The 115,343-nt window shown below is 37.8% G+C and carries 101 protein-coding genes, 17 tRNA genes, 3 rRNA genes, 1 pseudogene, 3 riboswitches and 1 other annotated feature (2 of these 126 running past the window's edge); of the genes and pseudogenes, 85 read left to right on the forward strand and 37 right to left on the reverse strand.

Annotation, left to right across the window (positions count from 1 at the left end; all coding sequences use genetic code 11):
- Nucleotides 1-965 carry the 3' portion of a phosphomethylpyrimidine synthase ThiC gene (thiC, locus tag QUF91_RS01430; RefSeq protein ID WP_285396612.1) on the forward strand. It extends 814 nt beyond the left edge of the window, so only the last 965 of its 1,779 coding nucleotides appear in the window; its start codon lies off the left edge, out of view; the stop codon is at nucleotides 963-965.
- A 193-nt stretch (nucleotides 966-1,158) separates the two neighbouring features.
- On the opposite strand, the gene QUF91_RS01435 is transcribed toward thiC, so the two are convergent.
- Entirely contained in the window at nucleotides 1,159-2,664 is a 1,506-nt protein-coding gene (locus tag QUF91_RS01435) for a catalase (protein ID WP_289416608.1), read from the reverse strand.
- An 834-nt stretch (nucleotides 2,665-3,498) separates the two neighbouring features.
- The gene (locus QUF91_RS01440; RefSeq protein ID WP_289416609.1) at nucleotides 3,499-4,953 is read right to left on the reverse strand and encodes a helix-turn-helix domain-containing protein; all 1,455 of its coding nucleotides are present in this window, start codon (nucleotides 4,951-4,953) and stop codon (nucleotides 3,499-3,501) included.
- Nucleotides 4,954-5,102: 149 nt separating this feature from the next.
- Between QUF91_RS01440 and QUF91_RS01445 the strand changes: the two genes are divergently transcribed.
- The 30 genes from QUF91_RS01445 (at nucleotide 5,103) to QUF91_RS01590 (ending at nucleotide 24,535) form a co-directional block, all read left to right on the forward strand.
- A complete protein-coding gene (locus QUF91_RS01445) occupies nucleotides 5,103-5,258 on the forward strand; it encodes a hypothetical protein (protein ID WP_289416610.1) in 156 nt (51 codons plus the stop codon).
- A gap of 39 nt (nucleotides 5,259-5,297) precedes the next feature.
- The gene (gene hutH / locus QUF91_RS01450) at nucleotides 5,298-6,812 is read left to right on the forward strand and encodes a histidine ammonia-lyase (RefSeq protein ID WP_285396620.1); all 1,515 of its coding nucleotides are present in this window, start codon (nucleotides 5,298-5,300) and stop codon (nucleotides 6,810-6,812) included.
- A 112-nt stretch (nucleotides 6,813-6,924) separates the two neighbouring features.
- Complete coding sequence (locus QUF91_RS01455; protein WP_289416611.1) at nucleotides 6,925-8,253, forward strand: YjiH family protein; 1,329 nt, start codon at nucleotides 6,925-6,927, stop codon at nucleotides 8,251-8,253.
- A 15-nt stretch (nucleotides 8,254-8,268) separates the two neighbouring features.
- On the forward strand, nucleotides 8,269-9,939 hold the full coding sequence (gene hutU, locus QUF91_RS01460; RefSeq protein WP_289416612.1) for a urocanate hydratase: 1,671 nt from the start codon (nucleotides 8,269-8,271) through the stop codon (nucleotides 9,937-9,939).
- Nucleotides 9,936-11,222 carry an imidazolonepropionase gene (gene hutI, locus QUF91_RS01465; RefSeq protein WP_289416613.1) on the forward strand — a complete coding sequence of 429 codons (1,287 nt, stop codon included), beginning with the start codon at nucleotides 9,936-9,938 and terminating at the stop codon, nucleotides 11,220-11,222. Before hutU ends, hutI begins: the two co-directional genes overlap by 4 nt.
- A gap of 385 nt (nucleotides 11,223-11,607) precedes the next feature.
- The gene (locus QUF91_RS01470; RefSeq protein WP_285396628.1) at nucleotides 11,608-12,408 is read left to right on the forward strand and encodes an NUDIX domain-containing protein; all 801 of its coding nucleotides are present in this window, start codon (nucleotides 11,608-11,610) and stop codon (nucleotides 12,406-12,408) included.
- Nucleotides 12,409-12,549: 141 nt separating this feature from the next.
- On the forward strand, nucleotides 12,550-13,101 hold the full coding sequence (locus QUF91_RS01475) for a cysteine hydrolase family protein (protein WP_285396629.1): 552 nt from the start codon (nucleotides 12,550-12,552) through the stop codon (nucleotides 13,099-13,101).
- Nucleotides 13,102-13,125: 24 nt separating this feature from the next.
- On the forward strand, nucleotides 13,126-14,595 hold the full coding sequence (locus QUF91_RS01480; RefSeq protein WP_285396630.1) for a nicotinate phosphoribosyltransferase: 1,470 nt from the start codon (nucleotides 13,126-13,128) through the stop codon (nucleotides 14,593-14,595).
- Between the two features lie 28 nt (nucleotides 14,596-14,623).
- The gene (gene nadD, locus QUF91_RS01485; RefSeq protein WP_289416614.1) at nucleotides 14,624-15,238 is read left to right on the forward strand and encodes a nicotinate-nucleotide adenylyltransferase; all 615 of its coding nucleotides are present in this window, start codon (nucleotides 14,624-14,626) and stop codon (nucleotides 15,236-15,238) included.
- 358 nt (nucleotides 15,239-15,596) lie between these two features.
- Nucleotides 15,597-17,450, forward strand: coding sequence for an SLC13 family permease (locus tag QUF91_RS01490; protein WP_289416615.1), 1,854 nt, complete (start codon nucleotides 15,597-15,599; stop codon nucleotides 17,448-17,450).
- 742 nt (nucleotides 17,451-18,192) lie between these two features.
- Nucleotides 18,193-19,744 (forward strand): 16S ribosomal RNA (locus QUF91_RS01495).
- Between the two features lie 181 nt (nucleotides 19,745-19,925).
- A 23S ribosomal RNA gene (locus QUF91_RS01500) occupies nucleotides 19,926-22,853 on the forward strand.
- A 60-nt stretch (nucleotides 22,854-22,913) separates the two neighbouring features.
- Nucleotides 22,914-23,029 (forward strand): 5S ribosomal RNA (rrf, locus tag QUF91_RS01505).
- The 16S, 23S and 5S rRNA genes sit together here with 17 tRNA genes alongside, the layout of an rRNA operon.
- Nucleotides 23,030-23,039: 10 nt before the next feature.
- A tRNA-Val gene (locus QUF91_RS01510) sits at nucleotides 23,040-23,115 on the forward strand.
- A gap of 4 nt (nucleotides 23,116-23,119) precedes the next feature.
- Nucleotides 23,120-23,195 (forward strand) — tRNA-Asp (locus QUF91_RS01515).
- A gap of 13 nt (nucleotides 23,196-23,208) precedes the next feature.
- Nucleotides 23,209-23,284: transfer RNA gene (locus QUF91_RS01520), tRNA-Thr, on the forward strand.
- Between the two features lie 6 nt (nucleotides 23,285-23,290).
- Nucleotides 23,291-23,374, forward strand: a tRNA-Tyr gene (locus tag QUF91_RS01525).
- A 5-nt stretch (nucleotides 23,375-23,379) separates the two neighbouring features.
- Nucleotides 23,380-23,453, forward strand: a tRNA-Trp gene (locus QUF91_RS01530).
- 47 nt (nucleotides 23,454-23,500) lie between these two features.
- Nucleotides 23,501-23,576, forward strand: a tRNA-His gene (locus QUF91_RS01535).
- 10 nt (nucleotides 23,577-23,586) lie between these two features.
- Nucleotides 23,587-23,661: transfer RNA gene (locus QUF91_RS01540), tRNA-Gln, on the forward strand.
- Between the two features lie 15 nt (nucleotides 23,662-23,676).
- Nucleotides 23,677-23,749 (forward strand) — tRNA-Lys (locus tag QUF91_RS01545).
- A gap of 21 nt (nucleotides 23,750-23,770) precedes the next feature.
- Nucleotides 23,771-23,847, forward strand: a tRNA-Arg gene (locus QUF91_RS01550).
- A 15-nt stretch (nucleotides 23,848-23,862) separates the two neighbouring features.
- Nucleotides 23,863-23,939 (forward strand) — tRNA-Pro (locus QUF91_RS01555).
- Between the two features lie 16 nt (nucleotides 23,940-23,955).
- A tRNA-Ala gene (locus QUF91_RS01560) sits at nucleotides 23,956-24,031 on the forward strand.
- Between the two features lie 14 nt (nucleotides 24,032-24,045).
- Nucleotides 24,046-24,138, forward strand: a tRNA-Ser gene (locus tag QUF91_RS01565).
- A gap of 5 nt (nucleotides 24,139-24,143) precedes the next feature.
- Nucleotides 24,144-24,219: transfer RNA gene (locus QUF91_RS01570), tRNA-Phe, on the forward strand.
- Between the two features lie 3 nt (nucleotides 24,220-24,222).
- Nucleotides 24,223-24,296 (forward strand) — tRNA-Gly (locus QUF91_RS01575).
- Between the two features lie 8 nt (nucleotides 24,297-24,304).
- Nucleotides 24,305-24,381 (forward strand) — tRNA-Ile (locus QUF91_RS01580).
- A 4-nt stretch (nucleotides 24,382-24,385) separates the two neighbouring features.
- Nucleotides 24,386-24,462, forward strand: a tRNA-Asn gene (locus QUF91_RS01585).
- A gap of 1 nt (nucleotide 24,463) precedes the next feature.
- Nucleotides 24,464-24,535, forward strand: a tRNA-Glu gene (locus tag QUF91_RS01590).
- A 209-nt stretch (nucleotides 24,536-24,744) separates the two neighbouring features.
- Here QUF91_RS01590 and QUF91_RS01595 read toward each other — a convergent pair.
- From QUF91_RS01595 to QUF91_RS01615, 5 genes are all read right to left on the reverse strand, one after another.
- Entirely contained in the window at nucleotides 24,745-25,878 is a 1,134-nt protein-coding gene (locus QUF91_RS01595; protein WP_289416616.1) for a GerAB/ArcD/ProY family transporter, read from the reverse strand.
- Nucleotides 25,879-25,902: 24 nt separating this feature from the next.
- Nucleotides 25,903-26,139, reverse strand: coding sequence for a hypothetical protein (locus QUF91_RS01600; RefSeq protein ID WP_285395643.1), 237 nt, complete (start codon nucleotides 26,137-26,139; stop codon nucleotides 25,903-25,905).
- Between the two features lie 157 nt (nucleotides 26,140-26,296).
- Nucleotides 26,297-27,853 (reverse strand): spore germination protein, encoded by a 1,557-nt coding sequence (locus QUF91_RS01605; protein WP_285395644.1) that lies wholly within the window; start codon nucleotides 27,851-27,853, stop codon nucleotides 26,297-26,299.
- A gap of 538 nt (nucleotides 27,854-28,391) precedes the next feature.
- Nucleotides 28,392-28,505, reverse strand: coding sequence for a YjcZ family sporulation protein (locus QUF91_RS01610; RefSeq protein WP_285395645.1), 114 nt, complete (start codon nucleotides 28,503-28,505; stop codon nucleotides 28,392-28,394).
- 161 nt (nucleotides 28,506-28,666) lie between these two features.
- Nucleotides 28,667-28,864 carry a hypothetical protein gene (locus QUF91_RS01615; protein ID WP_289416617.1) on the reverse strand — a complete coding sequence of 66 codons (198 nt, stop codon included), beginning with the start codon at nucleotides 28,862-28,864 and terminating at the stop codon, nucleotides 28,667-28,669.
- A gap of 305 nt (nucleotides 28,865-29,169) precedes the next feature.
- On the opposite strand from QUF91_RS01615, the gene QUF91_RS01620 reads away from it, so the two are divergent.
- The 3 genes from QUF91_RS01620 (at nucleotide 29,170) to QUF91_RS01630 (ending at nucleotide 32,157) form a co-directional block, all read left to right on the forward strand.
- Complete coding sequence (locus QUF91_RS01620; protein ID WP_285395647.1) at nucleotides 29,170-30,216, forward strand: nitric oxide synthase oxygenase; 1,047 nt, start codon at nucleotides 29,170-29,172, stop codon at nucleotides 30,214-30,216.
- A gap of 212 nt (nucleotides 30,217-30,428) precedes the next feature.
- The gene (locus tag QUF91_RS01625) at nucleotides 30,429-30,860 is read left to right on the forward strand and encodes an RNA polymerase sigma factor (protein WP_483308070.1); all 432 of its coding nucleotides are present in this window, start codon (nucleotides 30,429-30,431) and stop codon (nucleotides 30,858-30,860) included.
- Complete coding sequence (locus QUF91_RS01630) at nucleotides 30,853-32,157, forward strand: hypothetical protein (protein WP_289416618.1); 1,305 nt, start codon at nucleotides 30,853-30,855, stop codon at nucleotides 32,155-32,157. The genes QUF91_RS01625 and QUF91_RS01630 overlap by 8 nt, the downstream gene beginning before the upstream one ends.
- Nucleotides 32,158-32,227: 70 nt before the next feature.
- Here QUF91_RS01630 and QUF91_RS01635 read toward each other — a convergent pair whose 3' ends face one another.
- Entirely contained in the window at nucleotides 32,228-33,460 is a 1,233-nt protein-coding gene (locus QUF91_RS01635) for a CynX/NimT family MFS transporter (protein WP_483308102.1), read from the reverse strand.
- Between the two features lie 151 nt (nucleotides 33,461-33,611).
- Nucleotides 33,612-33,789: riboswitch (Lysine riboswitch) on the forward strand.
- 85 nt (nucleotides 33,790-33,874) lie between these two features.
- Here QUF91_RS01635 and QUF91_RS01640 point away from each other — a divergent pair.
- Nucleotides 33,875-35,338 carry an amino acid permease gene (locus tag QUF91_RS01640; protein WP_285395649.1) on the forward strand — a complete coding sequence of 488 codons (1,464 nt, stop codon included), beginning with the start codon at nucleotides 33,875-33,877 and terminating at the stop codon, nucleotides 35,336-35,338.
- A gap of 101 nt (nucleotides 35,339-35,439) precedes the next feature.
- Here the strand turns inward: QUF91_RS01640 and QUF91_RS01645 are convergent, their stop codons facing one another.
- Nucleotides 35,440-35,562, reverse strand: a complete 123-nt coding sequence (locus QUF91_RS01645; protein WP_289416620.1) for a hypothetical protein — start codon at nucleotides 35,560-35,562, stop codon at nucleotides 35,440-35,442.
- A 316-nt stretch (nucleotides 35,563-35,878) separates the two neighbouring features.
- Here QUF91_RS01645 and QUF91_RS01650 point away from each other — a divergent pair, with 316 nt between their 5' ends.
- From QUF91_RS01650 to QUF91_RS01670, 5 genes are all read left to right on the forward strand, one after another.
- Nucleotides 35,879-36,805, forward strand: a complete 927-nt coding sequence (locus QUF91_RS01650) for a serine hydrolase domain-containing protein (RefSeq protein ID WP_285395651.1) — start codon at nucleotides 35,879-35,881, stop codon at nucleotides 36,803-36,805.
- Nucleotides 36,806-37,038: 233 nt separating this feature from the next.
- Nucleotides 37,039-37,731 (forward strand): response regulator transcription factor, encoded by a 693-nt coding sequence (locus tag QUF91_RS01655; protein WP_285395652.1) that lies wholly within the window; start codon nucleotides 37,039-37,041, stop codon nucleotides 37,729-37,731.
- A 4-nt stretch (nucleotides 37,732-37,735) separates the two neighbouring features.
- Nucleotides 37,736-38,671 (forward strand): sensor histidine kinase, encoded by a 936-nt coding sequence (locus QUF91_RS01660; RefSeq protein ID WP_289416621.1) that lies wholly within the window; start codon nucleotides 37,736-37,738, stop codon nucleotides 38,669-38,671.
- Between the two features lie 137 nt (nucleotides 38,672-38,808).
- A complete protein-coding gene (locus tag QUF91_RS01665) occupies nucleotides 38,809-39,732 on the forward strand; it encodes an ABC transporter ATP-binding protein (protein WP_285395654.1) in 924 nt (307 codons plus the stop codon).
- A complete protein-coding gene (locus QUF91_RS01670) occupies nucleotides 39,725-40,414 on the forward strand; it encodes an ABC transporter permease (RefSeq protein WP_289416622.1) in 690 nt (229 codons plus the stop codon). Before QUF91_RS01665 ends, QUF91_RS01670 begins: the two co-directional genes overlap by 8 nt.
- A 92-nt stretch (nucleotides 40,415-40,506) precedes the next feature.
- Here QUF91_RS01670 and QUF91_RS01675 read toward each other — a convergent pair whose 3' ends face one another.
- Nucleotides 40,507-41,772, reverse strand: a complete 1,266-nt coding sequence (locus tag QUF91_RS01675) for an Nramp family divalent metal transporter (RefSeq protein ID WP_289416623.1) — start codon at nucleotides 41,770-41,772, stop codon at nucleotides 40,507-40,509.
- A 429-nt stretch (nucleotides 41,773-42,201) separates the two neighbouring features.
- Between QUF91_RS01675 and QUF91_RS01680 the strand changes: the two genes are divergently transcribed.
- The 8 genes from QUF91_RS01680 to QUF91_RS01715 all read left to right on the forward strand — a co-directional run bounded on the left by QUF91_RS01680 (nucleotide 42,202) and on the right by QUF91_RS01715 (nucleotide 51,200).
- Nucleotides 42,202-42,897 (forward strand): response regulator transcription factor, encoded by a 696-nt coding sequence (locus tag QUF91_RS01680; protein ID WP_289416624.1) that lies wholly within the window; start codon nucleotides 42,202-42,204, stop codon nucleotides 42,895-42,897.
- On the forward strand, nucleotides 42,887-44,182 hold the full coding sequence (locus QUF91_RS01685; protein WP_289416625.1) for a sensor histidine kinase: 1,296 nt from the start codon (nucleotides 42,887-42,889) through the stop codon (nucleotides 44,180-44,182). The genes QUF91_RS01680 and QUF91_RS01685 overlap by 11 nt, the downstream gene beginning before the upstream one ends.
- Nucleotides 44,179-44,850, forward strand: a complete 672-nt coding sequence (locus QUF91_RS01690; RefSeq protein ID WP_289416626.1) for a PepSY domain-containing protein — start codon at nucleotides 44,179-44,181, stop codon at nucleotides 44,848-44,850. Before QUF91_RS01685 ends, QUF91_RS01690 begins: the two co-directional genes overlap by 4 nt.
- Nucleotides 44,851-44,939: 89 nt before the next feature.
- On the forward strand, nucleotides 44,940-45,461 hold the full coding sequence (locus QUF91_RS01695; RefSeq protein ID WP_289416627.1) for a PepSY domain-containing protein: 522 nt from the start codon (nucleotides 44,940-44,942) through the stop codon (nucleotides 45,459-45,461).
- Nucleotides 45,462-45,637: 176 nt separating this feature from the next.
- Nucleotides 45,638-45,791: riboswitch (cyclic di-AMP (ydaO/yuaA leader) on the forward strand.
- A 183-nt stretch (nucleotides 45,792-45,974) separates the two neighbouring features.
- A complete protein-coding gene (locus QUF91_RS01700) occupies nucleotides 45,975-47,798 on the forward strand; it encodes an APC family permease (protein ID WP_285395657.1) in 1,824 nt (607 codons plus the stop codon).
- A gap of 174 nt (nucleotides 47,799-47,972) precedes the next feature.
- A riboswitch (purine riboswitch) is annotated at nucleotides 47,973-48,074 on the forward strand.
- A gap of 248 nt (nucleotides 48,075-48,322) precedes the next feature.
- On the forward strand, nucleotides 48,323-48,907 hold the full coding sequence (locus QUF91_RS01705; RefSeq protein WP_289416628.1) for a xanthine phosphoribosyltransferase: 585 nt from the start codon (nucleotides 48,323-48,325) through the stop codon (nucleotides 48,905-48,907).
- A gap of 135 nt (nucleotides 48,908-49,042) precedes the next feature.
- Entirely contained in the window at nucleotides 49,043-50,341 is a 1,299-nt protein-coding gene (locus QUF91_RS01710; RefSeq protein ID WP_289420014.1) for a nucleobase:cation symporter-2 family protein, read from the forward strand.
- A gap of 472 nt (nucleotides 50,342-50,813) precedes the next feature.
- A complete protein-coding gene (locus QUF91_RS01715) occupies nucleotides 50,814-51,200 on the forward strand; it encodes a DUF5071 domain-containing protein (protein ID WP_289416629.1) in 387 nt (128 codons plus the stop codon).
- 474 nt (nucleotides 51,201-51,674) lie between these two features.
- Here the strand turns inward: QUF91_RS01715 and QUF91_RS01720 are convergent, their stop codons facing one another.
- Nucleotides 51,675-52,427, reverse strand: coding sequence for a DUF695 domain-containing protein (locus QUF91_RS01720; RefSeq protein ID WP_289416630.1), 753 nt, complete (start codon nucleotides 52,425-52,427; stop codon nucleotides 51,675-51,677).
- Between the two features lie 345 nt (nucleotides 52,428-52,772).
- Here QUF91_RS01720 and QUF91_RS01725 point away from each other — a divergent pair, with 345 nt between their 5' ends.
- Complete coding sequence (locus QUF91_RS01725) at nucleotides 52,773-53,294, forward strand: DUF2179 domain-containing protein (protein ID WP_289416631.1); 522 nt, start codon at nucleotides 52,773-52,775, stop codon at nucleotides 53,292-53,294.
- Between the two features lie 46 nt (nucleotides 53,295-53,340).
- Here QUF91_RS01725 and QUF91_RS01730 read toward each other — a convergent pair whose 3' ends face one another.
- Entirely contained in the window at nucleotides 53,341-54,630 is a 1,290-nt protein-coding gene (locus tag QUF91_RS01730) for a DUF2252 domain-containing protein (RefSeq protein WP_289416632.1), read from the reverse strand.
- A 217-nt stretch (nucleotides 54,631-54,847) separates the two neighbouring features.
- Between QUF91_RS01730 and QUF91_RS01735 the strand changes: the two genes are divergently transcribed.
- Nucleotides 54,848-55,417: a YitT family protein gene (locus QUF91_RS01735; RefSeq protein ID WP_285395667.1), complete on the forward strand. Its 570-nt coding sequence runs from the start codon at nucleotides 54,848-54,850 to the stop codon at nucleotides 55,415-55,417.
- Nucleotides 55,418-55,456: 39 nt separating this feature from the next.
- Here the strand turns inward: QUF91_RS01735 and QUF91_RS01740 are convergent, their stop codons facing one another.
- From QUF91_RS01740 to QUF91_RS01750, 3 genes are all read right to left on the reverse strand, one after another.
- Complete coding sequence (locus QUF91_RS01740) at nucleotides 55,457-56,338, reverse strand: DMT family transporter (protein ID WP_285395668.1); 882 nt, start codon at nucleotides 56,336-56,338, stop codon at nucleotides 55,457-55,459.
- A 102-nt stretch (nucleotides 56,339-56,440) separates the two neighbouring features.
- A complete protein-coding gene (locus QUF91_RS01745) occupies nucleotides 56,441-57,601 on the reverse strand; it encodes a PucR family transcriptional regulator (RefSeq protein ID WP_289416633.1) in 1,161 nt (386 codons plus the stop codon).
- Between the two features lie 363 nt (nucleotides 57,602-57,964).
- The gene (locus QUF91_RS01750; RefSeq protein WP_289416634.1) at nucleotides 57,965-58,219 is read right to left on the reverse strand and encodes a hypothetical protein; all 255 of its coding nucleotides are present in this window, start codon (nucleotides 58,217-58,219) and stop codon (nucleotides 57,965-57,967) included.
- A 200-nt stretch (nucleotides 58,220-58,419) separates the two neighbouring features.
- Here QUF91_RS01750 and QUF91_RS01755 point away from each other — a divergent pair, with 200 nt between their 5' ends.
- The 4 genes from QUF91_RS01755 (at nucleotide 58,420) to QUF91_RS01770 (ending at nucleotide 62,331) form a co-directional block, all read left to right on the forward strand.
- Nucleotides 58,420-59,319, forward strand: a complete 900-nt coding sequence (locus QUF91_RS01755; RefSeq protein WP_285395671.1) for an EAL domain-containing protein — start codon at nucleotides 58,420-58,422, stop codon at nucleotides 59,317-59,319.
- Complete coding sequence (locus tag QUF91_RS01760) at nucleotides 59,279-60,235, forward strand: GGDEF domain-containing protein (RefSeq protein ID WP_289416635.1); 957 nt, start codon at nucleotides 59,279-59,281, stop codon at nucleotides 60,233-60,235. The genes QUF91_RS01755 and QUF91_RS01760 overlap by 41 nt, the downstream gene beginning before the upstream one ends.
- Nucleotides 60,236-60,592: 357 nt before the next feature.
- Nucleotides 60,593-60,757 carry a hypothetical protein gene (locus tag QUF91_RS01765; RefSeq protein ID WP_289416636.1) on the forward strand — a complete coding sequence of 55 codons (165 nt, stop codon included), beginning with the start codon at nucleotides 60,593-60,595 and terminating at the stop codon, nucleotides 60,755-60,757.
- A 179-nt stretch (nucleotides 60,758-60,936) separates the two neighbouring features.
- Nucleotides 60,937-62,331: an L-cystine transporter gene (locus QUF91_RS01770; protein WP_285395674.1), complete on the forward strand. Its 1,395-nt coding sequence runs from the start codon at nucleotides 60,937-60,939 to the stop codon at nucleotides 62,329-62,331.
- 407 nt (nucleotides 62,332-62,738) lie between these two features.
- On the opposite strand, the gene QUF91_RS01775 is transcribed toward QUF91_RS01770, so the two are convergent.
- The 3 genes from QUF91_RS01775 to QUF91_RS01785 all read right to left on the reverse strand — a co-directional run bounded on the left by QUF91_RS01775 (nucleotide 62,739) and on the right by QUF91_RS01785 (nucleotide 65,113).
- Nucleotides 62,739-63,053 (reverse strand): hypothetical protein, encoded by a 315-nt coding sequence (locus tag QUF91_RS01775; RefSeq protein ID WP_289416637.1) that lies wholly within the window; start codon nucleotides 63,051-63,053, stop codon nucleotides 62,739-62,741.
- 136 nt (nucleotides 63,054-63,189) lie between these two features.
- Complete coding sequence (locus QUF91_RS01780; protein WP_289416638.1) at nucleotides 63,190-63,744, reverse strand: SLOG family protein; 555 nt, start codon at nucleotides 63,742-63,744, stop codon at nucleotides 63,190-63,192.
- 202 nt (nucleotides 63,745-63,946) lie between these two features.
- Nucleotides 63,947-65,113 (reverse strand): DUF418 domain-containing protein, encoded by a 1,167-nt coding sequence (locus QUF91_RS01785; RefSeq protein WP_285395677.1) that lies wholly within the window; start codon nucleotides 65,111-65,113, stop codon nucleotides 63,947-63,949.
- Between the two features lie 103 nt (nucleotides 65,114-65,216).
- Here QUF91_RS01785 and QUF91_RS01790 point away from each other — a divergent pair, with 103 nt between their 5' ends.
- The 7 genes from QUF91_RS01790 to cydS all read left to right on the forward strand — a co-directional run bounded on the left by QUF91_RS01790 (nucleotide 65,217) and on the right by cydS (nucleotide 72,758).
- Nucleotides 65,217-65,918, forward strand: coding sequence for a response regulator transcription factor (locus QUF91_RS01790; RefSeq protein ID WP_285395678.1), 702 nt, complete (start codon nucleotides 65,217-65,219; stop codon nucleotides 65,916-65,918).
- Entirely contained in the window at nucleotides 65,915-67,558 is a 1,644-nt protein-coding gene (locus QUF91_RS01795; protein ID WP_285395679.1) for a sensor histidine kinase, read from the forward strand. The genes QUF91_RS01790 and QUF91_RS01795 overlap by 4 nt, the downstream gene beginning before the upstream one ends.
- Before the next feature lie 338 nt (nucleotides 67,559-67,896).
- Entirely contained in the window at nucleotides 67,897-68,934 is a 1,038-nt protein-coding gene (locus QUF91_RS01800; RefSeq protein WP_289416639.1) for a PAS domain-containing sensor histidine kinase, read from the forward strand.
- Complete coding sequence (locus tag QUF91_RS01805; RefSeq protein WP_285395681.1) at nucleotides 68,931-69,563, forward strand: response regulator; 633 nt, start codon at nucleotides 68,931-68,933, stop codon at nucleotides 69,561-69,563. The genes QUF91_RS01800 and QUF91_RS01805 overlap by 4 nt, the downstream gene beginning before the upstream one ends.
- Nucleotides 69,564-70,272: 709 nt before the next feature.
- Nucleotides 70,273-71,616 (forward strand): cytochrome ubiquinol oxidase subunit I, encoded by a 1,344-nt coding sequence (locus QUF91_RS01815; protein ID WP_289416640.1) that lies wholly within the window; start codon nucleotides 70,273-70,275, stop codon nucleotides 71,614-71,616.
- Nucleotides 71,613-72,641, forward strand: a complete 1,029-nt coding sequence (locus tag QUF91_RS01820) for a cytochrome d ubiquinol oxidase subunit II (protein WP_289416641.1) — start codon at nucleotides 71,613-71,615, stop codon at nucleotides 72,639-72,641. The genes QUF91_RS01815 and QUF91_RS01820 overlap by 4 nt, the downstream gene beginning before the upstream one ends.
- A 12-nt stretch (nucleotides 72,642-72,653) precedes the next feature.
- Nucleotides 72,654-72,758: a cytochrome bd oxidase small subunit CydS family protein gene (gene cydS / locus QUF91_RS28245; protein WP_481817430.1), complete on the forward strand. Its 105-nt coding sequence runs from the start codon at nucleotides 72,654-72,656 to the stop codon at nucleotides 72,756-72,758.
- A 220-nt stretch (nucleotides 72,759-72,978) separates the two neighbouring features.
- Here the strand turns inward: cydS and QUF91_RS01825 are convergent, their stop codons facing one another.
- Nucleotides 72,979-73,881, reverse strand: a complete 903-nt coding sequence (locus tag QUF91_RS01825; protein WP_285395684.1) for a TetR/AcrR family transcriptional regulator — start codon at nucleotides 73,879-73,881, stop codon at nucleotides 72,979-72,981.
- A gap of 156 nt (nucleotides 73,882-74,037) precedes the next feature.
- Here QUF91_RS01825 and QUF91_RS01830 point away from each other — a divergent pair, with 156 nt between their 5' ends.
- From QUF91_RS01830 to QUF91_RS01840, 3 genes are all read left to right on the forward strand, one after another.
- Nucleotides 74,038-75,555: an MDR family MFS transporter gene (locus QUF91_RS01830; protein WP_285395685.1), complete on the forward strand. Its 1,518-nt coding sequence runs from the start codon at nucleotides 74,038-74,040 to the stop codon at nucleotides 75,553-75,555.
- A 445-nt stretch (nucleotides 75,556-76,000) separates the two neighbouring features.
- The gene (locus QUF91_RS01835; RefSeq protein WP_289416642.1) at nucleotides 76,001-76,156 is read left to right on the forward strand and encodes a hypothetical protein; all 156 of its coding nucleotides are present in this window, start codon (nucleotides 76,001-76,003) and stop codon (nucleotides 76,154-76,156) included.
- Nucleotides 76,157-76,583: 427 nt separating this feature from the next.
- Nucleotides 76,584-77,042: a hypothetical protein gene (locus QUF91_RS01840; protein ID WP_289416643.1), complete on the forward strand. Its 459-nt coding sequence runs from the start codon at nucleotides 76,584-76,586 to the stop codon at nucleotides 77,040-77,042.
- A 31-nt stretch (nucleotides 77,043-77,073) separates the two neighbouring features.
- On the opposite strand, the gene QUF91_RS01845 is transcribed toward QUF91_RS01840, so the two are convergent.
- Nucleotides 77,074-77,523 carry a hypothetical protein gene (locus QUF91_RS01845; protein WP_289416644.1) on the reverse strand — a complete coding sequence of 150 codons (450 nt, stop codon included), beginning with the start codon at nucleotides 77,521-77,523 and terminating at the stop codon, nucleotides 77,074-77,076.
- A 196-nt stretch (nucleotides 77,524-77,719) separates the two neighbouring features.
- Between QUF91_RS01845 and QUF91_RS01850 the strand changes: the two genes are divergently transcribed.
- On the forward strand, nucleotides 77,720-78,133 hold the full coding sequence (locus QUF91_RS01850) for a hypothetical protein (RefSeq protein WP_289416645.1): 414 nt from the start codon (nucleotides 77,720-77,722) through the stop codon (nucleotides 78,131-78,133).
- Nucleotides 78,134-78,175: 42 nt separating this feature from the next.
- Nucleotides 78,176-78,541 carry a hypothetical protein gene (locus QUF91_RS01855; protein ID WP_289416646.1) on the forward strand — a complete coding sequence of 122 codons (366 nt, stop codon included), beginning with the start codon at nucleotides 78,176-78,178 and terminating at the stop codon, nucleotides 78,539-78,541.
- Between the two features lie 103 nt (nucleotides 78,542-78,644).
- Here QUF91_RS01855 and QUF91_RS01860 read toward each other — a convergent pair whose 3' ends face one another.
- The gene (locus QUF91_RS01860) at nucleotides 78,645-78,974 is read right to left on the reverse strand and encodes a hypothetical protein (RefSeq protein ID WP_289416647.1); all 330 of its coding nucleotides are present in this window, start codon (nucleotides 78,972-78,974) and stop codon (nucleotides 78,645-78,647) included.
- Nucleotides 78,974-79,357 (reverse strand): hypothetical protein, encoded by a 384-nt coding sequence (locus QUF91_RS01865; RefSeq protein WP_289416648.1) that lies wholly within the window; start codon nucleotides 79,355-79,357, stop codon nucleotides 78,974-78,976. The genes QUF91_RS01860 and QUF91_RS01865 overlap by 1 nt, the downstream gene beginning before the upstream one ends.
- Before the next feature lie 265 nt (nucleotides 79,358-79,622).
- On the opposite strand from QUF91_RS01865, the gene QUF91_RS01870 reads away from it, so the two are divergent.
- From QUF91_RS01870 to QUF91_RS01900, 7 genes are all read left to right on the forward strand, one after another.
- A complete protein-coding gene (locus QUF91_RS01870; protein WP_285395687.1) occupies nucleotides 79,623-80,642 on the forward strand; it encodes a serine hydrolase domain-containing protein in 1,020 nt (339 codons plus the stop codon).
- A complete protein-coding gene (locus QUF91_RS01875) occupies nucleotides 80,639-81,952 on the forward strand; it encodes an ABC transporter substrate-binding protein (protein ID WP_483308071.1) in 1,314 nt (437 codons plus the stop codon). Before QUF91_RS01870 ends, QUF91_RS01875 begins: the two co-directional genes overlap by 4 nt.
- Nucleotides 81,953-82,078: 126 nt before the next feature.
- The gene (locus tag QUF91_RS01880; protein WP_285395689.1) at nucleotides 82,079-83,023 is read left to right on the forward strand and encodes a carbohydrate ABC transporter permease; all 945 of its coding nucleotides are present in this window, start codon (nucleotides 82,079-82,081) and stop codon (nucleotides 83,021-83,023) included.
- An 11-nt stretch (nucleotides 83,024-83,034) separates the two neighbouring features.
- On the forward strand, nucleotides 83,035-83,862 hold the full coding sequence (locus QUF91_RS01885) for a carbohydrate ABC transporter permease (protein WP_285395690.1): 828 nt from the start codon (nucleotides 83,035-83,037) through the stop codon (nucleotides 83,860-83,862).
- The gene (locus tag QUF91_RS01890) at nucleotides 83,849-84,847 is read left to right on the forward strand and encodes an N-acetylglucosamine kinase (protein WP_289416650.1); all 999 of its coding nucleotides are present in this window, start codon (nucleotides 83,849-83,851) and stop codon (nucleotides 84,845-84,847) included. Before QUF91_RS01885 ends, QUF91_RS01890 begins: the two co-directional genes overlap by 14 nt.
- 21 nt (nucleotides 84,848-84,868) lie before the next feature.
- Nucleotides 84,869-85,774, forward strand: coding sequence for an N-acetylmuramic acid 6-phosphate etherase (murQ, locus tag QUF91_RS01895; RefSeq protein ID WP_289416651.1), 906 nt, complete (start codon nucleotides 84,869-84,871; stop codon nucleotides 85,772-85,774).
- A gap of 210 nt (nucleotides 85,775-85,984) precedes the next feature.
- Nucleotides 85,985-86,857, forward strand: a complete 873-nt coding sequence (locus QUF91_RS01900; RefSeq protein WP_289416652.1) for a MurR/RpiR family transcriptional regulator — start codon at nucleotides 85,985-85,987, stop codon at nucleotides 86,855-86,857.
- A 42-nt stretch (nucleotides 86,858-86,899) separates the two neighbouring features.
- On the opposite strand, the gene QUF91_RS01905 is transcribed toward QUF91_RS01900, so the two are convergent.
- The 3 genes from QUF91_RS01905 to QUF91_RS01915 all read right to left on the reverse strand — a co-directional run bounded on the left by QUF91_RS01905 (nucleotide 86,900) and on the right by QUF91_RS01915 (nucleotide 89,568).
- The gene (locus QUF91_RS01905; protein ID WP_289416653.1) at nucleotides 86,900-87,985 is read right to left on the reverse strand and encodes an ABC transporter ATP-binding protein; all 1,086 of its coding nucleotides are present in this window, start codon (nucleotides 87,983-87,985) and stop codon (nucleotides 86,900-86,902) included.
- Nucleotides 87,986-88,366: 381 nt separating this feature from the next.
- Nucleotides 88,367-88,630 (reverse strand): hypothetical protein, encoded by a 264-nt coding sequence (locus QUF91_RS01910; RefSeq protein ID WP_289416654.1) that lies wholly within the window; start codon nucleotides 88,628-88,630, stop codon nucleotides 88,367-88,369.
- A 77-nt stretch (nucleotides 88,631-88,707) separates the two neighbouring features.
- The gene (locus QUF91_RS01915; protein WP_289416655.1) at nucleotides 88,708-89,568 is read right to left on the reverse strand and encodes a PucR family transcriptional regulator; all 861 of its coding nucleotides are present in this window, start codon (nucleotides 89,566-89,568) and stop codon (nucleotides 88,708-88,710) included.
- A 319-nt stretch (nucleotides 89,569-89,887) separates the two neighbouring features.
- Here QUF91_RS01915 and QUF91_RS01920 point away from each other — a divergent pair, with 319 nt between their 5' ends.
- The 3 genes from QUF91_RS01920 (at nucleotide 89,888) to QUF91_RS01930 (ending at nucleotide 92,967) form a co-directional block, all read left to right on the forward strand.
- On the forward strand, nucleotides 89,888-90,706 hold the full coding sequence (locus QUF91_RS01920) for a TetR/AcrR family transcriptional regulator (RefSeq protein WP_289416656.1): 819 nt from the start codon (nucleotides 89,888-89,890) through the stop codon (nucleotides 90,704-90,706).
- Nucleotides 90,707-91,303: 597 nt separating this feature from the next.
- Nucleotides 91,304-91,732 carry a helical membrane plugin domain-containing protein gene (locus QUF91_RS01925; RefSeq protein WP_289416657.1) on the forward strand — a complete coding sequence of 143 codons (429 nt, stop codon included), beginning with the start codon at nucleotides 91,304-91,306 and terminating at the stop codon, nucleotides 91,730-91,732.
- A 50-nt stretch (nucleotides 91,733-91,782) separates the two neighbouring features.
- Complete coding sequence (locus QUF91_RS01930) at nucleotides 91,783-92,967, forward strand: NAD(P)/FAD-dependent oxidoreductase (protein WP_285395699.1); 1,185 nt, start codon at nucleotides 91,783-91,785, stop codon at nucleotides 92,965-92,967.
- On the opposite strand, the gene QUF91_RS01935 is transcribed toward QUF91_RS01930, so the two are convergent.
- From QUF91_RS01935 to QUF91_RS01945, 3 genes are all read right to left on the reverse strand, one after another.
- The gene (locus QUF91_RS01935; protein ID WP_289416658.1) at nucleotides 92,956-93,450 is read right to left on the reverse strand and encodes a hypothetical protein; all 495 of its coding nucleotides are present in this window, start codon (nucleotides 93,448-93,450) and stop codon (nucleotides 92,956-92,958) included. The genes QUF91_RS01930 and QUF91_RS01935 overlap by 12 nt on opposite strands.
- Before the next feature lie 148 nt (nucleotides 93,451-93,598).
- Nucleotides 93,599-94,846 carry an MFS transporter gene (locus tag QUF91_RS01940; RefSeq protein WP_289416659.1) on the reverse strand — a complete coding sequence of 416 codons (1,248 nt, stop codon included), beginning with the start codon at nucleotides 94,844-94,846 and terminating at the stop codon, nucleotides 93,599-93,601.
- Nucleotides 94,847-94,912: 66 nt separating this feature from the next.
- Nucleotides 94,913-95,177, reverse strand: a binding site (T-box leader).
- Nucleotides 95,178-95,646: 469 nt separating this feature from the next.
- Nucleotides 95,647-96,195, reverse strand: a complete 549-nt coding sequence (locus QUF91_RS01945; RefSeq protein WP_285395702.1) for a helix-turn-helix domain-containing protein — start codon at nucleotides 96,193-96,195, stop codon at nucleotides 95,647-95,649.
- A gap of 616 nt (nucleotides 96,196-96,811) precedes the next feature.
- Between QUF91_RS01945 and QUF91_RS01950 the strand changes: the two genes are divergently transcribed.
- Both QUF91_RS01950 and QUF91_RS01955 read left to right on the forward strand, forming a co-directional pair.
- The gene (locus tag QUF91_RS01950) at nucleotides 96,812-97,813 is read left to right on the forward strand and encodes a proline racemase family protein (protein WP_289416660.1); all 1,002 of its coding nucleotides are present in this window, start codon (nucleotides 96,812-96,814) and stop codon (nucleotides 97,811-97,813) included.
- 69 nt (nucleotides 97,814-97,882) lie between these two features.
- Nucleotides 97,883-98,860 carry an ornithine cyclodeaminase family protein gene (locus QUF91_RS01955; RefSeq protein WP_289416661.1) on the forward strand — a complete coding sequence of 326 codons (978 nt, stop codon included), beginning with the start codon at nucleotides 97,883-97,885 and terminating at the stop codon, nucleotides 98,858-98,860.
- A gap of 7 nt (nucleotides 98,861-98,867) precedes the next feature.
- Here QUF91_RS01955 and QUF91_RS01960 read toward each other — a convergent pair whose 3' ends face one another.
- A complete protein-coding gene (locus QUF91_RS01960) occupies nucleotides 98,868-99,038 on the reverse strand; it encodes a hypothetical protein (protein WP_289416662.1) in 171 nt (56 codons plus the stop codon).
- Nucleotides 99,039-99,256: 218 nt separating this feature from the next.
- Between QUF91_RS01960 and QUF91_RS01965 the strand changes: the two genes are divergently transcribed.
- Complete coding sequence (locus QUF91_RS01965) at nucleotides 99,257-100,468, forward strand: dicarboxylate/amino acid:cation symporter (RefSeq protein WP_285395705.1); 1,212 nt, start codon at nucleotides 99,257-99,259, stop codon at nucleotides 100,466-100,468.
- 159 nt (nucleotides 100,469-100,627) lie between these two features.
- Here the strand turns inward: QUF91_RS01965 and QUF91_RS01970 are convergent, their stop codons facing one another.
- Both QUF91_RS01970 and QUF91_RS01975 read right to left on the reverse strand, forming a co-directional pair.
- The gene (locus QUF91_RS01970) at nucleotides 100,628-101,251 is read right to left on the reverse strand and encodes a hypothetical protein (protein ID WP_289416663.1); all 624 of its coding nucleotides are present in this window, start codon (nucleotides 101,249-101,251) and stop codon (nucleotides 100,628-100,630) included.
- Entirely contained in the window at nucleotides 101,251-102,885 is a 1,635-nt protein-coding gene (locus QUF91_RS01975) for an ABC transporter substrate-binding protein (RefSeq protein WP_285395707.1), read from the reverse strand. Before QUF91_RS01975 ends, QUF91_RS01970 begins: the two co-directional genes overlap by 1 nt.
- A gap of 76 nt (nucleotides 102,886-102,961) precedes the next feature.
- Between QUF91_RS01975 and QUF91_RS01980 the strand changes: the two genes are divergently transcribed.
- Nucleotides 102,962-103,930 carry a quinone oxidoreductase family protein gene (locus QUF91_RS01980; RefSeq protein WP_289416664.1) on the forward strand — a complete coding sequence of 323 codons (969 nt, stop codon included), beginning with the start codon at nucleotides 102,962-102,964 and terminating at the stop codon, nucleotides 103,928-103,930.
- Between the two features lie 328 nt (nucleotides 103,931-104,258).
- Here QUF91_RS01980 and QUF91_RS01985 read toward each other — a convergent pair whose 3' ends face one another.
- Both QUF91_RS01985 and QUF91_RS01990 read right to left on the reverse strand, forming a co-directional pair.
- Nucleotides 104,259-104,783: a hypothetical protein gene (locus tag QUF91_RS01985; RefSeq protein WP_289416665.1), complete on the reverse strand. Its 525-nt coding sequence runs from the start codon at nucleotides 104,781-104,783 to the stop codon at nucleotides 104,259-104,261.
- Between the two features lie 51 nt (nucleotides 104,784-104,834).
- A complete protein-coding gene (locus QUF91_RS01990) occupies nucleotides 104,835-105,458 on the reverse strand; it encodes an SH3 domain-containing protein (protein ID WP_289416666.1) in 624 nt (207 codons plus the stop codon).
- Nucleotides 105,459-106,088: 630 nt separating this feature from the next.
- Here QUF91_RS01990 and QUF91_RS01995 point away from each other — a divergent pair.
- From QUF91_RS01995 to QUF91_RS02005, 3 genes are all read left to right on the forward strand, one after another.
- The gene (locus QUF91_RS01995; protein ID WP_289416667.1) at nucleotides 106,089-106,277 is read left to right on the forward strand and encodes a hypothetical protein; all 189 of its coding nucleotides are present in this window, start codon (nucleotides 106,089-106,091) and stop codon (nucleotides 106,275-106,277) included.
- A gap of 204 nt (nucleotides 106,278-106,481) precedes the next feature.
- Nucleotides 106,482-107,939 (forward strand): MBOAT family O-acyltransferase, encoded by a 1,458-nt coding sequence (locus QUF91_RS02000; protein WP_289416668.1) that lies wholly within the window; start codon nucleotides 106,482-106,484, stop codon nucleotides 107,937-107,939.
- Nucleotides 107,940-107,957: 18 nt separating this feature from the next.
- Nucleotides 107,958-109,001: a hypothetical protein gene (locus QUF91_RS02005; RefSeq protein WP_285395713.1), complete on the forward strand. Its 1,044-nt coding sequence runs from the start codon at nucleotides 107,958-107,960 to the stop codon at nucleotides 108,999-109,001.
- Nucleotides 109,002-109,050: 49 nt separating this feature from the next.
- Here QUF91_RS02005 and QUF91_RS02010 read toward each other — a convergent pair.
- A pseudogene (locus tag QUF91_RS02010) lies at nucleotides 109,051-109,524 on the reverse strand (EcsC family protein); the annotation flags it as partial.
- 122 nt (nucleotides 109,525-109,646) lie between these two features.
- Between QUF91_RS02010 and QUF91_RS02015 the strand changes: the two are divergent.
- Nucleotides 109,647-111,152 (forward strand): hypothetical protein, encoded by a 1,506-nt coding sequence (locus tag QUF91_RS02015; RefSeq protein ID WP_289416669.1) that lies wholly within the window; start codon nucleotides 109,647-109,649, stop codon nucleotides 111,150-111,152.
- 188 nt (nucleotides 111,153-111,340) lie between these two features.
- Here QUF91_RS02015 and QUF91_RS02020 read toward each other — a convergent pair whose 3' ends face one another.
- Nucleotides 111,341-111,673: an EcsC family protein gene (locus QUF91_RS02020; protein WP_285399336.1), complete on the reverse strand. Its 333-nt coding sequence runs from the start codon at nucleotides 111,671-111,673 to the stop codon at nucleotides 111,341-111,343.
- A gap of 85 nt (nucleotides 111,674-111,758) precedes the next feature.
- The gene (gene pdxR, locus QUF91_RS02025; protein ID WP_289416670.1) at nucleotides 111,759-113,135 is read right to left on the reverse strand and encodes a MocR-like pyridoxine biosynthesis transcription factor PdxR; all 1,377 of its coding nucleotides are present in this window, start codon (nucleotides 113,133-113,135) and stop codon (nucleotides 111,759-111,761) included.
- 95 nt (nucleotides 113,136-113,230) lie between these two features.
- Between pdxR and QUF91_RS02030 the strand changes: the two genes are divergently transcribed.
- Complete coding sequence (locus QUF91_RS02030; RefSeq protein WP_289416671.1) at nucleotides 113,231-113,821, forward strand: GNAT family N-acetyltransferase; 591 nt, start codon at nucleotides 113,231-113,233, stop codon at nucleotides 113,819-113,821.
- A gap of 1,085 nt (nucleotides 113,822-114,906) precedes the next feature.
- Here QUF91_RS02030 and QUF91_RS02035 read toward each other — a convergent pair.
- A protein-coding gene (locus QUF91_RS02035) for a hypothetical protein (protein ID WP_285398054.1) crosses the window boundary here: on the reverse strand, nucleotides 114,907-115,343 show its 3' portion. Its footprint extends 40 nt past the window's final position; the window shows 437 of its 477 coding nt (coding positions 41-477); its start codon lies off the right edge, out of view; the stop codon is at nucleotides 114,907-114,909.

Raw genomic sequence — 115,343 nt, forward strand, 5'->3', positions numbered from 1 at the left:
GGGAAGTGTATCGTGATACGTTGATTGAGCAGGCCGAACAAGGTGTTGATTACTTCACGATTCATGCAGGGGTACTACTACGCTATGTGCCATTAACAGCTAATCGTGTAACGGGCATAGTGTCCCGTGGAGGCTCGATTATGGCGCAGTGGTGTTTATTCCACCACCAAGAGAGCTTCTTATATACACATTTTGAAGAAATCTGCGAAATTATGAAAACCTATGATGTTGCCTTCTCTTTAGGTGACGGTTTGCGTCCTGGTTCTATTGCAGATGCTAATGATGAGGCACAGTTTGCGGAGCTAGAAACGCTAGGGGAATTAACGCAAATTGCCTGGAAGCATGATGTACAGGTGATGGTAGAAGGGCCAGGGCATGTACCAATGCATCTTATTAAAGAAAATATGGACAAGCAGTTAGAGCTGTGTAAAGAGGCTCCTTTCTATACTTTAGGGCCGCTGACAACAGATATTGCTCCTGGCTATGACCATATTACATCAGCTATTGGTGCTGCGATGATAGGGTGGTTTGGTACGGCAATGCTATGTTATGTAACACCTAAAGAGCATCTCGGCTTACCAAATCGTGAGGACGTTCGTGTAGGGGTTATTACGTATAAAATTGCTGCACACGCCGCTGATTTAGCGAAAGGGCATCCGGGAGCACAGCAACGTGATGATGCACTATCTAAAGCACGCTTTGAATTCCGCTGGCGCGATCAATTCAACCTATCGTTAGATCCAGAGCGTGCAGTAGAATATCATGATGAAACATTGCCTGCAGAAGGAGCGAAAACTGCGCACTTCTGTTCAATGTGTGGACCTAAGTTTTGCAGTATGAGAATCTCACAGGATATTCGTAATTATGCGAAGGATAGAGATATGAATACTACTGAAGCTATTCATAAAGGTATGCAGGAAAAGGCAGAGGAATTTAAAAAGGCAGGCAGTCAAATTTATCAATAATTATTAGAGAAGGCTTGTGTCTATCAACTTAGGCACAAGCCTTATTTTGATTCATAGGCCCAGTCGGAACGGAAATCAACCCCACGTTATGATGATGAGCCCTCATTTTGTCATTAAGACAAAAAAACCCCATGTGAAGTTGCCCTTCACATGGAGTAAAAAGTGGATTTGGATATCAATAAATAGTAGAAAATTAAACGTTAGTTGGTTGTTTTACGTATGGGTTTGAAAGATCCATACCTTCTAATGAAAGACCCATAGCTTTTGCTACACCTTCACCATATGCTGGATCAGCTAAATAGCAATGAAGAATGTGGCGACGCTTGATGAATTCTTCAACTGGTGCCATATCGTTGGCAGTGTTTTCAAATAAGCGTTGTTGCTGTTCAGCAGTCATTAGATTGAATAATTTACCTGGCTGCTCGAAGTAGTTGTTATCGTCTTCACGGAAGTCGTGGATACCAGCATGACCGTCAATACGTAATTCAGGTTCTTTATAGTCTAAGTTATGCTCCCATTCGCCGTAGCTATTTGGTTCATAGCCCAAAGTTGAACCAAGGTTGCCATCGAAACGCATAGCACCATCGCGGTGGAATGAACGGAATGGGCATTTTGGTGCGTTTACAGGAAGCGAGTGGTGGTTTACACCTAAGCGGTAGCGGTGTGCATCTGCATATGCAAAGATACGAGCTTGTAACATTTTGTCTGGTGAGAAGCTAATACCAGGAATAATGTTTGACGGTGCAAATGCTGATTGCTCAACTTCCGCAAAGTAGTTGTCCGGGTTTTTGTTTAACTCGAATTCACCTACAGGAATTAATGGGAAGTCTTTTTTATACCATACTTTTGTTAAGTCAAATGGATTATATGGTAACTCACGAGCTTGTTCCTCTGTCATTACTTGAATGGACATTTTCCATTTAGGGAAGTCGCCATTCTCAATTGACTCATATAGATCACGTTGTGAAGATTCACGGTCGTTACCGATTAATCCATTAGCTTCAGCACCTGTTAAGTTTTTAATGCCTTGCTCTGTAGTGAAGTGGAATTTAACCCATACGCGCTCGTTTTCAGAGTTAATAAAACTATAAGTGTGAGAACCGAAACCATGCATATTGCGGTAACCAGAAGGAATACCACGGTCAGACATAACAATTGTTACTTGGTGAAGTGCCTCTGGTAATAAAGTCCAGAAGTCCCAGTTTGAATTAGCGTTTTTCATATTTGTACGTGGGTCACGTTTTACCACGTGGTTTAAATCTGTAAAGTGTAATGGATCACGGAAGAAGAATACAGGTGTGTTGTTACCAACTAAATCCCAGTTACCTTCTTCAGTATAGAACTTAAGTGCAAAGCCACGAATATCGCGCTCAGCATCCGCTGCACCACGCTCACCTGCTACTGTGGAGAAGCGTGCAAACATTTCAGTTTTCTTCCCAACCTCTGAGAAGATTTTTGCTTTTGTATATTTAGTAATATCATGCGTTACAGTGAAAGTACCGAATGCACCTGATCCTTTAGCGTGCATACGACGTTCAGGAATAACTTCACGGTTGAAGTTCGCTAATTTTTCAACTAGCCATACATCTTGAAGTAATAAAGGGCCTCGAGGGCCTGCTGACATTGAATCGTGGTTACTTACTACTGGAGCACCACCTGCTGTTGTGAAACGACGGCTACGATTATTTGCATTTGTCATATTAGTTTACCTCCTGAAGAAAAATTGTGAGTCAAACTCTTCATGAATTACTATAACAAATATAAACTAGAATTGCTAGTACATTATAATAATTATTGTTAAAGAATTTTTCTATTAAGATAAAAACTATAAATATATGCTAGATTTAAAGGGTTTATGAATAGTCTTTACCCCGAATTCAGCTTTTCTAAACATCTTTTAGAGAATTATTTTAATAGGTGTGTTGATTGATCGTTTTTATCCATCCTGATTTATTAAAAGGCTCTGATTTCCGCTGTGCTACTTGTTTTGTCGTTGACGCTTCGCTTTCGCGCAGAGCAAGGCTTCTTGCGGGCGAGCGTCGAGCTGCTTCCTCCGCTGCGTTGCCGCTGCCACTTCGTTTTCGCACGGAAAACATTTGCTCCGTGCAGGGCCTCGTCTGTCTCGCTTTTCCCGTTAGAGTCGAGTAGCCCTGCGCTATAATCAGTTAAGGTGGTTATACATTTGCAAAATAGCAGCAAAAAAATCCTTTTATCATTCAATAATAAATCTATATTTTCCTAATCAATACGCCTGTAATTTTAAATAACTTTTAAGAAAGCTCGAATTAAAAGAAATGAAAGCAAATTCTTTTGTTTATCTATTCTTATTGAAAATGTAATATGCTAATTGAAAAAAATTACTGTTTTTAATGGGTCACTACCAAGGTTTTCGATACCTTTTATTGGGGTGTGTACAATATTTATTGCTCATCATCAAAAGTTGTGAATGACATTATATATAAGTTGATCTTCGTTCCGGCTGACGCGCCCAGTCGGAACGGAAATCAACCTCACGTTACAGTAATGAGCCTTTTTAAGTTTTACGATAACGATTAGGAGTAAGACCAATTTGCTGTTTAAAAATTTTAATGAAATAATTCGGATCATCAAAGCCATTTAAATAGGCAATTTCACTAATAGCAAAATCTGTTTCTACAAGCATTTTCGTAGCATTATGAATTCGGACTTGCTGTAGGTAGCGTTTAAATGGTAGCCCTCGCTTCTTCGAAAAAATCGTACTTAAATAATTGGGACTAATCCCTAACTTATGAGCAACGAAAGGTAAAGATAACCCGCTATCCTGAAATTGTTGATCAATAATTTCTATTGCTAACTCTACATAGTCAGCCCGTTTCTCCATTCGTGCCTCACGAGCTAATTCAATAAGTCTTTGAGTAAAAGAGATGATGCCATTTAGAATGGTATAAAATATAGGATGCTCAATGATTAAATGAAAAAGCTGACGATAATTTTGCTCAATTGCAGCTTTCTCATGTAATTTATACTTCAGCATAAAGCGTCGAATTTGCGCCAAAACGCTCGTTAGATGAATGCGTAAGTCATCTTGCTCGTAATAAATCCCTTCATTAGATAGTCGATATAAAAATACCTTGACGGCTTCGATGTTTCCGTCCTCTAAACTACTTATCAGTAATTGTTGCTCCTCTGGTGTTAGCAAAGGATCAAGGGGCTGTGTCTCAAACTGTTTACTCGCATAAAAAATATGCCCAAAGCCTTCATAAAAGCTTTGATGAAGTGCACGCTTCGTTAAGGAATACATTTTCTTCACAGTTGCAGGTTCCCCATCATAAATCCCAATATTTAAAGAGCTATTGTTTGTCAGTCGCCATTCCTTCATTAGTGTACGAACATCCTTCTCTACGATTTTTAAATCATCTGTTTGGAATAAGCAGACGATTCTATCTGATAAAGGATAAATCTTCATATGATAATAAATAGGAGTTTGCTGAAGCCAGTTATAGAGCTTGTTAAACATTTCGGAATGCTCAGGCTCAATCATTGTGAAATGTATAGTTGTCTCTGGAGAACTCGTTTTACTATCTAGAAATAGTTGATAATAAAAGGATTCATCTGTAGCTTCTTGATAAACTGCCTCTATCTTTGGCGCCCGAAGAGAAATGGCAGTGAGCTTTTGCTTTAATACTTCTAAATCAATTGGCTTAACAAAAAGATGAGCGACCTGTAAATCGATTGCTTTTAATGCATTTTTAAATAAGGGTTCTGTCGTCATAGCTAAAATAGTCCCTGTATGTTTTTGTAAAACATGATAAAGTCCAGCTAAAGGGTTATTCGAGAGTAGGTCTATATTCAGCAGTATTACCTCAGGCTCAAACTCTCGGATACTTTGAGGCGCCTCATTAATAGTTGTACATATTTCAATCGTTAAATCTCCGGGAAAATACGTATGTAAAAACCAACGAATACCCGAAAGCTCAGTGGAATCTCGGTCAATTAATAACAACCTCATGTCAACCAACCTCCATTAAAATTATCTAGTATCGTAAAAAAATACTATTATATTATTAAAAATAACAAAAAATCTGAAATAAATCATGTTTTCTCTTTTAAAATTCGCTATTTTCTGAAAAAGGTAGTTAGTACAATATAAATAGAGTAATGGCTACTTATCTTCATTCAGCAAATGTTTTCTGTAGCGAAAGCGAAGCGTCAGCGGCAAATGTTTTCTGTAGCGAAAGCGAAGCGCCAGCTACAAATCACTTCTGTGTGAAAGCAAAGCGTCAGCAAAAATTACGCCAAGATAAAATGGATTAAAGCATTTTTACATAGCCATAAGGAATAGGGGGATGTCATATGAAGTCTATCATCGAGCTTGATGGCAATACATTAACAAGACAGCAAATAGAGGAAATTGTAAAAGGTCATGCTACGGTTGCGCTAACTGCAGAAAGTGTGGAGCGTATACGTTTAAGTAGAGAACGAATTGAAAAACGTTTAGCTGAGGGGCAGACGATTTATGGTGTGAATACAGGCTTTGGAAAGCTAAGTAATATAAAAATTGAAGAGGAAGATATTGAACTTTTACAGTTGAATTTATTGCGCTCAGATGCAACGGGTGTTGGTGAACCGTTCCCGACAGATGTTGTACGTGCAATGATGATTTTACGTGCCAATGCTTTAGCGCGTGGCTTTTCAGGTATTCGCCTAGAAACAGTGCAGCTGCTATTGGATTTTATAAATAAGGGAGTACACCCGATTGTACCATCTCAAGGTTCGGTTGGAGCAAGTGGAGATTTAGCGCCATTATCACATTTGGCTTTAGTGCTAGTAGGTGAAGGTAAGGCGGAGTTTAATGGAGAGATTATGAAAGGCGGTACAGCGTTACAGCAAGCAGGGCTTTCGCCAGTCCGACTCCAAGCCAAGGAAGGGCTAGCACTTGTGAATGGTACACAAGCAATGACAGGTATCGGAGTTTTGACGGTGAACGAGGCAGAACGGATTGGGCTAGCGGCAGATATGGCAGCAAGTTTAACACTTGAGGCACTGAAGGGGATTATATCGGCGTTTGACCCAGCGCTTTTGGCAGTAAGACCACATCCGGAATTGGAGCTTGTAGGCGGGCGAATTCGTAAATGGCTTGATGGCAGTAAACGTGTGACAAAACAAGGTGAGATCCGCATGCAGGATGCCTATTCATTGCGTTGTATTCCGCAAGTGCATGGCGCTTCCTGGCAGTCATTTTTCTACGCTCAGGACCGCGTGCAAATTGAAATGAATGCAACGACAGATAATCCGATTGTTTTAGAAAATGGAGAAGTATTGTCTGGAGGGCATTTCCACGGTCAGCCGATTGCTTTAGCGATGGACTTTTTAAAAGTCGGTGTAAGTGAGTGGGCCAACATTTCAGAACGACGTACAGAACGAATGGTTAATCCGCATCTTAATGAAGGTTTGCCGCCATTTTTAGCGACCAATCCTGGTATTGAATGTGGACTAATGATTGCTCAATATACAGCAGCCTCTATCGTATCTGAAAACAAAGTGTTGGCACATCCTTCAAGTGTGGATTCTATACCGACATCAGGTAACCAAGAAGATCATGTAAGTATGGGTACGACATCTGCCCGTCAAGTGCGTCAAATCGTCCGCAATGCAGCTCGTGTCATTGCGATAGAGATGATTTGTGCATCGCAGGCTATTCATTTAGATAAGGCAGAAGACCAGTTATCTCCAACAACGCGAAAGTATTTAGAAAAAGTGCGTGAATTTTGCCCGCCATTGTTAACAGATCAACCAATCGGCGATGAAATTGAAGCGCTTTCAGAGTATTTATTAACGAGTGATGTTCTATTAAATGAGTTTATGTAAGCCTTAAGGCGATAACTTCTGATAGAAAAACCAACAAATCCTTCAGCTCGTCGGGATTAAATGGAATTTCTATCGGAAAGAGCTCTTACTATTAACATCGAGGGGGTTTGGGATGGAATTTCAACAACAAGAGTTGGAGCAAGGCTCGCAATTTAGAGTCTCCTCCGCTATGAAGATGATTGCATGTAGTTTAGTCGGAATATTCAGCTTTTTCATCTCGTTTGAATGGCAAAATAAAAGTACGATTTTAATCGACCATATAGTGAACTTTATACGAGCTGAAGCACCACTACTTGTAACTGCATATGTACTCATAATGCTTGTAGGTGGAGCAATTCATCCATTTATTACTAAGAAATGGAATAAGTCGACAGTCAATATTGTAATGTCAATCTTTAAAGTGGGCGGTATGGTTGCGGGGATATTGTTAATTTTCAATATAGCACCCGCGTGGTTAGCGGATGAAAGTATTGGTCCGTATTTGCTGGAGAAGCTTGTTAAGCCAGTAGGGGTATTAATTCCAATCGGTTCTTTATTTTTGGCACTTCTAGTTAGCTATGGATTGCTTGAATACATTGGTGTTTTAGCACAGCCATTTATGAAGCCTGTTTTTAAAACATCGGGACGTTCAGCAGTTGATGCAGTAGCCTCATTTGTCGGGAGTTATTCGGTTGGCTTACTATTAACGAACCGTGTGTATATGGAGGGTCGCTACACAGCGAAGGAAGCTGCGATTATTGCAACAGGCTTCTCGACTGTATCTGCAACGTTTATGGTTGTCGTTGCAAGTACGCTGGATATGATGGAACATTGGAATGCATTTTTCTGGGTGTCGCTTGTAGTAACATTCGTAGTTACGGCATTAACAGCGCGAATGTACCCACTTCGTTCAATGAAGGATGAATACTACGAGGGCGCAACGCCAATGCCAGAAAAAATTGTTAAGAAGGGGCGTTTTAAAGAAGCGTGGCGTCAGGCGATGGAGGCAGTTGAGCAAAATCCACCTTTATCTAAAATTTTATGGGCGAATCTAAAGGATGGCTTCATCATGGCGATGGGTGTTATTCCATCAATTCTATCAATTGGCCTACTAGGGCTTGTACTTGCAACATATACACCAATTTTTGATTGGATTGCGTATATTTTTGCACCATTCACATACGTATTACAAGTTCCAGAACCATTTTTAACAGCGAAGGCATTGTCATTATCGCTAGCAGAAGTATTTTTACCAGCACTTGTTGTCACACAAGCAACACTTGTGACGAAATTTATTGTGTCAGTCGTATCAATTTCGGCAATTTTATTCTTTTCAGCCGTTATTCCACTTATTTTATCATCTGAAATTCCATTGACACTGCGCCAAATTATAATCATTTGGTTTGAACGTGTCGTATTAACTTTAATCATCGTAACACCTATTGCATTTTTACTATTTTAAAGGAGCGTGTTTTTAATGGTAGTTAAAACAAATATTCGTGCACCACGTGGGAATGAATTATCTTGTAAAGGTTGGACACAGGAAGCTGCAATGCGTATGTTAATGAACAATCTAGATCCTGAAGTAGCAGAAAATCCAGATGAGCTGATTGTTTATGGTGGGATCGGTAAAGCGGCGCGTAATTGGGAGAGCTACGAGCAAATTATTGCGTCATTAAAAGAATTAGAAAATGATGAGACACTTCTAATTCAATCAGGGAAACCAGTAGCTGTATTCCGTACGCATGAACAGGCACCACGTGTATTAATTGCGAATTCAAATTTAGTGCCTGCATGGGCGAATTGGGAGCATTTTTATGAGTTAGAGGACCGCGATTTAATGATGTACGGTCAAATGACAGCTGGTAGTTGGATTTATATTGGTGCACAAGGGATTTTACAAGGAACGTATTTATCGTTTGTAGAGGCGGGGAAAAAGGTATTTGGTACAGCTGATTTACGCGGCAAATTCATCCTTACAGGTGGTATGGGTGGTATGAGTGGTGCACAGCCTTTAGCTGGGAAAATGGCTGGTGCTGTCATTTTAGTAGTCGAAGTAGAGCGTGCTCGAATTGAACGTAAAATAAAAGAGGGCTACTGTGACTATATTGTGGAGACAGTAGATGAAGCTATTGAATTAGTCAATAAGCTACGTGATAAAAAAGAGCCTGCATCAATTGGTCTTGTTGGTAACTGTGCTGACGTGAATCGGGAACTACTGAACCGAGGGATTATTCCTGATTTTGTAACAGATCAAACATCTGCGCATGATCCGATTAATGGTTATGTACCGAATGGCATGACATTTGAGGAAGCGCTTGAACTGCGTAAAAAAGATGTAAAAACATATGAGCAAAGAGCAAAAGAAACAATGGCTGAGCATGTTCGGACAATGCTTGAATTCCAACAAGCGGGCGCAGAAGTGTTTGATTACGGTAATAATATTCGCGCTTATGCTAAAGAAATGGGTGTAACAAATGCCTTTGACTTCCCTGGCTTTGTTCCAGCGTATATTCGTCCTTTATTCTGTGAAGGGAAAGGGCCATTCCGCTGGGCTGCACTTTCAGGTGACCCTGAGGATATTTATAAAACAGATGCACTTGCAAAAGAAATGTTCGCTGAGGATGAAGGTCTTGTGAATTGGATTGCTATGGCGCAAGAAATGGTTAAATGGCAGGGGTTACCGGCACGTATTTGCTGGTTAGGCTATGGTGATCGTCATCGTTTTGCATTAAAGGTTAATGAAATGGTTGCCAATGGTGAGCTATCAGCACCGATTGTCTTTGGGCGAGATCATCTAGACTCAGGCTCAGTTGCATCACCAAATCGTGAAACAGAGGGCATGCTGGATGGTTCTGATGCAGTATCAGATTGGCCAATTTTAAATGCACTTGTTAATACAGCAAGTGGTGCAAGCTGGGTAAGTGTTCATCACGGTGGTGGTGTAGGTATGGGTTACTCTCAGCATGCAGGTCAAGTGCTAGTAGCGGATGGATCAGAGCTTGCCGCAGAGAAAATTGCACGAGTGTTAATTTCGGATCCAGGAATGGGTGTCGTACGTCACGCAGATGCTGGTTATGAAATTGCCATTAATACGGCGAAAAACAAAGGTGTGCATATACCAATGCTAAAGGATGATGCTAAGTGACTATTTTAATCAAGAATGCCAACGAAGTGATTACGTTAAAAAGTGCCGAACAAGGTCCGCGTACAAAGGAACAAATGCGTGACATTGCAGTAGTGGAAAATGGTAGTGTTTTAATGGAGGGAAATAGCATTGTAGCAGTTGGACCCATTGCACAGTTAGAAGCGGACTTCCCTGGACTAGTAAAGGTAGCAGAGGTTATTGACGCTTCAGGTAAGGTTGTTATGCCAGGTCTCGTCGATTGTCATACGCATTTAGTGCATGGCGGTACTCGTGAGCAGGAATTTAATATGCGCCTTAATGGCTCTACCTATATGGAAATTATGAATGCGGGTGGTGGGATCCATGCCACAACAAAGCGAACACGAGAAACTAGCTTTGGTGATTTATATGAAAAAACGATGAATCATTTAGATGTGTTTTTAAAGCATGGTGTCACAACGGTTGAGGCTAAATCAGGCTATGGTTTGGATTGGGAAACTGAAAAGAAACAGCTTGAGGTAGTTAAGGAATTGCAAGCCTCACATGACATTGATGTCGTTAGTACCTTTATGGGGGCGCATGCGGTACCACGCGACTATAAGGGGCGTGAGGATGAATTTGTGGATGTGGTCATTCATGACATGCTGCCGAAAGTAGCTGAGCTGAAGCTTGCAGAATTTAATGATGTGTTTTGTGAAAAAGGTGTATTTACGCCAGAGCAATCACGACGCATTTTAGAGGCTGGCAAAGCGTTGGGGTTAACACCGAAAATTCATGCAGATGAAATTGAACCTTATAAGGGAGCGGAGCTTGCTTCAGAAGTAGGGGCAATTTCGGCGGAGCACTTACTAGTTGCTTCTGATGAAGGTATTCAAAAAATGGCTGAAGCTGGTACGATTGCCGTGTTGCTACCTGGAACAGCATTCTTCTTACGTGCACCATTTGCGAGAGGACGCCTAATGATTGATGAAGGGGTACCGGTTGCTATTTCAACTGACTTTAACCCTGGCTCATCGCCAACAATGAGTCTGCCATTTATCATGAATCTAGCTTGTATGCATATGGGTATGACGCTTGAAGAAGTGTTAACAGCGACAACCATTAATGCAGCATATGCACTTAACCGTGGGCATCAAATTGGCTCCCTTGAAGCTGGCAAACAAGCTGACGTCATTATATTGGATGTTGCCAATTACAAGCAGTTACAATATTTCTATGGCATGAATCATACGAATACTGTTATTAAAGATGGGCGAGTTGTCGTACAGGATGGTATTCTCTTGAAAAATCAATTAGTGAATTAAATAACATAAAAGGTATAAATAAGGCGGAGAATGCTTTATTTATACCTTTTTTAATTTAGCTTTGTTTCTCAAAAATTTTTTATTCAAGGGGTTGAAATAATTAAATGGAAAAGTTATCATACTAATAAATAGTAATTTGTGAATTATAAATTACTCAGTTGCCATGGAAGCGAAGTAGATACCTGCGTTTTGGGAGAATACCCGCGGAAGCAAGGTAAATACCCGCGCGTTTCGGGGGAATACCCGCGGAAGCGAAGAAATACCGCGCGTTTCTGGAGAATACCCGTGGAAGCGAAGGAAATCCCCACGCGCCCCGGGAGAATATTCATAGGCATCTTCATCATCAATCTTACAAAAAAATAAAGTATCAAAGGGGTTACATGCAATGACAAAATATCGTTCACAAGAAGAAGTTCTTGCGAATTATGATTCTTCTAAATATTTAACACCAGATGGCTATACGTCAGATATTGCGATTTTTACAATAACATCTGAAAAAGTAGAAGAAAAAGCACCGCCAATGATGACGCTTAAAATCATGCTGATTAAACGAGCTGATATAGATAACGAAGGAAACCCTAATATCGAAGGAGGAAAATGGGCGCTTCCAGGAGGTTTTGTAGATGCAAATCGAAAGGAAACGGCATATATTGCTGCTAAAAGAGAGCTAAAAGAGGAAACGAATGTAGAGGGGTTGCATGTTAAACACTTTGGTGTCTACGATGAAACAGATCGCGATCCTCGTGGTTGGCTGATTTCAAACGCCTTTTATGCTATTGTTCCAGAAGTTTATATCGAACAACGTCAAGCGAACGATGATGCGGCAGAGGTAGAGCTGTTTGATTTAAATGAAGTGTTCGAACTCGAGTTAGCTTTTGATCATCGAAAGATTATTACAGATGCGTTGGATTTTATTAAGAAAGATATGATTCAAACAACGGTAGCAAAAAATTTTTTACCAGAAGAATTTACTTTATCTGAATTGCAAAGAGTTTTGTTGACGGTGGGGGATGACCCGCGCATTTCCAATGATTCTGTGTTCTTCACAAAAGCACCTAAATTGCCTTTTATTGAAAAAGTATTAGATGAAGAAGGAAAACCAAAGAAAACTAAAAGAAATTCATATAGACCGTCACAATTATATACCTATAATGACTTTGAAATCGTAGAGTCAATTTATCATTAAAGCCTCCAGCTAATGTTACGGATTCGACTTTGTGCAAGAACAAGGCCGAATCCAGATGCAATTATGCCGGGGCATAATTAATATAAAGTAATTTGTAATTCTTTGATTACTAATTAAAATTAAAAGTGGAGTGATGAAAATATGGAAAAACGTGCACTGATTAATATTGATTATACTGAGGATTTTGTAGCATCAGATGGAGCTTTAACTTGCGGTATACCAGGGCAGATGTTGGAAGATGCAAATACACAATTAACAAAGGAATTTATTTCAAACGGTGATTTTACAGTCTTTGCCGTTGATGTTCATGAAAAAGGGGATAGCTATCACCCAGAAACAAAGCTTTTTCCTCCTCACAATATCCGAGATACAAGAGGCCGAGAACTGTATGGTTCCTTAAAAGAACTATATGAAGAAAATAAAGATCTAGATCATGTCTACTACTTGGATAAAACAAGATATTCTGCTTTTGCAGGAACTGATTTAGAGATTAAATTACGTGAAAGAGGCATTACTGAACTGCATTTAATAGGTGTATGTACGGATATTTGTGTTCTTCATACAGCGGTAGATGCCTATAATAAAGGGTTTAACATTGTTATTCATAAAAATGCAGTGGCGTCTTTTAATCAGGCTGGACATGAGTGGGCGTTAGGACATTTCGAGCATTCACTCGGAGCTACTATTCTTTAATTTCAATAAACGGGGGGATAGGAAATGAAATATGCAGACGATAGCTTCATGTTGCACACGGACTTATATCAAATTAATATGGTGGAAACTTATTGGAAAGATGATATTCAACATCGAACTGCAGTTTTTGAACTGTACTTTCGAAAACTTCCGTTCGGTAATGGATATGCGATATTCGCAGGCTTAAAAAAGATTATGGAGTTTATTAAAAACTTTGGTTTTTCTAATAGTGATATTCAATATTTACGTGAAGAAGGAAAATATTCAGAGGAATTTTTGAAATACCTTCAAAATCTAAAATTTACAGGTACTATATCTGCTATGAAGGAAGGTGAATTGGTATTTGCAAATGAACCCATTTTACGAATTGAGGCCCCATTAGCGGAAGCCCAATTAATTGAAACGCCTATCTTAAATATCGTTAATTATCAAACTCTTATCGCAACGAAGGCTTCGCGCATTAAACAAGTGATTGGAGAGGATGTGGCGATGGAATTTGGTACTCGTCGTGCTCATGAATTTGATGCGGCCATTTGGGGAACGCGTGCTGCTTATATTGGAGGTTTTTCAGCTACTAGCAATGTAAGAGCTGGAAAATTATTTGGTATCCCAGTATCAGGTACGCATGCACATGCTATGATACAGGCCTATCGCGATGAATATACTGCATTTACAAAGTATGCGAGTACTCGTAAAGATTGTGTTTTCTTAGTAGATACGTATGATACATTGCGTTCAGGAGTTCCTAATGCTATTCGTGTAGCAAAGGAGTTTGGAGATAAAATTAATTTTATAGGAATTCGATTAGATAGTGGAGACTTGGCATATCTTTCAAAAAAAGCAAGAAAAATGCTAGATGAAGCTGGATTTACTGAAGCACAAATTATCGCATCTAATGATTTGGATGAATATACCATTATGAACTTGAAGTCGCAAGGGGCAAAAATTGATAGTTGGGGAATCGGAACCAAGCTCATCACAGCTTACGATCAAGCGGCTCTTGGAGGAGTGTACAAATTAGTATCTATTGAAGATGAAAGTGGGAAAATGGTTGATACCATTAAGATCTCTGGAAATCCTGAGAAAGTAACTACGCCAGGTCGCAAACGTATCTACCGAATTATTAATAAAGGGAATGGTCATGCTGAAGGGGATTATATTGCATTAGACGATGAAAATCCACAAGAGGAAGATCGCTTGAAAATGTTTCACCCTGTTCATACTTATATCAGTAAATTTGTTACGAATTTTACAGCAAGAGAATTACATCAAGACATTGTGGTGAGTGGCTCTATTCTTTACAAGGAACCAACACTTCAGGAAATTCAAGCATATGTAGAAGAAAATTTGCATCTACTATGGAATGAGTACAAACGAACAATGAACCCAGAAGAGTATCCTGTTGATTTAAGCCAAGCGTGCTGGGATAACAAAATGAAAAGCATTAAAGAAATTAAAGAAAAAGTTACGATGATGGGGCAAGAGAGAAGCTAATAGTAGAAGCAAAAGGGAGGGATATACAATGGCGAAAATAGGTATTTACGGTTCATCATTTGATCCAATTACAAATGTTCATCTTTGGACGGCAAGCACAGTAGCACACCGTTGCAAATTAGATAAAGTCATTTTTTTACCATGCTCAAATAAACGTAAGGACAAAGAGATAAAAACAAAGGATGCTCATCGATGGAATATGCTACAACTGGCTATTGCTAAGGATGAGCGCTTTATCGCAGATTCATATGAAATGGAGCAAGAAGGTTGGAATATTTACACATATGACACGATGAAATATTTTAGAGAACAGCACCCCGAAGATGAAATACATTTTATTATGGGGGCCGATTTATTAGTTGATATTGGAGCGGGATTGTGGAAAAGGGGAGAGGCGTTAGTAGCTGAGAATAAATTTATTGTAATGGCGAGGCATGGAATCGATATGTTATCAACGATCAGTCGTTCCCCAATTTTAAGAAATAACGATGATGGAAGATTTCATTTAATCGACAAAGGCTTAGCGATGGAAATTAGCTCTACCTACATTCGTGAAGAGTTCGCAATGGATGGCGAACCAAAATATTTATTGCCAAACGCTTGTTATGACTATATTAAAGAGCATAATCTTTATCAAAAATAATCCAAGTAAGGAACGATTTATAATAGTAGAGTGCGGGATAATACCGCACTTATTTTATTTGCCCCATCATCAAAAGTAGGGATACCAACGTATGTTATTTATATAAGTTGATTGAAGCGGCTCATCTGGCGCCCAAGGGAAAGGAATGAATTGTGCGGATACAATTCAAAATCCGGACGCAATCACGCTAAGGCGAAATTGATTTCGAAAAGACGGTGAACTTTCTCATATGTAGTTCTTGGTAAGATATAATAAAAATAAGTGATATAGCAAACAGGCAAGATGTTGGAAGTACAAAAAGTTTGTTTTTGTATATCATCTTCAGTAAAGCATAATGATTAATGTTAGAAAGGAATTCTTGGATGTGCAACTTACATTAACATTTTTAATTTTAGGAGCGACAATTATTGCGTTTGTGACCAATAAAGTACGAGCAGATCTCGTTGCAATTGTGTCACTTTTAGCATTTGTCATTACGGATATTTTAACACCCACAGAGGCATTAGCTGGTTTTTCAAACTCTGTAGTTTTAATGATCGCTGGGTTATTTGTCGTGGGTGCAGGGATTTTACGTACAGGTCTTGCGGGGATGGCAGGTCAATTATTACTGAAATGGTCAGGGAATAGTGAGCTGAAATTATTTGTGTTATTACTCATTATTGTAGGTTCTGTCGGTGCATTTATGAGTAATACAGGTACGGTAGCTTTGATGATGCCAATAGTCGTTAGTATTGCCATTAGTATGAAGGTAAGCCCGTCAAAATTTTTGTTACCACTTTCTTATGTTGCGAGTCTTTCTGGGCTTATGACATTGATTGCTTCACCAACAAATTTAATTGTGAGCCAGTTATTGGTTGATCATGGCTATAATAAGCTAGGATTTTTCGAAGTTACACCCATTGGTATTATTGGAATGATAGTTGGTATTAGCTATTTAGTACTCGTGCGCAATATTCTGTTGCCAAATGAAAAAAACCGTACACAAACAAAAGCTGACTATAAACTATCTCCAAAGAAAATTATTAAGCAATATGATTTAAACAATCGTTTGTTTAAAGTGTTTGTGCCAGAGGATTCGGCGATTATTGACATGACATTAGCAGAATTAAAGCTTCCGGCCAAATATACACTTTGTATGATGAAAATTCACCGACGATCACAAGAAGGTATTAATTTTTTACCGATGACATATCAGGAAATGGCGGGTCCGACAAGTGTGATACATGCCAAAGATGAGTTATATGTCCAAGGTGAGGAAGAGAATATTCGTCGTTTTACTTCGGATTATAGTTTAGAGATGCAAGAGCTAGTTGAAGGAGAGGCTGATGAATTGGTATCGAAGCATCTGGGTATTGCCGAGGTATTATTAACGCCAAATTCTAGCTTTATTAATGAGACGGTCAGCTCTCTAGGCTTTCGAGAAAAATATAATCTTAATATAATAGGCATTAATCGTAGAGGTGGCTATAAACTTCAAGATATGGTGACACATAAATTGAAATTTGGGGATGCCATTTTAGTGCAGGGCGCATGGGATGAAATTTTAATACTTGCAAGGGAAACGCAGGATGTCGTTGTTGTTGGTCAGCCGAAGGAGCATGCGAGTGTGGCGGCAGCAACAGGTAAAGCAGGTATTGCGGGTGCCATTATGCTTATAATGATTGTGTTAATGGCTTTTGAAATTTTCCCTGCTGTTATTTCCGTTATGATTGGTGCTGTACTGATGATATTAACAGGCTGTTTACGTAATATGGAAGATGCATATAGCCATATGAATTTTGAAAGTATTGTGCTTGTAGCTGCTATGCTTCCTATGGCAACGGCATTGGAGAAAACGGGAGGGATGACCATCTTATCTGATGGTATTATCAATGCGCTTGGGGACTATGGACCTTACGGGGTACTGATTGGTGTCTATATTTTAACTGCAGTCTTTGGTCAGTTCATTAGTAATACAGCTACTGCGGTATTATTCGCACCAATTGCTATGAATGCAGCGATTGCAATGGAAGTTAGTCCAACGACGTTTATGATTGCAGTAGCAGTAGCTGCAAGTATGGCCTTTGTTACACCTATTGCTTCACCGACCAATGCGTTAGTTATGACAGCAGGTGGCTACAAATTTATGGACTTTGTGAAAATTGGAATACCGTTACAAATTGTTATGTTTATCGTTATGATGCTAGCAATTCCATTTTTCTTTCCATTCTAAAAAGCGTGAGAAATCAATTTAGCAACGTTGATTTCTCGCGCTTTTTTGCTGTTAAATTTTTTAATTTTGCGTAAAAAAATATGCTTATGTCATAAGCGACGCAAATTATCAGATAGTATTGCATGAAGGTAGATGTCGATATTTTTCGAAAGTTGGTGGATAAATTAAAAAAGTTGGGTGATAAATCGATAAAGTTGGTCGATAAACAATCAAAAGTTCTCGATAAATCTCAAAACTACAGCTCATTAAAGATTTTTGTCGCTGTTCATTGCGCTGCAGAAAAAATTTTTTATTAAAACCTATTATTTTTTATAGTAAGGTTATGATAAAATTCTATTTTAGACAGGAAAGACAAATTGAATTTGCTTGAAATGAAGAGTCTAATACTATATTTTTTGTAATCATTATAATAGGAAGTTTTTCGATAAAATGAAAATGTATAATTTTTTTCTAGGAAAAGTGTTGACCTTTTTAATTTAAGAGTGTAGTATTATACAAGTCGCCAAGACAACTACTGAAAAACAATAAAATTTAAATAAATTAGTTGTTGACATCTAGTTGAAAGCGTGATATTATATAAGAGTTGCTGTTGTGAAATGGCAACGAAATGAACCTTGAAAACTGAACAAGCAAAACGTAATCAATAAAGTTTTTAGTAGCTAACCTTGAGTTGGTGAACGAAACAAAATTTTGGACATCAAACATGATGCCAGCAAAACAATTTGAGCTAATCAAATTTCTTTTTATGGAGAGTTTGATCCTGGCTCAGGACGAACGCTGGCGGCGTGCCTAATACATGCAAGTCGAGCGAACAGAGAAGGAGCTTGCTCCTTTGACGTTAGCGGCGGACGGGTGAGTAACACGTGGGCAACCTACCTTATAGTTTGGGATAACTCCGGGAAACCGGGGCTAATACCGAATAATCTATTTTACCTCATGGTGAAATACTGAAAGACGGTTTCGGCTGTCGCTATAAGATGGGCCCGCGGCGCATTAGCTAGTTGGTGAGGTAACGGCTCACCAAGGCGACGATGCGTAGCCGACCTGAGAGGGTGATCGGCCACACTGGGACTGAGACACGGCCCAGACTCCTACGGGAGGCAGCAGTAGGGAATCTTCCACAATGGGCGAAAGCCTGATGGAGCAACGCCGCGTGAGTGAAGAAGGTTTTCGGATCGTAAAACTCTGTTGTAAGGGAAGAACAAGTACAGTAGTAACTGGCTGTACCTTGACGGTACCTTATTAGAAAGCCACGGCTAACTACGTGCCAGCAGCCGCGGTAATACGTAGGTGGCAAGCGTTGTCCGGAATTATTGGGCGTAAAGCGCGCGCAGGCGGTCCTTTAAGTCTGATGTGAAAGCCCACGGCTCAACCGTGGAGGGTCATTGGAAACTGGGGGACTTGAGTGCAGAAGAGGAAAGTGGAATTCCAAGTGTAGCGGTGAAATGCGTAGAGATTTGGAGGAACACCAGTGGCGAAGGCGACTTTCTGGTCTGTAACTGACGCTGAGGCGCGAAAGCGTGGGGAGCAAACAGGATTAGATACCCTGGTAGTCCACGCCGTAAACGATGAGTGCTAAGTGTTAGGGGGTTTCCGCCCCTTAGTGCTGCAGCTAACGCATTAAGCACTCCGCCTGGGGAGTACGGTCGCAAGACTGAAACTCAAAGGAATTGACGGGGGCCCGCACAAGCGGTGGAGCATGTGGTTTAATTCGAAGCAACGCGAAGAACCTTACCAGGTCTTGACATCCCGTTGACCACTGTAGAGATATGGTTTTCCCTTCGGGGACAACGGTGACAGGTGGTGCATGGTTGTCGTCAGCTCGTGTCGTGAGATGTTGGGTTAAGTCCCGCAACGAGCGCAACCCTTGATCTTAGTTGCCATCATTTAGTTGGGCACTCTAAGGTGACTGCCGGTGACAAACCGGAGGAAGGTGGGGATGACGTCAAATCATCATGCCCCTTATGACCTGGGCTACACACGTGCTACAATGGACGATACAAACGGTTGCCAACTCGCGAGAGGGAGCTAATCCGATAAAGTCGTTCTCAGTTCGGATTGTAGGCTGCAACTCGCCTACATGAAGCCGGAATCGCTAGTAATCGCGGATCAGCATGCCGCGGTGAATACGTTCCCGGGCCTTGTACACACCGCCCGTCACACCACGAGAGTTTGTAACACCCGAAGTCGGTGGGGTAACCTTTTGGAGCCAGCCGCCGAAGGTGGGATAGATGATTGGGGTGAAGTCGTAACAAGGTAGCCGTATCGGAAGGTGCGGCTGGATCACCTCCTTTCTAAGGATATTTTCGGAATACAAACCTAGGGTTTGTAAGATTACGTTTTGCGTTCAGTTTTGAAGGTTCATTCTTACGAATGAAATACTTCAAAACTTGTTCTTTGAAAACTGGATAAAACGACATTGAAATTGTAACAAACACATTAATTTTTTAAGTTTTTTTATAGGCTTAATAACTTGGTTAAGTTATTAAGGGCGCACGGCGAATGCCTTGGCACTAGGAGCCGAAGAAGGACGGCACTAACACCGATATGCTTCGGGGAGCTGTAAGTGAGCTTTGATCCGGAGATTTCCGAATGGGGGAACCCACTACGTTTAATCGCGTAGTATCTTGACGTGAATTCATAGCGTCTTGAAGGCAGACCCAGGGAACTGAAACATCTAAGTACCTGGAGGAAGAGAAAGAAAAATCGATTCCCTGAGTAGCGGCGAGCGAAACGGGAAGAGCCCAAACCAAGAGGCTTGCCTCTTGGGGTTGTAGGACACTCTATACGGAGTTACAAAAGAGCGAGTTAGATGAAGCGACTTGGAAAGGTCCGCCAGAGCAGGTAAAAGCCCTGTAGTCGAAAGTTCGTTCTCTCCTGAGTGGATCCTGAGTACGGCGGAACACGTGAAATTCCGTCGGAATCCGGGAGGACCATCTCCCAAGGCTAAATACTACCTAGTGACCGATAGTGAACCAGTACCGTGAGGGAAAGGTGAAAAGCACCCCGGAAGGGGAGTGAAAGAGATCCTGAAACCGTGTGCCTACAAGTAGTTAGAGCCCGTTAATGGGTGATAGCGTGCCTTTTGTAGAATGAACCGGCGAGTTACGATTACGTGCGAGGTTAAGCTTTAGAAGGCGGAGCCGCAGCGAAAGCGAGTCTGAATAGGGCGAATTAGTACGTGGTCGTAGACCCGAAACCAGGTGATCTACCCATGTCCAGGGTGAAGGTGAGGTAACACTTACTGGAGGCCCGAACCCACGCACGTTGAAAAGTGCGGGGATGAGGTGTGGGTAGCGGAGAAATTCCAATCGAACTTGGAGATAGCTGGTTCTCTCCGAAATAGCTTTAGGGCTAGCCTCGTGATGAGAATACTGGAGGTAGAGCACTGTTTGGACTAGGGGGCCATCCCGGTTTACCGAATTCAGACAAACTCCGAATGCCAGATATTTATACACGGGAGTCAGACTGCGAGTGATAAGATCCGTAGTCAAAAGGGAAACAGCCCAGACCACCAGCTAAGGTCCCAAAGTAATCGTTAAGTGGAAAAGGATGTGGCGTTGCACAGACAACCAGGATGTTGGCTTAGAAGCAGCCATCATTTAAAGAGTGCGTAATAGCTCACTGGTCGAGTGACGCTGCGCCGAAAATGTATCGGGGCTAAACGATTCACCGAAGCTGTGGATTGACATCTATGATGTCAGTGGTAGGAGAGCGTTCTAAGTGCGTTGAAGTCAGATCGGAAGGACTGGTGGAGCGCTTAGAAGTGAGAATGCCGGTATGAGTAGCGAAAGACGGGTGAGAATCCCGTCCACCGTATGACTAAGGTTTCCTGAGGAAGGCTCGTCCGCTCAGGGTTAGTCGGGACCTAAGCCGAGGCCGATAGGCGTAGGCGATGGACAACAGGTTGATATTCCTGTACCACCTCCTCACCGTTTGAGAAATGGGGGGACGCAGTAGGATAGGGTAAGCGCGCCGTTGGTTGTGCGCGTCCAAGCAGTAAGGCGTGTGTGTAGGCAAATCCGCACACTGTAACGTTGAGCTGTGATGGCGAGTCCGTATGGACGAAGTTCCTGATTTCACACTGCCAAGAAAAGCCTCTATCGAGGTGAGAGGTGCCCGTACCGCAAACCGACACAGGTAGTCGAGGAGAGAATCCTAAGGTGTGCGAGAGAACTCTCGTTAAGGAACTCGGCAAAATGACCCCGTAACTTCGGGAGAAGGGGTGCTCTTGAGCGTGCAAGCGCATGAGAGCCGCAGTGAATAGGCCCAGGCGACTGTTTAGCAAAAACACAGGTCTCTGCAAAACCGTAAGGTGACGTATAGGGGCTGACGCCTGCCCGGTGCTGGAAGGTTAAGAGGAGTGGTTAGCGCAAGCGAAGCTGCGAATTGAAGCCCCAGTAAACGGCGGCCGTAACTATAACGGTCCTAAGGTAGCGAAATTCCTTGTCGGGTAAGTTCCGACCCGCACGAAAGGCGTAACGATCTGGGCACTGTCTCAACGAGAGACTCGGTGAAATTATAGTACCTGTGAAGATGCAGGTTACCCGCGACAGGACGGAAAGACCCCGTGGAGCTTTACTGTAGCCTGATATTGAATTTTGGTACAACTTGTACAGGATAGGTAGGAGCCAGAGATCTCGGAGCGCCAGCTTCGAAGGAGGCGTCGGTGGGATACTACCCTGGTTGTATTGAAATTCTAACCCATGCCCCTTAGCGGGGTAGGAGACAGTGTCAGGCGGACAGTTTGACTGGGGCGGTCGCCTCCTAAAAGGTAACGGAGGCGCCCAAAGGTTCCCTCAGAATGGTTGGAAATCATTCGTAGAGTGTAAAGGCACAAGGGAGCTTGACTGCGAGACCTACAAGTCGAGCAGGGTCGAAAGACGGGCTTAGTGATCCGGTGGTTCCGCATGGAAGGGCCATCGCTCAACGGATAAAAGCTACCCCGGGGATAACAGGCTTATCTCCCCCAAGAGTCCACATCGACGGGGAGGTTTGGCACCTCGATGTCGGCTCATCGCATCCTGGGGCTGTAGTCGGTCCCAAGGGTTGGGCTGTTCGCCCATTAAAGCGGTACGCGAGCTGGGTTCAGAACGTCGTGAGACAGTTCGGTCCCTATCCGTCGTGGGCGTAGGAAATTTGAGAGGAGCTGTCCTTAGTACGAGAGGACCGGGATGGACACACCGCTGGTGTACCAGTTGTCTTGCCAAAGGCATCGCTGGGTAGCTATGTGTGGACGGGATAAGTGCTGAAAGCATCTAAGCATGAAGCCCCCCTCAAGATGAGATTTCCCATTACGCAAGTAAGTAAGATCCCTCAAAGACGATGAGGTAGATAGGTTCGAGGTGGAAGTGTGGTGACACATGGAGCTGACGAATACTAATCGATCGAGGACTTAACCACAATGTTTGAAACATTCAATGCACGTTTATCCAGTTTTGAAAGAATAATTTCTTTCATATGTCTAGTGATGATGGCAAAGAGGTCACACCCGTTCCCATACCGAACACGGAAGTTAAGCTCTTTAGCGCCGATGGTAGTTGGGGGCTTCCCCCTGTGAGAGTAGGACGTCGCTAGGCATTATACCCAGGAGGATTAGCTCAGCTGGGAGAGCACCTGCCTTACAAGCAGGGGGTCGGCGGTTCGAGCCCGTCATCCTCCACCATTATGGTCCCGTGGTGTAGCGGTTAACATGCCTGCCTGTCACGCAGGAGATCGCCGGTTCGATCCCGGTCGGGACCGCCATTTTTTTTTTTTTGCCGGTGTAGCTCAGTTGGTAGAGCAACTGACTTGTAATCAGTAGGTCGTGGGTTCGACTCCTATCGCCGGCACCATCCCTTGGAGGGGTAGCGAAGTGGCTAAACGCGGCGGACTGTAAATCCGCTCCTTAGGGTTCGGCGGTTCGAATCCGTCCCCCTCCACCATTTTTAGGGGCATAGTTCAACGGTAGAATAGAGGTCTCCAAAACCTTTGGTGTGGGTTCGATTCCTACTGCCCCTGCCAGGTTTCGAGGTACTCGTTATCAAGAACTGCTGTGATTACATATAGTGGCGATTGTGGCGAAGTGGTTAACGCACCGGATTGTGGTTCCGGCATTCGTGGGTTCGATTCCCATCAGTCGCCCCATTTTAACAATTGGGGTATAGCCAAGCGGTAAGGCAACGGATTTTGATTCCGTCATGCCTAGGTTCGAATCCTAGTACCCCAGCCATTCATTTCTTAATATGAGCCATTAGCTCAGTTGGTAGAGCATCTGACTTTTAATCAGAGGGTCGAAGGTTCGAGTCCTTCATGGCTCATCAAGTTTTTATAAAAATTATGCGCCCGTAGCTCAATTGGATAGAGCGTCTGACTACGGATCAGAAGGTTATGGGTTCGACTCCTGTCGGGCGCGCCATAAATCTAACAGTAACGGAATGTAGCTCAGCTTGGTAGAGCACTTGGTTTGGGACCAAGGGGTCGTAGGTTCGAATCCTGTCATTCCGACCAGTTTTTCTTAAATTTTGGGGCCTTAGCTCAGCTGGGAGAGCGCCTGCCTTGCACGCAGGAGGTCAGCGGTTCGATCCCGCTAGGCTCCACCATTTTTAAATATTTTGGAGGTATACCCAAGTCTGGCTGAAGGGATCGGTCTTGAAAACCGACAGGCGGGTAACACCGCGCGGGGGTTCGAATCCCTCTACCTCCTCCATTTTCGGGTCAGTAGCTCAGTTGGTAGAGCATTAGATTGAAGCTCTAAGTGTCGGCGGTTCGATTCCGTCCTGACCCACCATATGCGGGTGTAGTTTAATGGTAAAACCTCAGCCTTCCAAGCTGATGTCGTGAGTTCGATTCTCATCACCCGCTCCAAAAATAATGGGCCTATAGCTCAGCTGGTTAGAGCGCACGCCTGATAAGCGTGAGGTCGATGGTTCGAGTCCATTTAGGCCCACCATTATTCCGAAGTAGCTCAGTTGGTAGTAGCACCTGACTGTTAATCAGGTTGTCGCAGGTTCGAGTCCTGCCTTCGGAGCCACGGCCCCTTGGTCAAGTGGTTAAGACACCGCCCTTTCACGGCGGTAACACGGGTTCGAATCCCGTAGGGGTCATCAAGCATGTTGCACATTCGTGTAACATGCTTTTTCTTATGCTTGTAGATGACTAAAGCATATAAAATAATCTTATGACGCTTGCTTTCGCTAAAAATAATACTTGTAGCTAACGCTTTGCTTTCGCTACAAAAGACATTTGCTGAAAGAAGTTAAAATGCAAAACTGCACACCCAATTTATTAATAGGATTAATAATGGATGTGCGATCTAGGTTGTACCGGAGTCTTTATTATTTAATGTATCATTTTCAGGACCCTTAATATTTCTTAATTTCGCGATAATAAGTAATAGTAAAGGAAGAAAAAGGGCAAATAATGAAATATATAAGGGCCAAGTTTCTTTATTATATTTAGTAGAGTGCATAATATTTGGATGTACAATTTGAGAAAGTGCAACTGTAATCATCCCAAGTGGAAGGATTAACCGTCTGTGATCATTAATTTTAAGTATTTGTCCTAACCCCTTTACGGTTGCGTAAAAATACATGGAGGCTCTGACAAATATCGTGACCATCCAAATAAAAGCCATAATAACTTCAATACGTTGCAGGAAATTACCAATCGAAATTCTTTGCGCTAGAGTGTAACTAGGAAAGGTTCTAAGAGATGTATTCGTTACCCCCAATACTAAGATTGATAATGCTATAACAATTGTTAAAATTAATCCTCCCACAAGTGTGCCAATATAAAATCCTTTCTCACCGGATTTATAGTCATTGATAGCAGATGGAAAAACCATTAATATAACGACTAATGGAAAAGAGAACAGACCCATAAAATGTAAAATGCTATACATAAGAGGCTTTGCTGAAACTTCTAAAATTGGTTGTACATTTTTAATCTCTATTTCAGGGCTTATAAATAACACAAAAATAATAAATATTAACAGAAAAACGGGGAATAGTATTTCTAATGTACGCGCAAAAACTTCTATTCCTAAATAAGCTGCAAAAAGTATAATAAGGTTAAATAATATTGAAAATACAACGGGCGGCGTCTCTGGCATTACCTCTGTCTGAAGAAAATTTCCGATAAAATATAGTAGCTCACCAGATGATAACAATGTTAAAATGACAAATCCAATGGTAAAAATTTTCCCTAAAAAACTCCCCAATATTTTCTCCGTAATCTCAACAAAGGTTAGAGTAGGCATTTTTTTTACTAAAGTCATAAACAGTTTTAGTATAAGCATACTCAATAACGTACCTATAATTGCTACAATCCAAGCATCCTGTTTTACTTCACTTGCAATGCTTGCAGGGATAATTAAAATACTTGTCCCTACGGTAAAAAGAATTACAATTATTGTGAATTGCCGCGAACTTATCAATTGCTTTTCCATAAATATGACCCTCTTTTAAAAAAATTATTTTTTTAATAGCGTTGCTTTTAAAAAGTCACTAATTGGATGGAAAATATACATAATTACATCCAGCGGACTAAAGTGTATTACTTTTAAACTTATACCAATATTTAAGGCGACACCGATAGTTAGCAAAAGGGAAAATGTCCAAATTGTTTTAGCATCTTCTTTTTTTAAACTGGGCAGCTCAAAAAAAATAATACAAGCTGTAATAATTAATATTCCTAACACTATAAGCATATAGATTACTCCTTTAATTTTACGTTCTACATAGTCATCCCCAAACCTTGAGTTTTCACATTGACCTTGATCTACCTTTATTTATTATTCGTGTTTACTCCAACAACAACTTCAAATTTGCATTAAGATAATGAGTAAAATCGTTATTTTCATATTGTTAGTGGGCCGGTCGTTTCTTATTTTTTAATTGTTTATGTCCTCTAACATTATTAATTTGGCTAATTAATCGTGGACGAGTTAACAAAGATCGGCGAGAAACAATTATTAGTGCATCTTTTTGATCCTTTGGAATTAATGGTGCAAAAGGACTCATATAAGGTACACCAAATGAACGTAAACTACATAAATGCAAAATAAGAAACATCATTCCTATAAACACTCCAAATAATCCAAACATTGCTGCTAACCCCATTAACGGAAAGCGTAAAATCCGTATGGAGTTAGATAATCCATATGCAGGAAAAAGGAAGCTGCATATCGCTGTTAAGGCTACAATAATAACCATTGATGCCGAAACGATACCTGCTTGTACAGCTGCTTGCCCAATAATCAATGTTCCTACAATTGATATAGCAGGCCCTATCATTCTTGGCATTCGAAGTCCGGCTTCCCTAAGAACTTCAAATGCAATCTCCATAATCAAAGCTTCGACAAATACAGGAAATGGTACACCTTCTCGCTGTGAATAAATATTGATTAGCAAAGAGGTGGGTATCATTTCGTGGTGAAAAGTCGTGAGCGAAATATAGAGAGAAGGGGCAGCTAAGGCAAGACTAATCCCTAAAAACCTAATGATACGAATAAATGAACTGATAAATGGATGTTGATAATAATCCTCTGCGGATTGTAAGAAGGAAGTAAATAATGCAGGTACAATTAAAACAAAGGGAGTACCATCTACTAAAATAGCAATTTTACCTTCTAATAATTCGCTTGCAATAACATCTGGACGTTCAGAATTATAAACAGTGGGAAATATAGAGAACTTTGAATCTTGAATTAGTGCTTCGATATAGCCGCTTTCTAAAATGCCATCGATTTCAATTTGATCCAGTCTCTCAAAAACTTCCTGTACAATTTTTTCATTTGCGATTCCATTTATATACATAACGGCAACGTCTGTTTGAGTGACATCACCAATGACCATAGATTTTATCCAAAGGTTTGGGCTTTTGATTTTACGCCGAATTAAAGCAGTATTAGTTCTCAAAGTCTCCGTAAATGACTCCCTAGGGCCTCTAATGACAGCTTCCGTTGCAGGTTCTGTTATTGCTCTATCCTTCGAACTTTTAGTACTCGTCGCAAGCCCTTTTGCCAGACCATCTAGCAATATAACGGTGTCCCCGTTTAAAATGGCGTTAAATAAAGCAGTAAAATCAGCAATATCGTTAACATGTCCAACTGTTAAACAGTAATTCTTTAAATGTTGATCTAATTCATTGATCGTTGTTTCGGAAGTTTCCTTTAAATCAGATAGGAGAGGTTCTACGATAAAGTCTGAAATTATGGTGTTATCAGCTAAACCATCCGTGTGAATAATAGCGATTGCGATTGATTGTTCCTTTGATTTCCCTATTAATGTTTCTCGTATAATAAGGTCACTACTGTTCCCGAAAGCTTCTTTTATAGTAGTTATATTTTTTGATAGTTTTGTGTTTAATAGTCCCTTTTGAATATAATCTTGGGAGGCATTAGTATTCTCGAAATTATTCACCCCAAATCTCCTCCTCAATAAGTTTTTGAAACTATTAAGAGGATGTACAAATTTATATTTAATTAAACACAAAATTTTAGTTAAAGAGGAAAATCTTTTATCATATGGATGTATAGCTAGATTTAGATTCTACATATGAGGAAATAAAAGGCTCATCGCCAAAAGTTGTGGATGACATTTTTAAAAATATATGCGTTATATATCAGTTGATCTTCGTTCCGATTGAGCGACTCCTTGTGGCTCAGCGGACGCCCCAGTCGGAACGGAAATCAAAAGGGATCAAGACTTTCATAAATTAAAAGACGTAGAGTGGATTTGATTGTTAGGCATTTCATAATTAGGTGCTTTTTATTATGCTCGCAAAGTCAGATGGATGTATTGAATGTACTTTGTGGGGTTGTATAGGGATGAATACTTTGAAAGAGGGAAAATTAAAAGGATCACGCGGAGGATAGTGACCCTTATTTAATATTTGAAGGTGTAAAGGATAAGCTTGTATGATCCTAATAATTATGAGCATCAGAGGCGGTGTTGGGTATTAATAATATTTTGACATAAAGCTAGCGCCAACAATAATCAGAAGAATGAATAGAACAACGATTAGCGCAAATGATGAACTAGATCCAGATCCAGAACCATATTCTTGAGACATAATTATTCCCCTCCTCTCTAAAATCTATAATATTAATAGTTGTTAAAAGGATTAGCGACATTCATCCACTAAAAAATTTAATTTAAAAAAATATTTTATTTCAGGTGTGTTTATTATTCGCTTTTGTCCATTCTGATTAGTTTAGAAGGCGCTGTTTTTCGCTACGAGCTACTCGCTTTGTTGTTGCTGTCGCTTCGCTTTCGCACAGACAAAACCTTGTTGCTGACGCTTCGCTTTCGCGCAGAAGAAACAATGCCGCTGACGCTTCGCTTTCGCGCAGAAAAAATAATGTTGCTGTTGCTACGTTGCACTGCGCTTTCGCACAGAAAACATTCGCTTCGTGCAGGGTAGATAAACAAATCTTTTTTTCAAGCCATAAAAATCTTTCTAACAGGAATACTCCTAACTAACTGGGGATGGTCACTCGAAATAAATATAAAATAAATCAGTGACTAATAATTAATATCAGGGCTGATTCTAGAGAAAACGACTTCTAATAAAGTCTTTAAAATAAAGTTTTTGCTATCTAATGAAATTACATGATAGTGACGTATAAATTTGAACAAAGTATTTCATATATGCAATATGTATGTTTTCCAGCAAATATTTTCGTGGTGATTATAGTTCCGTTCCTCTAATATGAGGGTAGATGGAGGAGTTCGACATGAATTTACATGAGATACAGCAGTTTTTAGAACTTTATCGAGTAGAACAAAATGAGTCTAAAACATGGCTAGAAAATAAATTACAGCAGATTAAAATAGCAGGAGAATATATACCGACGACGGAGGAATTAACCTTTGGTGCACGAGTGGCATGGCGCAATAGTAATAAGTGTATTGGCCGTTTGTTTTGGCAATCATTGCATGTTAGAGATGCCAGAGATACGCTAACGGAAGAGGCTGTGTTCAATGCTTTACTTGAGCATATTCAATATGCAACAAATGACGGGAAAATTCGTCCAACAATCACCGTTTTTGCACCAGGGCGAGTGCGTATATGGAATCACCAGCTAATCCGTTATGCGGGCTATGAAACGGAATCTGGGATCATTGGTGATCAACATTCCGTAGAGTTCACAAAAATATGTGAATCACTTGGCTGGCAAGGCGGAAAAACAGCATTTGATGTGCTTCCGCTTGTTGTACAGGTAGATGGAAGAGAGCCGCAAGTGTTTGCAATCCCTGATGAATATGTACTCGAGGTTCCGATTCGTCACCCTGAAGCTCCTCAAGTCGAGAAGCTAGGGTTAAAATGGTATGCAGTGCCAATTATTTCGAGCATGCGCTTCCAAATGGCGGGTATTGATTTTCAGGCAGCTCCATTTAATGGCTGGTATATGGGCACAGAAATCGGGGCACGTAATTTAGCAGATCATGAGCGTTATAATATGTTGCCTGCTATAGCAGAAATTTTTAACCTCGATACAACAAAACAGGCTTCTCTATGGCGTGATCGGGCACTAGTTGAGCTCAATATTGCGGTATTGCATTCATTTAAAGAAGATGGTGTGAGCATTGTAGATCATCATACTGCAGCTCAGCAATTTAAATTGTTTGAGGAAGCGGAAGCAGCAGCAGATCGTGAGGTTACAGGCAATTGGGCGTGGTTGATTCCACCTCTTTCGCCAGCTACAACTCATATTTACCATAAGCCTTTTGTTAATGCTTACAATACACCGAACTATTTTTATCAGAAACCACCTTATTAGTAGGGATTTAAAAATTTTATAGTTTCCTTTTAAAGAAGAAATTTCAACTATTTGAGATTTCTTCTTTCTTTTTTAAGCTAAATGGACTGTGGAATTGTCTAATAAATAGAAAGGAGTGAAGGGCAATTATTAACTTAGTAAAGAAAGCACAAAAGGGGAGTGACAAAGCCTTTTTAAAGCTTTTTCAAGCATATGAGGCGGATATATATCGAATGGCCTTTATTTATGTGAAAAATCAAGAGGATGCGTTAGATATTGTACAGGAAGTTGCATTTAAATCCTTTGATAAAATCACAACCTTAAAAGAACCTGCTTATTTTAAAACATGGCTTATTAAAATTACTATTAGCTGCGCACTAAACTATTTAAAGCGCCATCAAAAGGTTGTCCCAATGAAAACTGAGATGCTCGATGTTGTTCCTACGACGGTAAAGGATCCGACTATTTCCATTTTACTTTATCAAATGTTAAATGAATTAAGTGATGAAGAAAAAGGTATTGTCATTTTAAAGTATTACGAAGGCTATTCTTTTAAGGAAATTTCTGAGTTACTACATATTCCCCTAGGTACAGCAAAATCAGTTTTATATCGTGCTCTTCAAAAATTACGATTACAAGTAGAGGAGGTAGATTTTTATGAATAAAATCCGTCAATCTATAGAATCAATTGAGCTACCTAGTGAATTGCATAATAGATCAAAGCTAGGTATAAAGCAGGCGAAATTCCGTAAAAGGAAATTTAAAAAATTCATTGTACTTCCATTAATTGCAACACTTTTTTTAGCATTTTCAGTAGGGGTAGGTGCAGCTACAAACTCCAATATAAATCGATTGCTGTCTATTGTTAGTCCAGAGGTGGCATTACTGCTGCAACCACTTCAATTAAGTATGACCGATGAGGGAATCAAAATGGAAGTTGTCGCTGCAATGAACGATGATGATATGGCTGTTGTTTACGTGACAATGCAGGATTTAGAAGGTGACCGCATTGATGAAACATTAGATATTTATGATTACTTTATGTCAAAGGGTCATTCATTTACACATGAAGTTGTTGCTTACGATGAGTCAACGAAAACAGCAATGATACGCTTTCAGGCAACGGGAGCAGAAACATTAAATAATAGTAAAGTTAATTTTAGTATTCAGTCTTTCCTAAGTGATAAGCATGTGTTTGACGTCAAAGTAAATATTGATTTAAATAATATTGAGCAGCAACAACCGACGACACTGAATCGAGATGCTATATCAGGAATGGGTGGGGAACTGGCTGGAGATGCCAATGAACGTGAGAATTATGTAGTCCTACCAAATGGAATGAAAAATATGAAAATACCAACTATTGATTTTATGGAAATTACAAATGTAGGCATTATTCAAAATAAATTCCATATTCAAACAAAGTGGATGCAAAATGACAAAGATGATCATGGTTATTTTTACATTGTAAATTCAGCAGGCGAGGAGATCCATCCATCAAGTATAAGTTATGGAAGAGATGAAAATGGGAATGCTGAATACGGGCATAACTACCAAGAATACATTTTTAATATGCAGGATATAGATATGCAAGACTATGAATTAAGAGGTAATTTCACAACAAGTGGAAATTTAGTAAAAGGTAATTGGGAAACGACATTTAAATTAAATACGGTGAAGGAAAGTAAAGTAATTGATTTTATATATGATTTCGGAGGCTGGCGATCTACTGAAATTGATATTTCTCCACTAGGATTAACAGTGTTAGGAGATGGAGAGATAGAACAATCAACTGAAATGACAGCTACTATCCGTATGAAAGATGGTCATACAAAAACTCTTATGCAAACGACTTCATTTACAGATAAAGGACAAATAAAGCTGAAATTTTTAGCAGATGAGCCTTTAAATATGGAGAATATTAAATCGATAAGTGTTAATGGAATTGAAGTTGACTTGTGAATAGTAGAATAAGAATTAATTATAGAAAAAAGCACTGGTTTATTCAAAACTAGTGCTTTTTAAGAGGTCTTTAATTCACATATTCATTTTTAGAAGCCCTAAAAGAACATAAGAACAGTATCAATGCTACGACAACAAAGAGCCAGCCAGCGACGTTCCAGCCGCCGAATAAATCGTGCAAATATCCAAATAGGATTGGACCGGTTGCGGCAAATAAATATCCTATGGATTGTGCAAAGCCTGATAAATCAGCTGCCTCAGAAGCGGTACGGGTACGTAGTGTAAAGAACATCATCGCTAATGCGAATGAAGCACCCCCTGCTAAGCCTAGTAGCACCATCCACAGTACTGCGAGGCTGGTCCATTCCATTACTACCCCGATAAAGCCAATTATGTAAAATGACGTAAACATTATTACAAGGGGCCGTTGAGACGCCATTTTACTTGCAATAATAGGCACAGCTAAAGCCATTGGGACTTGTGAAAATTGCATGATGGAAAACATCCAGCCTGCACGATCAGCGGCTAATCCTTGCGCTATATATATTTCAGGAATCCAAGCAGCAGTTGTATAGAATAATAATGATTGTAATCCCATAGCGCCTGTTACAGCCCAAGTAACAGGTGATTTCCATAAAGGTGTACGTTCTTTCGTAGTCTTAAAAGGCGGTTCAGGCTTATTAAATTTCAACTGTGGAATCCAAATTAAAATGGTTAACACCACAAGAACAAGCGCGATAGCTAGTGCACCTTGCCAGCCAAGTGGTGAAATGGCAATAGGATAGCTGATGCCAGCACCTAGCCCAGCTGTCAAATTCATCGACATTGTGAAAAATGCCATAAGTAAACCTACGTGATAGGGAAACTTCAATTTAAGCAATCCTGGAATAAGTACGTTACCGAATGAAATAGCTATACCCATTAGCACAGTACCAAACACGAGTAAAGCAGTTGTGCCAAGGGAACGTAGTACAATCCCTAATCCTAAAAGAATAGTTGATAAAAATAATGTTAATTCCAGCCCCAATTTACGTGCGACATTTGGGACAAATGGTGATATGATGGCGAATGCTAGTAATGGGATTGTTGTTAGAAAACCCGCTAGTACATTGGATATGCCAAGATCTTCACGGATAAAGGAAATAATAGGCCCAACAACAGTTAGCGGCATCCGTAATGTAGAGGCAATACAAATTACGCCGATAACTAGTAATAAGGTTGTTCCTCTCCAGCTAATTTTCTTGCTAGGATAAGTATTGGAATGTTCATCAGTAGTCAAATTGATCCCCCCTGTAAGAACGATTATAATTGAACTACTATACCACTTTATCAAATTATTTAAAATGGTTGAAAATTCGTAAAATACAGAACATTAATCAGGTTATTGAAATGTCAAAGGTCGTATGTTAAACTAGTACACATCATAAATTTAATAATTATATGCCTCAAGTTTGCATTGAGGTAGAGGTCGCGTTATTTAAGAGTATACTAATGGAAATGACAAGCATTAGAGAAATTAGTTGAAAGGAAATATCGCCGAAGTGTGAGGGGACTTGAAAACCTCATGCTGGGGCTGTCTCCGAAAGGAACAGAACTGTCACGTTTGGAACAACGTGTTGAGCTATCGTTTTTGAAAGAACTGAGGATTAACTTAGCCATCACTACGTTCATGTGATGGCATTTTTTTTGCCTCTTAAAGAAGGAAGGAAGCTATATCGTGAGTGAAATAAAAGTGAATCAGCTCGGCCATAAAGCGCCGAAGTTGAAAAAAGAATTAAAAAGCCGTCATATTACAATGATTTCATTAGGCGGTACAATCGGTACAGGATTGTTTTTAGCTAGTGGTGGTGCCATTGCACAAGCAGGCCCTGGCGGTGCACTGCTCGCCTATGCATTAATCGGTGTTATGGTGTACTTTTTAATGACGAGCTTAGGCGAAATGGCAGCTTATATGCCATCATCGGGCTCATTTAGTACGTATGCTACAAAATTTGTAGATCCGGCATTAGGCTTTGCACTTGGCTGGAACTACTGGTACAACTGGGCGATTACCATTGCGGCAGAAATTTCAGCTGTATCGTTAATTATGAAATATTGGTTCCCAGATAGCTCATCAGCACTTTGGACTGCTTTATTTATCGCTGTAGTTTTAATGTTCAATCTATTATCGGTAAAAAGCTACGGTGAAAGTGAATATTGGTTTGCAATGATTAAGGTTGTAACTGTAATCGTTTTTATTATCACCAGTTTCTTAATGATTTTTGGTATTATAGGTGGTCAAGCTCCTGTAGGCTTTACGAATTTCTTTATTAGTGATGGACCATTCCACGGTGGCTTCTTTGCTACATTTGGTATTTTCTTAGCAGCGGGATTCTCGTTCCAGGGGACAGAGCTACTTGGAATAACAGCAGGAGAAACGGATGATCCTGGTAAAAATATTCCGAAAGCTGTTAAGTCAGTTTTTTGGCGAATTCTGTTATTTTATATTTTAGCAATTGCTGCAATTGGGATGTTAATTCCATTTACAGACGAACGTTTGTTGTCTGAAGATATCGCTGTATCACCATTTACACTAGTATTCGACCGTTTAGGAATTGCGTTTGCTGCTTCATTGATGAATGCCGTCATTTTAACGGCTATGCTGTCAGCAGGGAATTCAGGGCTCTATGCATCTTCTCGTATGCTTTGGCAATTAGCAGTAGATGGACATGCACCAAAATTTTTCGCTAAACTAAGCCGTCGAGGTATTCCGATTTACGCATTATTGGCGACATTAGCTGTAGGTTCCTTAGCATTTTTAGCTTCATTCTTTGGTGATGGTGTAGTCTATATGTGGCTTCTAAATGCCTCTGGGATGTCTGGCTTCATTGCTTGGCTAGGAATTGCATTTAGCCATTATCGTTTCCGTCGAGCGTTCGAGGTACAAGGCTTGGATCCGAAATTGCTGCCATATAAAGCGAAGCTATTTCCATTCGGTCCGCTATTTGCCTTTACAGTTTGTATGATTGTTGTTATCGGTCAAAACTACACGGCCTTTATGGGTGATAAAATTGATTGGTACGGAGTCGTTGTTTCATACATTGGTATTCCACTGTTCTTACTGTTATGGCTTGGCTATAAAATCAAGCATAAAACAAAAATGCTTCCACTTGAAGAATGTGATTTAAAGGTGGAAGACTAATATTAAAGCTGTTCTATAATCCATTGAATGATGGTTTATGGAACAGCTTTTTTTACTATTTTGCAAAATATCTATAAAACGAAAACATGTCATATGGTAAATTATAGACTAATCATCATAGCGTGTGGTTGATTTCCGTTCCGACTGGGCGCTTTGCCGCTGCCGCTTCGCTTTCGCGCAGATAAAACAATTGCCGCCGCTACGTTAGCACTTCGCTTTCGCACAGAGCAAAGCTTCCTAGGGGCGTCCGATGAGCCGCTTGGGCCTACACGATGTAGGTCACGAAGGCGTTATCACAGATGTGATGTTTTTAGCCTTCGTTCCTCTACCTGCTCGCTCTAGGGTCTCATCTGTGACGCTAATCCCCAAAGAGTCGCCCAGTCGGAACGAAGATCAACTAATATACAGAGCATATATTTTAACAAAAGGCATCCGCAATTTTTGGTGATGAGGATTTTAAATAATTTATTCAGTATAAACGGGCAGCAAAATTGCACGTAAAAACCCAATAGGAGAAGACTAATAATAAGAGGGGGAAAGATGATAGACTATCCATTTTTACAAAACAGATTAAAAAAAGAAAAGATTAATACTTTCTTGATTAATAGTCATGGCAAAACGATATTTCAATACTATAAAAACAAGAAACAACAACAGAAACTTCATAAAATTAATTCTTGCACAAAGAGTATTCTTTCCATCTTATTTGGCATTGCAATAGATCAAAAATATATAGAATCAGTTCATATACCTGTCCATTCTTTTTTTCCTGAACTATTCGAACGGCAAGGTGATAAACGTAAAATGGATATGACAATATATCACCTTTTAACAATGACGGAGGGGTTAGATTTCCCGGAATTTGGTGAATGGAATAGTTTTGCTCCTATGGTATTTCATTCTGATATAGTAAAATTTATAATAGATCGTCCGATGGTGCATCCAGTTGGTTCGCATATGAATTATAACTCGGGTTGCTCCCATATACTATCTGCTATATTGCAGCAAGTGACGAATATGAAAACAAAAGAATTTGCCAATCGTTATTTATTTCAACCATTAGGTATTCTCAAATATCAATGGTATGAGGATAAGAAGAAAATTAGTAAAGGGGCAGATGGTCTTTTATTAAAAGCAGAAGATATGATGAAAGTAGGCCTTTTAGTTTTAAAAAAGGGTATATATAACGAAAAAAGGATAGTTTCAGAGGATTGGATTAACCATTCGATAAAGCCTAATTTAATGACTTATGACAATATCGGCTATTACGGGATGCATTGGTGGGTAAATAAACAGGATGAAACTAAAGCTTTTTCGGTAGATAATCAATATTTCTTTGCATTAGGCTTTGGGGGACAATATATTTTTATTTGGCCAAAGGAAGAACTAGTTATTACTATCACAGGTGACTTGTATGAAACTAGTTTATTACCGCTTCAATTAATAAAGGACTACATCTTGAAATAATCAACAGATGGTAGGGGTGGCCAAACACCTACTGAAATAGAGGAACTCAGTCTAAGAACGCCACGTCCTGTGGCAATTTATTTGTGCGAAAGCGTAGTGTTAACGAAGCGACAGCAACAGGGTTTTGTATGTGCGAAAGCGTAGTGCTAACGAAGCGACAGCAACAATTACGCCAAGGCAAAATCAACCACACGTTATGGTGATGAGCTAATAAAAAGAAGAGGTGCATGAAAGTGCAAAAGCATATTTTACTAGTAGAAGATGATGAAGCCATTCGTGAAATGGTAGAAAACTACTTAATGATGGAGGGGTTCCTTGTTACCTCTGCAATAAATGGGGAAGAGGCATTACAAAATTGTTTAAACAATTCCTTTGATTTAGTGATCTTGGATATTATGATCCCGAAACTTAATGGTTTAGAAGTTTTAAAGATCGTACGAGAACAGGCTTCATTTCCAATTATCATCATGTCAGCCAAAGATAGTGATGTTGATAAAGCGTTAGGATTGGGATTAGGGGCAGATGATTATATCGCCAAGCCGTTTTCGATGCTGGAATTTTCAGCACGTGTCAAAGCCGCCATTAGAAGAGCTACACAATACTCTAATCATGTAGATGATAAGAAAGATGTATTAGAGCTAGATAACTTAACGATAGATCTTGTTAATTTTTCAGTAGAGAAGAATGGGCAAAAAGTAAAGCTTACGTCAAAGGAATTTGCCATCTTAAAATTATTCGTAACAAATCGTAATCGAGTTTTTACAAAGCAGCAAATTTATCAACTGATCTGGAATGATGCTTACTATGGCGATGAAAATATTATTAATGTACATATAAGAAGATTACGCGAAAAAATTGAAGACAATCCATCCGACCCTCAATATGTTAAAACGCTTTGGGGAATTGGCTATAAATTTGAAGGATAAACAGATGATTATAATTCTATTACTCATTATTGTGTTACTCGTAGGAATAATTATTTTTCACGTGAGGGCAAAAAAACAACAAGATGCTACTATTCAATACATGCATCAAAAACTGCAAGCAATCATTGATGAACAATCGAGCGAGAAAATTTTAGTATCTACAGCTAATCAAGAATTACAGCAGCTGCTTATTGCGATGAATGGATTGCTAGACCATAATCAAAAAGTACTGGCGACACATCGAAAAATGGAAAGCTCCATGAAAAAGATGTTGGCCAATATCTCACATGATCTTAAAACACCTTTAACGGTTGTACTAGGTTATACGGAAATGCTACAGCTTAAGCAATCACTTAGTGAAGCGGAGCAGCAACGGTTGCTCACGGGCGTTCATACGAAAACATTGGAAGTATTAAAAATAATCCATACATTTTTTGACTTGGCAAAATTGGAGGCTGGGGATACAGATTATCCAATGACAAAAATTAATGTCAGTGAAATTTGCCGAAAAAATATTTTATCATTTTACGATATGGTCACCTCTATGGGGCTAGAGATAGATATTATAATACCAGATATATCCATGTATGCACTTGGTAATGAAGACGCGTTAGATAGAGTTCTGAACAATTTACTGTCAAATGCTATTGCCTACGGGGCAGCAGGAAACGTTATTGGACTAACAGTAAGAAATGATGATACTAACATTTTTATTGATGTATGGGATTGTGGTAAGGGAATTGAAGAATATCAAATTGATAATGTTTTTGAAAGAATGTATACGCTTGAGGATTCCAGAAATAAATCCTTCCAAGGTAGTGGTCTTGGCTTAACCATTACAAAACGTCTTGTAGAATTAATGGATGGCTCCATACAGCTCTCAAGTATTCCTTATGAGAAAACCATTTTTACGGTTTCATTAAAACGAATGATGTACTAAACAGTCTTGCTTGTAGAGCATTCTAATTGCTTTGCAAGCTTTTCTTCTGCACTTAAGAAATTTGTAAGAATCAAGTAATAAATTAGAGAGTTTCATTTTTTATAATAAGGATAGCTAAATTTAAGGGAGAGATCTATATGACATATATTATAAAAACGAATCAGCTTACGAAAGTGTATGAGGGAAAAGAAGTGATTTCTGCCGTCACTATGCATGTCAAAAAGGGGGAGATTTATGGCTTTTTAGGTCCTAATGGTGCTGGGAAAACCACGGTCATGAAAATGCTGACAAATCTCACGAAGCCAACGAGCGGAGACATTGAAATCTTTGGTGAAAAATTAACTGATCGATCATATGAAGTGCTGAAAAGGATGGGGACGATTATTGAATATCCCATTTTCTATGAACATTTAACAGCAAAGGAAACTTTAGAATTACATTGCGAATATATGGGCTATTATGATAAGAAAGAAATTGCTCATGTTCTAGATCTAGTGAAACTAACAAACACAGAGAAGAAGCGTGTAAAAGACTTTTCTCTTGGGATGAAACAGCGATTGGGTATCGCGCGTGCTATTATTACGAAGCCGGAATTACTTATTTTAGATGAGCCGATTAATGGACTAGATCCAGTTGGAATTAAAGAGCTTCGAGAGCTATTCAAGATGCTTTGCAAAGAGTATGGAATTACGATTATTATTTCTAGTCACATTTTGGGTGAAATTGAACAAATGGCTGATACCATTGGCGTTATTAAGAATGGAAGATTAATTACTGAAGTATCAATGAACGATATCAATCACAGTCAGACAGATTATATTGAAGTGATTGTTAACGATGGAAAAAAAGCAGCCTTTATTATAGAAAAGGAATTACATATTACTAATTTCAAGCTAATGGATGATCATGCTATTCGCATTTATGATGCGACAGCTTCCCAGAAGATGTTATCTAAAACATTGATTGAGCATGATATTGATATTGAGGGCATTAGCAAAAAAACAAGCTCATTAGAGGATTATTTCTTGAAATTAATCAATGGAGGTGTCGTTAATGCTTAATTTAATGCGCCTGGAAATGAAAAAGTATCATTTAGGTTCATATGTAAAAGGAGCTATCATCGCAAATTTTGTGATATTAGCTATTATATTTATGCTTATCTTTATCACTAAAATAGAAGGGGATCAAGATCTCAGAAATTATCAGACGGTATTTGGCATTATCGATTCGGGTGTAAGAGCAGTATTTATTATTTTTGCTAGTGTGTTAATCGCCAAATTTATTATTGGGGAATTCAAATATAAAACCATCACTGTAGCATTTATGTATCCAATCAATAGAAAAAAATTGATTGCTTCAAAGCTAGCCATTGTTATTCTTTTTACCTTTAGTGCAATTGTTTTATCGACTATTTTTGTCACAGCGATTTTTTGTGTTGTTAGTGAGAGTTTCCAATTGCTTCCGGATACATTAACGTTCTCTTTCATAATACAACGAATTCCCGTTGTGATCATGAATGCAGTTTCAGCATCATGCATCGCATTAATACCATTGTATTTCGGTATGAGAAAATACTCTATTCCGGCAACGATTGTATCATCTATCATGATTGTATCAGTCGTATCATCAAATTCGGGTAACTTCACCTTATATGATATTATCTTTATACCTATCACTTTAGCGATTATCGGTATAAGCGTGGCCTATGCATCGTTTCGTAAAATTGAGAAGATGGATATTTGAAGATAAAAAAGGGAGGGCTGAAAATGTAGGGCCTTCCATAACTTAAATGCCAGACACAGGACCAAATCAAGGTCTTTGTGTCTGGCATTTTTTTAACCAAATATCGTTTGCCATAATAAATAAAGATTTAAAGCAACTACAATTACTACGACAAACCATCCTAATATTGTGGTAACACGGTGGTTGACTAGGTTACCCATGATGTCACGTTTACTTGTAAACATAACAAGTGGTATTAGGGCAAAGGCAATACCAAAGGATAAAATAACTTGACTTAGGACAAGTGCATAGGTTGCGTTAACTCCAGATGCAATGATGACTAATGGAGGTAACATTGTAATAGCTCGGCGCAAATAAAGGGGTATTTTTCTTCTAATGAATCCCTGCATCACAACGTCACCTGCTAATGTACCCACCGAAGAGCTAGCAAGACCTGCAATAAGAAGACCAAGACCAAAGGACACTGCTGCCATTGGTCCAAGAGCATCTCTTAAACCGTTATAGGCTATATCTAAATCTTCCACTACTAATCCTTGTGTATGGAATACTGCGGCAGCAATAATTAGCATACTCATATTGATGGCGCCGGCAATAATCATCGCAATCACAATATCTATAAACTCAAAACGAAAAATACGTTTTTTTTCATTGTCATTTCGTCCAACAATACGATTCTGTGTCAACGAAGAATGTAAGTAAATAGCGTGTGGCATAACCGTTGCACCTAAAATACCTGTTGCCAGTAACAGTGAGTCTACCCCTTCAAAGTGAGGAGAGAACATCCCCATCGCTACTTCGCCCCAATTTGGTTGTGCTAAAAACGTTTGGAATGCAAAGGCTAGCACGACAATTAGCACCATACCAGAAATACCTGCTTCAAATGCCCTAAAGCCTCTGCGTTGTAATTCTAAAATAGCAAATGAGCCGACTGCTGTAATAAGCGCTGCAGGTAACATTGGAATGTTGAATAACAAATACAGCCCTAGTGCAGCCCCAATAAATTCTGCGAGATCTGTTGCGATAATGACCAATTCAGCCTGTATCCATAAAAAAATAGAAGTTTTTTTAGAAAAATGTTCACGTGCTACTTCAGGTAAATTTTTGCCAGTCGCAATACCGAGCTTTGCTGACAAAGATTGAATTAACACCGCCATTAAATTGGAAAAGGCGATTACCCAAAGAAGTAAGTATCCATATTGTGAACCTGCTGTAATATTTGTTGCGAAGTTGCCTGGATCAATATAGGCAACCGCTGCGATGAAAGCTGGACCAAGAAACGGTAAAATTCGTCGCCAGCCTGTTATTTCTCCATCTAAAACCGCCTCAGCAGACGATTTTGTCATTCGTTTGTAAACCATGTTGTTCCCTCATTTCAAAAAGTATCACATAAGAAATAAAGTTTCCTGGAGGAAAGTAATATATTGCTATTGTATAGCTTGAGCAAAAAAATGTGAAGATGTTTGCCTAATTTTTTGTAACGCAATATTCATCCTGTATTAACGGCCCGTAAAAATTCGATTGGTGAAGACTAACAATTAGTGGGGGATGAAGAAAACCCCACTGATTAAAGTTTCACTTTATGTAGTTAAAGTTATGCATGAAACCAAGTCTATCGGAGATTTTAAGTTAAGAACATTATGTTGAGGTAATACCTGTCGTCACCTTAATGAGTAGGTTCGTTTTGGTGGTAGAAGCATGTCATTTGTCTTATTCTCATCATTTTCTAATTAGACTTTCACCCCTTGTATCGTTTACGATGGAAAGAAAATGATGAGGATTGATTCGGTATGACTAATCGAATTTTAATAATAGAGGATGAGGAGAATATTGCGAGAGTCCTACAGTTAGAGCTTCAATTTGAGGGCTATGAAGCTGACATAGCGCATACAGGCACAGATGGGTTGCTTAAATACCGTGAGCAACAATGGGATTTAATCTTATTGGATATTATGCTACCTGAGATGAGTGGGCTTGATGTACTAAAGCGTATTCGTGCAACAGAATCACAGACGCCGGTAATTATGTTGACCGCAAAGAGTGAAGTTGAAGATAAGGTAAAGGGTCTGGATCTTGGAGCAAATGATTATATAACAAAGCCGTTTGATATTGAAGAGCTACTTGCTCGCATTCGAAATGCTTTAAGGTTTTCTCAAAGAAGTAACCTACAACACGATCAACTGATATTTGCTCAATTATCCATTAATGAGCAAACACGAGAGGTTATTTATTTTAGGAAAGGGGTTCAATTGACACCTCGTGAATATGATCTTCTCTTATATTTATTGAAGCATCCAAAACAGGTACTAACACGAGAGCAAATTTTAGAGGCTGTTTGGGGATACGACTATTATGGTGATACGAATGTTGTGGATGTTTATATTCGTTATGTTCGACAAAAGCTTGAAGCTGCTAATGATACACCAATTATCCAAACGGTGCGTGGTGTTGGCTATGTGCTGAAGGAGCACAAACATGAGACTTAAAACAAAAATTCATCTACTAACAACACTATTAATGCTCGTTATTTTAGTTGCAACAAATAGTGGTATTTACATTTTGTATGAGAAATTTGCTTATAACACTGAATATAAACAGCTCCAAACGAGAGCAGATGAGCTTAGTTCTGCATTAAGCCAGTTAAATGAACAGACTAACTTACAGCAAGTATTAAGAGCTTATATGCCAACAGATGGCGCTGTATATATTTATGATGGGCAGCACTTAAAAACGAAGGTTCAGGCTTCGCTTGAGATGCCTGATGTTCCGCATATTACGTTCACTATGCCAGCTATTTGGATGGATAGAACAGTTGTGCAAATAAAATTAATACAGCCAATGGAAGAAGTAGCAAATACATTAGGTTTGCTAAAAGTGATATTGGTTGTTGTAACAATCGTCGCAACAATTCCTATATTTTTAGCGAGCTTAGCGCTTAGTCGCCTTATTTTATTACCACTAGAGCGTTTAAATGAAACGATGCTAAAAAGTGCAACGACTGGCAAGTATGAAAAAATTGAAATTCCCGATAAGGGTGGGGACGAGTTAACAAACATTAATCGAACTTTTAATTTGATGATGGAGAAGCTTGAGCAGCATTATCAAAAGCAACAGCAATTTGTTTCAAATGCTTCCCATGAATTAAAAACGCCAATTACTGTGATCAAAAGTTATGCAAAATTGCTATTGCGTAGAGGATTTGACAATAAGGAGGTAGCACAGGAATCCTTACAAGCTATTGTCAATGAATCTTCGCGCATGCATGAGATGGTGCTGCAATTACTGGAGCTAGCCAAAAACAACGAGCATCTTGACATACATTTTGTAAAGTTAGAGCTCACCCCGTTCTTAAATAAGGTTGCTACGCAAATGCAGCAGGCTTATCATCGTGCATTCGTCGTTGATGCAGAAGTGCCAAACTATATTTATAGTGATGAAAAAATGCTGAAACAGCTGCTCTTTATTTTACTGGATAATGCTCGGAAATATAGTGAAAAAGAGGTTCACATACATGCGACAGAAACTGTAGACCATGTCTTAATTACTATTCAAGATTTTGGAGTGGGTATTCCAACTGAGCATGTTTCTCATTTATTCGAGCGTTTTTATCGCGTGGCGGAGGACCGTAACCGTAAAACTGGGGGCTCTGGCTTAGGGCTTGCTATTGCCCATGAGTTAGCGGGGCAGCTGGGTATTACGATTGATGTTGAAAGTACACTAGGTGAAGGCTCGAACTTTACACTACGCGTACCAAAGGAGGGGCAACTGTGAAAAAATGGCTATTGATAATGGGTGCCATCGTCCTTCTTTGTAGTGGAACGCTATGGTTTGTTCAATATCGTTTCTTTCATGTTGAGCCTCTCGACAAGACGGAGGCAATTCGACATATCGAAACAATCTACAACGGTCATGTAACACAAGCTAAAAAGCAAGGAAATGAGTATGAAATGGTATTTACACGAGATGGTATGACTTATACAGTGATGCTAGATGCAACTACACAGCAAACAAAAGATTTGAAATTGAAGGAGGCGGAAGGTCAATTACTGTTAACAGAAGCGCAAATACGACAATTTGTTGAGAAAGAGTATGGGGACATCGAAAGTGTCGTGTTAACAAATTCAATTTACACTGTGCGTGTTGAAAAAGAGGATAAACAAAAGGATCTCGCACTAGATGCCTATACAGGAGAGATCTTATCTGAAAAAAATGTTGAGCCAATTGAGCGATCTAAAGGTGTAAATGTTATTAATGAACAGCAAGCAATTAAGATTGCCCAGCAACAACTAAATGGTGAGGTGGATTCAGTTGATTATGAGGAAACTGCGGATGGTGGCTACTATTTAGTTGAAATTGAAACAAAGGATAACGAAGCTGTTTTTCAAATACATGCAGTCTCAGGAAAGATTATGTCCGTTACATGGGATGAAGAGCATTAAGTGCTTCTCATGAAATTCTAATGTTTCTCTTATTGTCCTATCATCATTGCTTGATAAGCTAAGAATAGATAGAAAAAGGAGAGATGAATATGAAAAAAATCATTTTAATCCCAGCGTTAGTCGGTGTACTTGGCGTTGGAGCTGCTATTGGCTCAACAACATTATTAACAGGTAATGCTCAAGAAAAAAGGGTATTATCAATGCAGGAAATTGAGAAAAAGGCACTGAAAATTGTCAACGGTACGGTAACTGATATTGAGTTTGACCAAGATCAATACCGCTCAGTTTATGAGGTAGAGGTGTACACTGATACTGAAGAGTTTGACTTAAAATTTGATGCTTATACAGGTGAGCTTCTAAAGCAGAAGAAGGAACGTCGAGATAAAGATGATGTGTATGACAAGAAGACTGCTTCCACTACAACAACTAAAATCACAAAAGAGCAGGCTATTGAAAAGGCCTTAACAAAGGCAAAAGGTACAGTGACTAAAGTTAAACTTGATGATGTGATTTACGAAATCGAAATCAGAAACGGACAACATGAATACGAAGTTGAGGTTGATTCATCTACAGGTGAAATTTTAGACTTTGAACAAGATATTGAGGACTAATGTGCATAAGCTATCTTAAAAGTGGGACAATACTTTTAAGATAGCTTTTTTAATTCTACGGATAATTACATACTATCCGCGAGAATATCTGTGCTTTTCACATATAACAATAAAAAATTTTCTTCTTTACTTTTTCTTAATACGAGCGTAATATGACATCATTATAAAAGTTTCAAATTTCTAAATCGCTGAAGCAACTAAACGCGGGGGACCCAATTTTTACGGATTGTTTAACAATAATCCTTGGGGTGAATCTCTTCATTTATTGAAGGGTAGGGCTACTCAGGCCCGAATCCGACAGCTAACCTCGTAAGCGTTAAGAGCAGAAAAGTTGGAGCTTGGCAGACGAATGAGCGTCTACAAGTCGTATTTAGTGATGACTTGTAGACGTTTTTTTATTCTCATTTGAAAATAGAAATAAGCCCCAGTGCACGGCACGAAAAACAGATTATGCTAAGGTGTAATCGATTTAGAAATGCGAAACATATCCCATGAAATTAGAAGGTGTTGTATATGAAATCCTCATTAAAACGTTATGTTATCGGAAAACCATTGAGATCCGATGCGTTAGGGGAACAGAAGCTTAGTAAAACAAAGGCTCTTGCCATACTATCGTCCGATGCTTTGTCATCAGTGGCGTACGGGCCTGAGCAAATTTTAATTGTACTCATGACAGTAAGTACTGTTGCCTTTTGGTATTCGCTACCAATTGCCGCTGGGGTAGTTGTGTTATTAACAGCACTTATTTTTTCGTATCGTCAAGTTATTTATGCGTATCCACATGGTGGTGGTGCATACGTAGTTTCTCGGGAAAATTTAGGTGTCAATGCCGGTCTCGTCGCTGGTGGTTCATTGCTTGTCGATTACATTTTAACCGTTGCGGTAAGTGTGTCGGCGGGGACAGATGCGATTACTTCGGCTTTTCCAAGTCTACATCCCTATAACGTGTATATCGCTGTGTTTTTTGTTATATGTTTAACGCTTTTAAACTTACGTGGTGTCACAGAATCTGCATCCATTTTAGCGTATCCAGTATATTTGTTTGTATTAGTCATGCTGATATTAATTGGAGTAGGGATTTATAACGTAGTAACGGGGCAAGTTCCAGCAGAGTTGCATCCAAAAGTTGGTACACCGGTTGCAGGGATTAGTCTTTTTATATTATTAAAGGCATTTGCATCAGGAAGCTCGGCTTTGACTGGTGTTGAAGCCATTTCAAATGCTATTCCTAATTTTAAAGATCCAGGACCAAAAAATGCGTCTAAAACGTTACTTGCGATGGGCGGTATTTTAGCAGTACTATTTATCGGTATTGTAAGTTTAGCTTATTTTTATGGAGTTGCTCCAAGTGCAAAAGAAACAGTTGTTTCACAAATTGCGGAGGCGAGTGTAGGTCGTAATTTCTTTTACTATATAGTGCAAGGAACAACAGCAATGATTTTAGTACTCGCTGCAAATACAGGTTATTCAGCCTTCCCTTTATTAGCAGTCAATTTATCGAAGGACCGTTTTATTCCAAGAATATTCGAAGTTCGTGGGGATCGTCTCGGTTATTCAAATGGAATCTTGATGCTTGGTTTAGCTGCCATTGTCTTAATCATTTTATTTGGTGGGGCAACAGAGCATTTAATTCCACTTTATGCAGTTGGCGTTTTTATTCCGTTTACGTTAGCGCAGGCTGGAATGATGCGAAAATGGTGGCGTGAAAAGCCAAAAGGTTGGGGTGCAAAATTTGCAATAAATACGATCGGGGCGGTTATTTCCTTTGTTGTCGCTATGATGTTTTTTGTGACGAAATTACCTCAAGTATGGCCAGTATTTATCTTCTTACCAATAATTATTTTGACGTTCCATCGCATTAAACAACATTATCAGGCAGTTGGTGAACAGTTAAGATTAAATAATGAGGAACTACCTGATGTTGAAGGAAATGTTTTCATTGTCCCTGTGGCTGGTATTACGAAAGTAGTCGAAAACACTTTACATTACACACGTTCATTAAAGGTTGACAAAATTATTGCCTTTTATGTTGCCTTCGATCAAGCTGACGCAAAAGCTTTTGAAGAGAAATGGAAAGCTTGGCAGCCAGATGTACGGCTTGTAACATACTATTCACCATATCGAAGTATTACGCAGCCATTGATGAAATTTATTGGTAAGGTTGAACATCAATGCGAGAAAACAGGACATCGAGTAACAGTTGTTATTCCACAGTTTATACCCAAAAAAGGGTGGCATCATATGTTACACAATCAATCGAGTCTATTAATTCGTGCTACGCTGTTATTTAACAAAAATGTCGTTATTATGACAGTGCCTTTCCATTTATTAAAATAATGACTAGCATGCTGGAAAATTGTCTGATATAATCAGTACGTTGATTGTAAAACACGAACATTTGCAATTAAAATTCATCGGAATGCCAGTAAATTCCGAAAAATCAATCTTTATTCAGTAAGTCATATAGGCACAAGCCGAATGAAATGCTGATTTAAATAATTGCTATGTATTACAGCTTCATACTGTTTCACTCATATAATGGCGAGAATATGGCTCGCAAGTTTCTACCGATTTACCGTAAATAAATCGACTATGGGTAGCAATGCTTTAGGAGATCTCATATAAGATGATGACTTTTTCTATTTGTTTCGACGTTTTTACGCTGAATGCTTTGCTCCACTCATAGATGAATGGATCAAGGTATTCGGCGTTTTTTATTACTTGAAAAGAGCATTTCTTCTGAGATAACGCCTTCGTGACATCAATATCGTGTGGCCCAGAGGCAACTTGGCGCTCGCCTGTAACGGACTGTTATTTGCTCATAAAAACTTATTACTATAAGAAAGAAGGATAAAAAGGACATGAAGTTATTACACGATAAAATTTTGCGAGAAGGTAAAGTATTATCTTCATCTGTATTAAAAGTAGATTCATTTTTAAATCATCAAATCGACCCAATGCTTATGAAGGAAATTGGCCATGAGTTTGCCAATCGTTTCTCGGATCAGGTCATTACAAAAATATTAACGATCGAATCTTCGGGTATCGCACCATCTGTTATGCTAGGGCTTGAAATCGGTGCTCCTGTAGTGTTTGCGCGTAAACATAAATCTTTAACACTATCAGATAATCTTTTTTCTTCAAAAGTACATTCTTTCACAAAAAATGAAACAAATGATATTTCAGTATCACGTAGTTTCTTAAATGAAGATGATAATGTCCTAATTATTGATGATTTCTTAGCTAATGGAGAAGCTGTCAAAGGTTTGCTGGATATTGCAGCACAAGCTGGTGCAAATGTTGTGGGTGTCGGCATTGTTATTGAAAAAGGCTTCCAAGATGGCGGGAAATTATTACGTGAGCAAGGTGTTCGTGTAGAATCATTAGCGATTGTAGATTCTCTTGAGGATGGCAAAGTAACGTTTGCTCCGGAGGCTAATGCGTGATGAATACTGATCAATTATGCCTCGGCATAATTGCGTCCGGAAGCTTTAACTTCTTTCAGCATGCGTTTGGACACCTGCTGAAAAGTAGTTTAAATCTGCATTCATTACATCACCTATAGAGGAGGGAAACTTTTGCTGAAAGAAGTTAAATCGACTGCGCTAGCGATTCAACATTTACTTGCGATGTATGCAGGAGCCATTTTAGTGCCATTGATTATCGGTGGGGCAATCGGCTTTGATTCAACACAAATGACGTATTTAGTAGCGATTGACATTATGATGTGTGGGATCGCAACACTTTTACAAGTTTATTCGGGTAAATTTATCGGTATTGGTTTGCCAGTAGTACTAGGCTGTACATTTACAGCAGTAAGTCCAATTATTGCAATCGGTACAAATCCTGAGCAAGGTATTACAGATATTTATGGTTCTATTATTGCATCAGGTATAATCATTATGATTATTGCAGGCTTCTTCGGAAAGCTAGTAAAATTCTTCCCACCTGTTGTGACAGGTTCGGTCGTGTCGATTATCGGTATCTCTTTATTACCAGTAGCTTTAAACAATATGGCGGGTGGACCAGATGCAAAAGATTTTGCATCAGGCTCGAATGTAGCTTTAGCGTTTATTACACTCGTTATTATTTTAGTAGTTTATCGTTTCTCTACAGGTTTCGTCCGCGCAATCTCTATTTTAATCGGTTTAGTTGTTGGGACAATCTTAGGTGCATTCATGGGTAAAGTTGACTTTAGCCCAGTTTCAGAAGCTGATGCATTGCACATGGTTCAGCCATTCTATTTCGGCATGCCAACATTTGATGCTACTGCAATTATTACAATGACCCTTGTAGGAATGGTTTCTTTAGTGGAATCAACAGGAGTCTATTTTGCGCTAAGTGATATTTGTAATAAAAAATTAGAATCAAAAGAATTAGCTCGTGGGTATCGTTCAGAAGGTCTTGCTTCTGTAATCGGCGGGATTTTCAATGCCTTCCCATATACAACATTCTCACAAAACGTAGGACTTACGCGTATGTCAGGCGTCAAAGATCGTAAAGTCATTTACATCACAGGTGGATTACTAGTAGCACTTGGCTTCCTACCAAAAATCGCAGCATTAACAACAATCATTCCAATACCAGTACTTGGTGCGGCAATGCTAGCGATGTTCGGTATGGTTATTACACAAGGTATGGGTATGCTAGTACCTGTTATGAATGAATCAGCAGAAAATGCCATGATTGCTGCAATTGCAGTCAGCCTAGGTGTCGGCGTATCGGTTGTTCCGGGCATTTTCGAATCGCTACCAGAAAGCGTTTCTCTTCTAACATCTAACGGTATCGTCTGTGGTTCTGTCACAGCAATTATTCTTAATATTTTATTCAACATGATTGGGCCAAAGCATAAGGAAGACCCGATGCATGGAGAAGTTTAAAGGAATAAATTAAATAACATTCATATTTGATGAAAAGAACGTTGTCACCTACTTTTATCTATTGATTTAGATTTGAGGAGGTGGCATTTTTTTATGCGGAAAAAGGGGTACCTATTGAGGAATGATACAAATGATGATACTGAATCACTTACTCTCTCAGCAGGCTTATGACTACTCAAAAGTAAATGAAAAGAAAGGGACGTTATTAACTAAGGATGAAATGCAAAGGTTATTTTAAATACCTGATCAAAAATATTATCCTCAGTAGCGTGATTTTGTGTTGTTTCATGTACTCTACGATAGTTCGTTGCGAATTTCCGAAGCGATCAATCTTGATGTAATGGATATAGACTTACGATGAAACAGATCATTCTTCTAGCAGAGAAGGCGAAGGACAAAAGATATAGGACTTAATAAAGACTGATATAATAAATAGATTGCCGTGTATAAAAATTTAAGGGAGGGATGTATAATGGAAAACCTTGAAGATCTTTTGCCAAGACATAAATTTGATAATGATAGAGTAGCGATGATTAAAAAAATGGATAGAGATAAAATATTGCCTTTACTGCCTAACCTCCTCGAATGGATTCAAGATATGAATTGGCCAGTGGCACCAAGCGTATTAGAATTACTTTTAACTTTTCCAGAAGATATTGTCCCACATGTGCAAGGTGTTTTATCTTCAAATGATGATAGCTGGAAGTGGTTTATTTTAAAATTTTTAGTTATTGAATTGCCGGTGGAGTCAAGAGTTCAATTTAGAGAGTATTTAACAAGGGTGGCTGAAACACCTACACATAATGAACTCGCAGAAGAACTTGATGAAATCGCAAAAGAGATTTTGGAAACAATCTAAAAAAATACCATGGGGGTGCTTGAAGAAGATTCAAACAGCTTTATATTCACTTTACAGAAACAAGAATTTAAATATGTACATTCCTGCTTGAATAAAGATGTACAAAAAGGCACCTCTATTTCATACTAATTCCGAGGTGTTAGTATGCATATTCAACTAGAGATTGAGACAGAATTTAAAATTAATAGTCTTTCAGATTTAGCAAACTTTAAACAAGTAATGGAATAACCTAGCGACTTTGAAAGTGTTCTTCAAAAGGGATTGGTGAAGAATACCTTGAGGAGAAGTAGCGGTATATAGAGCATAATAAAAGGACTTGCATATATGAACATCAATCATAAACGCAAGTCTTGGAAGTTAGTCACAAGGACAATTAATGCAGATATAGTCGTATTAGAAAATGTATTTTTTACAGTAGGAAATTCAAATCTATGGGCGATATGGGTAAACTCCTAATGGTACCCCATTTAGAAACTATTTGTTTACTACAAATGTTTCCCAACCATCATATTCTCCTTCGTATTTTTCTGAAATCTCTACTAAAAGGTCCGTTACTTCATTTATTGAATTCAAATCAACAGAATCAGTTCTATAAATAGCAAGCGAATATTTTCCTTGTTCATTCATTTCGGTTGATTCTTCCTCTACGGAAAACCCTTCTTTTTTAATTGCCTTTACAAAATCTCCAAGCATTTTGGTATTTTCGAAGTATAACCAATGATCAACTTTACGAGCTACCTCCAATTCATCCCCTGTTTTTTCTAATTGATCAACTACTGAACGGTTCCCCATATGCTGTTGTTGATATTGATTAGGGTATAAATAGTTAAAATAAAATTCCCAATTTTCATCCTCTTCGATACTGAAAACTTCAAATTCGTAACCAGTTGATTTAATGAGGAGGCCAGCAGCCTCGATTAAATCCTTTTGTTTTTCTTGATTTGAATAGAAAATAATGTCCCTTGTCCCATCTGTTGTAATTCTACCAACGTTAATAATGTGGTTAAGACCTACAACTTCCTTCAAGGAAACTTCAATTTCATTTATTTTCTTAGCCTCGGACCCTATTGGAAATCCATTTTTATTCGGGTCTTTTATTTTAAGTTTGACGGCTATAGCGTGATTGTACTCTTCGGTGTCGATTTCTTGCCATACATCCATATCTAAAGCAATTGAAGCTATTTTTTCATCAATATAATCTAAGTATACATCCCAATGTTTTGACATTATTAAATCCCCCTAATAAAATCATTTATTTCAATATAACGGAATAAATATAACAGTTTTCCATAATTAATTCAAACAAGGATGTATATGACTTTATTTAGTTTGTTACCAAAAGTTTTGTATGACATTTGCCTTGTATATAGGTTGATCTTCGTTCCGGTTGGGCGACTCCAGGAAAGCGATTAGTAGGAAATCAACCACATGTTATGGTGATGAGCCCTTTATTTAACATTATTGGACCGAAGAATAGGGAATCTATAAAATAGAAACATTTTACTAGAATGCAAATCAATATATCGACATACATTTATAGATATAAAACTACTTCTGAAAGGTCTCTTACAAATGCAAAGTATATTTTTGATTTTAATACTTCAATTGGTTTATGTACCTTTTTTAACGTTACGGACAATATTTTTAGTAAAGAATATTACTTTCCTTGCTGCTATATTCGGTATGCTGGAAATGTTAGTGTATGTATTTGGTCTTTCACTTGTTTTTAGTGGAAAACAAAGTATGTTAGCCATGGTTGTCTATGCAGTTGGTTTTGGTCTAGGTATTTTCCTAGGTGCCAAAATTGAACGAAAACTGGCGATCGGCTATGTCTTTACGACGATTAATACGCAGAATAAAAACGAAGAGCTCGTGAATTTCCTTCGTAATGAAGGCTTTGCAGTGACTATTTATATTGGGGAAGGTCGAGATAGCAATCGTTATAAATACGAAATATTAACAAAGAGAAATCGTGAGGTGGAGTTGTTCCAAATTGTAGAGCAATTTGAACCGAATGCGTTTATTATTTCATATGAGCCTAAATCATTCAAAGGTGGATTTTTGCTCAATCGAATGAAGGTAAAGCAAAAATAAAAAGGACTTCCGCTTTATGGCAGAAGTCCTTTGTTCTTTCCGCAGATCAATTAAAACGCTCTTTGACCAACTCTTTAAACAACTCGAAATCCGAGTAGACAATTTCTTTGTAGCTCATGGCATGTAAAACGGTGCCTTCAGCAAATACGTTACGTTCCTTGCCGATAACTTTTAATATTTCTTCTTCACTATGGTAGGTGAAAATTTGGGAGTAGTCGATATCGGCACGTGCATGGTTTTTGGCAGCGATTTGTCCCATCGTCGATGTTGTTACAAAATAATCCTCTACATCTTTGTAGTTTTTAGGCTTAACCTTTTTCTTATAAGGAGAACGCTCTCGAATATAGTATTCTTGTCCATCCATCGTGACATATGCTAAATGAGGGTCCTCTAAATGATGCATTGCCTTTTGAGTACCTACTACACGTGCTCCTTGGTGCTCATAAGCTTCCCAAAATGTCTCATTATATGGAAGGAAATATGCGGGGATTGCCGTGCGCACTTCTTTCATTTCCAGCACTAAATCGTTTACCCCTTGTGCATTTAATTCGCCCTCTACTAAAATATAATAGCGTTTTAAGCCAATGGATGCTGTCCCCGAGCCGTATTTAATGGCTATATCTTTAATCTTATAGTTAGGTAGCACAGTAGAGATTGCGGCATATTCTTCTGGAGTGACAGGTTGTACTTCTTCATTCCATAAGAAAACACGCTGTTCTTCATCGTTAATGTAAGTTATATTCTCTATAAGATGAGAGCTTTGACGTTTCTCTAGCTTTTTTAAAACCTTTTTGATTGGTCCTTTTGTATTGTCTTTTGTAAATGTTAGTGTCAGCGGATCATCCTGTTTACGCTGAAATCGTTTTAATTGATCGACATAGCTTTGTAGGAAATGGTGAATGGCTGTTTCCTGAGTATCATTATCTAATCCTTGCTCCTCAAGGTATAAGGCGATACTAACACTCATGCGAATAACATCATATAGGTAAGAGCCGACATAGCCTTCATCAAAATCATTAATATCGAAAACAATGGCGCCTTTTTCGTTTTGAAATGCACCGAAGTTGTCCATATGCATATCTCCTTGTATCCAAGTAGGCATTGCATCAGATGTATGGAAAATAGAAGGGGATTTCGTTACATCAAAATAAAATAAATAGGCACTTCCACGGAAAAAGCGGAAAGGGCTATCTAGCATTGTGCGATACTTTTCTATACGCTGTTCATCAGTTAATCCCATAAGTTGACCATCAAATTCCTCAAAAATCGTCTCTAATAGTGTTCTTCTTAAAATCGTTCGTGTGTCTTTCACTCGTTCTAATAAGTTATATTCCATAGTATATTCTCCCTTCTTTTATCTAGTAATTTTACATTAAATATACGGAAAATACAGGAATAAGGTTTCACCAATGACCAATAGAGCTTTAGAGAAATTTATCGAGCGAATTCGATAAAAAAAGTAGGATTGACTTTTGATCAATTCGTATTTGATAACATGTTCGTTTTCCTATTTTCATATTATAAGTACATGCTCAGTCTCGGAGGGGGGTTGTATGTATTTTTTTACGAAAGGCTTGGTCATTCTTATAGGGAGTACCGCGGTATCATTGGGAATTAATTTATTCTTAACGCCCTATCAAATTTTGGATGGGGGAGTTGTAGGGATAGCGCTTATTTTACACTATTTGTATAATCTTAAAATAGGTTTAATGATCATCATAATTAGTATTCCGGTATTTATCATTGCCTGGTATAAATACAGAGCATATTTTTACAATAGTATTCACGGATTAATTGCATCATCTCTTATTATTGACTTACTAAAGCCCATTCGGAATCTTGTTCAAATCGAAGCTATTTATAGTGCCATACTTGGAGGGATACTAATGGGTTTTGGTATTGGCTTGATGCTTAGATTTCAGACAAGCACTGGTGGCACAGATTTGATTGCACAGTTTTTATGTGATAAAACAGGGGTTAATGTTGGGATGCTTATTTTTATAATTGATTCTATCGTCATTGTGGTAGGGAGTCTGCTTATATCCTCCAGTACATTACTGTTTTCAATTATTACAGTTTTGGTAGTAGGGATTACTACCAGTATCATGACTAGTCATGCATAAAAAATAGTTTCAGCATGACTGAAACTATTTTGAAATCCGTTATCGAGAGCTCTTCACCATTCGTTTTTTAGGATGTGCAGGTTTTACTTCTGCAATTAATATAGCAAGTAGAATCAGTACTGCCCCTATAACCATGCGACTTGTTAATACTTCATGTAAGAATATAACGGATAGTACCATGCCGAAAAATGATTCTGTCGACAGGATAATAGCTGCCTTTGTAGCAGACGTATATTGATTCGCAACATTTTGAAAAAGATAGGCAAGAGTAGTTGAAAAAATTGCTAAATAAACGATTGAATAAATTGCTTCTTTTTCAAGGCTGGTTGGGATGTCGCCTTGGCTGACAACGACCAAGACACCTAAAAATGCTGCTGTGATAAATTGAATAATCGTAAGGGCAATGGCATCTTCCTTTTGTACAAAAAGGTTTGTACAAAAAATATCAAAAGCAAAGGCGACAGCACAAGCTAAGGAAAGTGCATCTCCTATATTCATTGTCAGTGAGCCCTGTAATGATAAAAAACCGATTCCAACAATAGCTATAATTGAACCGATAATCTCATAGCCATCTATACGACGCTTGTAAACAGCAAACGCAATTAATGGCACAATAATGACATTTACAGCGGTTAAAAAAGCATTTTTAGATGGCGTTGTATATTGTAACCCTACTGTCTGAAGGGCAAAGGCAATATACAGAATGGTCCCTAACAACATTCCTTTCCAAATAACTGATTTTGAAGCTCTTTTTAATCTATATCCAAATAAAACGATGAGTATAATTGCAGCTAATAAAAATCTGCCTGCCATCACTTGATAAGCTGTTAAATATTCCAATGCGATAGCCGTTATTACAAATCCGCTACCCCAAACGATTGCAGTAACTAATAGCATACCATCAGCTATGTATTGTTTCATCATTCCTCCTCCTAACTTCATTAGGATAACATGTGGTGGAAGAAAATAATTTGATTTTAATTCTAAATATTCAGGCGTTTTTTTGTACTTATTCCAAAGCTATCATTCAACATTCATTTTGCTATGTAATAAGTACAATTTAACGGCTGCAGCTATACGTTCATAAAAAACATAATCATTCTCTAAAGGTGCTACTAGTTGACGTATTTTCGATAAACGATAACGGATTGTGTTTGGATGGCAAAAATGAGCAACAGCTACTTCCTTAATATTTCCTTGTTTTACAACATAGGTGATGGCTGTTTTCATTAAATCTGGATCAACTTTTTCCTCAAGGAGGGGACCAAGATAGCGATTGACATAGTCCATAGCAAATTTAGGGTCCTTACGATGCAATTCAATTAACAAACAATCAGAAGCAAGGTTTTCATAATGACAGATAGGAGCTGTTTCAATTTCAGCCATGATACGTGCATAGAAGGCTTCCCGAACAGCGAAAGGGAGTTCTGTTTGTGTTAAGTGACAACGACTATAGCCAAAGGTCAATGAATCAGTTGAAATGGTATACATGGTTAACCATTCATTGAGAAGTTTTTCAAATTGAAATTGCTGCGATGGATGGGTCATTAAAATAAAGAGGCTCTTTTTATAGGTACAAATCATACCAGATTTCAAGAGAGGCTCTAAGTGAAATAGAGATTGCATCCATTGGCTATTTGTATGCTCTTGCATTTGGATATTAGCAACAAATACATATTTTTCAAAGGGCTTATTGATTTGCTGTAAAATGGACTTTATTTGTTCATCTGTTACATCCTCTTCCATTAGACGTCGCATAATCGTTTCTAAAAAGAATGAATAATCCTGTGTTTTTGCATAGGCCATCGTTTCTAAAATAATCTTTTCAAAAAATTCATCTCCGCCAAATCGCAATATCGGAAAATTTTGCTCATCTGCATACACTAGAATTTCCTCTGGCAAATCCTCATAGATGACAGGCTTATAAGCTAAAGCACTTGCCCCTAGCTCAATAAGATTTTTCACGGCATTCCATAAATATTCTGGCTTTTGCTTTGCGAATAATAAACTGCTTAGAACAACACTATTCGGTGTGAAAATCGTTTCTCTCACAGTATGAATATCGGGTGAAAATTCAAAGTCTAGAATTTCTACATTTTGAACGGGTTTATGTAAACCATTGCGACCAGCAACGACAGTAAAATCCTTTGTTATAGGCAGTTGTAAAAAATTCTCTACGTTCATGAGGATATCAGGCAACCTTTCTTATAATTGAGTTTCTAATCTTATTATAAAAGTACTTGTCAGTAAAATACCATTAGTATCGCTGATAAAGCGGTCAAAATCGCTGATAAACTGGTCAGTCCGCTGATAAAGCACAGCGAATCGCTGATAAATTGGTCAGAGCGCTGATAAAAGCCCTCGAATCGCTGATAAACCGGTGAAAATTGCTGATAAGGCAGCCGAATCGCTGATAAACCGGTCGAAGTCGCTGATAAGGCAGCCGAATCGCTGATAAACCAGTCAAGAACGCTGATAAAATATACCGAATCGCTGATAAACCAGCCGAAATCGCTGATAAAACCCCCCGAATCGCTGATAAACTAGTCAAAATCGCTGATAAAAGCCCTCGAATCGCTGATAAACCGGTGAAAATTGCTGATAAGGCAGCCGAATCGCTGATAAACCAGTCAAGAACGCTGATAAAATATACCGAATCGCTGATAAACCCCCCCGAATCGCTGATAAACTAGTCAAAATCGCTGATAAAAGCCCTCGAATCGCTGATAAACCGGTGAAAATCGTTGATAAAGCCCACCAAACCGCTGATAAACCAACCAACATCGCTAATAAACCAACCAATCTCCAATAACCTTTGCTTGAACTACCTTCTCCACATCCAGAATGTATACCACTCTACCAAGTGATCAAAAAAGATTATTTTTATACACAATTGAAAAGGAAATCTAGTGCTAGAGCCACCTATTTTTACATGTTATTCACAGTATATTTACAATACAAGCGTACAATAGATCATAATAACCAAATTAAGAGGTGCCAGAATGGAGTCTGTTGTGAGACAAAGCAAAAAAACAAGTAATTTTTTTTCTTATTTCAAGCATTTATATGGGCAGCATCAAAACAATACTTTATATATAAAACGGTTAAAATCGTTGAAGCAAATTATTCAGGACAAGAATTTGCATACATATTTTCAGCCTATCGTCGATTTACAGACGAGGCAAACGGTGGGCTTTGAGGCACTGAATCGTCCAGAGCCTTCAGAATTGTTTAATAGTGTAGATCAGTTTTATGAATTTGTTGGGCAAACGGACTGCGTGTTTTTATTTGAATGCTTTTGTCGAAACCTTTCATTACAACGTTTCAAAGAACGACTGCACGAAGATTTAGTCAATAGAGACTTTATAGTATTTGTTAATATACATCCTAATGTCTTACTAGATAAGAACTACCATAGTGGTGAAACCTTACAATTATTAATGGAGCTTGGTATTAAACCACAGCAGGTAGTATTTGAGCTAACTGAACGCAGTGCCGTGGTAGATTTTGTGGAGTTTGAACGTGTCTTATCACATTATCGTTCACAAGGTTATCGAATTGCAGTGGATGATGTGGGTTCAGGCTACAATAGCTTGAAAACTCTTATTTATTTAAAACCAGAATTTATTAAACTAGACCGTTCTTTAATACAATTTATAGATAAAAACAGCGAACAACAGCAGCTTGTCACATTGCTCATGAGATACGCAGAGCAAGCTGAGACAAAAATTATTGCTGAGGGTATTGAACGACAGGAAGAACTGAATTATTTACATAATATTGGTATTCACTATGCACAAGGTTATGCGATAGGGAAACCCGCAAAGGAAATACATTTGGGGAAAATAAGGATGGATGACCATGAAAATAGGAGAAGTCATAGAAAGTGTTCCTTGTATTGATGAATTTGTGAAAAATAAAGAAGTAGATTTGCTTTTTACAAACGATCCGTCATTACGTAGTGTTGTTGTTGTTCGAGATGATAAACCAATTGGGCATATTACACGTACGCATTTCTATGAAAAAATTGGTACACGCTATGGCTATAATTTATTTATGGGGCGGCAAAATCAACTTATTATGAAAGAGAATCCTTTAATTATAGATCGTCATACATCTATAACGGAAGTCAGCACGGAAGCAATGCGGCGACGACCAGAGGACTTATATGATGATGTAATTGTAACAAGAAATGGCTTATATTATGGTGTCGTAAGTATTCGGGAACTACTGTTAAAGCTTGTAGACACACAAGTAGCTATTGCAAGCTTTTTGAATCCGTTAAGCAGTCTCCCTGGCAATAAATTAATTGATGAAAAACTTGAGGAAGCATTACAGCTATCGCAATATAGTTTAATATATTTTGATTTAGATCATTTTAAATCCTACAATGACACGTATGGTTTTAATAAAGGGGATAAAATTTTACTGTATTTAACAGACATTTTGAAAAGAAATATAGTTGGTACAGAAGAATTTTTAGGGCATATTGGTGGAGATGATTTCGTTGCTATTCTGCCGCATTATGAGGCTAACCCGATCTGTCAAAGAATTATTGATGAGTTTGATGCATCCATTTTGAACTTTTATGAGCTAGAAGATTTAGCGCAATTACAGATTCATAATAGGGCTGGTACACTTGAGCCTTTCGCATGTACGTCATTGTCCATCGCGATGATCACTAATCAATATCAACAATTTGAATCTGTTGATCAATTGTCAGATGCAGTAACGCGTGTAAAAAAACAATGTAAAAAAATTTCGGGAAGCTGTTACCTAGTTAATGATAATGAAAAAGAAACCTATCTCGTTCATTAAACGAAGTAGGTTTTTTAACTTTTATATAAGTATTCCACAAAAGTAATCTCCACATCTGCCACTTACATATTGTCACCAATTCTAGGGTTGTTGACTAAAATATTTATAAGACAGAAACGATCCTCATTAAAGTCGACAATTACGAATTTTACTCCGTTCCTCGTGAAAAAATCACTCTCTTAATTAGTAAAAAAGGTTCAATACTAAACTAAATTTACAGGCGTTGATTAGGGAAAAATAGGTTTATTATTGAGCGATAAAAGGATTTTTTGTGATTCATCACCAAAAGTTGTGGATGACAATTTTGGAATGTACGTTCTGTATATTAGTTGATTGAAGTGGAGACTGGGCGACTTCTTGGGGATCAGCGTCACAGATGAGACCATGGAGCGAGCAACGCGAGTGAAGCGGCTCATCGGACGCCCCCAGGAAGCTCTGCTCTGTGCGAAAGCGAAGCGACAGCAACAACAAAGCGCCCAGTCGGAACGGAAATCAACCACACGTTATGGTGATGAGCCATAAAAATGGCTAATAACCCACACTTGTTAAATTTATTATATTCCGTTTTTAGGGCATAAATAAAAGACATAAACAGCTTTCGTTTTAAAAAAATATTAATTCGAATAAAACATACTTGAATTATAGGGATTATAGGTATATAATTCGATTTACATTATAAAAACTGGTTAGGGGGCTTTCCATTGTCTACATTACAAATCATTCTTAACGTAGCCGTATTACTCGTGTTCGTTGGGATTTTATATTTTATGAATAAAAAGCACGTTAAGTTTTCAACTCGTGTTTTTGCTGCTCTAGGCTTAGGGATTGTACTTGGTCTTGGACTACATTTAATTTATGGTATTGATTCTGAGGTTTTAGCAAAAACAACAAGTTGGTACAATATTATTGGTACTGGTTATGTTAAATTGCTACAAATGGTTGCCATGCCATTAATTTTTATTTCAATCTTAATAGCCTTTACAAAAATGACGGTTGGTAAAAACTTTGGGAAAATGGCAGCTCTTATTTTAGCGATTTTAATCGGTACAACTGCTGTTGCAGCTGGTGTTGGTATTCTTTCAGCAACAGTATTCGATTTAGATGCTTCTCACATTATACAAGGTGCTGCAGAAACTGAGCGTGGAGCATATTTAGAGGAAAAAACTTCTGGATTAACTGCGCCAGATTTACCAACGCAAATTATCGAGTTATTCCCAGCAAACCCATTCTTAGATTTAACAGGTGCTCGTTCTACATCAACAATTGCTGTTGTTATTTTCTCAGCGTTCTTAGGTTTTGCGTACTTACGTGTAGCGCGTAAAGATAAAGACACTGCTGCTACTATTAAAAAGGGCTTGGATGCAATCTATGCATTAGTAATGGGTGTTGTAACAATTGTCTTACGTTTAACACCATATGGTATTTTAGCCATTATGGCACGTACAGTGGCAACTTCTGATTTCGGGGCAATCTACAATTTAGGTAAGTTTGTCATTGCGTCTTATGTAGCGTTATTTATTGTGTTATTAGTACACTTATTAATTATTACATTAAGTGGTTTAAATCCATTTACGTATTTAAAAAAATCTGCAGAAACATTATTGTTCGCTTTCACTTCACGTTCAAGTGCAGGTACTTTACCGATGAATATTAAAACACAAACAGGTCGTCTTGGTGTACCTGAGGGTATCGCGAACTTCTCAGGTTCGTTTGGTTTATCTATTGGTCAAAATGGCTGTGCTGGTGTTTATCCTGCGATGCTAGCGGTTATGATTGCACCTACAGTAGGTATTAATCCGCTTGATCCAGTGTTCATCATTACTGTTATTGCAGTCGTAGCGATTAGTTCATTTGGTGTAGCTGGTGTTGGGGGTGGTGCAACATTCGCAGCGATTCTTGTATTATCAGCGCTTGATTTACCGATTGCACTTGCGGGTGTATTAATCTCTGTTGAGCCATTAATCGACATGGGCCGTACTGCTCTTAATGTAAGTGGTTCAATGACGGCTGGTTTGACAACAGCACGTGTCACAAAAGAATTGGACACAGAAATGTACAACAATAAAGAATTAGGTGCTCAAGTAGCGGACCTATAAAATGAAGCTTTTCATCAGGAGGGGTTATCTTCATCCCACGCTGATTATTAATCTTCGCTGATCGGATAAAAAATAAAGTGGCTGGGACAAAACTGGCCAAAACCTAAAAAGCGCGAGAAATCAATTTAGAAACGTTGATTTCTCGCGCTTTTTTGATGTTAAATATAGTGTTTCATGGAGGTAGATGTCGATATTTTTCGAAAGTTGGGTGATAAATCGAAAAAGTTGGTCAATAAATCGAAAAAGTTAGTCTATAAAAGTTCTCAAGGCAGTAAATCTCCGGAAATATACTGCCATTAACAGAGAAATAGGGTAAAGAAAAAAGAGAAATCAAACAGCATCGATTTCTCTTTTTTCTTTACTATCAGCTAGTTTTGTCCCAGCCTCTTTGAATGCCCGCTTTCCCTTTATATTATTTTTACATAAAAATCTTTACCGTTCATAAGCTCGGTAAGCTCAATGCTGTAATTTGTTTTATAGTAATCGTAGATATTACGTGCTAACCCGGAGTGTCCATTTAAATATGTTCCCTTGTTAATCTCTTTACGTGGATTGTGGAAATCAAAATACAAGCGTGAATCGTCAGACATTGTATCTAAAATAGCTTTAAATTCTTGTTCTTCAATTTGAATCCCGCGTGTATATCTGCATTCTCTGCGGTACGTATCGTGAGAAACATTCACCGGCGAAGGCTCAAGAATCATTTCGATTTTTTTATTCAAAATGTTAACAGCTCCTTTTAGGATATTAGCTACAAAGGGTAGTGAAGCAACAAGCGAAGTGCTTAGATAAACGCTTCCAACTGCATATGTCTACTTATTCTAGTATATAATTACCAGAAAATTATAGCAATATTTCTCACCAATCTTGTTGCTGCATTTCCTCTGCAATAACTTGTAAATCATAAGCCGTAATCATTAAAATTGTATAGTCGTGTGTTTCCGTATATTTTTCTGCTAGACGCTTCATATACTTCGGGGAGCCTTCATTTTCTTCGTCATAAACTAGCAGTAGAGCATCTGTATTTTGAATAATGAATTTGTCTTTTTCGATAAATTGCCACGGCGCCTCGTATGGCTTTTTCGTTACACTAGTGACAAAGTCTGCTTGAGCTACTAATGATTGATACTTTTCTTTTTTAGGATCTTGCCAGTTTTTTTCTTGCTCTAAAAAAGGAGTGATCACAGCATATTTTAAATGGGGAAATTCTTTTTTTAACATCAGAACAACCTCAGCACCCCACGATTCTACACCTTGCTGCCCGCTAATAATTACCCATTCTAACCCTTCATCAACCAGAATACGTAGACGTTCTTCGAGTGCTTTTTTGATGATGGCAATGCCAGGATGCTTGTCATTGAAAATTCCTAGTTCATGTGGTCTATAGCCAGTGATAATAATGCGCTGTAACAACAAAACGCCCCCTAAGCTGTATATTATGTAGTACTAGTATACAGTAGGGGGCAGGTGAAAACGAATTCCAATATGTTGTATAGGTGTTCCCAAGTTGAGTGAAGTATTAGCTTATTAAAATGCAAATAGTGTTAAGACTGCAGCTACAGCAGCACAGATGCCTAAAAACCACCATGTGTCTGTAAAATCCTCTTTGGAGTCACTATCCATGTATAGTACTTCCTTTCTGTTTGATTTTAAGCTGTCCGTTCCAAGACCAATTCGTCCAAACTCGCAGTACAGTTTCAAATGGTCCGCGTTTAAATCTCTTTAAATAGGCAAGGCTGAAAACACATTGTAAGCTATACAAAACGATTCCAAATAAAATACCGCCGAACACGCCTAGCTTGCCGAATAAGCCTAGACCATATCCGTAAAATACTGTTGTACAAATGATCGTTTGCATTAGATAATTGGTTAATGATAGTTTACCGACACTCTCGAAAGCAGGAGCTAGCAGTTGTACTGGGCGAGTTTTATATAATAAAGCTGCAAGGCAGACATAGCCAACTGACAGTAGCTGAGAACCACCCATCATCAACATGCCAGAAAAGTTACTTTCTATAAAACTTAAACTTTTACAAGCTAGCCCTATTGGAACGAGCAAGGCACCTAACTTATACCATTTCTTTTCGTCCTCCATATTTACAAAAGCTTGTTTTTTAGCGAGCCCCATACCGAAGAGGAATAATGAAGCAAAAAATACTGGTGCAATAATGAGAAGAATGAATATGAAAGCAGGATCATCCATTCCAGGAGGGAGAACATTTGAACGAAAATCCTGTATTTCTAAATAGCTTCCATTAGCATACACATCATTGGCTTTCTCAATAAAAGTTGCCATCTCTTTTTGTTCTTTTTCGGATTCGGTTGCAGAACCGAATGATAAGGCTGTTGTAAGTAAGAATAAGATACCAGCCCAAACAAATAATGTTTTTGGTTTGCGATTAATAAATGGGATTAAAAATAGAGTCATGCATCCATAGGAAAATAAAATATCGCCATCCCATAAAAATGAATGGAGCCATCCTAAGGCAATTAACCCTGTTGCACGACGTAAAATAGACCATCGACTCTTATCCTTTTTTTTACGAATAGACTCAATCAGTTTAATAAGAGAGAAGCCGAATAAAATGGTAAAAATCGGCATAAATGAGCCTTCTATAAAAATTTCTACAAAATACAAGGCCCCATTATCGAGGGTGGATAGATTTTTTAGTTCATCATTACCGTACATGCCAAACTGGAAAATCAACAAATTCGCCATTAAGATGCCAAATAAACTAAACCCACGCATTGTATCAATGAAAGTAACACGGTTTGTTGTCATTGCGTTTTATCTCCTTAATTGGTTATCTTATACATAGTATAGTTGGAATAACTTATGGTGGAATAATGACTACCTTAAAGTAATCTTAAAAGTAGGTGAGAGAATGCAAGATGCTTCAATTTTAGTGTTAGAGGACGAACATGCAATTGCGGAAATGATTGAAATTATATTAAGAAAAGAAGGATTTTTAAACATTACACTCTGCGGCACTGTTCAAGAAGCAAAAAAGAAAATTGAAAATAAGGTTTTTGATTTTTACCTTTTAGATATTATGCTTCCAGACGGTAGTGGGCTTGATATGGCGAATATGATTCGTGAGCAAAGTGATGCACCTATATTCTTTTTAACAGCAAAAGGTAGTGATGCAGATAAGCTTCGTGGTTTTATGAATGGCGCAGACGATTATATTACGAAGCCATTTAATCCACTTGAGCTTGTTGCAAGGGTGAAAGTACAGCTTGCAAGATATATAAAGAAAAAGCGTGTGCCAGAAAGTCATTTATTTACATGTAGTCGCTTTACATTTGATATCGATGCAGCAGAGATAACTGTTAATGATACAAAGGAAATTATTAGTGGGCGATTATTTCATTTATTGAAATTTTTGTGTGAAAATGTAGGGCAAGTATTATCGAAGGAGCAAATTTATGAGCGAGTCTGGGGCGATTGTTTGTTTGATGATAATACAGTGATGGTTCATATTCGAAAACTGCGAGAAAAAATTGAAAAGAATCCTGGTAAACCAACTTGCATTATAACTGTGAGGGGGATTGGCTATAAACTAGTTGGAGATGTTCAATCATGAAGCCAGCTGGAAAATTATCACTTCGTTTCGTGTCTTATTTCATCGTATTTTATTTACTAATCATTTCAGGCTTTATTATTAGTTTGATATTTTTTGCAATCTTTATCAATGGTCATGTTGGTGACAATATTCATATCATGACTTCTTCTGAAATAAAAGATGATGCTGTCGTAGAAGAAGGAGGATCTATTAAGCTTGCTGATTATTTAGTGAAGCGAGCGAAGGAGAACGCAGGGCAATTATATTTGTTCGATCAATCGATGGACATCGTTGATTACACGGGAGATAGTTGTGAACTATGTGGAATGACAGATAACGAAATCATTGCTCTTAAACGTCCAGGAATGCACACGTGGGAGATTCCTAAATACTATTTGCTATTCCTCCCGACATCACCTGTCCAACCACTTTTTGAGGAAGTATATCAGAGTTGGAAGGAAAAAGAGGAGATTTCTTCAGAACTGCTCCAGCGTTTACAAGATAAGAAGGCTTCTGTTGAAATCTATAACGAGCAGTGGGACCGTGTAGGAGTCATTGGTAAGGGCTATAAAAAGCTACATAAACCTCAGTTACTAGAAGAGAAATACGATATTTTTGAGCATAAAGAGCTTACGCAAAGTGCAGCTTTAGAGGATGGCTCGACATTAGTTGTACGCATGCCTAATCCATCCTATAAGCCATTTGATGAACCTTTTACTAAAGCGATGGTTTTATTTGTTTCCATCTTCTTTGGTGGACATATTTTAGTGTTAATAGGGGTTACCTTCTTATCGATTAGCGTTTCCCGTCAATTTGTTCGTCCGCTTGTTTATGTACTATCTCGTATTGAGCGACTGACACAGTTTGATTACAGTGCAGTAAGAGATAAAAAAATTCATCATCGGAAGACAGGGAAGCTGAAGAGGAAATATAAATTATTTCAGCCAGTGGATGAATCCCTCAATAATTTATCGGAACGTCTATCCTTTAATGAAAGGCAAATTAAGCATGCAGAGCAATTGCGTGAGGAGTGGATAACAGGCTTATCGCATGATTTAAAAACACCGTTAAGCTCTATTTTTGGTTATTCTACAATGCTTGCTTCAGAAGATTATGAGTGGACAAAGGAAGAAATGCGTATCTTTGCGAATACGATGCAGGAGAAGGCGACGTATATGGATGCCCTTATACAAGACTTAACCTATACGTATCAATTAAAAAATAAAGCGATACAGATTGAAAAAGTGTTATTGACACTCAACACGTGGTTACCTCAATTTGCAGATGAGCAGGTGTCTGTGAAGGTTTATGGGGATGTTGTGCTCGAAGCGGACGAGCTTCTATTAAAGCGCATTTTAGATAATTTAATTACGAATGCTAAAAAATATACTCCTGTTGGTACAAAGGTAAATGTAGAAGCGCAAAATATAGGCAAGGGCATTATGCTAACAATTGCCGACCAAGGTCCTGGCATTCCGCAAGAAGAGCTAGATAATCTTTTTGAACGCTATTATCGAGGTACTAATACGACTGATGATACAACGGGTACAGGTCTAGGATTGGCAATTACTAAGCAGTTAATTGATTTACACAATGGTACCATTAGTGTCCAATCAGGAGCAGAAGGTACTGTTTTTGTGTTGAAATTTAATTGTAAATAATAGTTTTTTGGCTCATTACCAAAAGTTAGGGATGACATTTGGTAAAACGTATGCCATATATTAATTGGATTAGAGGCTGGGGGCTCATCGGATGCTCCGGGAAAGCGCCCAGTCGGAACGGAAATCAATCACATGTTATGGCGATGATCCAAAAAAATATGAGCGTTCTCATCATTTGGAAATCAGAACATGAAGCGAAGAGTTATACCTTGATAGAAGATATAATATAGGGCAAAGTGTTGATTGTAACAAGTAAACTTAAAGGAAGGTAACTTCAAAGAAATATAAGAAACGTATTTTTCGGTGGGCCTTCATTTTAAGCCAGGAGTGTGTTTAGCTTGGAGAAAGAACAGTTAAAAAATAAATATTTACAGCAAATATTTCAATACATTCAAGACGGCATCATCATTATGAATCACAATCGTGAAATTTTAATGATGAATCCATCAGCGATGAGATTAACGGGATGGGAATTAGGAAATCGAGTGCCCTTTTGTTCATTTTGTGAAAATCGCCAAAAGTCTCCAACAGAACATACATGTTATTTAATAGAACATAATGAGGTTCCCTATTTTTTATCGAAAATGCTTACGTATCATGGTTGTAAAATAGATGTTGAAATTAGCACAGCACTGATGTATACAGACAGTAAAACAAACGAGCAAGAGTTTCTGCTTGTACTGCGCGATCAAACCCTACAGTTAAAGGAAGAAGAGGCTCGGATTTCAAAACTGATTATTAAACAGCTGATTGAGGCGAAAGAGGAAGAACATAAAAGGCTTGCGCAGGAATTACATGATGGCGTTGGCCAATCGCTATTTACAATTTCTGTTGCATTGCAAGCGATAGAATCCTATGTCAAAGATAATGAAAAGCTAAATACGTATATTGAAGAAGTACGCAATGAGCTAGGGCAAGTAATGAATGATATTAAATTGTACTCCTATCAGCTCCGCCCTCAAAGCATTGACCAGTTAGGGATTTCACCTACATTAGGTACACTTGTAGATTCAGTGCAGAAGGTTCATCCCGGTATTTCTATAGTATTCGAAACGGATTTTGAAGAACGTTGCCATCCATCTGTAGAAATCAATATTTACCGCGTTGTACAAGAGGCTTTACACAATATTGTTAAATATGCAAAGGCTTCTAAGGTCGTTATTCGGCTCGAAAAGAAAGCTGGAGATTTAGCGCTCTATATAGAAGATAATGGCGTAGGATTCGATCTACAGCTCGTGAAGAAAGAAGGACTTGGCTTAAAACATATGGAGGAGCGAATAACTTTGTTAGGCGGATCTTTTAATATTACTTCTGCTTACGATAAAGGTACAAAAATTAGTATTCAAGTACCTAATTGGAAGGATGACTATAGATGATTCGTGTTTTAGTAGTAGATGATCATGTGCTAATCCGTAAAGGACTTGTTCTTTTATTGGAAAATTATAAAGATGTAGACGTTGTAGGTGAAGCAGGTGATGGAGCAGAGGCGATAACTCAGGCAATATCATTAGAACCAGATGTCATTTTGATGGATGTATCCATTCCGAATGGATTAGATGGATTTACGGCTACTCAAGAAATTCATAAACAAATGCCCAACGTTAAAATTATTATGTTAACAATGCATAATGAAGTTGCTTATATTCAAAAAGCGATTGCTGTTGAAGCTCATGGTTATATTTTGAAAAATAGTCAAGGTGGGGTCCTTTATGAGGCTATCCATGCTGTATCAAGTGGTCGTGTATATTATAACGTTGGTATTCCACAGGAACAGATTAATAAATTGTTTGAACACAAAGGGCATGAAGATAAATGCATTTTAACTGTGCGTGAGCAGGAAATAATGAGGTTAACAGTTCTAGGGTATACGAATGTCCAAATTGCTGAACAGCTATATATCAGCAGTAAAACGGTTGAAAATCATAAATCGAATATTATGCAAAAGCTTGATTTAAGTAATAAAGCTGAGCTTATTCAGTATGGGCTTGCAAATAACTATATGTAATAGCTCATTGTTGTAAGAAGCGGGAGCTTTATCGAAATATTATATGCCAAAAGGATGTTAGACCGGTTACAGGATCACTCGAACAAGGAGTGGTCTTTTTTTTATCTTCATTCAACAAATGTTTTTGTACCTCGAGGTCGCTTCGATCCCTCGCGCCAGATGTAGCACTTTAGCATATTTGTTCTTCTTATTCAAAGTAATTTGCAATATTGTCACAGTGAGGAAAGCTAATAGTGGAAAACCCCTATATGTCTGAAAAAGCAGCGGGACTATACTGAAAGCACATGAATAAAAGGAGATGCAAGCGCAGTGGATATAACATTTTTAATTGCGATTTTCCTGACGGGATGCGTTGGATCTTTTGTATCCGGTATGTTGGGAATACGCGGTTCAATCATTAAATACGCAATGCCGCTATCTATACCGCCACCTTTTGCCTTAGCGGCATTTTCATTACCATAAAGACTGACGGCTCCGCTTGGCACAAAAGTAGGTAAAAAAGAAAGCGAAAATTTTGCAATGTATTGTAGCCGTACTCATTTTAACGACAGCGATTAAAATTGGGGTTGATTGATGATGTTTAAAAAACAAAAAGTTGTTGCCTATAAATCACAGGAGAAAAAGCTAATAATTATGAGTTTTTTTGTAGCTGGGATAATGCTTCTTTCACTAGTTGGAAGAATTTTTGGTACATAGGAGATGAAATTAAATGAATGATTCAGCTGTAATATGGAGTCGAGCCTTAACAGAGTTAACATTGTCATTCCATATTATTTACGCAACGATTGGCGTTGGCATACCTTTAATGATAATGATTGCTCAATGGGTCGGATTAAAAAATAATGACGAACACTATTTACTACTCGCAAGAAGATGGGCAAGAGGGTTTGTCATTACTGTAGCGATAGGTGTTGTGACTGGTACTGCTATTGGATTGCAGTTATCACTACTGTGGCCAAGTTTTATGGAGTTGGCTGGTCAAGTTATAGCATTGCCGTTGTTTATGGAAACGTTCGCGTTCTTTGTGGAAGCAATTTTCTTAGGGCTTTATTTATATACATGGGATCGATTCAAAAATCCAAAGCGACATCTATTATTATTGGTTCCAGTAGCTATTGGTGCTTCTATGTCGGCCGTTTTTATTACGATTGTGAATGCATTTATGAACGCACCACAAGGCTTTGATCTTGTAGATGGGGAGCTTGTGAATATTCAGCCTGTACTTGCTATGTTAAATCCTGCAATGCCAACGAAGGTAGCGCATGTATTAGTGACATCTTATATGACGGCAGCATTTTTATTAGCTTCTATCGCAGCTTATCGTATGCTGCGAGGATCGAAGCATGTGTATCATAAAAAATCGTTACATCTATTAATGAAACTTGGATTAGTATTTTCGCTAGCAGCACTGATCGTAGGTGACTTTTCTGGGAAGTATTTAGCTGAATATCAACCTGAAAAATTAGCTGCTGCTGAATGGCATTTTGAAACAAAAGAGGATGCTTCGCTTGTACTATTTGGTGTATTAGATGGAGAAGAAGTAAAATATGCCATTAAAGTACCGTACGCACTGAGTGTATTGGCGCATAATAATCCTTTTGCAGAAGTAAAAGGTTTAGATCAATTTCCTGAGGATGAACAACCTCCACTTTACATCCATTATTTGTTTGACATCATGGTAGTAATCGGGATTTTCTTAATAGTCGTTGCAGCTATTTATGTACTAGGTAAGTGGCGAGGATGGAAGTTCGTTTCTTCAAAAAGCTTTAAGAGAATAGTAGTGGCAGGTGGTCCACTAGCGCTTATTGCTGTTGAGGTAGGCTGGTGGTTTGCGGAAGTAGGGCGTCAGCCTTGGATACTTCGTGGTTATATGAAAACGGAGGAAGGAGCCACAACAAGTGGTCAGGTCGATACTATGCTAATACTATTTGCAGGGCTTTACATTGTATTAGCAATAGGAAGTGTCGTAGCACTTATTCGTATGTTCCGTAACAATCCAATCGAACGTGAAATTGAAGAACATAAACAAGTGGAAGGATGTGAAGGACAATGAGCTTAGAAATCTTAGGAATTTCAGTACTATGGTTATTTCTTTTTGGCTATGTCATTGTTGCATCCATAGACTTTGGAGCAGGCTTCTTTAATGCTTATAGTGTCATGGTTGGGAAAGACCGTATATTGGCAAATGTCATTAAGCGCTATTTATCTCCGGTGTGGGAAATTACAAACGTCTTCCTTGTATTTTTCTTTGTAGGAATAGTAGGGTTCTTTCCTCAGTCGGCTTACTATTATGGCACAATTTTGCTAGTGCCGGTCAGTATCTCATTAATATTAATTGCAATTAGAGGTAGTTATTATGCATTTGAATCTTACAGTTCGAATGGTATACACATCGGTTATACATTGATGTATGGAATTACTGGTTTATTCATACCAGCATCCCTTTCTATTGTATTAACGATATCTGAGGGAGGGTTCGTGAACATTGTCAATGATGAGCCACACTTACAAATTGCTAAACTTTTCACAAGTCCGTTAACTTGGTCTGTTGTGCTATTAAGTATAATGGCGGTTTTGTATATTTCGGCTGTCTTCTTAACTTGGTATGGGAAAAGAGCGCAAGATGAACATGCTTCTAATTTAATGAGAAAGTATGCGCTCGGTTGGTCGTTACCGCTCGTCATAAGTGTAATAGGAGTTATGGTGGCGTTAAAGGGACATGTGCCTGAGCATTATGAAAATATGTTAAATCTGTGGTGGCTTTTCGCAATATCAGGTGTTCTCTTTTTTATCACACTAATTCTTTTATTTAAAAAGAAAAACTATGGAGTAGCTGTCTTTTTAATGGTTGCACAATTCGGATTTGCATTTTTCGGTTATGGTATTTCACATTATCCTTATTTACTGTATCCGTACCTATCAGTCTATGACAGCTTTACAAACGAAACAATGGCTGTTGCCTTAGTGATAGCGTTTATTGGAGGGCTAGTTCTACTCATTCCTTCACTATATTTAGTAATGAAATGGTTTGTGTTTGATCGTGACTATGCTAGCGGTAAACGTGATCATCATGTATAGGGAGGGACTATAATGAATCAATTTATAATTTTGTATGCACCTTTTCTTGTAGTGGCTGCCAGTATTGTGATTGGCTTTTGGATAGGGCCAAAAGATCGTCAAATAAGCAATAAATAGATAAATTCCATATTAATTGAGGGGCTATCTAGAAAGAAACTTTCTAGATAGCCCCTTTAAGTGTTTTACTATATACCAGGTGTGTTGATTAACCATTTCTAGACATTCGAAGAGGCTGATTTCCGCTACGGGCTACTCGCTTTTCTGCGGGAGTCGAGTAGCCCTAGTTAAAATAGAAATACATTAGCAAAACCTATTTTTCCCCAATTAACACGCCTAACTATATACATCTCTCTGATGGATGCTCAATTTTTACATAGCGCCATAAATTATTGGCGATGTCGCGTGCTTCAGCAGCATGTCCCGTCCCGACGAATGCTTTTCTGAAAGGAGTAAGTAGTGATTCGATGATGAAAAGCTTTGGTTTCTCACGTTGTAATTCTTCTAGCAAAAATTCAGTGTATTCTAAGCCCTCAACTGTTTCATCCTTCGGCAATTCCTTCATAAATCCATGCAATTGTTTAGCAATCATTTCCTTGTTAATCGATTGATAGTTCACCACATTTTGAATAGCGTTAATCATTTCAACGTTTATAATGACTTCTTTGGATTCTAACATTACAGGAATAATTGCTTTAATATTACGCAATGCTACACGGACAATTGTTTCGCGACTAATAAATTGGAAATCCGAAATTAAAACTGCTCGTAATGAAAGGTTAATCATTCCGAGTGCCTGTATAGCGCATTCATAGCTCAGTGTACTAATTTCTTCACCGAAAACTTGTACAAAACGATTAGCAAGCCATTCTAGCTCCTGTAAGTAATAGTTCAAAATAATCTTTTTAAGTTCTTTGTCACGAGAAGAGGTAATCGACTCGAAAATTTGAATTAGATTGTGCTCCCGATTGACATACATGAGCACGGCAACTTGCTGTGTTAACACTTCTAAGTCAGTCGGGTCTTTTCCGTAAAGAAGCTCATGTCGACGATTGCTTGCCTCTTCGCGCCCTTCATCTAGAATAGCGATTAAACATTCATTTTTGGCAGCAAAATGATTATAAAATGTACCTTTTGAAATTTTAGCTGCACTAATAATATCGTTAATGGATGTTTCTACGAATCCTTTTTCGATAAAAAGTTCACGAGCAGCAGTAATTATTTGTCTTTTTCTTTTGTTCATAACCTCACCTTTTTGAAATTATTATACTATCATTCTATAACTAAAACGCTTATATATCAATGTTTAGGGAAAAAATATTCTTTTTTGTTGAAAAAAGTAGACTGCGAGTATAAAATAAGTTTTATCGAAAAAACAAGAGAGAATTGAGGGATAAAAATGAATAGTGAGCAAACAATGAAAAAGCCCCCTTATGGCATGATTGCCATTTTATTTGTGGGTGCTTTTGTTGCTTTTCTAAATAACACATTGTTAAACGTTGCATTACCAACAATCATGAAAGATTTTGGTATCACAACGTACTCTAAGGTACAATGGCTTGCGACAGGATATATGCTTGTAAGTGGTATTTTGGTACCCGCTTCGGCATTCTTTGTAACACGCTTTAAAAATAGACATTTATTTATTGCAGCAATGTCAGTCTTTACGATCGGTACAATAATGGCTGGATTTGCACCTAACTTCGGTATGTTATTAGCGGGTCGTATGGTGCAAGCGGCGGGTGCATCAACAATGTCACCACTTTTAATGAATGTCATGTTAACTAGCTTCCCAAGAGAAAAACGTGGGGCAGCGATGGGGATATTTGGTTTAGTCATGATTATGGCACCAGCGATAGGTCCAACATTGTCAGGATATATTGTTGAGCACCATGATTGGCGCATGCTATTCCAAATGATTATTCCGTTTGCTGTTATTAGTTTATTGTTTGCCGTTTGGAAATTAGACAACGTGATGGAAACACGTGAAGTTCATTTAGATTTCCCATCCGTATTATTATCAACAATAGCATTCGGTGGTATACTGTATGGATTTAGTGCAGCGGGGGACAAGGGCTGGTCAAGTCCTTGGGTATACGGCACGATTTTAGTTGGTTTTATCGCCTTAATGATCTTCGTATTAAAACAATTACGTATGGATCAGCCTTTACTAGAATTACGTATTTATAAATATCCAATGTTTGCGTTGGGATCGGCTATTTCTGTTATCGTATCCATGGCTATGTTCTCAGGGATGATTTTAACACCTGCATATGTACAATCAATTCGTGGCATTGAACCATTTGAAGCGGGCTTAATGATGCTTCCTGGGGCGCTGTTAATGGGGCTTATGTCGCCGATTACAGGGAAGCTTTTTGATAAATTTGGACCGCGAGTGTTAGCGATGACCGGTTTATCCATTACAACACTAGCAACATTCGGGTTAGCAAAATTAGAAATGGATTCAAGCTATACGTATATTGTGTCAATGTACACGATTCGTATGTTCGGCTTGTCAATGGTCATGATGCCAATTATGACAAACGGTTTAAACCAAATACCTCAAAAGATGAACCCACATGGTACAGCCATTAATAATACTGTACAGCAAGTGGCGGGGGCAATTGGTAGTGCTGTGATGGTAACGATTATGAATAACCGTACAAAAGCAACCGCTCAGGATTTAATTGCAGAAGCGAAGGCAAATGCGGTACAGTCAGGTGCTGCACCAACACCAGAGCAAATGCAACAAATGCAAGATCAAATTATGCAAAATGCTTTATTAGATGGTATTACTCACTCATTCTTAATTGCTGCATGCCTTACAGTGGTTGCGCTTGTGCTAGCACTCTTCTTAAAACGTTCCAAAGTTGAAAGTGCAGCTGCACATATGGATTTGAAAAAACCAACTAATTAAATGATGACCTGTTAGTAGAAACTTCTACTAGCGGGTTTTTTTATGTTCATACAGCAAATATTTTCTGTGCGAAAGCGTAGTGTTAACGTAGCGACAGCAACAAAAGTTTTTGTAGTGTAAGTGCGGCAATATTTACTGTGCGAAGGCGTAGTGCAAACGTAGCGGCAGCAACAAATGTTTACTGTGCGAAAGCGAAGCGACAGTACCAATTACGCCAAGGCGAAATTGATGTACGGCCGTTATATCAATTTTATTAATATGTTCTTGGTATTCACTCCAAGAAGCAAATGGCTAATACCATGTCAGATGCTCAAAACTTTGACAGGGGTATTGGTTGGTGTTTGACCATCGAAAAAGGTGGTCGTTTTAGACAGGTGGATGTACCAGAGCGCTTGGAACAACGCTGGAAAGCTGGATGGCAAACAAATCTCCTGGAGAGCGAATAGTGAATGTGTCTTATTCAACGGTACAGGATGGTATAAATGTAGCGTGCAAACGAGCTGGAGTGACGCAAGCTGACCGAGGGTGTCATGGTTTTAGGCATGCATATGTCCGTGAGCGTATGGATCAGTTAATGACGAGTGAGCAGAAACAGATATGAATCGTGTGTTGGAAAATAGAAAAATGGGATGTGTGGCAGACTATGATTCTGCGTGAACAGGATAAGTAACTATATGCAGCTGCAAAGGAAGCGATGGATCAAATCCATTCAGAATTAGGACATGGCAAGAATCGATGGGCATTGGCTATGCGATACATGGGTGATTGAAGCATATGAAGTTAAGTCCATACGAATAAATGTTTGTATAGAAAACATGTAGAAATAAACTTTTTTATGGGGATACCGAAATACTAGGCCCTGCCTAGTTTATCACCCCAAGTGATAGCAGATTTCCCTTATGCTCTTCTTTTCTACGAAGGTGAATTTAAAATTGCCATTTTTTTTTTTTTTTATAGGTTGTTAAAATCGTTTTAAATTCCTCTTTACTTAGTGTAAGACAAAAAAACAAAACATGGAGGAATTTAAAATGGCAAAAATTACAGGATCAAGAGAGTATATGGCAAATCTTACACTGAGTTATTCAGAAGTTGAGAAAGTAATGACAGCTCAACAAGTTATTTATGAAAAAGGACTTGTAAAGTTAGAATCTAATTCGATGATTACAGCTTTAGGTCCAGTCGCAACCGTTTTAGGATTAGCATTTGTCACAAGTACGCCAGCTGGTATTGCAGCAGGTGTTGCAGGCATTATTTCTGGTTTAGTAGGTAGCGCTAAAGCTGAATTAGATTCTTTGGTGAAAAACGGGTATTGGGAATTAGGTAAAACACGAGATTTCCTTAAAAACAACCCTAAGTATACTCACGTTGAACTGAAACTCCCGTTCATCGAGTATACACTTGATGCGAAAGATAAAATTCGTTTCATTACGGGTAAAGGAGTACTTGTCCGAGTGAAAACTAGTACTGGTTGGATTCCATTCGAATAATAAAAAAAGCTCTCGCTAGCGAGAGCTTTTTTTACTCAAACATTTTTTCTGTCTTATCAAAAATCGAACCATTTTCTGCTTTAAAATATTTTGAATTATTCTTATTTCCTTTATAGCTATAGGCATCGACAAGGAGATTATTATCCATTCTTACCCCTAACGCTGCTACATCGTTCTCTCTGAAAATCGTAATCCAAAATGACTCTTTAATTGTTTTATCACTTACTTTTGTTTGCTTCAATTCAGTATTTAAAAGGGTATCTAAAAATTCTTTCGCCTGTTTTCCCTTCAGAGTAATTTCTTTGTTGTCTGAACTTCTAATAATGTTAATTCTGCTTACATTTGAAACACCAACATCATCTACAAAAATATCTTTCAATTTTATAATCTCATTCCTATTAAAAAGGATCAGAACTGAAATAGTCACAACAACAATTAAAGAAAGACCAAAAATCAAAACCTTATTTTTCCCACTTTTCACCATACCCCCCCTTCCTATGAGTATTCTGAATTTTCGTAACTACAATTATTTTACCATTTCAGATTTTCCAAGGAAAATTTAATACGATTAGAAAACTTATTGAAAGAGAAAAATTTATATAAATAAAAAGTGATAGTATTATTAGTCAGCTAATATAAACTCTAATATATTAAAAATTATTAGGAGAGTGAATAGTATGTTGGAGCTAACGAAAGACAACAAAGTTTCAGAGCTGATTGCTAGTAAAAAATCATTAAAAGAGCTTAGAAAGATTTTAAATACACGTGATACAACCATACGAGAAGTATTTAATTCATTAGGGTACTTCTATAATAAATCGCAACATGAATGGCAACGTGACGCCAATTTGTCTGATAAGGACATGACGTTTAACGAAGCATTGGCACAGTTAAAAGTAGCAGCATCAAAGCAAACTTCTAAAGTTAATAATGACCTAATAGAAACTAATAAAGAGGTAGCCGTCACCACTCCTAATAATGAACTAATCGAAACTAATAGTCAGCGGAATATAGAGGTTTTGAACGCCATTGGCCTGTCAGAAACCGAGTTTGATAATCAAAATGCCCTTTATAGAGTGTTAGATAGTTAACCAAATCTAGCAATAAAAAAACAATATTGGAGGAATTATATTATGCCATCAGCAATTTTAGGAACTCGAAAAGGTAGCAACCCTGTTACCGATAAGTATTCAAAAGCACAAGTATTAATGCTTGAGACTACAATACTCAAGTCAGCAGATTTTTTAACAAATAAAAAATCTGAATCTGATATTGCAAAATCTTTAGGGGGCACAGACCAAATGGTTGGTAGTCTAGCGGTATTTGGTATCGCAGTGCATGTTTGGCCAGAGACAAGCGTAAGCCAAGACCTTGCAAGAGGGGCGAAAACAGCTGTTGATAATATCAAAGGTGTTTTTGCTAAGATGGAAAAGGATGGGTACAAATCTGTCTTACTAACGGTTACTTACAAAGAAGCCTACAACTGTTTGGTTATATAAAAAATAACCATTGCAGTGAGCGGAGTGCGACGGCTACTTTGGATGTTGTATAAAAGTGTTTATTTCTCCAATTCTGCGTAAAATGTGGTTAAACGTTGTTTAGCTATTTCATAAATTTTATCTCTGTTACGAGGTCCGATAGCAAGGATTTGCATTGCGATAAAATCTTTACTACGGGTCTATACACTATGCGCAAGGATGTACTGGTTCGCTTTATTTTAGCAAATTCAGACAGCTCACCGCTTAAACGAATACCGTTGCCATCAGGTCTAAAATTAGCGCCACGTTTAGCTTGACTTACAATCAAAGCTAAAACAACTTTTTTTGTATGCGAATCAAAGCTTTTAAAATCTTCTAGTGCATTTTCAGAAAAAGTAATGTGTGTATGGAATTTTAGTAATTCGGCCTCTAGTCGATCTAACCAAGCTGGCATTAGTCGATAACCTCATCAAATTGATCTGCCATTGCTATGATTTCATTAAAATCTAAATCTTCATCTCCTAGAGCCTCTTTTAATGGAATCTTTGCCTCATCATCTTTACGTATTAACATCACTTTTTGCAAATGCTCATCATGAATAGCATCCAATAGTTCTTTTGCTCGAAGAAGCTCTGTGAAAAAATCCAAGTTAGCAATAACAGCTTTGCCTTTTTGTTGTGTACTTTGTACAACGTAAAAGTCGTTAGCACCATGTTCATATGTTTCTAAAATCTCGTTTAAACGATTGCCTCGCTTGATATCGGTAATGCCAAACACATTGTTCTTGATGAAATCTAAATCAACAGAATGACCAAAGGATTTCTCTTTATCCACCATTGTTGTCACCATCCTTTACTCTATATACTATGCAATAAATTGTGTAATTAATTGTACATATCATACCGCGTTTAAAGGGTACGCAAAATAAGTTATCATGAAATCATCATTTTATACATAAGGATTGATGGTATTGATTCATTTTAAAAGAGCATTACTCAAAATGAAAAAATATTTTAAAATTTATGTTGTTTTTCGTCATTATATTTTATATCATATTAGTAATTTACAGAAAATTTAGTCATTTTAAATGTGAGGTGTTTATTTGGTAGATGCATATATGAATCGCTTAGTGATGGACAATGAAATTCCAGGAGCAGTGCTTATTGTCCAACATCAGCATAGACGTATATTGTCAAAAAGCTATGGAGTGTATACAGCTGAGGATTTGAGTAAGCAAATTATTTCCAAAAATACTTTGTTTGATTTGGCATCCTTAACAAAAGTTGTCGCCACATTACCAGCTATTCTTTTACTAATTAGTAGGAACAAGTTGAACTTGATGGATTCAGTACAAAAACATTTACCGAATTTTAGATTCCCGCACATTACAATACAACATTTATTACAACATAGCTCTGGGCTACCGGCAGGCTTAGAGCCATCTGTTAAAAGACACCAGCAGCGTGATATTATGCAGGAGGTTTTGGCTTGTGATGTAATAGGACAGCCAAATGAAAAAGTACGATACAGTGATATAGGGATGATTTTATTAGGGAAGACGATCGAAAATGTCGCAGGTCTGCCTTTTCAAAATTTTGTAGAGCAAGAGATTTTCGAGCCGTGGGGTATGCATAATACAAGTTTTCGACTATCCGAGCAGAAAAGGAGGGAAGCGGCAGCTACAGAAATGGTAGCAGGTAAATTTGTGCAAGGAATTGTACACGATGAAAAAGCACTACTATTAGGTGGAGTAGCCGGTAGTGCAGGGTTATTTTCGTGTGCAGAGGATTTAGCAAAGTATGCGGAATATTGGTTAGGCATAACGCAGCAATCTACTATACCAGTTGAGTGGATGAAGCTGGCATTTACGAAAACAATAGATAACAGAGGACTTGGCTTTGAAGTTTGGAATGGAGATCGTTCAACATTTTGTTTTGGTAGGGGGTGGACGAAGGGCTCTTTTGGGCATACAGGATTTACTGGCACAAGTATTTGGATGGATCCTGTCAAAAAGGCATTTGTTATTTTACTTACAAACGCTGTTCATTATGGAAGAAATACGAACATAAGGGGAATTAGAGAAAAACTTCATACGATGATCTATGAAAATCTAATTACATGAAGGGTGGATTTGCTGTTATGAAACAAATGAACAAATGGTTGTTCCTGTTCCTTTTGTTACTCGTTGTGGCATTAGTAGGCTGTTCCTCAGATAAGAAATCAACAAGCTCTACAACGCCTGATAAAGAGGATAAAGGAAATACAGAGAAAGTTTCATTAACGATAGGGAGTTGGCGTACAGAGGATGTTGCCAAATATGAAAAAGTCATTGCGTTATTTAATGAACAACATCCCGACATAAACATAGCATTTAACCCAACCAAAAATACGGAATATAACACGGTGTTAAACACAGCATTACAAGCTGGTGAAGGTCCAGATATCTTTCATTTACGTCCGTATGCTGCAGGATTAAAGCTTGCTGAGGCTGGTTATGTGGAAAAAATTACTGGCTTAAAAGGTTTGGATGCATATCCTGAAGAAGCATTAATAGCTTCCTGCGATCAAGAAGGGAATCAGTATGGTGTACCCATTAACTTGAGCTCCACTCAATTCTTCTACAATAAAAAGATTTTTAAAGATAATAACTTAGAAATACCTACTACTTGGGATGAATTCATAGCTCTTAATGATAAATTGCTAGAAAAGGGTATTACGCCGATTGCAATGGGCACTAAAGAAGGCTGGTTATTGTCGTTGCTGCACGGCATTGTAGGTCCTGCTATTTATGAAGGAAATGATTTCTATCAAGCAGTACTTGCGGGAGAAAAAGACTTTACAGATCCGAAGTTTATAGAATCTATACAGGTGATGAATGACTTGAAAAAATACTTCCCAGCAAATTCAGAAGGGTTAGGGATGGATGATATTCGTACATTATTTGCATTAGGTGATGCAGCTATGTTCCCGCTAGGTAGCTGGGAAATTCCAGTTGTGCTAGAAATGAATCCAGATTTAGATTTAGGTTACTTCCCGATACCATCAAAGGCTGGTAATAAAACAGTGACGACTTGGGTAGATGGTTCATTTGCTATTAATGCAAATTCGAAACATAAGGATGCGGCTAAACTATTTTTAGAGTTTTTAACAACGAAGGAATTTGGAGAGCTATTTGTAAAGGAATTTTCAATGATTAGTGCAATTCCTGGTATTACCTCTGACAATGCATTATTAAATGACATTAGCAAATCCACCGAAAATGAAGCAACACCGTATATGTGGGTTACAAATTTTACAGGTGGCGATCCGACAACAAAGAGCTTGCTCGAAAGTGAGTTACAAGGCATGTATTTAGGTCAGGTAACACCAGAAGAGGTAGCGAAAAAAGTGCAAGAAAACGCCAAAACATGGTTTACACCGTTTCAAAAATAGAACTGTCTTTCCTTGATAGATGTGTATCTTCAATTAAGTAGATAACTAAAATTGACCCCACGAACACTTCGAAGGAAGAAGCTGGGGTCTTACTGTCTAAATTTCTTCAAAGGAGGCTGTCCGATAATGAACATAACTACAGCTTCATCGACTAAAAAGAAAAAAACTTGGGCAAAGTGGACCATTCATCTTTTTCCAATTCCTGCATTGATTATTTACGGAATGTTTGTACTGTATCCTATTATAGCTGCATTATCCTATAGTTTTTTTGAATGGAAAGGGATGACGAGAGGTAATTTTATTGGATTTCAAAATTTCGTGACATTGTTTACGACAGAACCATATGGATCGATGTTTTGGAATGCCTTCAAACATAACGCACTGTATTTCGTTTTACAAATGATTGTGATGAATGGTTTAGCCTTTTTCCTAGCGTTTATCATTTATCAAAAAATAAAGGGAGCAGAATTTTTTAAGGCGGCCTTCTTCTTGCCGCGATTACTATCTGTTATTGTTGTAGGATTTTTATGGAAACTCATTTTAAATCCCAATTTCGGTACGTTGAACGTTATTTTGGAGAAAATAGGTCTGGAAAGCTTACAGAAGGCATGGTTAGGTGATCCTAAGACAGCTTTAATCGCTATTATTTTAGTAAATTGTTGGTTTGGTCTTGGCTTTGGTGTCTTGATTTTCTTAGCTGGATTTCAAGGGATACCAAGTGAACTAATCGAAGCCGCGAAGCTAGACGGTGCAAAAGGCTTTACATTATTACGTACAATCTATCTGCCGTTGATGATTCCTTCTATTATGATCATGGGCGTCTTAACATTTATTCAATCATTTGAGGCTTTTGAGCTTGTTTATGCAATGCAGGGCTCAATGGGAGAGCCATATTATTCCACTGACACCTTAGCTGTATTCTTCTACCGCTTGGCATTTGGTAGCTCAACAGCCTCAGGCGCAACGGCCATTGGTTTAGGGTCAGCGCTAGCAACGGTTTTATTCTTCTTTATTTTAATTTGCACAACAGTATTTTTACGTTTTACGAGTAAAAAAGATGTACAAATGTAAGGGGTGAGCAAATGAAGCAAGGCGCAATTTGGGCTCGGCCATTTTACTATATTGTTGTATTTGCGGTGGCAACGATCAGCTTATATCCTATTTTATTAATGATTTTATCGTCATTTAAGACGAGTGTGGACATTTATAAAAATCCTTTGGGCTTACCGACTAGCTTTAGCTTAGATACTTACCGTACATTATTGTCAAAGATTCCATTTACAACGTATTTTATGAACAGTGCCTTTGTGAGTATTGTATCTGTTGTATTAATTGTCGTTGTTTGTTCATTGGCCTCTTTTTATATTGCGCGTTTTAAATTTTCATGGAATCAGGCGCTATTTTTTATTTTCCTATTAGGGATGATGATTCCGATTAAACTTGGGATTGTACCTCTTTTCATTTTAATGCGTGATTTAGGACTTATTAATTCCTTATGGTCACTAATTTTGATGAATACTGCGACAGGCATTCCACTGACGATGTTAATATTAACAGGTTTCTTTAAAACGATGCCCTATGAGCTAGAGGAGGCTGCACGTATGGATGGAGCGGGGAATTTAAGGGTGCTCTGGCATGTAGTATTACCGTTAATGAGACCAGCACTTGGGACGGTGGTCATCATTAATTTTATTGCCGCATGGAATGACTTTTTCTTCCCCCTTATTTTCATTACAGATAAGATGAAGCGTACAATTCCGGTTGGGATGATGTCTCTTTTTGGGGAACATTCGGCTGATTGGGGTTCGCTTTTTGCAGGCCTAACACTTGCGTCATTGCCGATGATACTTTTATTCTTTATTGCCTCTAAGCAATTTATGGAAGGGTTGACGGCTGGTGCTATTAAATAAACAATACATTATTGGTGTAGATGGTGGTGGGACGAAAACCCGTGCAGTTATAGGTACTAGAAGCGGTGAAGTACTTGCTACCGTTGAAGGAGCAGGAGCAAATATAAAATCAACGCCACCAGAAGAAGTACGACAGCAAATGATGAAATTACTAACGCGATTACTCCAAAAGGTTGGGGCAACGAGGACGGATGTTTCGACTACCTTTTTATGTATAGCAGGTGGGGATCGTCAGGAGGATTTAGTACGCTGGCATAAATGGATGGAGTTATTTTTTACATCTGAATCCTGCAAGGTGTATGTTACAAATGATGCGGTAGCGGCACTTACTAGCGGTACATTTGCACATGAAGGGCTTGTCCTTATTGCGGGAACTGGCTCTATTGTATATTGTGTTCAAAAGAATAATCGTGTGAGCCGGGTAGGTGGATGGGGTTATTTATTTGGAGATGAAGGTAGTGGCTACTATATTGGGCAACAAGCATTACGTGTTATTGCACAGCATTATGATGCATTTGGCCGAGATGGAGATGCGTTTACAGAGGCGATCTTAAAGCAACTAGTGCTAAAAGATCCGACTGAAATCATTACGTTCATCTACGAGCATGCACAGCCACGGGTGTTGATTGCTTCCATTGTCCAAACTGTGTTACAGCTAGCTGAACAAGGTAATAAAACAGCGGAGATTATTATAGAACGTGCCATTACCTGCTTAGCACAATTACTGCTAACGATGTTTCAGAAAGAGCCCAAAGTCAAAAGCTTTCCTATTGTCACTTGTGGTGGTTTATTTGAAAGTAGTTATTTTACTAACTGTTTTCAAGAGAAATTGCAGCAAGTAGCTATTAACAATCGACTCATTCAACCCGAGGTACCACCTGTAATCGGAGCATTTGTAAAAGGGCTTATTAGTGAGGGCATTCTAATCACGAAGTCAGTACAGCAAATCGTAAAGGAAACTTGGATGAGCAACATTAACAAATAGGGGAGGAGGGATTTGACTTCGATGGAACGAATGACAAAACTAACAACAGAAGATTATCATCCAGAAACAGCAAATTTAGATGTAATGTCAATTGCTGAAATTGTACAGCTGATGAATAAAGATGATTTAAAAATAACGCAAGCCATTGCAAAGGTGCTACCTGAAATTGAACAAGCAATTGAAGTCGTCATTAATGCGCTGAAGAATGGCGGGAGATTATTTTATGTAGGTGCAGGGACAAGTGGGCGTATAGGTTTATTAGATGCAGTGGAATGTCCACCAACATTCAGTACATCGCCAAAGCTCGTGCAAGCAATATTGGCGGGGGGTTCAGACGCAATAATGGTTGCCATAGAAGGTGCGGAGGACGACTATACTCTAGGGGAAGAGGAATTAAAGAAACAGCAGCTAAGTGCACAGGATGTTGTCATTGGGATTGCAGCGAGTGGTAGGACACCCTTTGTCAAAGGTGCATTAGTTTATGCACAGCAAATAGGGGCACGCACAATAAGTTTAGCCAGTAATCCGCAATCGGTCATTGGTGCCTATGCAAATATTGCAATAGAAGTCATTACGGGACCTGAAATCTTAACGGGCTCCACAAGGCTAAAGGCTGCGACTGCTCATAAACAAATACTAAATATGATTACGACAACATCGATGATTAAGCTTGGAAAAGTATATAAGAATTTAATGGTAGATGTCCATGCAAGTAATTTTAAATTACGTGAGCGTGCTAAAAAGATTGTTTGTGAGGCAACGGGTGTATCCTATGAACAGGCAGAGGGAATTTTAGAGCAGACTCATTTTCAAGTGAAGCTTGCCATTGTAATGTTACTCACAGAAACGACTTTAGATACAGCTGAGAGATTATTAGCACAATCGGAAGGTCATGTGCGTATGGCAGTGGAGCTCAAGAAGGACTAAGAGAAAGGGTGAGTGGATGCATCCATTCACTTTTTTATTGTTAAGGAAATTATAGATTTTTAACTTAAAGTGCTACATCCTTGTGGTCGCTTCAATCCATCGGGCAAAAAAGTGGTGGATCGCTTATTTTTACTTCGGGTTCTATAGCGCTTTTGCGTAATTGTTCGTCAAGTTACAATACATACATAATAAAATGCGGAGTTGATGGGAATGGAAAAAATAAATGCTGGATTGATTATGCTTGCGGAAATGCGGGAGAAGTTACCACCATCCGAAAAGAAGGTGGCGTCCTATATTTTAGAGCATCCATCAAAGGCTATTAAAATGACAGCTGTTGAATTGGGAGAGGCAAGTAATACAAGTAGTGCGGCTGTTATTCGTTTGTGTAAATCTTTAAATGTCAGTGGTGTTCAGGAGCTAAAGTTACGTATTGCTGGTGATTTGCAACGAGAAAAAACAGATGATCATGATATTGAACCGAATGAGCCATTACGGTCCATTGTAGAAAAGGTGACGATGCAAAGTAGTCAGATTTTAAAGCAAACAGCGGATTTGATTGATGCGGTAGAGCTGGAACGTGCGGTATCAGCATTATCAAATGCAAACAGAATCTTCTTTTTTGGTGTCGGTGCATCTGGTATTACAGCAATGGATGCAGACCAGAAATTTTTACGAATTAATAAGAATAGTAAGGCGTTCATGGATTTACATTTAGGAGCTACAGCGGTTGTAAACGCAGAAGAGGGGGATGTGGTAATAGGTATTTCATTTTCTGGTGAAACACATGAAGTTGCTAAAATTCTTGAAATTGCCCGAGAAACACCTGCAACAACAATTAGTTTAACTCGCTATGGTAGTTCGCTCGTATCAAGCTTGGCGGATATTTGTTTATACACGTCACCGAATGTAGAGGCGGCCTTTAGAAGCGGAGCAACTTCCTCACGTCTTGCGCAGCTCCATGTAATTGATATTTTATTTATGTGCGTAGCAACGAGTAACTATGAGCAAACAATTGATTATCTGGACTCTACACGTACAGCAATTCAAGGACTGCATAAAAAGGTTAATACACGAAAGAAATAAAAGAACTTAGGCGATGCCAGACTCATATCGCCTAAGTTCTCCCTAATAAATACGTTCTTCTGTAAGTGGATCGAAAAAATGAATCTTTTCTTCTTTCATGGCTAATGTCACTACATCGGCAGGCTGTAAAGTACTATCAGCATGAACACGTGCAATAAATGTTTGGTTTGCTAATGAAGCATAGAGGAAAGTTTCTGCGCCGAGCAGTTCAGCAACGTTTACTGTTGTACGGAAAGTGTACGGAGAATCGGATGCTATAATGTGTAAATCTTCAGGGCGAATACCGAGTACAATATCCTTGCCTAAATAGTTTTTTTCTTTCAATACCCCTAAATATGTTGAAGGAATAGGGAAGCTATGCTCACCGAGTATTACAGTTGTATCGGTTAAATGACCTTGGAAAAGATTCATAGAAGGTGAGCCGATGAAGTCCGCAACGAACATATTATATGGGGTATCATAAACTTCCTTTGGTGCGCCAATTTGCTGAATAAGACCATCCTTCATAACTACGAGACGAGTCGCCATAGTCATTGCTTCAGTTTGGTCATGTGTAACGTAAATAGTTGTCGTTTGAATACGTTGATGGAGCTTCTGAATTTCAGCACGCATTTGTACACGTAGCTTGGCATCCAAATTGGAGAGCGGTTCATCCATTAAAAAAACTTTGGCATCCCGCACGATAGCACGACCGAGAGCTACGCGCTGACGTTGCCCGCCTGATAACGCTTTGGGCTTCCGTTTTAAGTAATCTTCTAAGCCTAATATGTTAGCAGCTTCTCTCACACGTCGATCAATTTCTTTTTTATCGACCTTACGAAGCTTTAAACTAAATGCCATATTATCGTATACAGACATATGTGGATATAAGGCGTAGCTCTGGAATACCATAGCGATACTACGATCTTTTGGCTCAACGTCATTCATCCGTACATCATCGATATAAAATTCACCTTTTGAAATATCCTCTAAGCCCGCAATCATTCGCAATGTTGTTGTTTTCCCACAGCCAGACGGACCGACAAAAACGATAAATTCCTTATCGTGAATTTGTAAATTAAAATCGGTGACAGCCTGAACATTTTTATCGTAGATTTTATAAATATGCTCTAACCTCAATTCCGCCATACACTACACCCCTTTGTAAGTCATACATCCATTGTAAATAATTTCGTCGTGTAGACCTAGGTAATCACTGCACAATATTTATGTTATAAAATGTGCAGCGTGATGTTGTTGAAAAACTATTGTGACGATGAAATGAAGGTGTCAAATTAACATTAACTAAAGTATGGCTCTTCGACAAAACGGGGGAGTGATTTCCGTTCCGACTGGGCGCTTTACTGGGGCGCCCGATAAGCTGCTTAGGCCAACACGAATGTATCTGCGCGAAATCGAAGTGCAAACGTAGCGGCCCGATGCTCCAAAATGCCAATCGCTGATAAAATCGAGAAACCGCTGATAAAACCGAGAAAATCGCTGATAAAAAGCCGAGAATCGCTGATAACATCAAGAAAATCGCTGATAAAATGCTGAGAACCGTTGATAGAACCGAGAAACCGCTGATAAAAAGCCGAGAATCGCTGATAAAACCGAGAAACCGCTGATAAAATGCTGAGAATTGCTGATAAAACCGAGAAAATCGCTGATAAAATGCTCAGAATCGCTGATAAAATCGAGAAACCGCTGATAAAAAGCCGAGAATCGCTGATAAAACCGAGAAACCGCTGATAAAATCATGAATCGCCCACGCGAAAGCGCAACAACATTCACAAAGATTCCCTTAACCATTTTATTTTTCAACACTATGACACTGCACAATTTTTATGTTATAAAGTGTGCGGCGAGGCTTATAATGACTCTAAAAAGGAGATAGCAAGGAATACTTCGAGCCGATGTTCAAATTGCCGAATATCTTTTTGAGTAAGTTGCTGAAATTTCTCCAGACGATTTTGCAATGTATTACGGTGCATAAACATTTTTTTTGCAGCCAGTGTTATATTTCCTTCGTATTTAATCAATTGTTTTATAGTATGTACTAAGTCAGGCTGTGAGGTCGCTTCTTTTAAAATGGAAGATATAAAAATATTTTTCTCATGTAAGCCAAGGTGTAGTGATAAGTACGGCACTAATAACTCTTGTTGTGTAAGTACATGCTTAGTTGTACAAGACCAAAGAGATTGCTGTAAATCAACAAGCCAGTTAAAGCGTTTTTTTGTCATCGTAATGTCTGGCATAATATCAGAAACAAAAATCTTAAAGTTGGTTTTTAAATCTTCAAGTAAAAGATCAAGATAGTGAGAAAAATTCAGTAATTCATCGTTTTCGATACATTCGATAATTGCAAATAAATGAGGATTTAGTGATATGAGTATAATATCTTTGCCAAGTAATGCTTCAAAGGCCGTCCGAAGTAAATTAGGTGTAGTAAATGCTTTGTCAAAATGAAGAAATAATATGCGATGTTTATGAATTGGTGTTGGCGCCTCATTTGTTTCATCCGTAAAATAATCAAACCAAGCCGTATCATAATCATTTGGAAATGTAAGTGGTCCAGAAAAAATACGCAATAGCTCTAGCTCACTTTGCGTAATAGTATGTTTTGGAATCTCAAAAAGACGATTGTCAAAATTAAATAAATAGCCGTCTGTTTCATTGCCCGAAAAGGGTCTTAATAATGGAAAGCGTTGCTGCAATTTTTGATAGTTCATGAATACCACATCCCTTGTTAATAATTGGAATATAAATCCACAACAAATCATGCAATTTTGTTTTAGTATATAATTATCGGAAAATTATAGCAATGTTCGTTACCAGCATATTTACCTAAAACAGTTATAACAGCTGGCACTAGCAATGAACATATCAAGAAGCACATCAATTATATACCAAAAGGTTAATTAATTGAGAAAAATCAATATGTTATACTCTGTCTTAAAAGAGTGCTTTTTTTTATTCAGTGGATATCCAAACACCTACTGAAATAGAGGAACTCAGGCTAAGAACTTCACATCCTGTGAAACCGCCTGAATGACCAACATCATATTGGCCTCGCGCAGACCTGAGCACAGTTCAAAATCCGGACGCATTGTTTATCTGAGTGAAAGCGAAGCGGCAGCAACAAATGTTTACTGTGCGAAAGCGAAGCGGCAGCAACAAATGTTTACTGTGCGAAAGCGAAGCGGCAGCAACAATTGCGCCAAGGCGAAATTGAAAAGGGGGCAAACCTGTTTGAAACAATCACCGCGTGTTCTTGGAAGACCTCGCTATGATGAAAATGCGAGACCAAGAAAAGAGATTGTCCTTGAGACGGCAACAAGGCTTTTTATAAAAGAAGGCTACAATAATATTTCGATGGATGATGTAGCGATAGCTTGTAATGTGACAAAGGCCACTATTTATTACTATTACCCGACTAAAGGAGATTTATATACATCAGTTTTAATGGCAATGATAGATAGAATCAGACTGTACATTTTGGAAATTTTAGAGCAGCCAAGACCATTTCGAGAACGCTTAGAGCAGTTAGTTGAAAATCATTTATTAGCGACTGTGGGCATTGATATGAAAAATTTTATGAGAGAGGCGACGATTAATTTATCAGAATCTCAATTAAAAGAAGTGTATGCATTAGAATGTAAAATGTATAAAACGATTGAACAGGCGATGCAGTTGGAGATGGAGAGAGGCACGATTCGTGAAGGAAATGCTACCTTTTTTGCGCATACGTTTTTGGCATTGACGTCCGTAGGTTATTTTAAAGATAGAGAAGGGAATAAGTTATTTCAAACAGAATCTATGGCTGCGAAAGAAATTGTAGATTTCTTCTGGCAATCTGTTGAGAAATAAATTCCTTCATTATATATATAAACATAGTAAGTATTACACGAACGATGGTGGGGAAGATTAAATACAGAACGAAGCAAGAGAGCGATTATTATTAAAAATCAGCCCTGTATATAAGTTGATCTTCGTTTCGGCTGGGCGATTCCTTGGAGATCAGCGTCACAGATGAGACCCTGGAGCGAAGTGAAGTGGCTCATCGGACGTCCCCACTAATCGGAACTGAAATCAACCATACGTTATGGTGATAAGCCAGTGTGGACAAAAAGCAAACCTAAATACAATATATAGTTGACAAAATCAATGAATTTTGAAAAGATTGTCGAAATTGTGATTTAGCTCATTGAAATAATATGCAAACAGTCTTATAATGGAGTTTGTAAAGTCACCAAGACAAGATAGGATGGAATTATGATGCACTTTTTGCAAAGTAAAGTTAACATTATAATAACAAATCATACGAATTGTTATCCAGCTCTTGAGACTGGTGATTTGTAAGATATACGCGCTGTAACGACTGTTAAGAAGTGCCTTAATGGTCTTTTTCACATGGAAGCAATATAAAATTAAAATAGTAATAGTGATGGCAAAGGAGAGTTCAAAATGTCAGAAACGAATAACCAAACACAGTCTGAACAATTAACTGTGAGTCAAGAACAACTGGATGTGCTAGATCAATTATTAAAGCCTGAGGTTCAGGAATCACTTACAACTTTAGTTGAGCAATTACCAAAGTTAACTGAAATGATGACGTTATTAACAAAATCGTATGAGTTTGCTCAAGCTGTTGCAACTGACGAAGTGCTGAAAAATGATACTGTTGGTGCTGTAACAGAAATGGCAGGCCCAGTAGTAGGCTCAGCAAAAAAACTTGCAGCTACTGCAATTGAAGCGAAAGATCGTGCTTCTGAAAGCCAAGAAGTAATTGGTTTATTCGGTCTTATGAAAATGTTAAAAGACCCACAAGTACAAGGTGTTTTCCGTTTTGTTAATGCTTTCTTACAAGTAAGCGCTGAACGTAAATCTAAATAAGACTCGACTCGAGATATATTCAATTCGTAAGGACGGAGGATTAATTAATCATGTCAAAAGAAATCGTCATCTTAGGTGCTGGTTACGCTGGCGTTTTAACTGCATTAACTGCACGTAAGTATTTATCAGCTGATGAAGCTAAAATTACTGTAGTAAACCAATTCCCAACACACCAAATCATCACTGAGCTTCACCGTTTAGCTGGTGGTACTATTGCTGAAGGTGCTGTTGCTTTACCACTTAAAAAAATCTTTAAAGGTTTAGATATCGATTTACAAATTGCTAAAGTAACGAAATTTAATGTAGACACTAAAAAAGTTGACCTAGACACTGGTTATACTTTAGATTACGATACATTAGTAGTTTCTTTAGGTAGCCAAACTGGATTCTTCGGTATCCCTGGATTAGAAGAAAACTCTATGGTACTTAAATCAGTGAACGATGCAAACAAAATTAACAGACACATCGAAGACCGTATTAAAGCATATGCACAAACAAAAGACGAAGCAGATGCGACAATCGTTATCGGTGGTGGCGGTTTAACAGGTGTTGAGCTTGTTGGTGAAATCGTGGACAACTTCCCGAAAATCGCAGCGAAACATGGTGTTAACTTTGCTGATCTTAAAATCAAACTTGTTGAAGCTGGTCCGAAAATCTTACCAGTACTTCCAGATACACTTATCCAACGTGCTACTGAAAGCTTAGCTAAACGTGGCGTTGAATTCATTACAAGTACTCCTGTTACAGGCGTTGATGGTAATGTCATCTCTCTTAAAGATCGCGAACCAATCGTTGCCAACACACTTGTTTGGACAGGTGGGGTAGCTCCACTTCCACTCGTAGGCGAGTCTGGCCTTGCTGCTGACCGCGGTAAAGCAACGATTAACGAGTTCTTACAATCTACATCTCACAATGATGTATTCGTAATTGGTGACGCATCTGTTGCATTACCAGCTGATGGTGGTCGTCCACTATACGCACCAACTGCTCAAGTTGCATGGCAAATGGGTGAGTGCGCTGGTTACAACCTATTCGCACAATACAAAAACCAAGAGATGAAGTCATTCTCAGCGATTAACTCTGGTACACTTGCAAGCTTAGGCCGCAAAGACGCTGTTGCTACAATTGGTGCTAGCAACACAGAACTTAAAGGTCTTCCTGCAACACTTATGAAAGAAGCATCTAACATTCGCTATCTTACACATATCAAAGCGCTATTCGGCTTAGCGTATTAATATTTTTTTAGGGCATGAATCAATTGTTATATTGAATTCATGCCTTTTTTTTATGGATAGAAGAGCAAGAGTGACGGATAGGAAGGGCAAAGTGATGGATAGAAGAGCAAGAGCGACGGATAAAAGGCAAAGTGACGGAAAGAAGAGGAAGAGCGACGGATAGGAAAGGCGAAGTGATGGAAAGAAGAGCAGAAGCGACGGATAGGGAAGGCGAAGTGACGGAAAGAAGGGCAAGAGCGGCGGATAAAAGGCAAAGTGACGGATAGAAGAGTAGAAGCGACGGATAGAAAAGGCGAAGCGACGGAAAGAAGAGCAGAATCGACGGATAGGAAAGGCGAAGTGACGGAAAGAAGAGCAAGAGCGACGGATAAAAGTCAAAGTGACGGAAAGAAGAGCAAAAGCGACGGATAGGAAAGTCAAAGTGACGGAAAGAAAAAGCAAAGCGACGGAAAGAAAAAGCAAAGCGACAGATAAAAGAGGCAAAGAAGCAACGGATAGAATGTCATGAATCAGGGCTTACGTAAATAGGTCTTTCCATCTTTGAGAAAAGACCTATTTTTGTTTGCCTGTTTAGACGTAGACTCTGGCATTGAGTTATCTGTGCGACAGTAACTACAAAATAAAATTGCTTCTAGTCGTTGAGTCTAGAAATATTACTATAAAATCTAGCTTTCGAAGGTTGAACATTAATAATAAGCAGTACAGTTGCTACCACAAACATGATAATGGCTGCAGATACAACAACATATCGAATAGATATAATTTCAGCTGCAACGCCAAAGATGGCAGTGATGATAATAATGAAAAATGCTTCCACAAAACCGTAAATGCTTCCTATTCTACCCATGTTTTCGACAGGAATATTGTTTTGATAAAATGTATTGAAGCCCGTATTGGCAAAGGCCATCGCAAAGGACAAAATAAAGCATCCTAAAGAAGCGATAAGAAATGTATAAGAGAATGTGAAAATTAAATAGCCTAATGCTGTTATTAATGACCCAAAACCTATAAGCCAAGCAGTTGGTGTTTTTTCAACGATGGCTGTATTCGTTAAAGAACCAACTAATACTCCAGCACCTGCTATGCCCACCAAAACACCGTATTCACCTTCGGATAATGATAGTACTTGAGTAGCAAAAGCAGCCTCTAAAGAATCCGTTGCTGTCATCATGACAATCATCGCACTAAATAAAAAATAGACCATCATAATATAAGGATTTTTAAGGCTAAATCTTATAACAAGCTTCCAATCATTGAATAAAACCTTGTAGGAAAATTTCGCACCGGCCTTACTTGCCAGTTGTTGATTAGCCTCAATATTTGGCATTCCAAATGTAATACAGGCTGATAAAAATAAAGCAATGGCATTCAAGTAAATTGCCATATTAGGCGATCCAATCGTAAATAGCAGTCCTGCAATAGCTGGACCAGTTACGAATGCTCCGGAATCAAGTAAGCTGCGAAGCGAGTTAAAACGTTTTCTTTGTTCAACGGGTATCAATTTCGTAATGTAGGTCATGGAAGTCGGACGATACATAGAGCTAGCTATTGTTATAACAAAGACCATGAAATATATCCAAGTCAAAGTAGAGAAGAAAGGTAGTGTGACAATTAGTAAAGATTCGAAAAGGTTGAGAACAATCATGAGGTATTTTTTATTTAAACGATCTATCAAACTACCTGACCACAAACTGGCGAAAAGTGTGGATAAAGCCCTAACGATATATAAGCCAGACACAGCGATAGCGTATCCTGTAAGGTTTAAAACAATTAGATTTAAAGCTATAAAATATATCCAGCTTCCGACGCTGGAAACACCAATACTAAACAATAATATAACCGGATAACGCCACGTTTCTTTTAATTTATTCACGCCCATATAAATTCCTCCTAGTAGTTATGACAAGTAACTAAACAAAAAAATCCCACCCCCAAGACGATTTGTCTTAGGGACGAGATTGTGGAATTTATACTCACGTGGTGCCACCCTAGTTCACTATTATGTTACCATAATAGCCTTTTCAATACGGCATAGAGACTTATGCTTATACTGTTTCTCTGTAACGGGAGTTCCCGTCGCACCATCATTCAAACAGAAATCCAATGCGCTACTCCGAGGCTTGTTTCAATAATTCGTTCTTACTCGTTTTCAGCAACCCGAGCTCTCTGGGAAGAACAGCCTTATTTACTCTTCTCTTCAATGTATTTTCGATAGTGTAGCATATGTTTGTATTTTTAGTAAAGTATTACTTTTATAAAAATTCCGATAAATCTAGAAAAAGAAGACATAAAAGCCAGTAGACCTTCATTTCAATATAAAAGGCTACTAGCTTGTTTAATTAAAGGAGGTAATAATTTACTCTTGCCATCTATTAAGTTTTGCCTCATCACCAAAAGTTGTGGATGACATTTGTTAAAACGTATGTCATATAGAGGTTGATTGGAGTGGAGGCTGGGCGACTCCTAGGGGATTAGCGTCACAGATGAGACCCTGGAGCGAGCAACGCGAGTGAAGCGGCTCATCGGACGCCCCCTGGAAAGCGCCTAGTCGGAACGGAAATCAACCACACGTTTTGGTGATGAACCTAAGTTTTGTCAAAATAATAAATTTATCCAAAATGGGCATATATTTACACGGATACGAAGCTATGCGTCAGTTAGAGGATTTATGGCATTATTTTAGACTTTGATGGAAGTTGAAGAAACGAATATGAAATTTGTAGGTTTATCTGTTTTATTAAACCAGTTGTGGGGTATGGTTGAATTCATATGAATACTATCCCCAGGAAAAAGATCATATTCTGTATTATCAAGAATGATAGTCAAGATTCCATCGGTGACATAAATAAATTCCTGTCCTTCATGAGAAAAAGGCGTTTCTCGTTTGTCCCCAGGCAATAAGGTTACTGAAATTGGAACAAATATGGGGTTTGAAACATTTCCAGAAAGGTCCGAATAGATAAACGATGATTTATGTTCCGATTGTTTAGAAGCGCCACGTCTAATCATATCTTTGTCCATTTGTATTGAATCAGGAAAGAAATAACTTGGACTAACACCAAGAGCTTCAGATATTTTGCGCAAGGAGTGTAGTGTAACGGAACAAAGAGATCGTTCCACTTGAGATAAAAAGCTTATAGATAAATCTGTTTTTTCAGAGACTTCCTTCAACGTCATTTTTTTTGACTTACGAAGTCTTTTTATTAAAATTCCTATATCTCGATCCATTTTATCTACCTCAAATATAGTCGTATTGTGATAAAGTATATATAATACTTAACTTCTTGTAAAGTTATGGAAGACTTTGGGTTTTGCAGTTTGTAATTTTGGAATGCATTATAAGTGTGAGTAGAACTATAAAAATAAAGGTTGAAATCTATGAGGTATTGAAAAGGCTAAGATTCAGACTAACTCAGAGATTGAAAAATTCAAAAAACATTGAATTTTCTAAAATGGTGTGTATAATAAATGTAAACGCCTGACATTGCTCAAATTCAATTGAAATTTTACTAGGAATGAGATGCAGTGGTCATATTTTTTAAACAAAAATTTAAGTGTCATTTAAATTTTGAACTTACAACTAAAATCTGTTATTAATTAAAAAGTAGGTTCGTATAATAGTACATGAAGCGAAGGGAGGTTTAGGCCATGCCCGTAGCGTAATGTGCAGGTAAGTGCATATTTTGGTGAAGAGCCAATAAATACGTATATTTTTTTGTTCTAAAATTTAAGTCGTATTGAAATTTCGAGGAATTAAAGCAGAAAATTAAAGCTGTTATTAAATATTGTGTTTATCGAAGCTTCTGCGATTATTAATTTTCAAATTAAATTGGAGGGAAGAATTATGGAATTCAAAAAAATGTTTACTACTATTGATCTTCATGTGTCAGGCGAACCGTTGCGGATTATTACTGGGGGATTACCTGAAATTAAAGGAGAAACGCAGCTAGAAAGACGTGCCTATTGTATGGAACATTTGGATCATATTCGAGAAGTACTAATGTATGAGCCTAGAGGTCATGATGGCATGTATGGTTGCATTATTACTCCACCAGCGACCCAAGGTGCAGACATAGGTGTCTTGTTCATGCACAATGAGGGCTGGAGTACAATGTGTGGTCATGGCGTTATTGCGGTAGTGACGATGGCTATTGAAACAGGCATGATTGAGGTAAAAGATGAAAACGATAAACTTATCATTGATTGTCCGTGTGGGCCTGTAACGGCGTATGCAAAGTGTAGTGGAACTAAAGTAGAATCGGTTTCCTTTGAAAATGTTCCTTCTTTTGTCTATAGAAAAGATTTCCCGATTAAAATTGATGGTCACGAATTTGATGTAGATATTTCATACGGCGGTGCTTTTTATGCCGTGGTTGATAGTGAGAAAGTTGGCCTACAAGTGAACAACAAGGATTTATGGGATTTGCAAGTATCGGGTGACAAAATTAAACATTACATCGAAAGTCAAATCGAAGTAAAACATCCATATGAAGATATAACAGGGATTTACGGTGTGATTTTCTCTGATAATCCAAAAGACAGCAATGCTGATTTACGAAATGTCACAATCTTTGCTGATAAACAGGTTGATCGATCCCCATGTGGTTCGGGTACTGCTGCAAGAGCAGCTACTTTATACGAACGTGGCGTACTAAAGGAAGATGGAAGATTTATTCATGAAAGTATAACAGATGGACAATTTGTTGGTGAAGTACTTTCATTGACGACAGTGGATGAATTTAAAGCTGTTATTCCAAAAGTTAGTGGGAATGCCTTTATCACAGGTTTCCATCAATTTGTGATTAGTCCAGATGATCCCCTTAATAGAGGGTTTTTATTGAAGTAAATGTATCCAAATTAGTATTCTAAAATTTAAATAAAAGAAGAAATACAGTTAGAAAAAAGGTGGAGAATTATGTTAGTTATAAGTTCGGATGAACAAAAAAGTTTAGTAGATATGAATGAAATTATTGAATGCGTGGCTGTTGCCTTAAAGGAATTTTCAGCAAATAGAACTATTACACCTATCCGCGCTGCTCTGCCTTTTAATAATGACCAAAATACAGCATTGATTATGCCTTCTGTAGCTGAAGAACTTAGTAGTGTTGGATTAAAGGTAGTAACAGTAGCACCCAATAATAAAGAGTTAGGTAAGAAAACGATAACTGGAGTGGTAATGCTATCAGACTTTAAAACTGGGGAACCAATTGCTCTTCTAGAAGGTTCTTATTTAACGATGATTAGAACCGGTGCTTTGTCAGGTGTTGCAACGAAGTATTTATCCCGAGAAGATTCAAAAAAGTTATGCATCATAGGCACGGGGGAACAAGCAAATGGTCTAGTTGAAGCTATAGTAGCTGTACGAGATATTGAAGAAATTCTTCTTTATAATAGAACAGAACAAAAAGCACATGAATTTGCTGAGTACATTAGAAACAAATTTGATAAACATGTACAAGTCTATTCAGATCCGAATGAAGCGGTACGTAAAGCTGACATTATTGTTACGACAACCAATTCTTCAACACCAGTTTTTTCTGAATCGCTAAAGCCTGGTGCTCATGTAAATGCGGTTGGTTCATTCAGACCTACGATGCAAGAATTGCCATCTCATGCTCTTTCTTCAGCTCACAAGGTAGTAGTTGAATCCAAAGAAGCAGCCTTAGAAGAGACGGGTGACATAATAATTCCAATAAATGAAGGAGTCTTTGATTTAGATGATATCTTTGGAGAGCTCGGACAAATTGTAGATGGAAAATTAAAAGGTAGAGAAAGCTCAGAAGAAATTACTTTATTTAAATCTGTAGGATTAGCCATTGTAGATATTGTCGTTGCAAAATATTTTTACGAAAAAGCTGTTAAAAATAAAATGGGAACTAGCATTAACCTTTAAGTTATAGTTAAGTATCATTTAAATTGGAACTATCAAGATTTTGAAATATTTCAATTGAGTACATTTTTGGCTCATCTTTATAACGTGGGGTTGATTTCCATTCGACTGGGCGCTTTGTAGCTGCCGCTTTGCTTTCGCTACAGATAAAACATTTGTAGCTGCGGCTTTGCTTTCGCACAGAGCAAAGCTTCCTGGTGACGCTCAGTCGGAACGGAAATGGCATACGCTTTAACAAAATTGTTATCCTGTATTTTGCTAATGGATCGTTTTTTACACAAAAATTTAAGTGCCACTTAAAAATGATGAAGATAATACAGATAATCGATAGTTAAATATTGCGAATATTATTAACTGAATATTTAGATTTTAGTGATTGGAGAATAAGGAGGTGTTTGCATGAAATGGTGGAGGAAGCAAAAGCTATATGTAAAGATTTTCATCGGCGTAGTAGTTGGGGTTGTGTTAGGTTTGATCTTCGGACCTAAAGTTGCCATTTTAAAACCTATCGGGGACGTTTTTATTCGTTTGTTACAAATGCTCATCGTTCCACTGGCCTTTTTCAGTATTGTATCGGGTATTACGAAGCTTGAAGATATTAAAATGTTACGCTCTATTGGTGGTAAAATAATGCTTATTTATATAGTTACCACTTTATTATCGACACTTATTGGTGTTATTACTGCCCTGTTGATTAGGCCTGGTAAAGGAGAGATAGGACTTCTTGGTAAAACAGAAACTATCGAGCGAGAGGAATTTAGTTTTCTTGATAATATTGTTCAATGGTTTCCGTCAAACGTTGTTCAAGCAATGTCAGAGACAAATATGCTTCAAATTATAATCTTTGGTATTTTTGTCGGAATTGCAATGGTTCTTCTTGGAGACAAGGTGAAGAGAATGAAGGAATTAGCTCATGAAGGCGCAAATTTGATGATTAAAATTGCTGAAATTGTTATTAATTTTGCCCCTTATGGAATTATGGCATTAATCGCAAACGTTATCGGAACACTTGGGTTGGGGGTAGTCATCGAAGTGGGTCGATACGTATTATCAGCTTTTATCGGTTTTTCCATTATTCTTTTAGTTGTCTATCCGATTATGTTAAAAGTATTAGGGAAAACCAGTCCATTATTCTTTTACAAGCAAGTAAGTCCGGCTATGCTAGTAGCTTGCAGTACAACATCAAGTAGTGCAACACTTCCCGCAGCGATGGACGTTTCAAGAGACGGGCTTAAAATACCAGAAAATATATATGGTTTTACGCTTCCACTTGGCGCAACACTTAATATGAATGGATTAGCATCAACATTGGGTGTCCTATCCGTGTTCGCAGCAAATCTATACGGTCTCCCTATAACGTTCAGTATGATTTTACAAATTGCTTTTTTAGGGGTTGTTCTTGCAATGGGTTGCGCAGGAGTGAAAGGAGCGGATGTTGTTACGGCATCACTATTACTTTCTACAATGGGTCTTCCGCTTACGATAATACCAATCATTGCGGCTGTTTCTCCAATTGTAGATATGGGTAACACCGTTGTCAATGTTACTGGTGATATAGCAGGAACACAGATTGTTCATAAGAGGAACCCTGAATACTCAAATGGGGGTTAAGTGGCTTGAGCCTTATTTTAATGGGCTCAAGCCGTTTTTTTTATTGTTCCGATAAAAGTGAGAAACATTCCGATAAACTATGAAATTGTTCCGATAAATCTTGAAAACGTTCCAATAAATTCAGAAATGATACCGATATTTTACGAAAAGGTTCCGACATTATTGAAGATAAGCTTTAAGCGTTGTTAATAGTGACTGGCAAATGATGATTGATTCTACTGTATTAGTAGCTATTTCAAGAGAATGGTCAGCATTTTCTACAATAGCAACCTCATGTGAAGAAAGTTGTTCTAAACTTTCTTTCGAATAATGAGGATCAGCTGTACCGATTGCTAGAAATGCATGCTTCTCTAGTAAGTTTTGCATAATATGTTCAAGAGACAATAAGGGAGTTAAAAGTACATAACGAGAAGGAACAAGTGAAGACTGTTGCATATAAAAATCTACGATAGGCAATGTTCCAAGTGATTTTCCTAAGTATACAGCTTCCGTATAAGATTTGGTGCTAAAAATATATTCTACAATAGGATTTACTGCATCATAAACCGTCTCTGAAATAGCTTCTGGCGCCTGTTCGAATTGCTGCGGATCGAATGTATAGCATACTTGTACTACATCATAGCCAAGTTCTAGCATCAGTGCAGTGGAATAATAAAGAAGTGGTTTTTCATACGTATAGCCTGTGCCAGAGAACATAAAGCACACTTTATCGCTAGTGCTATCAAAGTGATTGTATGCAACGCCATTGTGTTGCTCTTTCCTCGGTTTCATTTTCATTTTCATCATAGTTCCTCCTTGTCATACCAGATTGTTGAAAGATCGATGTACCCTAGGTGGTTGAAGTTTAATTCTAAAATATCGTGGGCAAACGGTATATCATCGAGATATGTAAATAATGGTATCAAAATAGCTTCTTCAATTAAATAGTGGTTTAATGAATCGAAAAGTAACGGCCATTCTGCTATAGTTGCAATTTTAAATTTTTCAAAGATATTTATAAAATATGTATCTTCTTTGCAAATTTTATAAATTGGAGAAACTGGGCTGAACATGTCATGTAATTTATGGAAAGCGGTATTTACAGTTACTACATTTGTATAAACAAGAGCATCGTACTTCAGAGGTTGAAGAGAATCTTTAATATATTGAGATAGTGTTAATGCTTCTAGTTGAGGTTGATAACCATATTTCGTTAAAGCTGAAAATAAATATTGGTTTAGATTGACTTTCCCTCTAGGCACGCCAATTTTTAAAACCTTTTTTTTACTTAATTGTGAGATAGCATTACTAAAACTACTTAAATGATTTTGTAATGAAGAATCATCTTGCAAAGGTTTATATAAATGCTTATGTATTACGTTTTTAATTCCTTGCCTTTGTACTTTAGTTGAACAAGCTTCCACATTTTTATTTAAAATAATGGCGCAAACCCCATTTTGGATATTAATTTTTTTGGGGGTGATTTCATTTGAAAAATTAGTTTGATAAAACGAATTAGATGATTTTGGAAGTATGTTTAATTCTACTGTGTGTAATAAAGCTCTCATGCCAAAATAATTATCATAAGCTTCTAAAACAATTTGATTGGGTGTATGCTTAGATATTGCAAAAGGACCTGTTCCGAAAACTACATTATCTACAACTTTATAGATACTTGTTTTTATATCTGTTAGTAAGTGTAGTACGTACGTGCAGGATTCCGAAAGAATAAAATCAATTGTCCACATATCCACGATGATTATTTCTCGAATAGGTTTCCATAAAGGAAGATGTAGTAATTGACGTAAACACCAAGCTACATCGTGTGCGGTTAGTAAATCACCATTGTGGAATACAACATTTTTTCGTAAATAAAGACGTAAATTCATGTCATTAATTTTCCAGTGGTGAGCAAGAGAAGGAATAATATTACCATTAGTATCTGTCTCGACTAAACGATTTGTTATATTGGAAAGAAGTGCTGCACTATATATATCATTTACCTGATTAGGTTGTAAATTATAAATGGGATGATAGATTGGTGCAATCAAACGCTCATTATATAAAATATTATTTTTTATATTTTGATGATATAGATGCTTAAAGTTTACTGCTAAAGAGTCTGTTAAATTAGGAAATGTAAGCAATTCTTCCCAATCCATCATTGTTATTGTTGAGAGATGAGGCCTAATCGTATCTACAATAATTTGTTCAATATCTTCATGCCATTGGATTTTGGATAAGTGTCCGCGTCCATTCCCAGCTTTATAAGTTATCCAATTGTGTTGCTGAAATAATTTAAGATAACGATTCAGTTGTTTAGAACTTATTTTTAATATAGAAGCTAATTGTTGCTGAGGAAAAGTGTTGCCTTTCTGTTGGCAATAGAGTGAAAGTAAATAAAATAGTGTTTTATTTTTTGATAGAAAGGTGGACATTTAATCTCTCCTAGTGTCTCTTTTTGTGAAAATTGTTCTATTTTATAATCTAACTATAACAAGGAGGGAGAAATTTATGAAGGCAGTTATTATCAATGAGTTTGGCACTTCTGATGTTTTAACGTATGTGGAATGTTCAAAGCCTACGATTTCGGCAGGGGAAGTATTAATACGGACGTCATATACGAGTGTGAATTTTGCTGATATAAAAAACAGAACAGGAAATAAAGCAAAAGCGAATTTTCCGATGATACTTGGTTTAGATGTAGCGGGTGTAGTTGAAGAAGTTTTTGATGAGAATAGTGATTTTAAAAAGGGGGATCAAGTAATTGCATTCCCGAAAAATGGGGCCTATGCAGAATATGTGGTGGCGAAAGAGCAGCTCGTTTTTAAAATTCCGAACGATGTCCCTTTGGAAAAGGTAGCTGCTGTGCCAACGGTTTCATTTCTATCCTATCTTTTGACACATCAAATCGCTCCAATTAGTAAAGACGATTGTGTATTAATTCATGCTGCATCCGGTGGAGTAGGGACAATGCTTATTCAAATGGCGAAAAAGCTAGGTGCCAAAAAAATTATTGGCACGGTTAGTGATATGAAGAAAGCGTCAATTGCCTATGAACTAGGTGCACAGCATGTACTAACTTATGAGAATTTTAGTGCTCAAGTTAATGAACATACGGATGGTCATGGTGTTAACATTATTTTTGACTCAATTGCTGGAAATATTACGGAAGAGAGCTTTAACTGTTTAGCTCCTTATGGTACGTTAGTGCAATTTGGAAATAGTGGTGGCAAGGCAGGAAATATAAAAACATCTGATTTACATAGTAGCTGCCGTAATGTGAAAGGCTTTAGCTTAGGAACGACCCGAGCTCTTAAGCCAGAAATGCTTCAACAAGTTGCACAAGAGATGTTTACTTTATTAAAAGATGAAAGCTTCCAAGTACCAATTGCCAATGTTTTTGCTTTAGAGGACATGCAGAAAGCCCATGAATTAATGGAAAGTCGTCAGCATCAAGGGAAAATTTTAATTAAAATATAAAATAATCAGTGCATGAAAACACTGATTATGTAGTTGTGGTGAGAACTAGGTTCAAGGCGATGGAGGAGTGGTTAAATAACTATGTTGTGTGCCGAAAGCGAATGAAATGAAGCATAGTAGCACAAACCAACTTGTTGACTGAAGCTATCTCATCAGATGTCCCAAAGACAGAAACAGAAAAATATATAGCACAAGAAATCAAGGAAGGAATTATTCAAGATTCGCATTAAGTGTAATAAGTTATAGTAAAGTCAAAAGGCCTGAGACTCGTACAATTCCGAGTTCAGGCCTTCCAGTTGTAATCGAACTTCCCCAGTATAGGTCATTCTCACTTGAGTGTTTGTAGCTCGAATACAATATTGTTATGTGTAGATGGCCCCAAATCAACCCCACCAGTAATTTTGACTAAACCGTAATTCTTTGAAAAATAAAGCTTATATATATCAGTAGACATAGCATCCTCCACAAAACTATATGAAATGTACAATGTTGTAACATTGTTCAACATTCCCAGAGGTGTTTTTAATGAATCCTTTGTAGTAAGGAGCTGTAAATAGGCATCTCGAGAAGTGTTTGGAACAATTAATGTTTTAGTATCATTAATTTGCTCAAGAGGCGCGGGAAGTTTTAAATCTAACAGCAAGTTTATTCCCTCGATTGCCAGCTCATTTGCATTGTAAGTGATTGATAATATAGGCTTATTATTATTTTTTTCATAATAAGAATACGTATTTCCTGTGTTTCTCAATTGCAGTTGTTTATATGTTTTCCCATTTATTTGCATTGTAGCAGTCGAATGCTTTTTAGGTACTAAAGATTGAAAGGAAGTTAGCTTTTGTTGATTTGCCCACACTGTTTTGTCGACTAATTCACTACTATAAATATATCCTTGTTGGTTGCCAAACTACACATAGGAGAAACCTGCAATTTCAGAATAAACTTGAACAACATCCCCACGTTTCGCTAAAAAAGGTGTTTTTTCACCACTAAAGCTTGCGATATTGTATAAACTATTAGCTCCATTATAGATATACACTTTTGGATATGGTTTCACGTCACCTATGAATTTAGAATTAACATAACCAATAATATTGCCATACTGCACAAATGACCAATTTCCCCCAACAGAGCCGAAATCTTTCACCACCATTTTATATTGTAAGTACGTTTGGGTAGGGGATTTTACGTTTGGAGAGTCTTTAACGACTACGCCCCCCTTAGAACTTGCAATTTTAATAGTATACGGTGGCGCCGATAATGCTGTTTTCTCAACAAATCCCTTTTGATCCCCATATTGTACATGTGCCCAATCAGAATCAGGAGTATTATATTGTACGACAAATGCTTTATAAGGAATATGGGTAACGGTATCAGCATCAGTGGACGCTGCTTTTTTTAAGGCTACACCATCTTTAAGGTTGATAGTTTTGACTTCACGGAAACTAGATGCATTTGCTTCAATAGGTAAGAAATTAATAATAAAAAATATAGTTGAAAGAGCTAGTAAAAATCTAATTATATTTTTCAAAGAATCACCCCATCTATGTTGTTTCAAAACTTAAGAATTAAATAAGAGAATGGAATCATTGGCTCTATTTGTTGATTAGAGATAATTTTAGCTATTATCTCCTTTAGTATGTAATTTCGACAATAATACAGGAATTTCCTTTAAAAATTTGGTAAAATGAGATATTGTATATGGATTTTTCCTTCTCTTTATCTATTTCTGGTAGTATGATTGGATTTTACAATTGTTCCTATGTTAAAGCATTGTAGGCTAATCACTAAAATTTAAGAAAAACATTTATTAATAAATATGCAGCATAAATTTTAATTGAATTTTCTATTCCTTCCGTTTTTGAAGTAAATGAAAGACACTCAAATATAGAGATAGTGAACATCCATTTTTTTACTATAACCTTTGACTGGGCAACTGACAGTTAAAATGATGTTTTTCGTGTAAACTTATCCATGCCTTATGTCCTTTATTTTGGATTTGGATGACCCAACCATTATAAAGGCTTTTTTTATGCACGGATAATATTGCAGAAAATCCAGTTTTTAAAAAACGTCGAATTATTTTAATTCGACACTAGTGATATATATGCTATATAAGTTGATCTTCGTTCCGGCTCAGACCCTGGAGCGAGCAACGTGAGTGAAGCGGCTCATCGGACGCCCCCTGGAAGCTCTGCTCTGCGCGAAAGCGAAGCGTCAGCTACAAATGTTTTATCTGTGCGAAAGCGAAGCGTCAGCAACAAATGTTTTCTGTAGCGAAAGCAAAGCGTCAGCTACAAATGTTTTATCTGTGCGAAAGCGTAGCGTCAGCAACAAATGTTTTCTGTAGCGAAAGCGTAGCGTCAGCAACAAAGCGCCCAGTCGGAACGGAAATCAACCACACATTATGGTGATGAACCTGGATTTTTGTATTTCTTTACTTTATTTTGATATTGTTCTTTGTTTTAGGTCAATTTTCAAATATAATGTTATGTTTGGCCTCTTGTATTATTAAGCACGAATATAAAGGAATGGCTAATAGGAGAGTGATGGAGTGCTTTTTAATTCCTTTGAATTTATTTTTCTATTTTTACCAGTAACATTTGTAGTCTATTTTTTATTAAATCGCTTCAGTAAACAACAATATGCGATTTATTGGTTGGTACTGAGCTCTTTGTTTTTTTACGGTTATTTTAAGTTAACTTATTTAGCAATTATCACAATCTCAATCATTGTAAACTTTGCTTTAAGTCGGATCATAAATAATAGCAGTAATCGTCTGAGAAAGACGTATATGATTATCGGAGTAATCTTTAATGTTTTAATACTTTGCTACTATAAGTATACAGATTTTTTCATTACAAATATTAATAGTTTATTTGGTACAAATATTGCATTGTTGCATTTATTGCTACCATTAGGGCTTAGTTTTATTACATTTCAACAAATTGCTTTTATTGTTGATAGTTATCGAGATGGAACGGCTCATTATAAATTTAGTAATTATGCGTTGTTCATATTGTTTTTCCCACAATTAGTAGCGGGGCCAATTGTTCAGCATGATGAAATGCTTCCACAGTATGATATTAAGGAAAATCGAAAAATTATACATGATAATGTTGCGCGTGGCTTGTTTATCTTTGTCATCGGTTTAGTCAAGAAGATTGTTATTGCGGATACGGTTGGCATATGGGCTAATGCGGGCTTTGAAAATTATAGTAACTTAAGTTTTGTAGAAGCGTGGATCACCTCATTATCATATACCGTGCAACTTTATTACGATTTTAGTGGATATTCTGATATGGCGATTGGTTTAGCCTTATTATTTAATATTAAATTGCCAGTAAATTTCTTCTCTCCCTACAAAGCACGTAATATTCAGGAGTTTTGGAAAAAGTGGCATATGACCTTGAACCGGTTTTTAACTACATATGTATATTTTCCGTTAGGTGGTAGCCGAAAAGGGGCTTTTAGGACTTACATAAATATTTTAATTATTTTCTTCATCAGTGGATTTTGGCACGGCGCTGGATGGAATTTTATTTTATGGGGACTTATGCATGGCTTTGCGTCTGTTGTTGTAAGACTTTTTAGTAAAACAGGTGTTAAACTTCCATATTTACTTTCGTGGTTTATTACTTTCCAATTTGTTAACATTGCTTGGGTATACTTCCGTGCAACAAGCCTCGAGCAAGCAAATACTATTATTTCTAAAATGTTTACGCCAAATATGGAATCTATAACTAGTTTCTTTACGGAGCCGCTCACTAATTTTGCTCAAGCGGATGCATTTAATATTATGGGATTAACATTAAGTGACCCGTTAGTGATTGTTGTAGGACTCTTAATCGCACTTGTTATTGCATTTACTGCCTTAAATTCTATTCAATTAATGGATAAGATGAAATTTAATTGGAGAACTATCATTTATATGCAATTTATGATTGCGCTAGTTCTTATATCGATCTACTATATGCAAAAAAATAGTATATTCTTATACTTTAATTTCTAAATAAAGGTGTGAATTAACTTGGATCCGAAAAAATGGTTAGTAAAATTGTTTGCCACATCTTTCATAGTAATAGGATTACCTGTTTTCGGAATTATGGGTTTCAATTATTATATTGACCCTCTTTGGAATTACACACATGCCAATGACTTTAACGACTATCAGCTAGGTTTTGATGAAAGACAGTTAAAAACAAATTATATCAATAGCCATGATTTTAACTATGATAGTTTATTAATTGGAACGAGCAGGATTACGTATCTTGATGAGAGGGCCTTTACAAAAGAAAGTGTCTATAATTATTCATTGAGTGGGCTGCAAATAGAAGAATACTTACCTTACATGGAATATGCTGAAAAGAAAAATGGTAAGCCGTTTAAGAAGATTTTTATTGAGTTATATTTTGATTCAGCTAATACTAGTAAATCTAATTCATTGAATCCGCCGCAAACTTATATTGAGACGTCTGAGGCACCGTTTTATGCAATAAAATCCTTATTTTCAGAAAGCACTATGCATTATGCTCGTTTTAATTATGATATTTCAAAAGCAAATCATTATGACGGTGCTCGAAGTTACAAGCGTAATAATATTGCACAAACAACGTATCCGAATGATGATATGGAGCAGGAATGGCAAAAATTTAAGAAAAATTTTAAAGCAGAGTCAGCTAAGCCTTTTATGTACGATACCGACTATCGAAAAAGGCTTCAAGCTATAAAAGATGCATTTCCAGATACAGAATTAGTTGTCTTCACGGAATTAATGCCTGCCAAACGCCTTCAAACAATTTTGCATAATGATAATCGCTACGAGGCTTATAGTAGATGGATGAACGATATGGTAGATGTGTTTGGCACCGTCTATAGTTTCCATGCGGTGAATGAAGTAACGACGAATGTGGACAACTTTTTTGATTGGCTGCATTACTATCCAAATGTGGGGTATTTAATAATTGAATCTTTAGAGAACAGGGAAGAACGGTCAAATATGATGCAGGCTGTAAATAAAGAGAATCTTGACGAGTACCTTGAAAATGTAGTGGTAGATATAAATATGGATTAAGCAAAGAAAAGATGACTCCGATCTATCAGAGTCATCTTTTTAATTAGTGTTATTGCTTGTTTAGTTCATTCATTTTTTCATAAATACGTCGCTTACGATAGAGCATAATACCTGCTTCGGCAACGTCTTGAATCATGCCTTTATTTGCGTAGGCACCGAAAATCATTCCAGCAATCGGAATCATTTGAAACAGCTTTTTCCATCCAAACTGATCGCGATATGTATAGAAAACTTCCTTCCAGCCTTGCAGCTGTGAAATCATATTTTCTGCTGCTTTATTTGTATCATACATGGACGAAAGTTCCTTCAATATTGCTTCTTTGCCGACTATATCGGCGGAGCTGAATTGTAGACATTTTACGATGAAAATACGCTCCATTTTATCATTCGGATCATAGCCATGAATGATCGCAATCTCTTGCAATGTTTTTAAAGCCATCCCTAAAATAAGGGGAATATCAATAGCCAATGTGAAAATACCACCAAAGCCAGTAGAAGCACCTTGCATTGTTGCTAATTTCACAGCAGTGAACTTCAGGAAGCCCACTTCTTCAGAGGTGGGAGGAATGAAGTGCTTTTTTCTTTACAGAACATACGTTTTCGTTGTATATTGTGAATAATCAAAAAATAAAGGGGTGACGGGTAATGACAAAATCGAAAAAAGATTGTTTTATTATAGAACTCAAGTTACTTATAGATACATGGCAAACCGATATCCTATTAAAACGTTTTGAAATTGCCCGTACACTCTATAATACGACTTTGTCTTATGCAGTAAAACAATATACTTTCATGCAGGAATCAAAACACTATCGAAAACAATTACGTTGCTACCAAAAAGCGAAAAAATCTAATGATACAAAAGAATTGAAGCAGACCGCAAAAGAATTAAATAACATTCGTCAATCTTTTGGATTAAGTGAAAATCAACTGCATGCGTATATTAAAAAGCATCAACATAACTATAAAAAACATATAGATAGCAATACTTCCCAGAAAATCGCCTCTACTGTTTGGAAAGCGGTTCAGGATGTTCTATTTAAAGGGAGCAAAGCACATTTTAAACGTTACGGAATGCTTCATTCTGTAGAAGGGAAATCTAATAAAGCAGGCATTCGATTTAAAGAGAATGTTGTCTATTGGAACGGATTAACCCTTCCTGTTCGTATTCGCAAACAAGATTTATTTGTAGAAGAATCCCTTGCTCTTCATACCATTAATTATTGTCGTCTAGTCAAAAAAGTGATTCGTGGAATTCATACTTTTTACGTACAACTCGTGATGGATGGGGTTCCTCCTGCAAAGAGAATTTCATCTACAGGAGCCTTTCGCCATTCCTATCAAAAACAAAAACGGGTAGGTATTGACATTGGTCCTTCTACCATTGCGGTTGTTTCAGAAGAAACCGTTTTCATCCAACAACTTGCGCCAGAAGTACCTTTATTGGAGAAACAAAAAAGACGTTTATTACGCAAATTGGATAGAAGTCGTAGAAGTACCAATCCTAACAATTTCAACAAGGATGGTACTATTAAACATAGCGTCAAACTCCGTTGGACATATAGTAAAAACTATCAAAAAACAAAAAAACAAATAAAAGAATTATATAGAAAGAAAGCTTCCTACATCAAAGAAAAACATGGTGCGTTAGTCAATAAAATCTTGTCTCTTGGCGATGAGGTGTACATCGAAACCATGCATTTTAAAGGATTAGCAAAGCGTACAAAAGAAACCAAAACAAATATACAGGGTAAAATCCAATCCAAAAAGCGTTTTGGAAAAAGCATTGGGAATCATGCCCCTGCGATGCTAGTGGAAATCATCCATCAAAAATTAGGTTACACAAAGCAAACGATACAGAAAGTAAATACGATCACCTTTAGAGCCAGTCAGTATAACCATGTGACGGATCGTTATGAAAAGAAAAAACTCCATCAACGTTGGAGTCAAATTGGAAGTCATCTTGTACAACGAGATTTATATAGTGCGTTTTTACTGATGAATAGTGAACCAAATTTACAACAAACGAATCAAGACTTATGCAATAAAACGTTTACTACCTTTTTAGAGTTACACAATCAACATATAGAAGACTTGAGACAAGTAAAGAAAACATTCCCTCTTAGCATGGGAATCAAACAAATCAAGTGAGGGCTATTCCTCCGTAGGTAGAGCTACCTGCCTTCGTTAAAACTTATTGCCAACACAACATCGGTTGTGTAAATAAGAAAGTCTTATAGAACAGAAGATAAATCAAAGATGTTGTACACAGGACATAGCAACACCATCTGTGGAGAGCTTTGTAACGCTTCTCTTAAGTATATAAGAACCCCGCTGCTTTAGCTGTGGGAGTAGTCAGTTAGAGCAATCATATTCTCTAGCGGCAGTTGACTAATATCGGATATAGCAAAAATATTTTGAAACGAAGAATTGTTACGGATTTTCTGCATCATTGCTTGTTCATTAATTAAATATTTACCACCTGTTTGAATATAGCTCCCTAATTCATCAACTAGTAACGCTATTTTATTTTGAAGGAAGGTAGGTGTCATCTTATCTAAGATTTTAAATGGGATGCGACCTAATTTATCAAAAAACCACAAATCCTTTTGATCTTTTTCCCATGCTTGAATTTCTTGTAAATGCTTTTCTAATTGCTCGACATTCTCCATTTTGTCTATTCCCCTTATAATTGCGTTTAATTAAAATACGAGAAGAATTTAAAAAAGGTTTCGTTATTTTTATAAAATTTCGACATTAATGTGGAGTGAATGATTGCCAAACAGCTCCAAGCAACGCGATACCTTCTTTGATTTGCTCAAAGGTTAGCCCACCATAGCCTATAAGAACCATAGCATGTTTAGTGTTTTTCTGATAAGAGGTTGAACATGGATAGACTTTGATTCCTACCTCTCGTGCAAGGTTAATTGCATCCTGTTCAGAAAGCCTTTTTGGTAACTTCACAACAATGTGTAGCCCGGATTTCTCACCAACTACTTCGAACTCCTCGGAAAAATTCGCGTTAATAGCTGCTAGCAATGTCTGTTGCTTTTTGCGATAAATAGTGCGCATTTTGGCTAAATGCTTATCAAATAGACCTTGAGCAATAAAATCGGCTAACGCAAGCTGATCTATTTTGGAGACAACAGATTTTTGTTCCTGATTAAATAGAATAAAATCTTCGACTAACGATTTAGGCAAAATCATATAACTTATGCGCAGCGATGGGATAAGTGTTTTGGAAAATGTTCCGGAATAAATAACACGCTGAAGCTGATCCATTTTTGCTAAAGAGGGGATAGGGAGCCCTTTATAGCGAAATTCTGAGTCATAATCATCTTCAAAAATATAGGCGTTCTCAGAAGTTGCCCATTGCAGAAGAGCTGCACGCCGTTCAACAGGCATGACCATGCCAAGCGGAAACTGATGTGCGGGTGTTGTGTATAACATGTGGATGGATTTTTTCGGTATTGTAACCCCTGAGTTATCAACAGGAATAGCATGAGTTGTTAATCCACAATGTTGCAATGTTGCACGTACTCTTTTAAAGCCAGGCTCCTCTAAACCAACATGTGTTTTGGGACCCAAAAAGTGACATAGAGCTTGAAGCTGACTTTGTGTACCACTATAAACAAAAACCTGTGATGCTTCACAGGTAACTCCTCTTGAACGTTCAACGTAGCGAGCAATTTCCGTCCGTAATATTGCCTCTCCTTGCCAAGAGCTTGTCGTTAAGTTATTCACATTGAAGTGCTTTTTCAACAGCCTATGCCAAATAGAAATGGGAAAAGCCTCTTTATCCACATGTCCATTGTTAAAATCAAATTTTATGTTATCTACAACTGGTATTGAGGAAGCGTATGTATGCTGCTTCAGCTGCTGTCCCCATTCGAATTCAAAGGGTGCTATGAAATAACCTGAGCGTTCCTTACTATAGATATAGCCTTCCGCTAGCAATTGCTCATATGCCTCCTTAATCGTGTGAACACTAACATCGAGCGTTTTAGCAAGTGTTCGTTTGGAAGGTAATTGCTCATGGGCCAGCAATTTTTTTCTTAGTATTGCTTGTTTTAATTCGTTGTAAATTTGCACGTATTTTGATGTGTCTCCAGTAAATGAAATTGATAGCTCCAAAGTATAACACCTCCTGGTATGGCGTGTTTTTTGAAAATTGGTTATATTCATCATATCAAAATTACCGTTAAATAGTAAAAAAGGAGTGAAGCGAAATGGATTTTATAGCGTTAGAAAATGAAGTAGTATTACTTAAACCATTAGGTCAAGAGGACGCCCAAGGGATACTAGAGGCTGGTAGTTATCCAGAGATTTGGCCTTATTTGTCCACAACGATTGAAAAGATGGACGATGTGAATAACTTTGTGGACAATGCATTAGCAAAAAAACATGAAAAAACTGAGTTTCCATTTGTCATTGTGGATAAACATTCTGAACAAATCATCGGTTCAACTCGGTTTATGGATATTGATGCGAATCATAAACGGCTTGAAATAGGTACATCATGGATTACACCGACTTTTTGGCGTACAACAATAAATACGAATTGCAAATATTTATTATTACAATACTGTTTTGAAGTGTTAAATCTACAACGTGTACAAATTAAAACAGATCATGAAAACGTGCGCGCTCAAAAAGCAATAGAACGTATTGGAGGAAAAAAGGAGGGGGTCTTACGCAATCATATGGTGCGCAAGGATGGCACAACTCGTCATACTGTGATGTATAGTATTACTTTACAAGAATGGCCGGAAGTGAAAAAGCATTTACAGCAGATGCTAGTTGATTCTACTAAAAAATAGTAATGGAGAAAATCATGCGTGTTGATTAGGAAAAAATAGGTTTATTATTGAGCGATGAAAGGGTTTTTCTTGTTGCTATTTAGTATCGAGCCCCAAAACAGAATCGCTAAAGCTACTTTCGTTCGTTTTATAGGAATACTTTGAAGATTTATCGAAACAAAATCGCTCTTTATCGAAACTATTTGAGCTTTTATCGAAACAAAATCTCATTTTATCGAAACTTTTTGGGCTTTTATCGAAAAACAAGCTCTTTCTATCAAAGAAATCAACCACACGTTATGGTGAAGAGCTTGTAGCGTAGGGCTACTCGACGCTCACTCGCAGCAAGCCTTGCTCTGTGCGAAAGCGAAGCGTCAGCAACAAATGTTTTATCTGTGCGAAAGCGAAGCGTCAGCAACAAAGCGAGTAGCCTGTAGCGGAAATCAGAGCCTTCTAATTTAATTATTCGTATGGGTATTTTAAGAGAAGGATAGGGAAATAATGGATTGTATACAGCATACATTGAATAATAAATAAACGTTCCCAAAATGCAAATCTGGGGGCACAATAAAACACTCTAAACATTGATATAAAAATGTTTAGAGTGTTTTTCTGTATTTCCCTAACATACAGCTTTTTATGCAAAAGTATATGAACATAGTTACAATAAGACTTTTCAAGATTTTGCAGAAAACGCTGCAGGTGTGCTATCTGAAAAAACGTGCATATATAGACAATTTATTAATGCTGTGAATCTGTATTTTTTAAACGCTACCTCAACTTCAACTCCCATGAAAGAACTTAATCATCTTTCATTTTCTGTAGTAAGTGCTGATTTTGCACTGTATGGATGGCTAACAGGTGCGATTGTTCAATAAGAGCAGTTGCTTCTTGTGCTAACGGAGCAGAGGAGTTGAACAAGGGGGAATCTGTATGAAGAAGAAGGTTTAAACAGATATACGAAAGCGTAATTTTAAATCCATCACTATATGGAATGAATATCTGAAGGAAAATTTGCAGCAGTAAATTCAAAAAAAGAAGCGTACTCGAATTTTACGATTACGCTTGTATTTTCTAGTGGCAAATAAATGAAAACCTTCGCCCCATTATTTAATTGACCATTCTAATTTCTTTTTATAAAAGTAATTCGAATAAAATAAAATTATTAATACTAAACCTATGATAAACGAAAAATTCCCGATCTTCATAAAAATTAACTTTGTATAATTATCTAACGGAGTCAATTGAAAAATAAAATATAACGTCAATAGTATTGCAACAAAAGAAACCAATAATATATTTTTATTTCTCCAATATCCAAATAAAGTTTTTATGAAATAGGTGAAGAAAATCCATAGAATAAAAACTAATAAAGCATGAGATATTCTATCAGCTAATTGTCCTGTCAGTACAGTTAAAAAAAGTATAGAAAACACTACTAACGAAATAAAAGGGGCAAACATAATTAATATATCCATTCTTTTAATCGGTAAACGTAATTTTGAATCAACAACCAATGAAAATGATGCTTTTTGTAAATGTA

The sequence above is a fragment of the Lysinibacillus sp. G4S2 genome (genome assembly GCF_030348505.1).
GTDB lineage: Bacteria > Bacillota > Bacilli > Bacillales_A > Planococcaceae > Lysinibacillus.

What these genes read in the sequence shown, in the direction of transcription:
- QUF91_RS01435 (WP_289416608.1), bottom strand. Translation starts at nt 2,664, where the DNA reads ATGACAAATGCAAATAATCGTAGCCGTCGTTTCACAACAGCAGGTGGT.
- QUF91_RS01440 (WP_289416609.1), bottom strand. Translation starts at nt 4,953, where the DNA reads ATGAGGTTGTTATTAATTGACCGAGATTCCACTGAGCTTTCGGGTATT.
- QUF91_RS01445 (WP_289416610.1), top strand. Translation starts at nt 5,103, where the DNA reads ATGGCTACTTATCTTCATTCAGCAAATGTTTTCTGTAGCGAAAGCGAA.
- hutH (WP_285396620.1), top strand. Translation starts at nt 5,298, where the DNA reads ATGAAGTCTATCATCGAGCTTGATGGCAATACATTAACAAGACAGCAA.
- QUF91_RS01455 (WP_289416611.1), top strand. Translation starts at nt 6,925, where the DNA reads ATGGAATTTCAACAACAAGAGTTGGAGCAAGGCTCGCAATTTAGAGTC.
- hutU (WP_289416612.1), top strand. Translation starts at nt 8,269, where the DNA reads ATGGTAGTTAAAACAAATATTCGTGCACCACGTGGGAATGAATTATCT.
- QUF91_RS01470 (WP_285396628.1), top strand. Translation starts at nt 11,608, where the DNA reads ATGACAAAATATCGTTCACAAGAAGAAGTTCTTGCGAATTATGATTCT.
- QUF91_RS01475 (WP_285396629.1), top strand. Translation starts at nt 12,550, where the DNA reads ATGGAAAAACGTGCACTGATTAATATTGATTATACTGAGGATTTTGTA.
- QUF91_RS01480 (WP_285396630.1), top strand. Translation starts at nt 13,126, where the DNA reads ATGAAATATGCAGACGATAGCTTCATGTTGCACACGGACTTATATCAA.
- nadD (WP_289416614.1), top strand. Translation starts at nt 14,624, where the DNA reads ATGGCGAAAATAGGTATTTACGGTTCATCATTTGATCCAATTACAAAT.
- QUF91_RS01595 (WP_289416616.1), bottom strand. Translation starts at nt 25,878, where the DNA reads ATGGAAAAGCAATTGATAAGTTCGCGGCAATTCACAATAATTGTAATT.
- QUF91_RS01600 (WP_285395643.1), bottom strand. Translation starts at nt 26,139, where the DNA reads ATGCTTATAGTGTTAGGAATATTAATTATTACAGCTTGTATTATTTTT.
- QUF91_RS01610 (WP_285395645.1), bottom strand. Translation starts at nt 28,505, where the DNA reads ATGTCTCAAGAATATGGTTCTGGATCTGGATCTAGTTCATCATTTGCG.
- QUF91_RS01620 (WP_285395647.1), top strand. Translation starts at nt 29,170, where the DNA reads ATGAATTTACATGAGATACAGCAGTTTTTAGAACTTTATCGAGTAGAA.
- QUF91_RS01625 (WP_483308070.1), top strand. Translation starts at nt 30,429, where the DNA reads ATGGCCTTTATTTATGTGAAAAATCAAGAGGATGCGTTAGATATTGTA.
- QUF91_RS01630 (WP_289416618.1), top strand. Translation starts at nt 30,853, where the DNA reads ATGAATAAAATCCGTCAATCTATAGAATCAATTGAGCTACCTAGTGAA.
- QUF91_RS01650 (WP_285395651.1), top strand. Translation starts at nt 35,879, where the DNA reads ATGATAGACTATCCATTTTTACAAAACAGATTAAAAAAAGAAAAGATT.
- QUF91_RS01660 (WP_289416621.1), top strand. Translation starts at nt 37,736, where the DNA reads ATGATTATAATTCTATTACTCATTATTGTGTTACTCGTAGGAATAATT.
- QUF91_RS01665 (WP_285395654.1), top strand. Translation starts at nt 38,809, where the DNA reads ATGACATATATTATAAAAACGAATCAGCTTACGAAAGTGTATGAGGGA.
- QUF91_RS01670 (WP_289416622.1), top strand. Translation starts at nt 39,725, where the DNA reads ATGCTTAATTTAATGCGCCTGGAAATGAAAAAGTATCATTTAGGTTCA.
- QUF91_RS01675 (WP_289416623.1), bottom strand. Translation starts at nt 41,772, where the DNA reads ATGGTTTACAAACGAATGACAAAATCGTCTGCTGAGGCGGTTTTAGAT.
- QUF91_RS01680 (WP_289416624.1), top strand. Translation starts at nt 42,202, where the DNA reads ATGACTAATCGAATTTTAATAATAGAGGATGAGGAGAATATTGCGAGA.
- QUF91_RS01685 (WP_289416625.1), top strand. Translation starts at nt 42,887, where the DNA reads ATGAGACTTAAAACAAAAATTCATCTACTAACAACACTATTAATGCTC.
- QUF91_RS01695 (WP_289416627.1), top strand. Translation starts at nt 44,940, where the DNA reads ATGAAAAAAATCATTTTAATCCCAGCGTTAGTCGGTGTACTTGGCGTT.
- QUF91_RS01700 (WP_285395657.1), top strand. Translation starts at nt 45,975, where the DNA reads ATGAAATCCTCATTAAAACGTTATGTTATCGGAAAACCATTGAGATCC.
- QUF91_RS01705 (WP_289416628.1), top strand. Translation starts at nt 48,323, where the DNA reads ATGAAGTTATTACACGATAAAATTTTGCGAGAAGGTAAAGTATTATCT.
- QUF91_RS01715 (WP_289416629.1), top strand. Translation starts at nt 50,814, where the DNA reads ATGGAAAACCTTGAAGATCTTTTGCCAAGACATAAATTTGATAATGAT.
- QUF91_RS01720 (WP_289416630.1), bottom strand. Translation starts at nt 52,427, where the DNA reads ATGTCAAAACATTGGGATGTATACTTAGATTATATTGATGAAAAAATA.
- QUF91_RS01725 (WP_289416631.1), top strand. Translation starts at nt 52,773, where the DNA reads ATGCAAAGTATATTTTTGATTTTAATACTTCAATTGGTTTATGTACCT.
- QUF91_RS01730 (WP_289416632.1), bottom strand. Translation starts at nt 54,630, where the DNA reads ATGGAATATAACTTATTAGAACGAGTGAAAGACACACGAACGATTTTA.
- QUF91_RS01735 (WP_285395667.1), top strand. Translation starts at nt 54,848, where the DNA reads ATGTATTTTTTTACGAAAGGCTTGGTCATTCTTATAGGGAGTACCGCG.
- QUF91_RS01740 (WP_285395668.1), bottom strand. Translation starts at nt 56,338, where the DNA reads ATGAAACAATACATAGCTGATGGTATGCTATTAGTTACTGCAATCGTT.
- QUF91_RS01745 (WP_289416633.1), bottom strand. Translation starts at nt 57,601, where the DNA reads ATGAACGTAGAGAATTTTTTACAACTGCCTATAACAAAGGATTTTACT.
- QUF91_RS01755 (WP_285395671.1), top strand. Translation starts at nt 58,420, where the DNA reads ATGGAGTCTGTTGTGAGACAAAGCAAAAAAACAAGTAATTTTTTTTCT.
- QUF91_RS01760 (WP_289416635.1), top strand. Translation starts at nt 59,279, where the DNA reads ATGAAAATAGGAGAAGTCATAGAAAGTGTTCCTTGTATTGATGAATTT.
- QUF91_RS01785 (WP_285395677.1), bottom strand. Translation starts at nt 65,113, where the DNA reads ATGACAACAAACCGTGTTACTTTCATTGATACAATGCGTGGGTTTAGT.
- QUF91_RS01790 (WP_285395678.1), top strand. Translation starts at nt 65,217, where the DNA reads ATGCAAGATGCTTCAATTTTAGTGTTAGAGGACGAACATGCAATTGCG.
- QUF91_RS01795 (WP_285395679.1), top strand. Translation starts at nt 65,915, where the DNA reads ATGAAGCCAGCTGGAAAATTATCACTTCGTTTCGTGTCTTATTTCATC.
- QUF91_RS01805 (WP_285395681.1), top strand. Translation starts at nt 68,931, where the DNA reads ATGATTCGTGTTTTAGTAGTAGATGATCATGTGCTAATCCGTAAAGGA.
- QUF91_RS01815 (WP_289416640.1), top strand. Translation starts at nt 70,273, where the DNA reads ATGAATGATTCAGCTGTAATATGGAGTCGAGCCTTAACAGAGTTAACA.
- QUF91_RS01820 (WP_289416641.1), top strand. Translation starts at nt 71,613, where the DNA reads ATGAGCTTAGAAATCTTAGGAATTTCAGTACTATGGTTATTTCTTTTT.
- cydS (WP_481817430.1), top strand. Translation starts at nt 72,654, where the DNA reads ATGAATCAATTTATAATTTTGTATGCACCTTTTCTTGTAGTGGCTGCC.
- QUF91_RS01825 (WP_285395684.1), bottom strand. Translation starts at nt 73,881, where the DNA reads ATGAACAAAAGAAAAAGACAAATAATTACTGCTGCTCGTGAACTTTTT.
- QUF91_RS01830 (WP_285395685.1), top strand. Translation starts at nt 74,038, where the DNA reads ATGAATAGTGAGCAAACAATGAAAAAGCCCCCTTATGGCATGATTGCC.
- QUF91_RS01840 (WP_289416643.1), top strand. Translation starts at nt 76,584, where the DNA reads ATGGCAAAAATTACAGGATCAAGAGAGTATATGGCAAATCTTACACTG.
- QUF91_RS01850 (WP_289416645.1), top strand. Translation starts at nt 77,720, where the DNA reads ATGTTGGAGCTAACGAAAGACAACAAAGTTTCAGAGCTGATTGCTAGT.
- QUF91_RS01855 (WP_289416646.1), top strand. Translation starts at nt 78,176, where the DNA reads ATGCCATCAGCAATTTTAGGAACTCGAAAAGGTAGCAACCCTGTTACC.
- QUF91_RS01860 (WP_289416647.1), bottom strand. Translation starts at nt 78,974, where the DNA reads ATGCCAGCTTGGTTAGATCGACTAGAGGCCGAATTACTAAAATTCCAT.
- QUF91_RS01865 (WP_289416648.1), bottom strand. Translation starts at nt 79,357, where the DNA reads ATGGTGGATAAAGAGAAATCCTTTGGTCATTCTGTTGATTTAGATTTC.
- QUF91_RS01875 (WP_483308071.1), top strand. Translation starts at nt 80,639, where the DNA reads ATGAAGGGTGGATTTGCTGTTATGAAACAAATGAACAAATGGTTGTTC.
- QUF91_RS01880 (WP_285395689.1), top strand. Translation starts at nt 82,079, where the DNA reads ATGAACATAACTACAGCTTCATCGACTAAAAAGAAAAAAACTTGGGCA.
- QUF91_RS01885 (WP_285395690.1), top strand. Translation starts at nt 83,035, where the DNA reads ATGAAGCAAGGCGCAATTTGGGCTCGGCCATTTTACTATATTGTTGTA.
- murQ (WP_289416651.1), top strand. Translation starts at nt 84,869, where the DNA reads ATGGAACGAATGACAAAACTAACAACAGAAGATTATCATCCAGAAACA.
- QUF91_RS01900 (WP_289416652.1), top strand. Translation starts at nt 85,985, where the DNA reads ATGGAAAAAATAAATGCTGGATTGATTATGCTTGCGGAAATGCGGGAG.
- QUF91_RS01905 (WP_289416653.1), bottom strand. Translation starts at nt 87,985, where the DNA reads ATGGCGGAATTGAGGTTAGAGCATATTTATAAAATCTACGATAAAAAT.
- QUF91_RS01915 (WP_289416655.1), bottom strand. Translation starts at nt 89,568, where the DNA reads ATGAACTATCAAAAATTGCAGCAACGCTTTCCATTATTAAGACCCTTT.
- QUF91_RS01920 (WP_289416656.1), top strand. Translation starts at nt 89,888, where the DNA reads ATGACCAACATCATATTGGCCTCGCGCAGACCTGAGCACAGTTCAAAA.
- QUF91_RS01925 (WP_289416657.1), top strand. Translation starts at nt 91,304, where the DNA reads ATGTCAGAAACGAATAACCAAACACAGTCTGAACAATTAACTGTGAGT.
- QUF91_RS01930 (WP_285395699.1), top strand. Translation starts at nt 91,783, where the DNA reads ATGTCAAAAGAAATCGTCATCTTAGGTGCTGGTTACGCTGGCGTTTTA.
- QUF91_RS01940 (WP_289416659.1), bottom strand. Translation starts at nt 94,846, where the DNA reads ATGGGCGTGAATAAATTAAAAGAAACGTGGCGTTATCCGGTTATATTA.
- QUF91_RS01945 (WP_285395702.1), bottom strand. Translation starts at nt 96,195, where the DNA reads ATGGATCGAGATATAGGAATTTTAATAAAAAGACTTCGTAAGTCAAAA.
- QUF91_RS01950 (WP_289416660.1), top strand. Translation starts at nt 96,812, where the DNA reads ATGGAATTCAAAAAAATGTTTACTACTATTGATCTTCATGTGTCAGGC.
- QUF91_RS01955 (WP_289416661.1), top strand. Translation starts at nt 97,883, where the DNA reads ATGTTAGTTATAAGTTCGGATGAACAAAAAAGTTTAGTAGATATGAAT.
- QUF91_RS01965 (WP_285395705.1), top strand. Translation starts at nt 99,257, where the DNA reads ATGAAATGGTGGAGGAAGCAAAAGCTATATGTAAAGATTTTCATCGGC.
- QUF91_RS01970 (WP_289416663.1), bottom strand. Translation starts at nt 101,251, where the DNA reads ATGAAAATGAAAATGAAACCGAGGAAAGAGCAACACAATGGCGTTGCA.
- QUF91_RS01975 (WP_285395707.1), bottom strand. Translation starts at nt 102,885, where the DNA reads ATGTCCACCTTTCTATCAAAAAATAAAACACTATTTTATTTACTTTCA.
- QUF91_RS01980 (WP_289416664.1), top strand. Translation starts at nt 102,962, where the DNA reads ATGAAGGCAGTTATTATCAATGAGTTTGGCACTTCTGATGTTTTAACG.
- QUF91_RS02015 (WP_289416669.1), top strand. Translation starts at nt 109,647, where the DNA reads ATGACAAAATCGAAAAAAGATTGTTTTATTATAGAACTCAAGTTACTT.
- QUF91_RS02020 (WP_285399336.1), bottom strand. Translation starts at nt 111,673, where the DNA reads ATGGAGAATGTCGAGCAATTAGAAAAGCATTTACAAGAAATTCAAGCA.
- QUF91_RS02030 (WP_289416671.1), top strand. Translation starts at nt 113,231, where the DNA reads ATGGATTTTATAGCGTTAGAAAATGAAGTAGTATTACTTAAACCATTA.